Annotated in this window: 95 protein-coding genes, 15 pseudogenes and 1 riboswitch (1 of these 111 running past the window's edge); of the genes and pseudogenes, 54 read left to right on the top strand and 56 right to left on the bottom strand. The window is 58.6% G+C overall.

All coding sequences use genetic code 11. The features are described from left to right. A pseudogene (locus tag NKI96_RS22890) lies at positions 1–188 on the bottom strand (transposase); its annotated part reaches 330 nt to the left of the window's first position; the annotation flags it as partial. Between the two features lie 1097 nt (positions 189–1285). Between NKI96_RS22890 and nifH the strand changes: the two are divergent. From nifH to NKI96_RS22815, 14 genes are all read left to right on the top strand, one after another. Continuing rightward, the gene (gene nifH / locus NKI96_RS22885) at positions 1286–2179 is read left to right on the top strand and encodes a nitrogenase iron protein (RefSeq protein WP_023763052.1); all 894 of its coding nucleotides are present in this window, start codon (positions 1286–1288) and stop codon (positions 2177–2179) included. 98 nt (positions 2180–2277) lie between these two features. Next, on the top strand, positions 2278–3780 hold the full coding sequence (gene nifD / locus NKI96_RS22880; RefSeq protein WP_352562240.1) for a nitrogenase molybdenum-iron protein alpha chain: 1503 nt from the start codon (positions 2278–2280) through the stop codon (positions 3778–3780). 124 nt (positions 3781–3904) lie between these two features. After that, a complete protein-coding gene (gene nifK, locus NKI96_RS22875) occupies positions 3905–5446 on the top strand; it encodes a nitrogenase molybdenum-iron protein subunit beta (RefSeq protein WP_352806328.1) in 1542 nt (513 codons plus the stop codon). 56 nt (positions 5447–5502) lie between these two features. After that, on the top strand, positions 5503–6993 hold the full coding sequence (gene nifE / locus NKI96_RS22870) for a nitrogenase iron-molybdenum cofactor biosynthesis protein NifE (RefSeq protein WP_352806325.1): 1491 nt from the start codon (positions 5503–5505) through the stop codon (positions 6991–6993). 8 nt (positions 6994–7001) lie between these two features. Then, positions 7002–8384: a nitrogenase iron-molybdenum cofactor biosynthesis protein NifN gene (nifN, locus tag NKI96_RS22865; RefSeq protein WP_352806322.1), complete on the top strand. Its 1383-nt coding sequence runs from the start codon at positions 7002–7004 to the stop codon at positions 8382–8384. After that, positions 8350–8847 (top strand): nitrogen fixation protein NifX, encoded by a 498-nt coding sequence (gene nifX / locus NKI96_RS22860; RefSeq protein WP_352806319.1) that lies wholly within the window; start codon positions 8350–8352, stop codon positions 8845–8847. The genes nifN and nifX overlap by 35 nt, the downstream gene beginning before the upstream one ends. A 17-nt stretch (positions 8848–8864) precedes the next feature. Further along, positions 8865–9344, top strand: coding sequence for a NifX-associated nitrogen fixation protein (locus NKI96_RS22855; protein WP_352806317.1), 480 nt, complete (start codon positions 8865–8867; stop codon positions 9342–9344). Positions 9345–9371: 27 nt separating this feature from the next. Then, the gene (locus tag NKI96_RS22850; RefSeq protein WP_352806314.1) at positions 9372–10151 is read left to right on the top strand and encodes a winged helix-turn-helix transcriptional regulator; all 780 of its coding nucleotides are present in this window, start codon (positions 9372–9374) and stop codon (positions 10149–10151) included. Positions 10152–10491: 340 nt separating this feature from the next. Further along, positions 10492–11136 carry a universal stress protein gene (locus tag NKI96_RS22845; RefSeq protein ID WP_352806311.1) on the top strand — a complete coding sequence of 215 codons (645 nt, stop codon included), beginning with the start codon at positions 10492–10494 and terminating at the stop codon, positions 11134–11136. 1286 nt (positions 11137–12422) lie between these two features. After that, positions 12423–13592 (top strand): TlpA disulfide reductase family protein, encoded by a 1170-nt coding sequence (locus NKI96_RS22840; RefSeq protein ID WP_502900289.1) that lies wholly within the window; start codon positions 12423–12425, stop codon positions 13590–13592. A 410-nt stretch (positions 13593–14002) separates the two neighbouring features. Then, positions 14003–14224 carry a DUF269 domain-containing protein gene (locus tag NKI96_RS32585; protein WP_502900292.1) on the top strand — a complete coding sequence of 74 codons (222 nt, stop codon included), beginning with the start codon at positions 14003–14005 and terminating at the stop codon, positions 14222–14224. A gap of 304 nt (positions 14225–14528) precedes the next feature. Further along, complete coding sequence (locus NKI96_RS22825) at positions 14529–14615, top strand: hypothetical protein (RefSeq protein ID WP_352806368.1); 87 nt, start codon at positions 14529–14531, stop codon at positions 14613–14615. Then, the gene (fdxB, locus tag NKI96_RS22820; protein ID WP_352806309.1) at positions 14612–14929 is read left to right on the top strand and encodes a ferredoxin III, nif-specific; all 318 of its coding nucleotides are present in this window, start codon (positions 14612–14614) and stop codon (positions 14927–14929) included. Before NKI96_RS22825 ends, fdxB begins: the two co-directional genes overlap by 4 nt. Positions 14930–14958: 29 nt before the next feature. Further along, positions 14959–15282 carry an exopolysaccharide production repressor protein gene (locus tag NKI96_RS22815; protein ID WP_352806306.1) on the top strand — a complete coding sequence of 108 codons (324 nt, stop codon included), beginning with the start codon at positions 14959–14961 and terminating at the stop codon, positions 15280–15282. Between the two features lie 734 nt (positions 15283–16016). Here NKI96_RS22815 and NKI96_RS32580 read toward each other — a convergent pair. From NKI96_RS32580 to NKI96_RS22800, 3 genes and pseudogenes are all read right to left on the bottom strand, one after another. Continuing rightward, a pseudogene (locus NKI96_RS32580) lies at positions 16017–16141 on the bottom strand (IS5/IS1182 family transposase); the annotation flags it as partial. A gap of 424 nt (positions 16142–16565) precedes the next feature. After that, the gene (locus NKI96_RS22805; RefSeq protein WP_352806303.1) at positions 16566–16997 is read right to left on the bottom strand and encodes an enolase C-terminal domain-like protein; all 432 of its coding nucleotides are present in this window, start codon (positions 16995–16997) and stop codon (positions 16566–16568) included. Next, on the bottom strand, positions 16904–17674 hold the full coding sequence (locus NKI96_RS22800; protein ID WP_352806300.1) for a mandelate racemase/muconate lactonizing enzyme family protein: 771 nt from the start codon (positions 17672–17674) through the stop codon (positions 16904–16906). The genes NKI96_RS22805 and NKI96_RS22800 overlap by 94 nt, the downstream gene beginning before the upstream one ends. Before the next feature lie 409 nt (positions 17675–18083). Here NKI96_RS22800 and NKI96_RS32575 point away from each other — a divergent pair. The 6 genes and pseudogenes from NKI96_RS32575 to NKI96_RS22770 all read left to right on the top strand — a co-directional run. Beyond that, positions 18084–18374: pseudogene (locus NKI96_RS32575) on the top strand (HlyD family type I secretion periplasmic adaptor subunit); the annotation flags it as partial. 81 nt (positions 18375–18455) lie between these two features. Beyond that, positions 18456–18809 (top strand): beta-barrel domain-containing protein, encoded by a 354-nt coding sequence (locus NKI96_RS32570; protein ID WP_502900291.1) that lies wholly within the window; start codon positions 18456–18458, stop codon positions 18807–18809. A 1374-nt stretch (positions 18810–20183) separates the two neighbouring features. Further along, on the top strand, positions 20184–21485 hold the full coding sequence (gene ectB, locus NKI96_RS22785) for a diaminobutyrate--2-oxoglutarate transaminase (RefSeq protein WP_352806294.1): 1302 nt from the start codon (positions 20184–20186) through the stop codon (positions 21483–21485). A 4-nt stretch (positions 21486–21489) separates the two neighbouring features. After that, positions 21490–22872: a phosphoribosylamine--glycine ligase gene (purD, locus tag NKI96_RS22780; RefSeq protein WP_352561328.1), complete on the top strand. Its 1383-nt coding sequence runs from the start codon at positions 21490–21492 to the stop codon at positions 22870–22872. Between the two features lie 73 nt (positions 22873–22945). Beyond that, complete coding sequence (locus NKI96_RS22775; protein ID WP_352561326.1) at positions 22946–23347, top strand: ectoine synthase; 402 nt, start codon at positions 22946–22948, stop codon at positions 23345–23347. A gap of 467 nt (positions 23348–23814) precedes the next feature. Beyond that, a complete protein-coding gene (locus tag NKI96_RS22770; protein WP_352806290.1) occupies positions 23815–24144 on the top strand; it encodes a hypothetical protein in 330 nt (109 codons plus the stop codon). 373 nt (positions 24145–24517) lie between these two features. Here NKI96_RS22770 and NKI96_RS22765 read toward each other — a convergent pair whose 3' ends face one another. The 13 genes and pseudogenes from NKI96_RS22765 to NKI96_RS22705 all read right to left on the bottom strand — a co-directional run. Further along, on the bottom strand, positions 24518–26734 hold the full coding sequence (locus NKI96_RS22765) for a N,N-dimethylformamidase beta subunit family domain-containing protein (protein ID WP_352806287.1): 2217 nt from the start codon (positions 26732–26734) through the stop codon (positions 24518–24520). Further along, on the bottom strand, positions 26731–27126 hold the full coding sequence (locus tag NKI96_RS22760; protein ID WP_352806284.1) for a N,N-dimethylformamidase alpha subunit family protein: 396 nt from the start codon (positions 27124–27126) through the stop codon (positions 26731–26733). Before NKI96_RS22760 ends, NKI96_RS22765 begins: the two co-directional genes overlap by 4 nt. A gap of 62 nt (positions 27127–27188) precedes the next feature. Further along, entirely contained in the window at positions 27189–28370 is a 1182-nt protein-coding gene (gene doeA / locus NKI96_RS22755) for an ectoine hydrolase DoeA (RefSeq protein ID WP_352561320.1), read from the bottom strand. A 169-nt stretch (positions 28371–28539) separates the two neighbouring features. Continuing rightward, positions 28540–29247 carry an aspartate/glutamate racemase family protein gene (locus NKI96_RS22750; RefSeq protein WP_352561318.1) on the bottom strand — a complete coding sequence of 236 codons (708 nt, stop codon included), beginning with the start codon at positions 29245–29247 and terminating at the stop codon, positions 28540–28542. A gap of 330 nt (positions 29248–29577) precedes the next feature. Further along, complete coding sequence (locus NKI96_RS22745) at positions 29578–31248, bottom strand: ABC transporter substrate-binding protein (RefSeq protein ID WP_352561316.1); 1671 nt, start codon at positions 31246–31248, stop codon at positions 29578–29580. 336 nt (positions 31249–31584) lie between these two features. Next, positions 31585–32071 (bottom strand): annotated as a pseudogene (locus tag NKI96_RS22740) (hypothetical protein); the annotation flags it as partial. Positions 32072–32608: 537 nt separating this feature from the next. Next, positions 32609–34927: a prolyl oligopeptidase family serine peptidase gene (locus tag NKI96_RS22735; protein WP_352806280.1), complete on the bottom strand. Its 2319-nt coding sequence runs from the start codon at positions 34925–34927 to the stop codon at positions 32609–32611. Between the two features lie 127 nt (positions 34928–35054). After that, positions 35055–36119 carry an ABC transporter ATP-binding protein gene (locus tag NKI96_RS22730; protein WP_352561312.1) on the bottom strand — a complete coding sequence of 355 codons (1065 nt, stop codon included), beginning with the start codon at positions 36117–36119 and terminating at the stop codon, positions 35055–35057. Next, positions 36112–37119: an ABC transporter ATP-binding protein gene (locus NKI96_RS22725; protein ID WP_352561310.1), complete on the bottom strand. Its 1008-nt coding sequence runs from the start codon at positions 37117–37119 to the stop codon at positions 36112–36114. The genes NKI96_RS22730 and NKI96_RS22725 overlap by 8 nt, the downstream gene beginning before the upstream one ends. Continuing rightward, entirely contained in the window at positions 37116–38048 is a 933-nt protein-coding gene (locus NKI96_RS22720) for an ABC transporter permease (RefSeq protein WP_352561308.1), read from the bottom strand. Before NKI96_RS22720 ends, NKI96_RS22725 begins: the two co-directional genes overlap by 4 nt. Next, on the bottom strand, positions 38048–39046 hold the full coding sequence (locus NKI96_RS22715) for an ABC transporter permease (RefSeq protein WP_352561307.1): 999 nt from the start codon (positions 39044–39046) through the stop codon (positions 38048–38050). The genes NKI96_RS22720 and NKI96_RS22715 overlap by 1 nt, the downstream gene beginning before the upstream one ends. After that, positions 39039–40706 carry an ABC transporter substrate-binding protein gene (locus tag NKI96_RS22710; protein WP_352806274.1) on the bottom strand — a complete coding sequence of 556 codons (1668 nt, stop codon included), beginning with the start codon at positions 40704–40706 and terminating at the stop codon, positions 39039–39041. The genes NKI96_RS22715 and NKI96_RS22710 overlap by 8 nt, the downstream gene beginning before the upstream one ends. A 425-nt stretch (positions 40707–41131) precedes the next feature. After that, positions 41132–41305: pseudogene (locus tag NKI96_RS22705) on the bottom strand (IS630 family transposase); the annotation flags it as partial. A 1180-nt stretch (positions 41306–42485) separates the two neighbouring features. Here NKI96_RS22705 and NKI96_RS22700 point away from each other — a divergent pair. Then, positions 42486–42602: pseudogene (locus NKI96_RS22700) on the top strand (transposase); the annotation flags it as partial. Here the strand turns inward: NKI96_RS22700 and NKI96_RS32565 are convergent. The 5 genes and pseudogenes from NKI96_RS32565 to NKI96_RS22665 form a co-directional block, all read right to left on the bottom strand. Further along, the gene (locus NKI96_RS32565; protein WP_502900288.1) at positions 42552–43214 is read right to left on the bottom strand and encodes a transposase; all 663 of its coding nucleotides are present in this window, start codon (positions 43212–43214) and stop codon (positions 42552–42554) included. The pseudogene NKI96_RS22700 and the gene NKI96_RS32565 overlap by 51 nt on opposite strands. A gap of 61 nt (positions 43215–43275) precedes the next feature. Further along, a pseudogene (locus NKI96_RS32560) lies at positions 43276–43508 on the bottom strand (transposase); the annotation flags it as partial. 342 nt (positions 43509–43850) lie between these two features. Further along, complete coding sequence (ehuR, locus tag NKI96_RS22675) at positions 43851–45377, bottom strand: MocR-like ectoine utilization transcription factor EhuR (RefSeq protein ID WP_352806271.1); 1527 nt, start codon at positions 45375–45377, stop codon at positions 43851–43853. Positions 45378–47169: 1792 nt separating this feature from the next. Continuing rightward, positions 47170–48429 carry an ATP-grasp domain-containing protein gene (locus NKI96_RS22670; protein WP_352806269.1) on the bottom strand — a complete coding sequence of 420 codons (1260 nt, stop codon included), beginning with the start codon at positions 48427–48429 and terminating at the stop codon, positions 47170–47172. A 518-nt stretch (positions 48430–48947) separates the two neighbouring features. After that, positions 48948–50294: pseudogene (locus NKI96_RS22665) on the bottom strand (IS1380 family transposase). Positions 50295–50958: 664 nt separating this feature from the next. On the opposite strand from NKI96_RS22665, the pseudogene NKI96_RS22660 reads away from it, so the two are divergent. Further along, positions 50959–52393, top strand: a pseudogene (locus NKI96_RS22660) (transposase). A gap of 197 nt (positions 52394–52590) precedes the next feature. Here the strand turns inward: NKI96_RS22660 and NKI96_RS22655 are convergent. Next, positions 52591–53216 (bottom strand): annotated as a pseudogene (locus tag NKI96_RS22655) (IS3 family transposase); the annotation flags it as partial. Between the two features lie 64 nt (positions 53217–53280). On the opposite strand from NKI96_RS22655, the pseudogene NKI96_RS22650 reads away from it, so the two are divergent. After that, a pseudogene (locus NKI96_RS22650) lies at positions 53281–54379 on the top strand (IS3 family transposase). A 58-nt stretch (positions 54380–54437) separates the two neighbouring features. Here NKI96_RS22650 and NKI96_RS22645 read toward each other — a convergent pair. Both NKI96_RS22645 and NKI96_RS22640 read right to left on the bottom strand, forming a co-directional pair. Further along, positions 54438–54682, bottom strand: a pseudogene (locus tag NKI96_RS22645) (IS3 family transposase); the annotation flags it as partial. 210 nt (positions 54683–54892) lie between these two features. Continuing rightward, positions 54893–55444 carry a hypothetical protein gene (locus tag NKI96_RS22640; RefSeq protein WP_352806266.1) on the bottom strand — a complete coding sequence of 184 codons (552 nt, stop codon included), beginning with the start codon at positions 55442–55444 and terminating at the stop codon, positions 54893–54895. 471 nt (positions 55445–55915) lie between these two features. Between NKI96_RS22640 and NKI96_RS22635 the strand changes: the two are divergent. Next, a pseudogene (locus NKI96_RS22635) lies at positions 55916–56412 on the top strand (transposase); the annotation flags it as partial. Here the strand turns inward: NKI96_RS22635 and NKI96_RS22630 are convergent. Both NKI96_RS22630 and NKI96_RS22625 read right to left on the bottom strand, forming a co-directional pair. Then, entirely contained in the window at positions 56394–56573 is a 180-nt protein-coding gene (locus NKI96_RS22630) for a hypothetical protein (protein WP_352806376.1), read from the bottom strand. The pseudogene NKI96_RS22635 and the gene NKI96_RS22630 overlap by 19 nt on opposite strands. Positions 56574–56615: 42 nt before the next feature. Further along, positions 56616–57245 (bottom strand): GNAT family N-acetyltransferase, encoded by a 630-nt coding sequence (locus tag NKI96_RS22625; protein ID WP_352806263.1) that lies wholly within the window; start codon positions 57243–57245, stop codon positions 56616–56618. A 380-nt stretch (positions 57246–57625) separates the two neighbouring features. Between NKI96_RS22625 and NKI96_RS22620 the strand changes: the two genes are divergently transcribed. Further along, positions 57626–57829 (top strand): hypothetical protein, encoded by a 204-nt coding sequence (locus tag NKI96_RS22620; RefSeq protein ID WP_352561705.1) that lies wholly within the window; start codon positions 57626–57628, stop codon positions 57827–57829. Between the two features lie 198 nt (positions 57830–58027). Here the strand turns inward: NKI96_RS22620 and NKI96_RS22615 are convergent, their stop codons facing one another. After that, positions 58028–59041 carry a D-alanine--D-alanine ligase family protein gene (locus tag NKI96_RS22615; protein ID WP_352806260.1) on the bottom strand — a complete coding sequence of 338 codons (1014 nt, stop codon included), beginning with the start codon at positions 59039–59041 and terminating at the stop codon, positions 58028–58030. Positions 59042–59410: 369 nt separating this feature from the next. On the opposite strand from NKI96_RS22615, the pseudogene NKI96_RS22610 reads away from it, so the two are divergent. Next, a pseudogene (locus NKI96_RS22610) lies at positions 59411–59877 on the top strand (transposase); the annotation flags it as partial. Here the strand turns inward: NKI96_RS22610 and NKI96_RS22605 are convergent. The 4 genes from NKI96_RS22605 to NKI96_RS22590 all read right to left on the bottom strand — a co-directional run bounded on the left by NKI96_RS22605 (position 59859) and on the right by NKI96_RS22590 (position 62971). Further along, complete coding sequence (locus tag NKI96_RS22605; RefSeq protein WP_352806376.1) at positions 59859–60038, bottom strand: hypothetical protein; 180 nt, start codon at positions 60036–60038, stop codon at positions 59859–59861. The pseudogene NKI96_RS22610 and the gene NKI96_RS22605 overlap by 19 nt on opposite strands. A 34-nt stretch (positions 60039–60072) precedes the next feature. Next, positions 60073–60423 carry a transposase gene (locus NKI96_RS22600; RefSeq protein WP_352806257.1) on the bottom strand — a complete coding sequence of 117 codons (351 nt, stop codon included), beginning with the start codon at positions 60421–60423 and terminating at the stop codon, positions 60073–60075. A 186-nt stretch (positions 60424–60609) separates the two neighbouring features. Continuing rightward, positions 60610–61779 carry an alanine racemase gene (alr, locus tag NKI96_RS22595; protein WP_352806254.1) on the bottom strand — a complete coding sequence of 390 codons (1170 nt, stop codon included), beginning with the start codon at positions 61777–61779 and terminating at the stop codon, positions 60610–60612. A gap of 976 nt (positions 61780–62755) precedes the next feature. After that, a complete protein-coding gene (locus NKI96_RS22590; protein WP_352561611.1) occupies positions 62756–62971 on the bottom strand; it encodes a hypothetical protein in 216 nt (71 codons plus the stop codon). Positions 62972–63166: 195 nt separating this feature from the next. Here NKI96_RS22590 and NKI96_RS22585 point away from each other — a divergent pair, with 195 nt between their 5' ends. The 5 genes from NKI96_RS22585 to NKI96_RS22565 all read left to right on the top strand — a co-directional run bounded on the left by NKI96_RS22585 (position 63167) and on the right by NKI96_RS22565 (position 66247). Beyond that, the gene (locus NKI96_RS22585) at positions 63167–63349 is read left to right on the top strand and encodes a hypothetical protein (protein WP_352806251.1); all 183 of its coding nucleotides are present in this window, start codon (positions 63167–63169) and stop codon (positions 63347–63349) included. A gap of 609 nt (positions 63350–63958) precedes the next feature. After that, positions 63959–64687, top strand: a complete 729-nt coding sequence (locus tag NKI96_RS22580; RefSeq protein ID WP_352806248.1) for a LuxR family transcriptional regulator — start codon at positions 63959–63961, stop codon at positions 64685–64687. A gap of 89 nt (positions 64688–64776) precedes the next feature. Further along, the gene (locus NKI96_RS22575; protein WP_352561605.1) at positions 64777–65403 is read left to right on the top strand and encodes an acyl-homoserine-lactone synthase; all 627 of its coding nucleotides are present in this window, start codon (positions 64777–64779) and stop codon (positions 65401–65403) included. Positions 65404–65436: 33 nt separating this feature from the next. Further along, positions 65437–65694, top strand: coding sequence for a transcriptional regulator domain-containing protein (locus NKI96_RS22570; protein WP_023747687.1), 258 nt, complete (start codon positions 65437–65439; stop codon positions 65692–65694). A gap of 121 nt (positions 65695–65815) precedes the next feature. Next, positions 65816–66247 carry a DUF2285 domain-containing protein gene (locus NKI96_RS22565; RefSeq protein WP_352806365.1) on the top strand — a complete coding sequence of 144 codons (432 nt, stop codon included), beginning with the start codon at positions 65816–65818 and terminating at the stop codon, positions 66245–66247. Positions 66248–66255: 8 nt separating this feature from the next. On the opposite strand, the gene NKI96_RS22560 is transcribed toward NKI96_RS22565, so the two are convergent. Continuing rightward, positions 66256–66534: a DNA -binding domain-containing protein gene (locus NKI96_RS22560; protein WP_352561603.1), complete on the bottom strand. Its 279-nt coding sequence runs from the start codon at positions 66532–66534 to the stop codon at positions 66256–66258. A gap of 299 nt (positions 66535–66833) precedes the next feature. On the opposite strand from NKI96_RS22560, the gene NKI96_RS22555 reads away from it, so the two are divergent. The 4 genes and pseudogenes from NKI96_RS22555 to NKI96_RS22540 all read left to right on the top strand — a co-directional run bounded on the left by NKI96_RS22555 (position 66834) and on the right by NKI96_RS22540 (position 68376). After that, positions 66834–67049 (top strand): helix-turn-helix domain-containing protein, encoded by a 216-nt coding sequence (locus tag NKI96_RS22555; protein ID WP_023682784.1) that lies wholly within the window; start codon positions 66834–66836, stop codon positions 67047–67049. Between the two features lie 446 nt (positions 67050–67495). Next, a pseudogene (locus NKI96_RS22550) lies at positions 67496–67681 on the top strand (ArdC-like ssDNA-binding domain-containing protein); the annotation flags it as partial. Positions 67682–67960: 279 nt separating this feature from the next. Beyond that, positions 67961–68146 (top strand): hypothetical protein, encoded by a 186-nt coding sequence (locus NKI96_RS22545; RefSeq protein WP_352561599.1) that lies wholly within the window; start codon positions 67961–67963, stop codon positions 68144–68146. Beyond that, positions 68095–68376, top strand: a complete 282-nt coding sequence (locus NKI96_RS22540; RefSeq protein WP_352561598.1) for an oligopeptide/dipeptide ABC transporter ATP-binding protein — start codon at positions 68095–68097, stop codon at positions 68374–68376. Before NKI96_RS22545 ends, NKI96_RS22540 begins: the two co-directional genes overlap by 52 nt. A 333-nt stretch (positions 68377–68709) precedes the next feature. On the opposite strand, the gene NKI96_RS22535 is transcribed toward NKI96_RS22540, so the two are convergent. Both NKI96_RS22535 and NKI96_RS22530 read right to left on the bottom strand, forming a co-directional pair. Continuing rightward, positions 68710–69813, bottom strand: a complete 1104-nt coding sequence (locus NKI96_RS22535) for a mandelate racemase/muconate lactonizing enzyme family protein (protein ID WP_352806243.1) — start codon at positions 69811–69813, stop codon at positions 68710–68712. A gap of 112 nt (positions 69814–69925) precedes the next feature. Beyond that, the gene (locus NKI96_RS22530) at positions 69926–71479 is read right to left on the bottom strand and encodes an ABC transporter substrate-binding protein (protein WP_352561594.1); all 1554 of its coding nucleotides are present in this window, start codon (positions 71477–71479) and stop codon (positions 69926–69928) included. Positions 71480–71678: 199 nt separating this feature from the next. Here NKI96_RS22530 and NKI96_RS22525 point away from each other — a divergent pair, with 199 nt between their 5' ends. The 3 genes from NKI96_RS22525 to NKI96_RS22515 are packed head-to-tail and all read left to right on the top strand — an operon-like array spanning position 71679 to position 75182. Next, positions 71679–72635 carry an ABC transporter permease gene (locus tag NKI96_RS22525; RefSeq protein WP_352806240.1) on the top strand — a complete coding sequence of 319 codons (957 nt, stop codon included), beginning with the start codon at positions 71679–71681 and terminating at the stop codon, positions 72633–72635. Continuing rightward, a complete protein-coding gene (locus NKI96_RS22520) occupies positions 72632–73543 on the top strand; it encodes an ABC transporter permease (RefSeq protein ID WP_352561590.1) in 912 nt (303 codons plus the stop codon). The genes NKI96_RS22525 and NKI96_RS22520 overlap by 4 nt, the downstream gene beginning before the upstream one ends. After that, on the top strand, positions 73530–75182 hold the full coding sequence (locus tag NKI96_RS22515) for an ABC transporter ATP-binding protein (RefSeq protein WP_352806237.1): 1653 nt from the start codon (positions 73530–73532) through the stop codon (positions 75180–75182). Before NKI96_RS22520 ends, NKI96_RS22515 begins: the two co-directional genes overlap by 14 nt. 59 nt (positions 75183–75241) lie before the next feature. Here NKI96_RS22515 and NKI96_RS22510 read toward each other — a convergent pair whose 3' ends face one another. The 6 genes from NKI96_RS22510 to NKI96_RS22485 are packed head-to-tail and all read right to left on the bottom strand — an operon-like array spanning position 75242 to position 81296. Beyond that, positions 75242–76348 carry an alcohol dehydrogenase family protein gene (locus tag NKI96_RS22510; RefSeq protein WP_352806234.1) on the bottom strand — a complete coding sequence of 369 codons (1107 nt, stop codon included), beginning with the start codon at positions 76346–76348 and terminating at the stop codon, positions 75242–75244. Between the two features lie 14 nt (positions 76349–76362). Continuing rightward, positions 76363–77469 (bottom strand): mandelate racemase/muconate lactonizing enzyme family protein, encoded by a 1107-nt coding sequence (locus tag NKI96_RS22505; RefSeq protein WP_352544123.1) that lies wholly within the window; start codon positions 77467–77469, stop codon positions 76363–76365. Continuing rightward, positions 77466–77846 (bottom strand): carboxymuconolactone decarboxylase family protein, encoded by a 381-nt coding sequence (locus tag NKI96_RS22500; RefSeq protein ID WP_352806231.1) that lies wholly within the window; start codon positions 77844–77846, stop codon positions 77466–77468. The genes NKI96_RS22505 and NKI96_RS22500 overlap by 4 nt, the downstream gene beginning before the upstream one ends. Before the next feature lie 12 nt (positions 77847–77858). Continuing rightward, a complete protein-coding gene (locus tag NKI96_RS22495; RefSeq protein WP_352544121.1) occupies positions 77859–79310 on the bottom strand; it encodes an aldehyde dehydrogenase family protein in 1452 nt (483 codons plus the stop codon). Beyond that, the gene (locus NKI96_RS22490; protein WP_352544120.1) at positions 79303–80403 is read right to left on the bottom strand and encodes an aromatic ring-hydroxylating oxygenase subunit alpha; all 1101 of its coding nucleotides are present in this window, start codon (positions 80401–80403) and stop codon (positions 79303–79305) included. The genes NKI96_RS22495 and NKI96_RS22490 overlap by 8 nt, the downstream gene beginning before the upstream one ends. Continuing rightward, positions 80400–81296 carry a MurR/RpiR family transcriptional regulator gene (locus NKI96_RS22485; protein ID WP_352797638.1) on the bottom strand — a complete coding sequence of 299 codons (897 nt, stop codon included), beginning with the start codon at positions 81294–81296 and terminating at the stop codon, positions 80400–80402. The genes NKI96_RS22490 and NKI96_RS22485 overlap by 4 nt, the downstream gene beginning before the upstream one ends. A 72-nt stretch (positions 81297–81368) precedes the next feature. Between NKI96_RS22485 and NKI96_RS22480 the strand changes: the two genes are divergently transcribed. The 6 genes from NKI96_RS22480 (at position 81369) to NKI96_RS22455 (ending at position 89238) form a co-directional block, all read left to right on the top strand. Continuing rightward, positions 81369–83846: an FAD-dependent oxidoreductase gene (locus tag NKI96_RS22480; protein WP_352561578.1), complete on the top strand. Its 2478-nt coding sequence runs from the start codon at positions 81369–81371 to the stop codon at positions 83844–83846. Then, entirely contained in the window at positions 83839–85134 is a 1296-nt protein-coding gene (locus tag NKI96_RS22475; protein ID WP_352806228.1) for an aspartate aminotransferase family protein, read from the top strand. Before NKI96_RS22480 ends, NKI96_RS22475 begins: the two co-directional genes overlap by 8 nt. A gap of 25 nt (positions 85135–85159) precedes the next feature. Then, positions 85160–86395, top strand: a complete 1236-nt coding sequence (locus NKI96_RS22470) for an NAD(P)/FAD-dependent oxidoreductase (protein ID WP_352544116.1) — start codon at positions 85160–85162, stop codon at positions 86393–86395. A 15-nt stretch (positions 86396–86410) separates the two neighbouring features. Next, complete coding sequence (locus NKI96_RS22465) at positions 86411–87160, top strand: electron transfer flavoprotein subunit beta/FixA family protein (RefSeq protein ID WP_352806225.1); 750 nt, start codon at positions 86411–86413, stop codon at positions 87158–87160. Positions 87161–87184: 24 nt separating this feature from the next. Continuing rightward, positions 87185–88123 carry an electron transfer flavoprotein subunit alpha/FixB family protein gene (locus NKI96_RS22460; protein ID WP_352806222.1) on the top strand — a complete coding sequence of 313 codons (939 nt, stop codon included), beginning with the start codon at positions 87185–87187 and terminating at the stop codon, positions 88121–88123. A gap of 71 nt (positions 88124–88194) precedes the next feature. Then, positions 88195–89238, top strand: a complete 1044-nt coding sequence (locus NKI96_RS22455; protein WP_352561573.1) for a GlxA family transcriptional regulator — start codon at positions 88195–88197, stop codon at positions 89236–89238. 368 nt (positions 89239–89606) lie between these two features. Here NKI96_RS22455 and NKI96_RS22450 read toward each other — a convergent pair whose 3' ends face one another. From NKI96_RS22450 to NKI96_RS22425, 6 genes are all read right to left on the bottom strand, one after another. After that, positions 89607–89789 carry an FMN-binding negative transcriptional regulator gene (locus tag NKI96_RS22450; protein WP_352561698.1) on the bottom strand — a complete coding sequence of 61 codons (183 nt, stop codon included), beginning with the start codon at positions 89787–89789 and terminating at the stop codon, positions 89607–89609. A gap of 21 nt (positions 89790–89810) precedes the next feature. Further along, complete coding sequence (locus tag NKI96_RS22445) at positions 89811–90740, bottom strand: 2-oxoglutarate and iron-dependent oxygenase domain-containing protein (protein ID WP_352656768.1); 930 nt, start codon at positions 90738–90740, stop codon at positions 89811–89813. Beyond that, complete coding sequence (locus NKI96_RS22440; RefSeq protein WP_352806219.1) at positions 90737–92788, bottom strand: NAD(P)-binding domain-containing protein; 2052 nt, start codon at positions 92786–92788, stop codon at positions 90737–90739. The genes NKI96_RS22445 and NKI96_RS22440 overlap by 4 nt, the downstream gene beginning before the upstream one ends. A gap of 375 nt (positions 92789–93163) precedes the next feature. Beyond that, positions 93164–93571, bottom strand: a complete 408-nt coding sequence (locus NKI96_RS22435) for an amino acid kinase family protein (RefSeq protein ID WP_352806216.1) — start codon at positions 93569–93571, stop codon at positions 93164–93166. Positions 93572–93735: 164 nt separating this feature from the next. Then, entirely contained in the window at positions 93736–94431 is a 696-nt protein-coding gene (locus tag NKI96_RS22430; RefSeq protein ID WP_023816337.1) for an OmpW/AlkL family protein, read from the bottom strand. A 144-nt stretch (positions 94432–94575) separates the two neighbouring features. Beyond that, the gene (locus NKI96_RS22425) at positions 94576–94767 is read right to left on the bottom strand and encodes a hypothetical protein (protein WP_352544108.1); all 192 of its coding nucleotides are present in this window, start codon (positions 94765–94767) and stop codon (positions 94576–94578) included. On the opposite strand from NKI96_RS22425, the gene NKI96_RS22420 reads away from it, so the two are divergent. The 6 genes from NKI96_RS22420 to NKI96_RS22395 all read left to right on the top strand — a co-directional run bounded on the left by NKI96_RS22420 (position 94766) and on the right by NKI96_RS22395 (position 101689). Next, positions 94766–95200: a hypothetical protein gene (locus tag NKI96_RS22420; RefSeq protein WP_352806213.1), complete on the top strand. Its 435-nt coding sequence runs from the start codon at positions 94766–94768 to the stop codon at positions 95198–95200. The genes NKI96_RS22425 and NKI96_RS22420 overlap by 2 nt on opposite strands. Positions 95201–95990: 790 nt before the next feature. Next, positions 95991–96359 carry a hypothetical protein gene (locus NKI96_RS22415; protein ID WP_352544106.1) on the top strand — a complete coding sequence of 123 codons (369 nt, stop codon included), beginning with the start codon at positions 95991–95993 and terminating at the stop codon, positions 96357–96359. A 25-nt stretch (positions 96360–96384) separates the two neighbouring features. Continuing rightward, complete coding sequence (locus NKI96_RS22410) at positions 96385–97689, top strand: lysine N(6)-hydroxylase/L-ornithine N(5)-oxygenase family protein (protein WP_352806210.1); 1305 nt, start codon at positions 96385–96387, stop codon at positions 97687–97689. Between the two features lie 501 nt (positions 97690–98190). After that, entirely contained in the window at positions 98191–98970 is a 780-nt protein-coding gene (locus NKI96_RS22405; protein ID WP_352806208.1) for a phytanoyl-CoA dioxygenase family protein, read from the top strand. Between the two features lie 327 nt (positions 98971–99297). Then, positions 99298–101301 carry a class I tRNA ligase family protein gene (locus NKI96_RS22400; protein ID WP_352806205.1) on the top strand — a complete coding sequence of 668 codons (2004 nt, stop codon included), beginning with the start codon at positions 99298–99300 and terminating at the stop codon, positions 101299–101301. A 16-nt stretch (positions 101302–101317) separates the two neighbouring features. Continuing rightward, the gene (locus NKI96_RS22395) at positions 101318–101689 is read left to right on the top strand and encodes a hypothetical protein (RefSeq protein WP_352806203.1); all 372 of its coding nucleotides are present in this window, start codon (positions 101318–101320) and stop codon (positions 101687–101689) included. Between the two features lie 333 nt (positions 101690–102022). On the opposite strand, the gene NKI96_RS22390 is transcribed toward NKI96_RS22395, so the two are convergent. The 4 genes from NKI96_RS22390 to NKI96_RS22380 form a co-directional block, all read right to left on the bottom strand. Beyond that, positions 102023–103480: an NAD-dependent succinate-semialdehyde dehydrogenase gene (locus tag NKI96_RS22390; RefSeq protein WP_352806201.1), complete on the bottom strand. Its 1458-nt coding sequence runs from the start codon at positions 103478–103480 to the stop codon at positions 102023–102025. 168 nt (positions 103481–103648) lie between these two features. Beyond that, positions 103649–103942, bottom strand: coding sequence for an insulinase family protein (locus tag NKI96_RS32555; protein ID WP_348625624.1), 294 nt, complete (start codon positions 103940–103942; stop codon positions 103649–103651). A 292-nt stretch (positions 103943–104234) separates the two neighbouring features. Beyond that, positions 104235–104597 carry a hypothetical protein gene (locus tag NKI96_RS32550; protein ID WP_155927437.1) on the bottom strand — a complete coding sequence of 121 codons (363 nt, stop codon included), beginning with the start codon at positions 104595–104597 and terminating at the stop codon, positions 104235–104237. Between the two features lie 705 nt (positions 104598–105302). Further along, positions 105303–105557 (bottom strand): hypothetical protein, encoded by a 255-nt coding sequence (locus tag NKI96_RS22380; RefSeq protein ID WP_023671853.1) that lies wholly within the window; start codon positions 105555–105557, stop codon positions 105303–105305. A 342-nt stretch (positions 105558–105899) separates the two neighbouring features. Here NKI96_RS22380 and NKI96_RS22375 point away from each other — a divergent pair, with 342 nt between their 5' ends. After that, a complete protein-coding gene (locus NKI96_RS22375) occupies positions 105900–106112 on the top strand; it encodes a cold-shock protein (RefSeq protein WP_023671852.1) in 213 nt (70 codons plus the stop codon). Between the two features lie 226 nt (positions 106113–106338). Here the strand turns inward: NKI96_RS22375 and NKI96_RS22370 are convergent, their stop codons facing one another. Both NKI96_RS22370 and NKI96_RS22365 read right to left on the bottom strand, forming a co-directional pair. Further along, a complete protein-coding gene (locus tag NKI96_RS22370; protein WP_352806199.1) occupies positions 106339–106812 on the bottom strand; it encodes a Ros/MucR family transcriptional regulator in 474 nt (157 codons plus the stop codon). A gap of 419 nt (positions 106813–107231) precedes the next feature. Next, positions 107232–107420: a hypothetical protein gene (locus NKI96_RS22365; RefSeq protein WP_023707827.1), complete on the bottom strand. Its 189-nt coding sequence runs from the start codon at positions 107418–107420 to the stop codon at positions 107232–107234. Between the two features lie 552 nt (positions 107421–107972). Here NKI96_RS22365 and NKI96_RS22360 point away from each other — a divergent pair. Continuing rightward, on the top strand, positions 107973–108977 hold the full coding sequence (locus tag NKI96_RS22360) for a glycosyltransferase family 10 domain-containing protein (RefSeq protein WP_196815046.1): 1005 nt from the start codon (positions 107973–107975) through the stop codon (positions 108975–108977). Between the two features lie 137 nt (positions 108978–109114). On the opposite strand, the gene NKI96_RS22355 is transcribed toward NKI96_RS22360, so the two are convergent. Next, the gene (locus tag NKI96_RS22355) at positions 109115–109468 is read right to left on the bottom strand and encodes a hypothetical protein (RefSeq protein ID WP_023690586.1); all 354 of its coding nucleotides are present in this window, start codon (positions 109466–109468) and stop codon (positions 109115–109117) included. A 956-nt stretch (positions 109469–110424) separates the two neighbouring features. On the opposite strand from NKI96_RS22355, the gene NKI96_RS22350 reads away from it, so the two are divergent. Then, a complete protein-coding gene (locus NKI96_RS22350) occupies positions 110425–111480 on the top strand; it encodes a cytochrome-c peroxidase (RefSeq protein WP_023724684.1) in 1056 nt (351 codons plus the stop codon). Between the two features lie 438 nt (positions 111481–111918). Here NKI96_RS22350 and metE read toward each other — a convergent pair whose 3' ends face one another. Continuing rightward, positions 111919–114270 (bottom strand): 5-methyltetrahydropteroyltriglutamate--homocysteine S-methyltransferase, encoded by a 2352-nt coding sequence (metE, locus tag NKI96_RS22345; protein ID WP_352499285.1) that lies wholly within the window; start codon positions 114268–114270, stop codon positions 111919–111921. Positions 114271–114364: 94 nt separating this feature from the next. Beyond that, a riboswitch (cobalamin riboswitch) is annotated at positions 114365–114561 on the bottom strand. Positions 114562–114582: 21 nt separating this feature from the next. Here metE and NKI96_RS22340 point away from each other — a divergent pair. Continuing rightward, complete coding sequence (locus NKI96_RS22340) at positions 114583–114951, top strand: hypothetical protein (RefSeq protein WP_352806195.1); 369 nt, start codon at positions 114583–114585, stop codon at positions 114949–114951. A gap of 12 nt (positions 114952–114963) precedes the next feature. Here the strand turns inward: NKI96_RS22340 and NKI96_RS22335 are convergent. After that, positions 114964–115343 (bottom strand): PfkB family carbohydrate kinase (locus NKI96_RS22335; RefSeq protein WP_352806193.1); only part of this gene is annotated, 380 nt, incomplete at its 5' end.

Below are 115343 nucleotides of genomic sequence, written 5' to 3'. Positions count from 1 at the left end.
GGCGTGCGCTCGCTCTTCGAGGCACCCAGCGCCTCGTCCATCTCGGCCTCAAGCACCTCCTGCATCACCGCACGGAGCACTTCGTGCAATCCATCCGGGTTCGAAAGCAAAATGTCTTTGACGGCAGCGCTGGCGGTCTTAACTTCAGTCTTGGTCCGTGGTCGTCCTGTCGCCTTCGCTCCAGGCATGGACGGCCCGATCAACGCCCATTCCCTGCCCGTCAACGCGCGTTGCATCCCGCTGCCCCGCACGGTAATATTGAGGGTGGCCCCCGTCCAACCCTCTCGTGATCCCGCTCAAGTCTAAACAACTCAAGCGGATCACAACGGACGCCACTCAACCGCTTCCAAGCCCAATCCCGAGTTTCGGGTCAGGCTCTGAGAGATGCGATGTACAACCAGGCAAAACCGGTGCGGACGCTGCGTGATGGCGGGGCCACCAGATTCTCGAACGCTGACCCCTGCGGACCTGCTCGACATGATCCTGGAGTTGGGGCCGTGCCGTCTACTCGCGCGCACCGGACCGACCGCAAAAGCTTCCTGAAAATCCTCCAACGCATTCCGTCCACGCCAACGGCTAGCAGAACGATATCCGCAGCGCACCCGGCACGCTTAATGACCGAGGATCCGCGATCTCGTGCGGCCCAACTATGATGCGCTTGCGTCGAACTTCGTCCGATGCCGCAGCCGCCGCATGCGGCATGGCCCTGGTCGCTTGGGTTCCGCCGCTAATCTTGCTGCCTTCGCAGAGCACGTTCGGAAAGCAGAAAAGATGTGAGCCGACTGGTTTTGCTGCCCTGTCATCATTGCAGTGCCTGACTTATGGGCGCCCGAAGCACCGCGGCAGTTTGACAGGAGCAGTCAGGAATCCTGTCCGTGAGGCCGGTTTCGTCATAGGCCGACGAAGCGCTCGCCGAAGACGACGGCGAGCTGTGTCTTGGCCTCGAACCACTCGCGCGGCGGGTCGGCCGCGCGACCGCCAAATACCATACCGAGACCGCCTCGCCGCCCCAACATGTTCCGGTCTCTGGATCAGCCTATAGCGGTCTTGAGGATCGCTATCCGACGCGCTGTGTCGCCATTGTCGGGTCCGCTACACGGCTTCGTCCACAATCACTGTTTGGCCACAAGCTAAATCGCTGAAAAGCAACCACGAAATTTTTCTGCGGCACGACGGTCAAATTGGCACGAGTCTTGAGATCCTTAGGTGCGAGGCGGCTACAGCTGCCCGACCGGCATTCATGTCGCGGCAGCCGCGATGAATGGAACGAAGGAAGGAAAGCCACATGTCAGGTTTGCGTCAGATCGCCTTTTACGGCAAGGGCGGCATCGGCAAGTCCACCACCTCCCAAAATACGCTCGCCGCCCTTGTCGACCTCGGGCAGAGAATCCTCATCGTGGGCTGCGACCCCAAAGCCGACTCCACCCGACTGATCCTGAACGCGAAGGCGCAGGATACGGTGCTGCACCTCGCGGCAGAGGAAGGTTCGGTGGAAGACCTGGAACTCGCGGACGTGCTCAAGGTCGGCTACAAAGGCATCAAATGCGTGGAGTCGGGCGGCCCTGAGCCAGGTGTCGGCTGCGCCGGCCGCGGCGTGATCACCTCAATCAACTTCCTCGAGGAGAACGGCGCCTACGACGACGTCGACTATGTCTCCTACGACGTGCTCGGGGATGTGGTGTGTGGCGGTTTCGCGATGCCGATCCGCGAGAACAAGGCCCAGGAAATCTATATCGTCATGTCCGGCGAGATGATGGCGCTCTATGCCGCCAACAACATCGCCAAGGGTATCCTGAAATACGCCCATTCGGGCGGCGTGCGGCTCGGCGGCCTGATCTGCAACGAGCGCCAAACCGACCGCGAGCTCGACCTCGCCGAGGCGCTTGCTTCCAGGCTCAATTCCAAACTTATCCACTTCGTGCCGCGCGACAACATCGTCCAGCACGCCGAGCTCAGGAAGATGTCTGTGATCCAGTATGCGCCGGACTCCAAGCAGGCCGGGGAATACAGGGCGCTGGCCGAGAAGATCCATGGGAATTCGGGCCAGGGCACCATCCCGACCCCGATCACCATGGAGGAGCTCGAGGACATGCTGCTCGACTTCGGCATCATGAAGACGGACGAGCAGATGCTTGCCGAGCTTCAGGTCAAGGAAGCGGCTAAGACGGCCGCACAGTAGCGACCGCTGCCTTCATGAGGCGCCGCCTGACCTGGTGCGTCTTTCAAAGAACCGCGCCTCGTCGGTGAGGCGTCACCCTGAACCTTGAAAGGGGTCCCATGAGCCTGGAATACGAGAATGACGGTGGCCTCCATGCGAGGCTTATCGAGGAAGTGCTGTCGCAATATCCTGACAAGTCGGCGAAGCGCCGCAAAAAGCACCTCAGCGTCGCAAAAAGCCGCGACGAGGCTGGCGAGGAAAGCGAGGTCCTTTCCGAATGCGAGGTAAAATCGAACATCAAGTCCATCCCCGGCGTGATGACAATTCGCGGCTGCGCCTATGCCGGCTCGAAAGGCGTGGTGTGGGGTCCAGTCAAGGATATGGTCCATATCTCGCACGGCCCGGTCGGTTGCGGGCAATATTCCTGGTCTCAGCGCCGCAACTACTACGTCGGCACGACCGGCATCGACACGTTCGTCACCATGCAGTTCACCTCCGATTTCCAGGAGAAGGATATTGTTTTCGGCGGCGACAAGAAGCTCGAACGGATCATCGACGAGATCGAGGAACTGTTTCCGCTGAATAAGGGCATGACTGTGCAATCCGAATGCCCGATTGGCCTGATTGGCGACGACACGGAAGCCGTGTCCCGCAACAAGGCCAAGCAGCACGAAAAGACAATCGTGCCGGTGCGCTGCGAGGGCTTCCGCGGCGTGTCGCAATCCCTCGGCCACCACATCGCCAATGACGCGATCCGCGACTGGGTGTTCGAGAAGAAGGACCTCGAGTTCGAGGCCGGCCCGTACGATGTCAATGTGGTCGGCGACTATAATATCGGCGGCGACGCCTGGGCTTCGCGCATCCTGCTCGAAGAGATGGGTCTGCGCGTGGTCGGCAACTGGTCGGGCGACGCTACGCTGGCCGAAATAGAGCGAGCGCCAAAGGCGAAACTCAATCTCATCCATTGCTACAGATCGATGAACTACATCTGCCGGCACATGGAGGAAAAGTATGGCATCGCCTGGATGGAGTACAATTTCTTCGGCCCCTCCCAGACCGAAGCCTCTCTGCGCAAGATAGCCAAGCACTTCGGGCCGGAAATCGAGGCCAAGGCCGAGGCGGTCATCGCCAAATACCGGCCGCTGGTCGAAGCGGTCATAGCCAAGTACCGGCCGCGCCTCGAAGGCAGGACGGTGATGCTCTATGTCGGCGGGCTGCGCCCCCGTCACGTCGTCACGGCATATGAGGACCTGGGCATGGTGATCGTCGGCACTGGCTACGAATTTGGCCATAACGACGACTATCAGCGCACCGGCCACTACGTGAAGAAGGGCACACTGATCTATGACGACGTGACTGGTTACGAGCTCGAGAAGTTCATCGAGGGGATCCGTCCTGATCTCGTGGGCTCCGGCATCAAGGAAAAGTACCCGGTCCAGAAGATGGGCATACCGTTCCGTCAAATGCATTCCTGGGATTATTCCGGCCCGTATCACGGCTACGACGGCTTCGCCATCTTCGCCCGCGACATGGATCTGGCCATCAACAACCCGGTCTGGAACCTCTACGACGCCCCCTGGAAGAAAAAAGCCGAGCCCTCGGCGGCGATCGCAGCCGAATGAAAATCTGGCCTCCCGGGAGCCGGGAGGCCGTGAACGCCTGTGGCCTTTGTCCCCGGGAGACCTGAACCGTTTCGACGTCCCTGTGCCGCCGTGTGGCGGGCCAGATGGAAAGAGGTAACCACCCATGCCGCAGTCGGCTGAAAAAGTTCTCGACCACGCGCCCCTGTTCCGCGAGCCGGAATACAGGCAGATGCTCGCGGAGAAGAGGCTGAATTTCGAATGTCCTCATCCAGACCAGATCGTTACCGACCAAGGCGAATTCACCAAGACGTGGGAATACCGCGAAAAGAACCTTGCTCGCCAAGCCCTTGTCGTGAACCCCGCCAAGGCCTGCCAGCCGCTCGGCGCGGTGTTCGCGGCCGCAGGCTTCGAGCGAACCATGTCCTTCGTCCACGGCAGCCAGGGCTGCGTGGCCTATTACCGCTCGCACCTGTCGCGCCATTTCAAGGAGCCTGCTTCGGCGGTTTCCTCCTCGATGACTGAGGACGCGGCAGTGTTCGGCGGCCTGAAGAACCTGGTCGACGGGCTCGCCAACACGTACCAACTCTACGACCCGAAGATGATCGCCGTCTCGACTACTTGTATGGCGGAGGTCATTGGAGATGACCTGCACAGCTTCATCGAGAACGCCAAGGACGAAGGCTCGGTCCCGCGCGACTTCGACGTCCCATTCGCCCATACGCCGGCCTTCGTCGGCAGTCATGTCGATGGCTACGACGTCACGCTCAAGGGGATTTTGGAGCATTTCTGGAAAGGCGAGGAGCGAACGGAAGCCGAGGGGACCATCAACGTCATTCCGGGTTTCGATGGCTTCTGTGTTGGCAACAACCGGGAACTCAAGCGCCTGCTCGATCTGATGGGCGTTTCTTATTCCTTCATCCAAGACGCCTCTGACCAGTTCGACACGCCGTCCGACGGCGAATACCGCATGTATGACGGCGGCACGAAGATCGAAGACGTGAGGAAGGCACTCAACGCCGAGGCGACGCTGTCGTTGCAGCATTACAACACCCGAAAAACACTGGAGTATTGCGAGGGGGTGGGGCAGGCGACGGCCTCGTTCCATTACCCGCTCGGAGTCCAGGCAACCGACGACTTCCTCGTGGAGGTCTCCGCGATTTCCGGCAAGCAAATCCCCGAGGCAATCCGCCTGGAGCGCGGCCGACTTGTCGACGCCATGGCGGACAGCCAATCCTGGCTGCACGGTAAGAAATACGCCATCTACGGCGATCCGGACTTTGTCTACGCCATGGCCCGCTTCATCATGGAGACGGGCGGCGAGCCGACCCATTGCCTCTCCACCAACGGCACGTCGGCATGGGAAGCGGAGTTGAAGGAACTGCTTGCATCATCGCCCTTCGGCAAGGATGCTCAAGTCTGGGCGGGCAAGGACCTCTGGGCGATGCGCTCGCTGCTCTTCACCGAGCCGGTGGACCTGCTGATCGGCAACTCCTATGGCAAGTATCTGGAGCGCGACACGGGCACGCCGCTGATCCGGCTGACGTTTCCGATCTTCGATCGCCACCATCACCATCGGTTCGCGCTGATGGGCTACCAAGGCGGGTTGCGCGTGCTGACGACGATCCTCGACAAGATCTTCGACAAACTCGATCGCGAGACAAGCGAGACGGGCGTGACGGACTATTCGTATGACCTCACCCGCTAAGCTTGACGGTCGGCTTTGGCCGGTCGTCTTCCCGAGGGACTTTGGAGACCGACGCAATGTCCTTGCTCAGAGCCAAAATCCAGGATGTCTTCAACGAGCCTGGCTGCGAAAAGAACCGCGGCAAGGATGCCAAGGCGCGCAAGGTGGGCTGTTCGAAGCCACTGACCCCCGGGGCGGCGGCCGGTGGCTGTGCCTTCGATGGCGCCAAGATCGTGCTGCAGCCGATCACCGACGTCGCACACCTGGTCCATGGGCCGCTCGCCTGCGAGGGCAATTCCTGGGACAACCGCGGTGCGGCTTCGTCCGGGCCAACGCTGTGGCGCACGAGCTTCACGACCGACCTCACCGAACTCGATGTTGTCATGGGGCAGGGCGAGCGGAAGCTCTTCAAAGCGATCCGCGAGATCAAGGAAGCGTATGGGCCGCCGGCGATCTTCGTCTATCCAACCTGCGTGACGGCGCTGATCGGCGACGACATAGAGGCCGTCTGCCAGCGCGCGGCGGAAAAGTTCGGCGTGGCCGTTGTACCGGTCAATGCGCCGGGCTTCGTCGGCTCCAAGAATCTTGGCAACAAGCTTGCCGGCGAGGCATTGCTCGAGCATGTCATCGGCACGGCCGAGCCCGACGATCCCGGCCCTTACGACATCAACATCCTTGGCGAATTCAACCTCTCAGGCGAATTCTGGCTGGTGAAGCCGCTGCTGGATCGGCTCGGGATCCGGGTGCGCGCCTGCATTCCGGGTGACGCGCGTTACTTCGACATTGCCTGCGCGCACCGCGCCCGGGCGGCTATGGTGGTGTGCTCGACCGCGCTCATCAATCTCGCCCGCAAGATGGACGAGCGCTGGGACATCCCGTTTTTCGAGGGCTCCTTCTACGGCATCACCGATACCTCGGATGCACTCCGGAACATCGCTGAGCTGCTCGTAAAGCAGGGTGCTGATCCGGAGATCCTCGGCCGCACCGAGGTATTGATTGCAGAGGAAGAGGCGATCGCCTGGAAGAAGCTAGCGGCCTACCGGCCGAGGCTCGCAGGCAAGCGCGTGCTGCTCAACACCGGCGGCGTGAAGTCCTGGTCGGTCGTCCATGCGCTGATGGAGATCGGGATCGAGATCGTCGGCACCTCTGTCAAGAAGTCGACCGTCGAGGACAAGGAGCGGATCAAGCAGATCCTCAAGGACGACAACCATATATTCGAGCAGATGGCAGCGCGCGAGCTTTACGCCATGCTCTCGGAACGCAAGGCCGATATTATGCTGTCGGGCGGGCGCACGCAGTTCATCGCCCTGAAGGCCAAGACGCCGTGGCTCGATATCAACCAGGAGCGCCAACACCCTTACGCCGGCTATGACGGCATGGTGGAACTCGTACGCCAGATCGACTTGGCCATTCAAAACCCCATCTGGTGCCAGGTACGCGAGCCGGCACCATGGGATTGCCAGCCTGCGGTGAGGGAGGAACTGCCGCGTACGAAAAGCGAGACCGTGACCTTGCATGCTGTCCAGGAATTCTCCGGCACGACGGCCGCTGATTTCGGCGAGTGTTGAGGAAGCCAATGGGCCGGATCCTTCCCCAGACCAAAGCGGCGGCGGTCAACCCGCTGAAGTCATCGCAGCCATTGGGTGCCGCCTTGGCCTTTCTTGGCGTCGACGGCGCGATGCCGCTGTTCCACGGCAGCCAGGGGTGCACCAGCTTCGCGCTCGTGCTCTTGGTGCGACATTTCAAGGAAGCCATTCCCTTGCAGACAACCGCGATGGACGAGGTGGCAACGATCCTCGGCGGGCCAGACCATCTGGAAGAGGCGATCCTCAACCTCAAGGCCCGCACAAAGCCAACGCTGATCGGGGTTTGCACGACCGCGCTGGTGGAAACCCGGGGCGAAGACTGCGCAGGAGATATCGCCAATATCAGGCTGAGGCGCACCAAAGAACTCGCGGGTACGGAGGTGGTGCTGGCCAACACACCAGATTTCGATGGTGCGATCGAAGAGGGCTGGGCCAAAGCTGTCACCGCAATGATCGAAGGGATTACGCGGCCCGGCGAGCAGGCGCGGAAATCGAAGAAGATCGTGATCCTGCCTGGCTGGAACCTCACTGTGGCTGACATCGAGCATGTGCGCGAGATGGTTGAGAGCTTTGGACTGAAGCCGGTGATTTTGCCGGACGTCTCCGGCTCGCTCGACGGTACGGTGCCCGACCGTTGGGTCACGACCACCTATGGCGGCACCAGCGTCGAGGATATCCGCGAGCTTGGCACGGCCGAGCAATGTATCGTCATCGGTGAGCATATGCGCCGCCCTGCCGAGGTGCTGCATAGGTTGACCGGCGTGCCATACGTACTGTTCCGGTCACTGACTGGATTGAGAGACGCCGACCGGTTCGTCTCGCTGCTGTCTACGGTTTCGGGCGCGGCGGCGCCGTCTGGGGTGCGCCGTCAGCGGTCGCAGTTGCAGGACGCGTTGCTCGATGGACATTTCCACTTTGGAGGCAAGAAAATTGCGATCGCTGCTGAACCAGACCAACTCTACCAACTCGCGAGCTTCTTCATCGGCATGGGCTCCGAAATCGCGGCGGCGGTCACAACGGCCGCTATGTCGAAAATTCTGGAGGAAGTGCCGGCGCAGTCGATTCAAATCGGCGATCTCGGCGATTTGGAAGCGCTTGGCGCCGGCGCTGATCTCCTCGTTACTCATTCCCACGGCCGCCAGGCGGCGCAGCGCCTCGGCATTCCGCTCATGCGGGTCGGCTTCCCGATCTTCGACCGGCTCGGGGCCCAGCACAAGCTCACAATCCTCTATCAGGGGACCCGCGACCTGATCTTCGAGGTTGCCAACATTTTTCAAGCCAACCGGCGCGCGCACACGCCTGGGGCGCTTGATCCACTCCGTAAGCGAGAAATGCCAGATGAGCTCCGTCCGTCGCCTCTCGCTCGTCACTGACGAGGTTCACGTACCGACACCGGAACGCCAAGCGGGCGCATTGCGCGTGGCGATCGGCACGCAGGACATGAAGAACCTCAACGCCCATTTCGGATCGGCCAGGCGCTTTGCTGTCTACGACGTGATGCGCGAGGAGTGGAATCTCGTGGAAGCCGTGGCCTTCGATGACGTTTCCGACGAGAGCGGGAAGCATCGAACTGAGGGCGATGACCGCATCACCCCGAAGGTGGAGGCGCTAAAGGGCTGTCATCTCCTGTTTTGTCTGGCGATCGGCGGACCTTCGGCAGCCAAACTTGTTTCCGCAAAGATCCATCCGATCAAAGTGCCGCAGCCCCAGACCATCCAAGAGGTGCTGTTGCGCACGCAGATGATGCTCAGGACGTGTCCTCCCCCTTGGCTGCGCAAGGTGCTGGCGCAGGCAGGTGTCGCTGAACAGAAACCCTCCTTCGAGGACGAAAGCTGAAATGAGGAGTGGGCGAAATGTTTGAAGCCGCTGTTGGCCTTGCCGCCACCGAGGACGAGGCGGCCCTTGCCACCCCGTTCGTCAAATGCCTCGTGCGGCTGATCCGTGCCAATGATTCCCACGGGTCATGGGAAGGCAAATCGGACGCCGAGCTGCTGGGCGACTTCATCATCACCAGGGAACAGCGCCGTGCAATTCCAATCATCGGCGATCCCGATCCGGACGTGCTGTGGAGGCTCGATAAGTTCTACACCGCCGTCGGGCTTGCGATTGAGGAACGCTCCGGCCTGATGGCATCGCCGATGATGGAGATAAGCCACGAGGGCTTCGGGCGCGTACTCTTCACGGCCGGGCGACTGGTTGTTCTGTCCAAGACCCTGCGCGACGTCCATCGGTTCGGCTTCGAGACGTTGTGGAAACTCGCCGCGGCCGGTACCCAACTGGCCGGCTATGCCACCGCAGCCATTGAGGCTTATCCCGAGGTGGCGCGGGCGTGATGGAGCCGATTTTCGATCGAGGGGATCATGTCAGGCCTTGAGGACATGCGAGCCCTCTCAATCGAGGCGGTCGAGGCCGATGTGGTTCTTGGGGTAGCGCTGATGAAGCCAGTGGTACTGATCTGTTCGCAAGATGCGGAGTTGTATCTGTTCCTCAGCCACATTCTGGGGGTGGACGGCTTCACGAGTGAGCCGGCAGGCGGCGTGAAGGAAGCACTTGCATTGGCCGATCAACGGGACCTCCAGGCGGTAGTCCTGGACTGCGGGCCAGCAAGCGCGGCAGGCTCCACAATCTGCGCCCGGTTCAAGGGGGAGCCCCGGACCGGCCGCCTGCCCGTCATTGCGTTGATCGCGCCCGGCGCCGAGAACCAGCACCTCGATCTCTTGAAGGCAGGTGTTGACGAGAGCTTTGTGCGGCCCTTCGCGCCGGCCAAGCTGCTCGACTGTCTACGCACGAAGCTGGCGCTGCCACAGCCGGGTTCAAACGGGATAAAAAACGGCAGCTGGCTCTGTTGCGGCAACCTTGAGATGAAGCTCGATGCTCACCGGGTTCGAGGTAATGGCCACGACATCCATCTCGGACCTCTCGAATTCAACCTGCTGCGGCAATTTCTTGAGGCTCCCGGCAAGGTCTTCAGCCGAGACGAGCTGATCGACGCGGCCTGGCCGGACAATATCCACGTCGGTGAACGCACTGTCGACGTCCATATCAGCCGGATCAGAAAGGCGCTGAAGGCGGCCTCGCCAGGTAGCGTTATTCATACTGTCAGGTCTGCGGGCTACTCGCTCGAGAAGCTGGACGACTGAATCGCGAACGGACGGTGTGCCACTCTCCATCTTTGTTGGAAGGCAAGTCTTGCGGTTCGAAACGCGCTACGGGCGCGACATCTCAGGGGGAAGCAATCAGATGGCCTTCAAGAAAATACTCAGTGTGACGGGAGCTGACCATTCCGATCAGGACGTCGCAATAGCTGCTCGCTTGTGCGCCGAGGTCGGCGCGTATCTTTCCGTACTAATTATATCGCCTCCGCCGCTCCTGATATCGCCTCCGGTTATTGGGTCCCCTCCGCCGTTGGGCGGTGGCATCCCCGAGTGGTCTAGACATCGCGCACACCACATTACCGCACGGGAACAATTTTCACAGGACATGGCCAACCTGGAAAAAACATCGAGGGAAATTCACAAAGTGCTGAGAGCCACGTGGCGCTGCTATGATGTAGACACCGAACACTGCGACAAGGCTGGTGTCGGTGACGCGGTGCGACAGCGGGCGCTCTGCACCGACCTGACAATCGTCGGCCCCGCACTTCTCAATGAGACTAGTTTGGGACCGCTTGTTATCCACGGCAGCTTGTTCGATACGGGAAAGCCGGTGCTTGTCGTACCGGAGGGCGCTGAGGCGACTCTGTCCCCACGGCGCGTCTTGGTCGGCTGGGATTCGCGAGTCGAGGCGTCCCGTTCGGTTCGGGAAGCGCTGGATCTGCTATCCGGTGCTGAGGAAGTTCGTGTCGCAGTCGTCGATCCGGAGGCGACCTGCACCGGAAACGGCGCCGAGCCGGGAGCCGATATCGCTGCCTATCTCACTCGGCACGGTGCTAGGGTTTGGGTCGACCGGCTGGCGAGCCGCGGCAAACCAGTGGCCACGGTGCTAGCGCAGCACGCAATCGACACGTCTGCCGACGTGATCGTCATGGGCGCTTATGGCAGCCGCCGGCTGCGCGAGCGGCTCTTCGGTAGCGTGACGAGATGGATAGTTGGCAAGCCGCCATTGCCGCTGTTTTTGGCCCGCTGACGGGTTCTGAAGTGGCACCGATGCTGTTCCAAGCTCTACTCCGCTGGTCACCTACCCTGATACCAAGTCGCAGGAAGGTCGCCGCAAACGAGCAGGTTTCGCGAGCAACTTGCGAGCGCCGTCGCGAAGAACATTCCCGGCCGCCTCTAACGCGCTCGGTGTCTGCTCGCCGAGACAACCCGTAACGCCGCATACAATGGCCGGGCAGAGGCCCAGGCCTCCTCAATGCGCTCAAACCAGCGATACTCGAGCCGGCGTCAAGTCGAGAAAGAGAGTCGTTTCAGCGCGGCAGGCTGCGTTCGGACCGTAGTCTCATCGTATGGGCGTTATCACGATTTCCTTCACCATGGCGGGGAACGGAACACGGCAACGACCGTGCAGCGGCCAAGGCACCGACCTTCGAGTCCGACAGTGGGCTCTTGCCGGCCCTCGGCGGGAACGGTGGCATCAATCACGTGTCACCGCCCTGGGATGGTAGCCGGGTCAGCGGCGGGGGCGGCCGCATCTTCGGCGTTTTCATACTGCCCGGCCCACCGCGTGGCGACCGAGCGGCCTTGAGGCCGGTCAATTCCGACAGCGCTCACATCGCACCATGTGGTCCCCGTAGGTCCTGCGAAGGGACACAGAACAACAAAAGTAGGACCCGTGAGAGTTCACCGGCCCGGCACAGGCCGGCATTCATCCTGGCCCTCTTCGCCACAATCACATCTGACGATGACGGTACTCGCGACCCGCAGCCGGACATAACCGGCTTCTTGGTGAAACTCTGGCGTTGCGAGCCAGGAATTCAAGCGCAAAGCGGAAGAGGTAGGGCAGAGGCGATGCTCGGAGGGAGCGGCCCCTGCTCGCAATGGCGTTCCGCTGAGCGACCGGAACGGCCTTGAGGCGGACGGTGATGACGTGGCTGGCGCAAGCCAACGCAGTCATGATGTCCATCTGTTCGTCCCTATATGTCGATACGTCCGTGGCCACGCTTCTGTGCCGACGCGAAGCGGGTGATGCGTGTCCAAGACCTGACAATGGCAGAAAACATGTCGCGACTAGTACAACCGGCTCTAGTCGCCGCGGGAGCTTTTTTAAGTATAATCAAGCGCTTACTGCACGCCGAGCGCGTTGGCACGGCCTTTGCGAATTGAGATTCAGCAACACTGACTGAGGCTGACTGCACGCAGATGCGCAAGACGAGCGATGCTCTCCCTTCCTGGAACCCTCGTGCTCCGTCTCAAAAGGGGAACAAGCTCGCGCATAAGGTCACACGACCTTTGGCAACAGCTTTGGACAGCGACTTGGTGTTGCAGATGGGGTCACCGGCTCCTTCGATCAAAGTGGAGGACTGGCTGCGTGGCGAGCCCCTTGCGACCTTCCAGCGCGGCAAAGTCTATATCGTCGAATTTCGGGCAACTTGGTGCGAACTATGTGCGGCGGAGATGCTCGAGTTGATGCAGCTACAGGAGAAATACAAGGACAGCGGACTTGAGGTCCTCGGGATCGCGGCTGATGAAGAAGCTGCAACGGCCGTCGAGGCCCGGACCAAGTTGGATGCGTGGTTGGCCGAAAAGTGCCCGGATCTGAATCATCGGATTGCGTTCGACTTCACAGGCGAAATGAAGAAGCTTTGGAGGGAACCCAGCTTTTGGTTCGGGGTTCCGACCTCGTTCGTAGTCGACCGAGACGGCTGCATCGCCTTTATCGGTCATCTGAGCCAACTCGGTGAGGTTTTGCCGAAAGTGCTCAACGGCAGCTGGCGTACCAGCAACAAAGCGAAAGCGGCCGATCAGGAGCGGATCGCAACAAGCGAACCCCTGGCGCGCGGACAAGCGTTGAAGAAGCCGATCCATGACAGGTTCTGGGCGGCGGTGAAGTTGCAAGATTGGAAGACGGCGCTCTGGGCTATCGAAGAGGGCATTGCCTTCATGCCGGACGACCTCAATTTCCGCCTGACTCATGCGCATCTGTTGCTTCACAAAATCCAAGACATGTGGACCGGCTTGCCCGTGATGCGGCAATTGGTTCGCGACGCGGTCGACAAAAGTACCGAGGATTGGATGGTTTCGGCGCTAGACCAACTTTTCCATCCGGCCAATGACCATTCGCGCCTTCCCCCTGCTGATTGCTTCGCGATGGGCAAGGAGCTGTCCGAACACATCCTGGCGCTGAATCCCCCGCAAGGCGACAGTCCTAAGTTCCGATCCTATCCCGCGGTCGCCCGGTACTATCACGAGAACGGCAACAATGATCGCGCGATCGAGTTGGTCGAAGTGGCATTGACGTCGCTGGACGGGCCGGAGCCTATCCCGGCCGAATTGAAAGAGCAGCATCTGCCGCACTTGCTGCGGGCCCTCGCCAAGTACAGGGGTGCGAGGGCTTGTTGCGGCGCTCTCTTTGCGGCTGCGCAAAACAAATTCCCGAAGGTGCCAAAGCGCGGTCAGCCGAGGAGGAAAGATAAAAATGGGTAATTGGTCGAAATGGCTTACTGGCCAATTCGTCCATTTCCCTAGCGTGACCGCGGCAAGGAGGGTCCTGCACTTGGTCGATTGTTTGCAGCAGGATCGAGGCTCAAATCTTCATGGCGTCGGGCCGCATTGCGGCGGAAGTAATGTTCAACGCGAATTCGCGTGGAAGACGTCGCAGTCGAGGACGTGTTCAAGGTCGGCCCGAAGGACATCAATTGCGTGGAATCGGCCGCCCCGAGCCGGGCGTCGGCTGCGCAAGTGTGCCCGAAGTAGGCGTCCCAGAAAACAGAGATCGTGCTTCGAGGAAGAGGACTGAAATGAGCAAAAGGCGAAATGTCTGATGCCGCGGTCAGCCTGGCTGTCAACGAGACGAGGCGGCCCTTGCCACCCCGTTCGTCAAATGCCTGGTGCGGATGATCCGTGCTCAGGAGTCCTACTGCTTATGGCAAGGCAAATCTACCGCCACGCTGCTGGCCGACTTCATCATCACCAGAAAAGCGCCAAGCGATCCGTGGCATGGCTACCCCGATCCGGACGTGCTGTGGAGGCTCGATTTGTTCTACACCGCCGTCGGGCTTGCCATTGCGGAGCGTCTCCGCCCGGTGACATCGCCGATCGTGGAGATGAAACCGTAAGGACTTCGGGCCGTCCTTTTCATGGTCGGGCAACTCGTCTTTCTGTCCAGACGTCCATGGGTTCGGCCTCGAGACGTTCAGGAAGATCGAGGAGGCCGGTACGAAACTGGTCGACGATTCGACTTCAGCCATCGAAGCCTAGCCCCGACGTGGCACGGGCGTGAAGAAACCGATTTCGAGGAAGGATTTATGTCAAAGCTAGACGAGATGGGGAAGAAAGTCCGAAGGCTTCAGCTGTGCGCGGCAGTTGCCAAGATGCAATTGCGACCTTGCAGAGGATCTCCCGGGAAAATGGACTGAGGTAGTGCAAGTTGCTCAGGAAAAGTCGGCGGTTTTTTCCGAGTTGGATGGTGCCAAGAGAGCGCTCGCTGCAATGAAGAAGTTACGATGACGAACACATTTATCACCCGCGACGGCTCCGGATGGGTGCCGGAATATCTCACCGCTATAGACGGCACGACCTGCATCGGCTGCGGCCGCTGTTTCAAAGTCTGCTCTCGCGAGGTCATGCATCTTTACGGCGTCGATGACGCGGGTGAAATCCTCGGCGCCTGCGACGGCGAAGACGACGATTTCGACGGCGAGCTCAATCGCATGATCATGGTCGTCGACCATGCCGGCCGCTGCATTGGCTGCGGCGCGTGCGGCCGCGTCTGCCCGAAGAACTGCCAGACCCATGTTGCGGCCGACCAGGTCGCAGCATGATCTGAGGAGACAAAACGAGGAGAACGCCGTTGGCCTTTAGAATGTTTTGTCGCGTCCTGGGGCTGGTGATGTGCAGCACCGCACTGACTATCTACTTCGCTTCTCATTCCATCGGCACAGTAGTCGTCACGACGCTGGCTTGTTCGCTGCTCCTTCAGCTGGCGTATTTCGCAAGCGTGCTCTTTCTGATCTGGCGGTCTGCCTGCGTTAGCCGAGCTGGCCAAAGGGCTGAGCATTTCGGCAGTTGCAAGGAAGTTCGATCCGAGCCGCCAGACTTTGATGAGGTGACGAATGAGTCCGCAGATTTGCTCCAGCGCGATCAAATGCGGGCCATATCGCTGCTGCTGCCTTGAGGCGCCATGACAAGGTCAGTGCTGACGTCCTCCCCTTTATCCGCGTTATAAGTTAGCCCTGTTTACAGGTGCTCCCCGTCTTTGGGTCGCCCCTGGCCGGAACTTCCGGCGGGTAACGGCTCAGGGCGGGACGGCCGCCGATGAGCTTTTCATGAGCGATATCGGCGGCTTATTGCCGATCGCGCCTGTGTTGCAGTCCACAAACCATCCAACCGCGAGAACATCGATGACGGTGAATTGCGATGTTTCGGGGGGCCGGGCTGTACTAGCGAAAATCGAAGGCCACTCTTGCGGCTGAGCAAAAAGCAAGAGTCCCGTTGGAGATCAGTGATGACGACTAGCCAAAGTTCAAGAGCGAAGCCTTCGAGGCGATCCAAAGCGCCGTGGGCTTGTGAAGCCGACAGGGTGTTTCTCAGGCGAAAGTTTCGTCAGATTGCGCGAAGCAAAACCGCCGGGAGCGATTCACAGTCGAGTAAATGCCAAGGCGATCACAGCCGAATTTTCGAGCGAGACCTGCTACGGCGAGGAGTGTTCGGAGATCGAGCCGCTGATCCCTCCGGGCAGGCGGGGCGGCGGCAAGCGGCGCGTAAACATGCACGAGGGTCAACGACTGGTGTATGTTCTGTCGACTGGCTGCCAGCGGCGGGCGATCCCGAAGGACCTGCCGCCACCCTCGTCGGATGCGGCATTTCGCCCTATAGACCTGAAAGCACACGCTCGACCGGATTCATCATGTAGCTCTGCGGGTCGATGCAACTCCCCTTTTCCGCGCTTCTGACGCTCTGGCGTGAATGATGGCAGCGGCAGGGGAAACTTCCCGCTCCGCCTGCTCCCGCCAGGTGACGTAGAGCGTATGATGCGGGCAAGAAGATCAAGGCAAGAGTTGCTATAGTCGTGGACACCCAGGCCTCTTGATGCCCGCACTCGTCCATGCCGCCGACGTTGGGCCGAGACGCGGCGTGATGGTGATGCCGACCGTGTTCGGGCCGTATGGCCGAAAAAGGTCATCGTCCAGGTGAATGTTGAGATTGTCAAGCGGTCAGAACAGGCCCAACGGCTTCGTCGCGCTGTGCCTCATGATCGGAAAAATATCCTTCATGAAGTTGCCGGAGAGAATTTGAGTACCATGCCGTGTGCCTATTGATGTCCCTGTGATCCAGGACGCAAGCCCCAATCTGCCCAAGAGCAGGTTCGGCTCGGCCAATCTGAACTCGAGTGTACAGAATCCGCTATGCTCAGTTCCCACCATGACGCGCGTGCTCGTTGGCAACGTCGTAGAAGTGTTACTTGAAAACTGATGCCGGCACCCCGAGTGCGGCGACGTCCGGCTCCACGCCAAGTCCCGGCGCTGTCGGCGGTGCAGCAAAACCATTGACATTCCTTGCTCCCTGGCCCGAAACGGGGTCGGCCGCAAGGTGAGTATGGCAGAGCCAGCAGGCCAACCTGTTGGCGACAGGCGTCGATGTGGCGAGATGGACTGCCGCAGTGTCTGCCAGCGCCGAACCTCCAACATCCTCAATGTGCATCTGCCAACCCACGGAAACACCGAAGTCCCGGACCTGCCTAGCCTTGGTTAGACCGCCCACTCGGTTGGGCTTCACCTTGACGCCCTCAAAGGCATCTAAGCGCCAAGCCTGCAGGTGGTCCTCAAAAGTATGAAGGCACTCATATCGAGCATGATCGGCTGTTTTACTCGTCGAGCAACCTGAGCGCATTGCTGCAGCGTCTCGCAAGGCTGTTCGATCCAGCCACGCACGGACACCTTGTTCAGAACCTGGATTGCAACTGCCGGCAACCAGGCTCGGTTCACGTCGTAGGTAACCTTCTCGTCCGGTGCCAGCGCGGCTTCAATTGCCTGAATACGCGCAATATCCGCGGTGGGATCGGTACCTCCTATCTTGGCAGAGTGCTTACGATACCCGTCTGAATACGCATCTCTTATGAGTGCGATCATCTCGTCCCTAGTGCCGGTGGAGATCGAAGAGTTAACTGCGACCGGATCAGCGTTAGTTCCACCGAGCAGCCGCCATAGCGGCAGCCCGGTGACTTTTCCCAAGATGTCCCAGCAGGCCATATCGATGGCCGACTTCACATCCAGATGGCCGGGGAGCGCCATATGCATTATCCGGTTGATCGCTTCAAGCGACCTCGGGTCCTGCCCCAGTAATGAGGACGCTAGAGTTGCTATACCCGCCCTGATCCCGGGACCATAGGCGGGTAGATAGGTGCTGCCCCAAGGGCAGCCTTCCCCCCAACCAGACACATCCGCATCAGTCTCAACTCTCACAAAGGTGCTGTCGAGTTTTTCGAACTTCAGGCGGCCACCGGAGAGCCAATAGGGCTTTGTCAGTGAAAGGTCGAGTTGCCACATCGCAATGCCAATGATCTTCATAGAATACTGCGCTCCTCTAGAACTTTCCTGGCAACCCGAAAGCTGGCGGCAGTCGTTAGGTACGCATGTGTTTGTTTTGGGCTGATCGTCGCCGCGTCCCGAACAACCCAGATCAGCGCTCTTGCCATTGCCTTTACGCACCACGGTTTTGATCTACTGACCTCAGATGAGGTGAGCGTACCATTCGCGGCGGTTTGGATTTACTAAGAGTCAATGAATTTCGTTGAAGGAGTGTTGCAACGGCTCACGCGAATTGGCAAGGAGCTGATCACGCGGCGAGACTTGCGAACCGGCCAGGCAGGGTTCGGATTAAACCGGCGGGGAGCAGACCGTCCCTGGAAAACATCTCTTCGGATCACGGCCGGCAAGCAGCCGGTATCGCCGCGGCGATCCAGCGCTCTTCGACGTCATGGCCGGCGAGCAACAGGTTTTCGAGACAAGCCGTGCGGGTCTTTCCCGCCAGAAGAGCCCAGCTGCAGCAGCGGATTCTGCAGCTGCAGAAGGAGATGGCGGGGACACGGCGCAGGCGGATGCCAAGTCGCAGGAAATCACGCTCATCGAGGAGGAACTGGCCAGCACACGCGCGCTGTGGAAGAAGCGGCTGATCTCTATCGACCGCCTGACCCCCATGGAAGGCGAATCGGCGCGGCTCGATGGCGAGCGCGGCCAGTTGACGGCGGCCCTGGCGCAGGCCCAAGGCAAGATCGAGATCAATGTCCAGATGCTCCAGAACGACCTCGAGCTCAGCACCGACGTCAACGAGATCGACGGCAAGATGATCATGCAGATCGTGCCCGACAGCGATAGCCTGACCGTCGAGGCCAAGATCGTGCCGAGCGATATCGACCAGCTCAGGGTCGGGCAGCCGGCGGCGCTGCGCTTCTCTGCCTTCAACCAGCACCACGCTCGCAAATCAATGGCACGGTCGAACGGACCTCGCCGGACACGACGACCGACAGCGCACCGGCATCAGCTACTACACCGTTCGCATCGCGACCACACATGCCGAGGTGGCACGTCTTGGCGAGGTCAAGCTGGTTCCCGGCATGCCGGTCATCAAGACCGCCGACCGGGCCGTGATCTCCTATCTCGTCAAACCGCTGCAAGATCAGATCAGCGGCGCTTGAGGAACTAAGGGGAGATTCAATCCTGAAGCGACCGGCGGCGGGGCGTCTGCGCACAATGATCAATCTTTCACGCAGGGCAGGCTGGTGGTGACCGGGCCACGGCTGGCGAGGCAGCCCACGGTGCGGTGAACAAAATGTGTAGGCAATGCCACCAGCTTTGAAGCTCATGACCGCATCGGGCCTGCGGTTGACGTCACACCACTTCCGCGATCAGCAGATGCGCGAAGTAGGAACGGGACGACGGCGGGATCGCTGGGATGAGATCAAGGCGTCCGCCATGTGAAATCCAGCGGCTTCGGCGGTCTGCGGACCTGACCGAGCCTGTGGTGACGCCTTACCATGGCGTGGTGCGTTGATGTCGTACCGTTCAGTGACAAGCTCGCCGCAGTGCCTCTGTCCTCGCTCTGGAACTGAGACGTTGCGAGGCCATCAAGGCAATCCCGAGCAAGACGAGCACCGGCAATCGAGCCTGCCCTTGGCTGTGCCTTTTCGCGCGCGAGGCGTTTGCCGCGCGAAGGCGCAGATGGACGAAAAGTCCATGGGCGTGCTCGACGCGATTGGTTTCCTGACGATTGCCGATCGCTCCTTTCCCGGCACATCGCTCCTGCAATAAATACACGCAGGAGAATCTGCAGGTTGTTGCATGACGTAGGGGGGAAGATGTAGCGCGCGTGGCCAAGCTGCGACGGAGCGCTTCAGGGTGGTATAGCGCCTTCATAATCGCGTTCGCGAATTTCGCGCCTCAGGCGAACGGCGGTGAGATCGGGGTAGGCGGCGACGCTTTCACGCGAGAGTCGACGAAGGGTGCAATCTGTTGTCGGAGCGGCGGGCCTCCTCCGTCGTTAGCGTCGATCGCAAGATGTCCGCTACCAGTTCCGTTGTTAACCCAGTCGCCATTCATGAGAGAACGCCGGGCAACCGACACCTACTGTCGTGTTTGTCGAATTCGCGACACATTGTTTTCGGCCTTGCAGTCTGCTGCACTCCGGGTCAAGCCACTGAACAAACCTCAGAAAGATATTTGTTAGGCTCCCTCGGCGCAATTGGCGTGACTTTTGAGATGCCCTCTTCGTGAAACGCGATGCGAAGGCGGCACCGGTGTTCGCCTGAGGGATTCGAATGGAAAGTGATAGCCAGAGCTTCTCGTTGCCACGCAACGTCAAGTTGGCGCGAGTGCTATTCCGAAGGCCAACGGAGATTCATGCCGCCAATGTATGGGAACTTACCGCAAGTGTCCGCAACTAGACCAGACTCGCTGTGTTGCGAGCTCCTGCTCTGCACTGATTTTGGCCGAGACCTGCGAGCGTGCCGGGGCGGTGGTTGGCCGGTTGTCGGCCGGCGTCGAGGGAGTCCGCCTACCCAACTTAAATAAGGAGGCAACGATGACTGACCAAAGTGCACCGGACCGCGAGGAGGAATTTGCGATCTTCAACCATCTTGAGTCCCAAGTGCGCAGCTACGCTCGCAGCTTTCCCGTCGTTTTCGCGCGGGCACGAGGGGCTCAGCTGTTTGCGCGCGATGGGACAGCTTATCTCGACTTTCTCATGGGCTGCTCGAGTTTAAACTATGGGCACAACCCCCCAGAGCTGAAGTCCGCGCTCGCAGACTATATTGCGAGTGACGGCATCACCCATGGCCTGGATCTGTATAACGAAGCCAAAGAGTCCTTTCTGCGAGAATTCCACGAGACGATCCTTAGCCCGCGACAACTAGACTACGTCGTACAGTTTCCTGGTCCGACCGGCGCCAATGCGGTCGAGGCTGCCCTCAAGCTAGCGCGCAAGATCACTGGTCGGCCCAACATCATAGCCTTCACCAACGGCTTTCATGGTGTGAGCCTTGGCGCTCTCTCCTGCACCGGCAGCCGATATCACCGCGCAGCCGCCGGCCAGCTGCTCGGCGGCGTAACGCGGTTACCCTATGACGGCTATCTTGGATCCGCTGTAGACACTGCCGATTACCTGGATCGTCTGCTTCACGATCCCTCCAGCGGCGTGGACGCCCCGGCGGCGGTGATTGTCGAGACTGTTCAGGGCGAAGGCGGCTTGAATGTCGCCGGCACGGAGTGGCTGCGCAACGTGGCAGCCATTGCGCGCAAACAAGGAGCTCTGCTGATCGTAGACGACATCCAGGCGGGTGTTGGCCGGACCGATGCATTCTTCAGTTTCGAAGCAGCGGGGCTCCGTCCGGACATCGTCACGATGGCCAAATCGATATCGGGCTATGGCCTGCCTATGGCCCTCGTTCTTATTGATCGAAAACTCGACAAGTGGGAACCGGGAGAGCACAACGGCACGTTCCGCGGTAATTGCCATGCGTTCGTAACCGCCAGAGCAGCCCTAGAGCACTTCTGGCGGACAGACAGCTTTGCTGCGTCCGTCGAGGAGAAAGGCATTCTGCTGAAAAGCCGCCTTAAGCAAATCGCGCAGAGATACGACCCAAGCCGCGTGTCAGCAAAGGGTCGTGGCATGATGCGGGGCATAGATCTGAAGTCCGGCGAAATTGCCGGTCAAGTCGTCAGGACCGCCTTCCAGAGGGGCCTCATAGTCGAGACCTCTGGTCCCAGAGACGAGGTCGTGAAGTGTCTGCCACCCCTCGTCATTGGAGAGCATCAGCTTAGCCAAGGCCTCGACATCCTCGAGGACGCTGTCGATAGCGTGTTCGGCAGCCCAACCAAGGAGTAAACGGATGGCAAGTCCCAGCCGCAACGTGCTGCTCATCGATTCGACAGGGAGAGGGCACGCAATTGCTGACCTCTTCCAGCGCAGCGACCCTTCTGTACGAGTTTTCTATGGGCCGGGAAACTCTTCGATTGCTGACGAGCGCATCTGCACTGTTCCAGAGGTTTCGTTAAGCAGTCCGGCATCCGCGGTTCAATTTTGCCAAGCCCGTGCGATAGATTTCGTCTTTGTCTCTCATATAGACGCGCTTTCCACCGGCTATGTCGATTTCTTGAAAGCAAGCGGGATCCCGACAATTGGCCCCGACCGTGCCGCAGCTCGACTGGAAGCCAGCAAGGCCTTCACGAAGTCGTTTCTTCAGCGGCACAAGGTGAAGACGGCGCGTTTCAAGGTCTTCGACCAGCCCGAACCCGCGAAGCGATACATTCGTATGCTCGGCTATGATGTTGTCGTCAAAGCGGACGGACTGTGCGAGGGCAATGGGGCCTATGTATGCAGCGACCAAGCCTCGGCTCTTCAAGCCGTCGATAACATTATGCTCGCACGGGCCCACAAGGATGCTGGAAACCGCATCGTCGTTGAGGAGCGCCTCTTCGGACTGGAGATATCCATATCCGCCCTCTTCGACGGAAAGGACTTCCTAATGTTTCCTGCGGCGCTTGACTACAAGCGCTCCGATGATGGCAACAAGGGCGTTAATTGCGACGGTATGGGATCGCTCTGCCCACATCCGCTTGCGGACAAGGCCCTTTACCGTCAGATACAGACCGAGGTTCTAGAGCCGCTGCGAGTCGCAATCCTGGGTGAAGGATTGAATTATACGGGCTTCATCTATATCGGGGCCATGCTTTGCCATGACGGCATCAAAGTTATCGAAATCAATGTGCGTTTCGGCGACTCAGAGGCCGAGGCCGTCATGCCCAAGGTGCAGACTAATTTCGTTCGGCTTTGCGAAAGCGTCCTTCAGCAGGACCTTGGTTCTATGTCCCTTGAGACGGATGATAAATACTACTGCAATGTAGTGGCCGGACAGGGGGCAACGATGCGATTGGACGAGGACGGCCGAGAGATCCGCTGTCCGGGCTGGCCCCATGGAGAGTTCGAGGTCGGCTTCCGTATTTCTGGAGTTGATGCCGTGGACCACCGTAACTGTCGTCTGTTCTTCGCCAACGCCCGCCGCGATGCCGAGAACAGACTTGTGACGGCCGGCGGTCGCGTGCTGCACGTTACGGGCATCGGTCGCAATTATGCGCAAGCCGTTCACCATGCCTATGCCAATATTGAGAAGATACGCTTCAATGGCATGTCCTACCGCTCCGACATTGGAGTGATGTATGGCCCCATTGATGCGATTGGGCAGCGACGCCAAGTTATTCTGTCCCTGCCCTAGATATTGAACTGCGCCGATAGTACTGCACTTGCGCATGTGAGCGCACCGATGATGAACCAATCGAGGATTAATCATGATCATTAGGACGCTAGAGGAGGCGGAGCAGTCGGAGCGACGCGTCGCCGCGGAGAACTGGGAGAGCATTCGACTTCTGCTAAGTCAGGACGGAGTCGGTTTCTCGTTTCATATCACGACGATGTATCCGAATACCGAGACCCGCATCTGGTACAAAAACCACTTCGAGGCCGTGTTCTGCATTGAGGGCGAGGGCGAGGTCGAAACGTTGGCGGACAGCAAGATTCATCCCATCCGACCGGGGACGATCTATATCCTAGACCAACACGATCGGCATATCCTTCGCGCAAAGACACAGATGCGCAACGCCTGCGTGTTTATCCCGGCTCTCCATGGCAAGGAAACTCACGACGCCGACGGTTCATATCCTCTGGAGCCAGGGGCGCGCCGGGCTAAATAAATGGACGCGAAAGAAATATCGGAATCGCTACCTATCGGAAATGCGGCGGGGGAGCGGTTGAACCATTGCTTCAGCATGGCTTCCCAACGCCGTTGCTCGATGCCCATGTTTTTACGCCGAAGTCGATATGGAGATGAGGCCAAGGCGCTGGCTCGGGTGACATCTCTGGACCACCAAACCATGGTCCCGGCGCTCGCTGCCGTCCCTAGTCGCCCGTGAAGAAGCCATTTCGGCACCGGCGTTGAAGGCGAGCCCCGTTTCAGAGGCTATTCCAGTTGAGCTGCGGAGGTCAGGCTGATGGTGCCTGGACCGGTGCTGCTGGAGCGATTGCAAGCAGCGCCAGGGAGAAGGCAAAAAGGCAAACAAAGCCTCAGCCAGTTGAGCAAGAGGCTGAAGATGATATGGGGCGCTCTGGCATCCTTCGGCGCTCCAAGACTCCAAGAACATCTAGCAGAAGGAGTGTCCCCATGTTGCAATCTTTTGACGCGAGCCGGTCCCTCACCGCTCTTGAGCAGGATAACACGATCATCGCCGTCATCGAAATGAGCAAAGCGAAGTGGCTGGTCGCCGCGCTTGTTCCGGGTCCCAAACGCCAGCCGCTCAAGAAGCTCGATGCCGATGCGCCAGCACTGTTGAAGCGGTCATCGCCCCATACAAGTTGTAACCGACGGCGGAGAGGGTTGTTGGCTTTGCCTTCGGTGAAGGCCAAGAAGTTGCGGCCGATGCGCCTGAGATGGCCGACGGCCGCACGGCGTCGCGGTGTCCGCTTGATGATCTTGTTGAGGCCGCGCCTGTAGCCGGCGACATGGCCTTAAACATCTTGTCCTTCGGCGCCTTGTGGCCGCGATATCGGCATTGGCGACGATCTTACCGAGATTGGCAGCCGATCGCGGGTCTTCATGGCGGGACTCATAGGGATTGCCGGCAGCGCCTTGGAAGCTTGGAAGTCCGCCGTCGACTGCTGCTCCGTTGCAAGATACTTCATTCGCTAAGCATCCACTTATCTAGCCTAAGGAGACATTACCTCAAGGGAAGCGTGTAAGCGTCAGCAGGCGAACACCCTACATCGGGCCGGCGCTAGCCGCATAAGGCCCAACCCCACGCCAAAAAAACAGGTCCCCAGCGCCACTAGCTCCTTCCACGCAAGGCTAGCCCTCGGTGGCTCATAATTCAGTCCGGCATCTGGAAAGGCGTACGATCTCGAAAGCGGCGTAGGACGTTCTCGGAGATGTACGCGACGTTGTTAGTATAGCCGGCATGCGGAAGGCTGGAGCCCCAAGCTATTGATCCCACAGAAAAAACAGCTCCGCCCGCAGGTGTCTCAAAGAATGCCATGTCGGCGCGAATCGGTTCCCTTTTCGTATTATTCCACATCGCGGTGAACAGGTCGGCGCTATGGGGCGTTCGCGAATATGACGTGCCGTGCCCTTCTGATGCGGCTACTACTAGGGTATGCCGTGGTGTGCCGAGTTCCTCGTCGACCACATCGATCTCCAGACCAGCGGCGCCGCCCATGATACCGAAATCGCCAATGATACTTTCGGTGACACCCTCGAAGATGAAGCGGGCACGGGGATCCTCACTCGTCGCTAGCCGGCGATAGTAGCTCGCGCAATCGAAAGCCTCCGAAACATAACCGACCCCGACAAGCGACTGCTCGGGTCTGCCTTGCGCTTGCCAGGTGCCGCAAAGTCGGCCAGTGAAGCTACTATGCGCTTCGCCTGCGCCATAGCGACCGTTGCCTGCGTAGCGTCGCCTAAATTCAATGAGGCCGTGTCGTCGCGGATGAAAATCGATCGCGGCGCAGAAGCCGTTGCCTCCAAGGTACATCAGCCGCCCACCCCTGGCGAGGAAGCCTTCAAGTGCCTGCAACATCGGTAGCGACCAGTATTCGGGATGACTGCCGGTTATCAGAACGTCGCAACCATCCAGCGCGGCGACGCCCTCACGGTCCAGATCTTCGTCGGTTAGTACTTGGCTTTCTGGAGCTACCCGCGCCAGCCAACCGAGTAGACAAAGATCTATCTGAAAATTCCAGAGTCGGCCTCCGGGCTGAAGGTTTAGAGCGGGTCGTCGAAGCGATCCGATACGCCTCTCGCTTCCGTCATCATGACGATCATAAAGCGATTTGCCGAGACCAGGAAGTTCGAAGGCCATCATTTCTAAAGGGGTGAAGCAGGAGAGGCAGCCGCTGAAGTATTCAATAGCCTGCCGCTGAATGCCGTAATTGACATAGGCTGCATATGTCGCGGTCGGGGCCAAAAACGCAACAGCGCTGGGGGCGTCAGCGGCACGCCGCACAAAAAAGGGAACATAGAACTCTGCTGAATCTCCGCGCAGTCGGGCTGCATAGCAGCCGCTCGGCCAATGCTTCGGCACTCTGAGGCGCAGGTCTTCTTGCCAGCCCGGATTCTCGATGTCATCATGGTGAAAGTGAATAGCGGCGTATTGGTCCGACACCCGGCGCCAGTCCAAGGTCGAGCCATCCCAAGTCGATCCCTGTACGGCGCGGGTAGGCTGATTGACACAAACCCCATGGTGCCCAAAGGCGGACTGATCTCGAACAACCTCTGACGCTGCCTCGCCAGCCAAATCCCAATCGGCCAGCAAGGGCCATTCCAAAGGTTCCGTCTGCTTGCGTGCTGCCAGATCGCAAAGCTGTTCGTGCGACAGGGCCGCAGCCAAAATCCGAGGTCGCTCAACCTTGCCGTTGAAGTGGTGACAAGGAATTCCGCCGTCATCCCGGTCGGCCGCTATTAGGATGCGACCATCGCCTTCAGCGGGCATATCCACGTCATCCACAGACAACCAACTCGCGCTGTCAGGGTCGTGTGCACCGGAAGCCAAAGGATAGGCGACAACCAGCAATTGGCGGCGGTCGGGATCATAACTGAAGGCGACGAAACTCCAGCGCCAGAGAGACAAGGGTTGATTCAAGCTGTAGCTTCGCGGCCCGTCGGGATCCCCGAGGATTGCCGTCAAGCAGCCGTCTGCTTCAAGTTGCAAGCACACTCCGCCGCGCCCCCCCGCAGTCAGCGTACTGATCACACAGCGCGATTGGCCGGCAATAAGGGTCGGCATCACATTGGCGCAAACCGTTACTGGCCCGAATTCTGCCAGGGGCTGCGACATTTCGATCTCAATGTAAGACCCGGCGTGGATGGGTTGCTCACGTCCGGGATAACGCCCAGTCTCTGGCGCCGCCATGACCGTAGGCTCGAATGGCGGCATCTCCGGCCCGGCGTCGCAGCCGAGCAGCCGGACAAAGTCGCAATCGAAACTACCGATTCCCACGCAACTCACAGAAAAGGCAATGTCCTCGCCCGGCTTTACACTATCGCGGTTGGCGTAGGCCAGAATTACACGGCGATTGTCAAGCATGGTCATCGGCCATCCACCAGTGAGAGAGTATCGACAAGATACCGCCAGCGCTCTTTGAAAACCCAGCGCTCAACATCCTCTCGGGATTGAAAAAGCTCCGCCGCCGTTTCGGCAACCTCCAAGCCATCCAGCGACCAACGCGCGGCGCGCCACTCGCTATAGGGTTTGGTCATGATGGTAAACCATTTGCCGGCCGTTGGCTGAGAACGCATGACATCCAGGATAAAGCGCAGCTCAGCGCTGTGGCGACCAAATGGCATTGCAAGGAATTCGCGCACTAAGTCAGAACGACCGGCAAACTCCTCCAAGGCAGAACGGGCGGTCGCAGTACCGGAACTCTCAGGCGAGCATTGTCCTGGAGACTTCTCGAAACGATTGCCACGATAGCGTTTCCCCATTGCAACTGCCTCCGAAATTCATTGACATTCGTTTCCTGCTATTGAGCTTTGCATCGACTCTATTAGTCCTTAACGAAAAGCTTCCTTGGAACATTGGCCAAACATTCAAACCCGGATGGCGTGATTAAAATTGTTTCTGTAATTTCAATGCCCCAGTCATCGAACCAAAGAGCGGTCATGAAGTGAAAGGTCATATTTTCCTGCAAGACGCTCTTGTCACCTTTCCGCAAACTCATCGTTCGTTCACCCCAGTCTGGGGGATAGGACAATCCCACTGGATACCCACAACGGTTACTCTTCTTCAGGCCGTACTTTTCAAGGACTTTGAAGAACGCCGCTGCCACCTCTTCGCAGGTGGCGCCGGGTTTTACGATCGCAAATGCAGCATCCATCCCCTCAAGGGTTGCTTTTTCGGCGTCAAACCACTTTTGAGGCGGTTTTCCTAAAAAGACAGTACGAGCAACGGGAGCGTGATACCGCTTGTATACTCCAGCGATTTCAAAAAATGTTCCTTCGTTGTCACGAAGGGGTTGGTCATCCCAAGTCAGGTGGCAAGCAGACGCATCGGCCCCCGATGGAAGCATTGGAACTTCCGCCGAATAGTCACCGCCGAAAACTGGCGTACCTCGAATTGAAGCGTCATAAATCTCAGCGACAAGATCACACTTTCGCATGCCAGGTTCCATCTTGTCGAGAATGCGCTGATGCATGAGCTCGACGATTCGAGCACCGCGTCTAATGTACTCGATTTCTTGAGAGCTCTTGACTGCGCGCTCCCAGTTTACCAAACCTGTGATATCAACAAATTTGCAATTCGGATTCCTGGAAACTAATGTCTGGTACGCAGCAGCTGAAAACCAGTAATTATCAAGCTCAACGCCGATCACACCCTTGTTAAGATTTCGATCGGCAATAACTCTGGAGAGCTCTTCCATTGGATGGCGTTCGGTCGATTGGACAAAATGATCCGCATAGGTAATGACATTTTCCGAAGGGAGATATACGGTTCGGTTAGCGCCATTTTCGTCGATGATCCGACCCCACCAGATAGGGTAACCACTGGAAGGCACAATGACCGCTTGATGGACATAGAACGACCATCCGTCGTAACCTGTGAGCCAATTCATGTTGGACGGGTCGCTCACGATCAGCGTGTCGATACCCCTTTTGTTCATCTGAGAACGAACCTTACCCAAGCGCTGTTGGTATTCTTCAAAGCCAAAATTTAGTTTCGTCGCGGCCATAGGGCAAACTCCAGTTACGTGCAGACTGATTTACAAACGCTTGTCCGGTTCACCTCGATGTGGAAGTGGCGGTTTTGGGGCGTAGTACAGGGTGCGGGTCGCATCATCTCGCCCTCCGTCAACACGAAGCCGTTGATATGAATAGGTGGCCTTGGATTAGCGACGAGGTTCAGGCGCTCAACCCCTCAATTAACAATCGGGTCATTGAAACAGCGTCGAATATAGGACGCTTCGCCTGCACTCTGTATCTTGGAACGAATGAGCAAAGGGCACAGCACTCGACCAAAATAATCGCGACGCGTGGATCGTCGCATAGCCGTTGCAAAGCGAGTGATGAGTCCCTGAAAAGCTTTTCAGGATCGTACACACCAAAGCCAGTAATTTCTTCCCAAGAAGGTGTCCCTTCAAGGCCACTCAACGAAATACAGCTATCCGCCATAGATGGCCACGCGAGGGTCAAATGCCGACGCGTCAGCTTTGACGAGTCGAAAGTCAGGATTCCAACCTTTTCTGATTCGCGTAGTAATTGAACTATGAATGGCAGCAATAACAGACTTGATGTAGCCACCGGCACCGACACGCTCTGTCGCACAGCGCTATCGTAAGCAATGACGTACCCACAATTGCTGACAATGAGCTTCGCCCCCTTGGCTTCCAGAGACTTTGCTGTTTCAACGAAAGGCTGTGCAAGCCGGGGGTCCGCGGACAATGTCGCGTCAACTGTCGCCCCGGGTACGTTTTGAGAAAGGATTGCCCGCTCGTAATTATCTGGGTGGTCGAAATCGCGAAGGGCAAGTACCTCTGAAGCAGGCTCATCCAAACATAGGATTCCTAGAGTGGGCGTCTCCGCGTCAATAGCCGTGATACTCTTGGCCATTGTTAACCTCCTCGATAGCGCTATCGGCCCCATAGCGGAAACTCGCTACAGTTAATGGGGTGGCTACGGCTATGCTCGTCGGACATCAATCGCGGGAATCTAGCCTATCGCAGTTGTGCTGGTAGGCACGAAGCCGGCATAGCCAGTACGCTCAAAGGCAAGAGTTGCCGGCAACCGCACCAGCTGAAGGTCGCTGACCGTCCTGCTCCCTGACTTAAAGCGGTAGCCTAAGTCACGGTGCAGGTTGCCGAATATGTTTCAATACGTGTCTGGGAACAGTAGCGGTCGACCCCAACGTTCGGGCCGGTCTCCTGACCATTGGAGCCCATTTTAAGACGACCTCAAGCGGTCGAGCGGAAAGTAGGCACTTGTCGACAACATATCCTCCGTTCCCCAACCCTGGAAGCAATCCTTGCGACGTGCCTCGAGCACGAAAGGATAAGCCAGAATGATGTAAGGTGCTTCAGCATAAAAGAGGCGCGCGGCCTCATCCACTAGCTGCTGTCGCTTTTTCAGGTCGAGAGTAGCGTCGACCTTCGACAGGAGTGCGTCAAACGTCGTGTTTGTCCAGTACGATCTATTTCCGGTGCCGACGAGACTGCCGTTGCCCAGTGCGAATAAATTGTGAGGCGATGAAAACCACCAGCTCCCGGTAACAAGTAGATCCCAGCCCCCGCCGCCATCTGCCGGCGCCGCCGTGCGGGCAGTAAGCGCGCCAGACTCGAGCTGGGTCACCGAAACGGGAACGCCAATTTGTCCTAACCAACCTGCTATAAGTTGCACGACCGCGAGCGGCATCTCCAGGTTACCCGAAAGTGTTCCCGTGATCAAATCGAGCTGTAAACTCTTTCCGTCCCTGTCCTCCCTAATGCCATCGCCGTTCGTGTCCCGATAGCCGGCGGCATCCAGTCGACGACCCGCCTCGGCGAGATCGAAGCGACGCCTGAGGTCGCTTAGGTCTGAATAGTAATCTTTCTCCACTGGCATTGTCATTCCCACCCCAGGGTCGGCATGCCCACGGTAGGCGCGATCAACAAGCATCTTCTGATCGATAGCATAGCCTATTGCATCGCGAAAAGCCTGATCCTGTAGGGCCCTAGTGCTGCCTTCACCCTTGCCGGACGCGGTGTTAAAAGCCAAGAAGTCCCGCTGCTCGACGCGCGATTGCCCAACCATAATATCGTTATCTGTTGAAAGATCGGCCCACTGAGCAGGCGTCAGGCTCAGGCCATAATCGAGGTCCCCGCTCTTAAGTCCCTGGGCAATCGGATCAGCCGTATTGAAGAAATGGAAGATCGCGCCGGCCGTTGACGGCTTACCTGTCCTAAAATAGGGGTTAGGCGTCAGGCGGGCAAACTGACCCTGCTGAAACTCCGAAACGATCATTGGCCCTGTGCCTACCAACGGCGCGTCGTTGCGGAAGGTGCCGCGCGCATCGGCGTAACTGATGTTATTCCAAATATGCTCCGGAACAATGGAAACAGTGTTATCCAGTGGCCAACGGGTGGGCGTCTTGGTCACGATTTGCAGAGTTTCATCGTCGACAGCCGTTATGGATGCGATGTTGTTCAAGCCGTCAGTATTGTTCCAACCGACGTTGAGCTCGTCGGGCTTGCCTATGGAGCCTTGCAGATAGTTGTACGTGAACGCGGCATCTCTGGCGGTGGCGGGTTGGCCATCAGACCACTTCATCCCGGGCCAGATCTTGAAGGTCCACGTGACGCTGTCGTCGGCAACGGCCCATTCCTTGGCAAAGCCTTTTCGGTCAGGGTGGCGCTGGGCGTCCACTCCAACCAGAAAGTCATAGGTAAAAATAGTTGGCCAGCTGGCTCCCCAAGTGGCAAAAGGGTTCATCGTGTCCGGAGCTATGATCGCGCCTAGGCGCACAATGTGATCGTCGCAGGATGAAGCGAAAGCCCTAGAGTTTATCACCAATGGTGCTGTCGACGCCAGCATCAGACACTTCATCAGGGCACGACGATTCACTAACCAATCATTCATTCTAACCTCCCATTCGAGCTGAGCTGAAGCAACCTCAAAGACAATGCGCTCGCTTGGGTGGTCGCCTCATAACCGAACGATCGTTTCCGCCAAGAGCGACTGCCGCACCATCTTGTCTGACTGAGAACGCGTCTTGCGAATTGCCGACGATCGGCAGTTCCGGATCATGCGACGAACGTGCGAAGAAATGAACAACTCTCAATGTTCGCCCCCATTGTTTTCATTTTGGATCTGGGTAAACGCAGTCGAGATCGGCGAAATTCAACCGGAACGTCAGCTTTATTTCAAAGCTGGTTGTGTTCAACTACCTTCGCTTTGTCGACTGATGTCACAGTTTCAAAAGAGGTCATCCGTGTCAATTAGCGAATTGCTATGATCCAATCGGTTCTGCTTGGCGGATTTTTGTAATGCAGCCGATAATCCCCGGCCAACGACGAGCATCTGATGCCCATGGTGTCGCCTACTCAACCCATTCGGTTTATCCGTCATCCGCGAGATGTTTGGTCCCGGCATTTGCTGGAGCGGATTGAGTTTGAAGCGCAAGCGGGGCTGTGGAGCGACGGTTCGTCCCAGATCCTGGTCGATCACCTCTACTTTGCGGAATCCCCAGCGCCGCGCACGCCGTTCCGGTTGTGAGGCCCACGCCTAGCAGATGAACTCGTAGGGTGTGAGACCCTTCAAGGTCTTGAGCCTGCGGGCGCTGTAGGCGGCGACGAAGTCGGACCGCCGAGCCACCGGCGCCCTGGGTGGTGAACTGGATGCCATTGTCGGTAAGCACGGTGTGGATCTTGTAGGGCACGGCCGCGATCAACCGCAGTAGAAAGTCTCCTGATACGGCTGTGGGGGCCTTCTCGTGAACAACGATTCCGGTGCCGGCGCTTCCGCCAACGGCCGACGAGCGGCCCGACGCCAGGCGAACAGCTGCTGCGGGGACAAAGCGTATCGCCGCGCCACGCGCTCACGGTCGCGCCGGCTTCGTAGCTTTCCGCCACGATCCGTGCCTTCTCCTCCGGCAGCCATTCGCGCTGACCGGAGCCCGTGAACACCTCGAACCGGCGCGCGGGCTCGTGATCGCTGGATTTAAGCGTAAGCTCTGAAATCGTCATGTGTCGAAGCCCTCAAAGGCTCCGAACATCGTCCCTCATGTCAACGCGCGAAAGGTGCCACCGGAACAGCGCTTACGCCCCATCAAAGCCCGGGATCAAACATCTAGGGCCTCTATTCTCGGGCAGAAATGCTCCCCGTCGGTCCTCTCTCACATCTGCCCTTCATCAGCATGGACCATACCCCGCCCGACATCCGCTCTTGCATAGGTCTTTCCGTGGGACCCCGGTCTACGAGGATTTGCGGACACAACCTGCTAATCACTCGAGTTGCAGAGCTGGTCTAGCGTCCAGGCTATACGAAATGCTGCTTCCTCAGCTACGCCCGCTCCATGTGAAGCGCCGCTGTGGCCGCCCACCATTCGCACGCGGAAGACAAGCTCGGGGTCGCGATCGGCGGCGTAGAACCGACGCTTTGCAACGTAGCGAGCCGGTTGGTAATAGAGCACTTGGCCATCATCGAGCGCGGCGTCGACATAAGTCGGTGGAAGTGGGCGATCGGCGCTGAGGTTGTAATACGGGTCATAGCTGCGCAAATATCGATACTCGTGGGCGATGCGAGGATCGCCGTACTCCGCCGTTTCCCGTAGGGCGTACGGCATGTTGAAGTCCAACTCGGTATCAAGGATGTCGGCGAGTGGAACCTCGGCGAGCACGGCGCGGAACAAGTCTGGACGCAAAGCTGCCGTAGCAAGCACAGTCCCGCCGCCGCCGCTAGAGCCCTCAATGACGATGCCGTCGCAGGTAGCGAAACCCTGCTCAACGAGCCGCTCGGCGGCGGCAATCAGATCTGTGTGGGTGATATATTTTCGATCACGAATAGCGGCCTGGTGCCAAGGACGTCCGAGCTCGGCGCCCCCTCGTACGTGCACGATCCCAAAAGCAACTCCACGATCAAGGAGGCTCAAACGCTTGGTCAGCGATGATGGCCAAGTGAAAAACGAAGGCCATCTCGATTTTCCGTAACAGCCGTACGCATTCAACAACACCGGCCCAGGGCTCCTTCGATCGCGGCGCGAGATCAGGGAGATCGGGACCTCTACCCCGTCCTCCGCTTCAGCCATGACGACCGTCGCCACATATTGAGCCGCGTCAAACCCCGGAACGCGGGTCTGCGACAGGCCTGCCGAGAGGTCAGCGGCGAGATCGTGCTCGACGAAGGTGTCAGGCGTCACGAATGAGCTCACCGAGTACACCAACTTCGAGCTTCGGAAACTATGTCGTGTGACTGAATGGCTACCCCCTGCCGACAAGCCGACCGTAATAGTGCAACTCGGCTCGTCGGGAACGATCGTGGTCCCAATCTGCCCGTCGCCGTTACGCGAGACCAGGCGAGGACTAAGTCCCTCTCGCTCCAAGATAACTAGGTGCTGCTCAAGCACATGGATCTCCTCGAGCGTTACGCCCGTTCGATGTGGAACAACCTCCTCCCAGGACGAAGGTGACGGGTCATCCAGCGGCGTATGCACAAGCCGCCAGTACGGTCCAGCGTCGTCCACCCGAAACAGGAACCTATCACCCCAATGCTCAGCGTAGATCTCGTGCCCGAGTTCACGCTTCACGATCCGGCGCCACTTGCCCCCCGGCTCGTCCGCAGGAAGGCACCACACCTCCGCTGCGCCTTGCTGAACGCTGTAGGAATAAGTCGTAATTACGTCGAGGAACAACCAGGCGCCGCTATTAGACCGCCGAACAAGCACCGCCAGTCGTTCGTTGACCTCCTGGAATACCACATCCGAGATTTTAGTTTCAACGTCCAACCGGACAATCTGATCGTTATGCCGCCGGTCAGTTCGCTCGCGGGTAAAAAAAAGCGTGTGATTGTCGGCGGCCCACACAACTCTCTCAGCGCAGCCCGGGTCGACCCAGACGTCGCAACCGTCAGCCATATCGCGCACTCTCAACTCGTAGCGCTCATCACCGAGGAGATCGAAGCTGAACGCTACGTAACGCCCATCGTCACTCGGTTCGAAGACACCGAGTGCATAGAATACTTCGGTCCCTTCAATTACGTTAGGGTCTAGAACAAGCTCGGCCGAGCCGCCGGTCACGGGCCGGCGCCACCACGCCGGATGAGGCAGTTCCAGCTCGTGCCTTCGGAAGTACTCGAAGGGCCCAACTTGAAACGCTGGTGTGGCGCCCTCACTAGGCTGACGCCGTTCGATCTCGGCGATGATCTCCGCCTTGAGCGCTGACAGGTGAGCTGTCGCTCGCTCTGCGTAGTTGTTTTCGGCTTCCAGATACGCGCGAACATCCGGGTTTCCCCGCGCGCCAAGCCAACTAAACCCATCTGTTGTGACTTCATCGTGAAGAACCCGAATCCGTGGCTCGCCGCGGGGTAGCGGTGGCAGGAGCTTTCCTCGGGCATCATCGGACAGTGGGGACACAGGATCCGTCGTCGGCACCTTTTTATTCATCATTTCTTCTCTTGATCTATGCAGATCTGGTGAAACCGTAGAAGAGTCTATGCGAATGCATTGGCAACTGATCTCTCCGCCGCACGAGCAATCGCCCGATAACGTTGTATCGACGAAGAACTTGATCCAGTCAGCATTGAAACTTTGACGCTCGTGCAACCAATCTCCGCTGATTGAACCAAGCAGGCTTATCGGAAGGGGTGACAGCGTAGGCGCCGAGAGCGCGACACGTTAAAATTTAGCTGCTATAGCCGGTGCTCGCTCGGACTCCCTAAATGCAAGTACCCTATGACATTGTTCGATCGGGTTCGGCTGAGCGTAGCGTCAAGTCTGGCTTCACTTCGTTGTCAGACTTCGCGAGCCAGCACGCAGCCAAGTGCTGCGGTCCTATTTCGATGGCCGGCGGCTCTTCAACTTTGCAGCGATCGAACGCCAGTGGGCAACGCGGATGGAAGCGACACGCCTTCGGCACGCGCGCGGCGCTTGGAACCTCCCCCTGGAGGGCCGCCAGCTCGGCGCGACCTGCATTGCTGCCAATCTGCGGCGTTGCGTTTCTCAAGGCGACAGTATAGGGATGGCGTGGGTTGAATGTGATCTCGTCCGCGCTGCCGATTTCGACCACTTTTCCGAGATACAACACGGCAATCCTGTCGGCGATCAGCCACGCGAGCGGCAGGTCATGCGTGATGAACAGCAGAGCGACATTGTGCTGGTTGCGCAGGTCGACCAGAACCTTAAGAATCTGTGCGCGTATCGAGACATCTAGCATCGACACAGGTTCGTCAGCAACAATAAGCTCGGGCTTGACGGCAAGCGCTCCGGCAATCACAACCCGCTGGCGCTGCCCGCCGGACAGCTCATGTGGGAAGCGGGAAAAGAAATCGCTGGGAGGATTTAGCCCGGCGGATGCAAGCGCTTCGCTGACCCGCTCTGTTAGTTGAGCATTGTTCTCAACCAACTTGAGTGAGCGCAACGGTTCCGCCACGATATCGAAGACTGTGTGCCGCGGATTGAGCGCTTGGTAGGCGTCCTGAAAGATCATTTGGACGCGATTCCGGTAAGGACGTAGGGCCGAGGTGCCTCGCTCCAACGTCATATCGCGGCCTTCGAACAGCAACCTGCCGCCTGTCGGTTGGGCAAGCTTTGTGATAACGCGGCCCACGGTCGTCTTGCCGCTGCCCGATTCCCCAACTAGGGCGACGATCTCACCCCGTCCGATGTTGAGGTCGATTCCGTCCACCGCGCGCACAGCACCGGCAGGTCTTCCCATGACACGGCCGAACAGCCCGCCCTGAACAGGAAAATGGACCTGCAGGCTCTCGAGACGCAGGATATCGGCGGTGTCAGGCATGAGCTGCAACCTTGTCTTCTTGCAAGAACCGGTGACGGTGACAGGCAACGCGTCCCCGCCCGACCATGTCGAGGCCGGGAACTTCGGTCGCGCAAACCCGCATGGCCGACGGGCAACGTGGATGGAAAGCGCAGCCTGATGGCCGATTCATCAAGTTGGGGGGATCACCGGGGATGGGCCGAATGATCCGTTTCCCACTCGCCGGGTTCGGGATCGATTCGATCAGCAGGCGGGTGTAGGGATGTTTGGGCTGGGCGAAGACCTCAGCGACCGAACCATCCTCGACGATCCGGCCGGCGTACATGATCATCACGCGATCACAACACTCAGCCACCACAGAAAGGTCGTGGGTGATCAAAATGAGGGCAAGGCCAAGCCTCGATCGTAATTCACCCAGCAGCTTCAGGATTTGGGCCTGTGTGATAACGTCCAGCGCCGTGGTCGGCTCATCGCCAATCACGATCGAGGGGCGACATGCAAGCGCCATGGCAATCATCACCCTTTGACGCATACCGCCCGACAACTCGTGCGGATAGGCAGTGCCGCGATCCGCCGGAATACCGACCAGTTCGAGCAGCTCCCTTGCCCGCGCAGTCGCCTCCCCACGCGACATGCCGAGCTTCAGCACGCACGGCTCCGCGATTTGCTTGATGATGCGGTGGACCGGATTGAGCGCATTCATCGCGCCCTGGAAGACAACGGACGTTTCGCTCCAGCGATGCGGCCGCATCGCCGCATCGTCATCGATCGGCAGTCGCTCTCCGCGATAGCGTACCTCGCCCTCGTTGACTCTTGCGTTGGGTGACAACAGACCCGCGATCGCCATGGCGGTCGTAGTCTTCCCGCTGCCAGATTCTCCGACGAGACCGACGGCCTCTCCAGCACGGAGCGCGAAGCTTACGTGGTCGATGGCTCGCGACGAAATGCCCTTTAGCCCATAGTCAACAGAGAGACCTTTGACGTCCAAAAGCGGTGGCTTTTCATGGGAGGAGTCTGTCATGGAATAACCCTTCGCCGTGGATTGAACGTGTCATCGAGGGCATTGCCGATCAAGACGAAGCTCAGGGAAACCGTGAGGACGCACACTCCGGGAGCACCGAGATACCACCAAGCTCCGGCACTGGCCGCGCCGGCGCGCTGAGCCTGTGAAAGCAAAGTGCCCCATGAGGGCTGCAACGGATCGCCAAGCCCGAGGAACGAGAGCGATGTCTCGACATAGATTGCGCCAGCGACGACCAGAGCACCATTGGCTGCGATCTGCGGCACCAGGTTGGGAAGGATGTGCCGCACCATGATGCTAAGATTGCTGCTACCGGCGACACGCGCACGATCGATAAATGTTCGCTCCTTGAGCGATAGTGTCTGGCTGCGTACGACACGGGCGACGAAGGACCAGCTTGTCATGCCGATAACGACAATGATCACAAAAAGCGAAGGACGGAAGCCGAGGATATCTCCGCCACGCCCCATCACCTCGAGAACCACGGGTGTGATGACCAGGGCCAGCACGAAGGACGGCATGACAAAAAAGAAGTCTGTCAAGCGCATCAGCCAGACGTCAACCCAGCCACCAAAGTAGCCCGAGGTTATGCCGACCGTAGTGCCGACGACCAGGCTGATCACGGTCGCCAGCAGCGCGATCGTGAGCGAAATCCGGGCACCATGGACGGCCAGATTGAGCACGTCCCGCCCGACTTCGTCCGTGCCGAGCAGATGCTCGGCTGATGGGGACACGAGGAAATCGCCAGTCGCATTGATCGCAGTCTGAAGCGGCCCCACCAGAATATTTGGGATCGCCGCGACAACAACAAAGAATACCAGGCATACGAGGCCCACCTGAGCGCCGCCATAGCCAAGAAATTGACGCAGAAAGCTTTTTATCGCGCGCGCCCGACCTCGTGGAGAATATTGAACAATACTTTCGCTCATTACCGAACTCTTGGATCTAGGAGGCCGTAGGCAAGATCGGCTACGAGGTTTGCGACAACGATCGACGTACCAAGCAACAGGAATATGCCTTGAAGGACTGGATAGTCCCGTGCGTTCAGCGCTTCCACAGTCAGCGCGCCGATGCCCGGCCAGGCGAAAACGGCTTCGACGGTGATGGCACCGGCGACCACGTAGCCAAGATTGAGCGTAATCAGGGTCACGACCGGCAGCATGGCATTCCGAAATGCATGTCGCATCAGCATCTGACGATTGGTCAGGCCTTTGGCTCGTGCGGTTACCATGTAATCCTCGGTGACAACGTCACTCATCGCGGCACGTGCAACCACGACATATTGGCCGATCAGCCCAAGCGCCACCGCAGTGACCGGAAGCGTGAGATGCCGCAAGGAATCGAGCAACGAACCAAGGGAGCTCGTGACTGCGCCGGGCGAGTATGCACCGTAGCCCGGCAACCAACCCAACGACGTGCTGAAGATCACCACCAGGAGCATGCCGAGCCAGAAAGAGGGCGTAGAATAGAGCGACAGAGAGGCTCCCGTGACGATATGGTCGACGGCTCCTCCCCTGCGCCAACCCGCATATAGGCCAAGCATCACACCGCATAGAATGGCGATGAATTGGGCAATACCGACAAGGGCAATGGTCGCCGGCAAGCGCTCCAAGATCAGGTCGGCGACATGCCTGCCCCTGAACTTGAAGCTGTAGCCGAAATCGCCACGGAGAGTTGCCGCCAAATAATCAACTGCTTGATCTGGGAACAGCGGCCGGTCCAGACCCCAGTTCTGGCGCTGCGCTTCCATCTGCTCGGCTGTCACGCTGATACGCGCCCCGCCAAGAAGAAGAGCGGCAGGATCGCCAGGAATAACCCGGAACAAAATGAAATTCAGCGTCGCCACCGTCACAAGCGTGACGATGGCCCTGAGGAGGATGCGACCGATGCGTTGGGTCGTCCGGTCTCCTATTCCGGCGTTAGGCATTGTGTGGCCTCAACCGGTCGAGCGGAAAGTAGCCCCATTGCGAGATAGCGTCCTCCGACCCCCAGCCCTCGAAACAATCGTTTCGATGAGCCTCGAGAACATAGGGGTAACACAGCATGATGTATGGCGCGTCGGTATAAACCAGGCGCGCCGCCCGGTCGACCAGCTCCTGGCTCTTCTTGAGCTCTATGGTGACGGCAATCTGAGACAGCAGCTCCTCGAACTGATCGTCCTGCCAGTATGATCTGTTGACGTAATCGCCACTCTTGCCCAAGCTAAGCAGACCGTCTGGTGATGGAGACGGCCAGTTGCCCGCGAGAAGTAGATCCCAATCCCCACCGCCGTCTACCGGCGCCTTCGTGCGGGCCGCAAGTGCACCGGAGTCTAACTGGGTCACGGATACGGGAATGCCAACTTGCCCCAGCCAGCCTGCGATCAACTGCATCACCGCCGTCGGAATCTCGTCCGTACCCGACAACGTTCCTGTGATCATCTCGAGCTGGAAGGGGTTTCCCTCCCTATCCTCCCGAATGCCGTCGCCGTTGCGATCCTGGTAGCCAGCGGCGTCAAGCCGACGACCCGCCTCCGCGAGATCGAAATGGCGCCTTATGTCGGACAAGTCGGAGTAGTAGTCTGCAGCCGCGGGCATCACAAGGCCCACGCCTAGGTCGGCGTGCCCGCGATAGGCGCGATCGACAATGGCCTTCTGATCGATGGCGTAGCCAATCGCGTCGCGAAATGCACGGTCCTGAAGGGCCTTTGTGTTGCCCTTTCCCTGTCCCGACGTAGTATTAAAGGCTAGGTAGGCCCGCGACTCGGTGCCGTGTTGACCGACCACAATGTTGGAATCCTTCGAAAAGGCGTCCCACTGGGCGGCCGTCACATTGCCATAGTCAATATCACCACTCTTTAACGCCTGGGCCATTGGGTCATAGGAACTAAAGAAAACGAGGACCATACCGGCGGTCGAGGGCTGGCCGGTGCGGAAATACGGGTTAGCCGTGAATCGGGCGAATTGACCTTGCTGGAACTCCGAAAGGATCATAGGCCCCGTTCCCACGAGCGGCGGGTCGTTGCGGAAAGTGCTGCGGGCTTCCGCATAGCTTACATTTTTCCAGATGTGCTCGGGAACGATCATAGTGGTGTTGTCAAGTGCCCAACGGGTGGGCGCTTTGGTCACGATCCGCAAAGTCTCGTCATCGAGTGCCGTGATGGACTCGATGTTTGCCAAGCCCTCGGTGTTGTTCCAGCCGGCGTTCAGCTCGTCGGGTTTCCCAATGGAGCCTTGCAGATAGTTGTAGGTGAACGCGGCATCTCTGGCAGTGGCGGGCTCGCCGTCTGACCACTGCATCCCGGGCCAAATCTTGAAGGTCCAGGTGAGGTTGTCGTCGGCAGCGGACCACGACTTGGCGAACCCCTTCCGGTCGGGGTAGCGTTGGGCGTCAACGCCGACCAGGAAATCATAAGTGCTAACAAGGGCCGAGAACGAGCCCCAGCTGGCAAAAGGGTTCATCGTGTCCGGGGCGAAGATTCCGCCGAAGCGCACGATATGATCTTCGCAGGACGAAGCGAAAGCCCTAGTGTTTATCACCAACGGTGCTGTCGATGCCAGCATCAGCCCCTTCATCAGGGCACGACGATTCACTAACCAATCATGCATTCTAACCTCCCATTCGAGCTGAGCTAAAGCAATTTCAACGATGCTGCGTTCGCTTGCGTGGTGACCTCAACGTCTTTATGTGAAGGCGCAGTTGAGAATTGCCGAAATGCGATCGGCAGTTCCGAGTCATGCGTACGAACGTGCGCCCGTAGAAATAGAATTGCAGAAGACTCTCATGTTCGTTCCCCATTGTTTCATTTTAGAGGTCGCTATACGCCGCATCGAAATCGGCGAACCTAAACCTCTAGCGGCACGTCACCATGTTGTGCGCACACCATCTTCTCTTTGCCGACTGACTTCATCTTTCCAGCAAGGGTCATGCACGTCAATTATCAAATTGGCATGATCCAATTGATTGGGAGCGGAAAACGGCGGAGATCTGTTCGCGAGAACTCGCCATGCTTGCTTAGAGCACGTCCTATGTAATCCGGTTCATATCCTGGGGCTTTGAAGTAGTTGGCACATTCTGCGGGGTGAAGAGGTCGACGACCGCGCCGACCGCGTCCCAGTGGTTCTCTCGGCCTTTGCTCGTAGCAGCGCCTTGAGTTTGGCGAAGGCTTCTCAATCGCATTGAAGTCGGTACTGTAGGGCGGCAGGTACCCGCGAGCGTGGAGCAAAACCGCTACCTGACGAACAGAAACCGGATATTGGGCATCCCTGGCCGGACGAGCGGGCACGTGTCGCCAAGTTCATATCCATCAAGGGGCAGGGCTGTAGATCCGGCAGGTGCCCGGGGAAGGCGATTGAACTTACCTGGGAGGGGCCGCGTCATGTTTCGACTTCGGAACTGACGGAACCGCAAGGTGACCTGACCGTGATGCAGGAGTAGCAGAGGGCGTAGAAGGTGATGCTGTCGGCAAGGCTAGTGAGGCACTCCAAGGCCGAAAGGCGGAGCAAACGGATAGCCCGAGCCGGAAACGATGACCGAAGGCCCAAACGATTGGAAGTGGCAAGTAGGACTGGCAACTCATGAGTGAAAAGCGGCAGAAGACCCGGTATTCACTGGCCCTGGAACCGAGGGACCGGGGTAAAGTCGGTACCCGAAGGCCCGGCTTGGACAATGGAGACGGTATGTAGCCGAGAGAATCTGGAAACAGCGTGGAAACGCGTTCGAAGCAACCAGGGCGGTCCAGGCGTGGATGGGATGACCATCAACGAGGCCAAGGGCTACCTGCGTGATCACGGGCCAAGCATTTGGTCTCGATTGCTCGAGGGAACCTATCAGCCGCAGCGGTCAAGCGGGGCGTACCTTGCGTCGTCGACAGACTGATGCAGCAAGCCTTGCTGCAGGTCCTCCAAGAGCAGTGGGACCCGACCTTCTCGAAGCACAGCTACCAGGACGCTCTGCCCATCGGGTGGTAGCCCGAGCGCAATGCTACATTGCCGAGGGTACAGCTACGTGGTTGACCTTGACCGCGAACGATTCTTCGACCGGGTTAATCATGATAGCCTGATGGCGCGCGTTGCCGCGAGGGTGTCCGATACTCACACCTGGAAGCGTGGATCCGCCGGAGACTACCATGTATCTCTGGCGGCAATGGGGAACGGGCGCAACCGCTTCAAGGAACTACGTCGTTATGGCGTACCAAAGTTCGGAGCTGCGGTTGCAGCCGGATCACCGACGGGAATTCTGGCGCATATCAGGACATCCGGCGGTCCTAGGGACTGTCAGGAAATGCGCGTGAGGCCGGTTGTCGTCATCGGCTGACGAACCTTTCGCCGAAGACGACGGCGAATTATGTTATGGCCTCGAACCACTCGCGCCATCGGGGCGCAGAATCAAAGCTGCGGCGGGCCGTGCGAACGCACGGTCACTTTCCCAATGACGACGCGGCGATGAAACGGCTATATCTGGTTCTCAACCACGCCGCCGAAGAATGGAAACGCGCCCCGCGCGTTTGTCGTATAGATGATGCGGCGCACGCTCTCGGGGAATGCGAAGAACGTCACGACATGGAGCCAGTTGCGCCGCCAGCTCTGAGCGATCGCCGAATAACGTTGGCCCAGTAGCCTGCGTCGAAGGCATGGAGCGCGGCCAGGCCGGCTTCGGCGTGCTCGGCCCGGTATATCGGCCGCAGCGCCGGCACGACAGGCTTGCGGTCCTTCCAAGACACGAACTCCAATGAATGGCGGATCAGGTGCACAATGCAGGTCTGCACGACCTTTTTGCGGGAATACGCCGTTGATCGCTTCAAAGCCCTTCAGGCCGTCGATGACGGCGATCGGGATGTCGGCGACACCTCGGTTCTTCAGCTCATTCATGTCGAAGCCAGAATTTCGCGCCTTCGGTCTGCTCGATCCAGATCCCCTATATCTCCTGCCGCCGTCGGGCAGCGTGCTGAGCGCGATATAGATCGCTTTGTTGCGGATGAAGCCCTCGTCGAATTTTGGCCCGGATGGCGTCGAAGAAGACCAATGGAAAGCAGGCGTCCACCGCCTGTTCTGCCATCCGGCGACCTCCTCGAGCGCGGCGTCGGTGACGGCCGAGATCAGGTCCGTCGATGCCATAGAGTTCCTCCAGGTGGCCACGGATCTCGCGCACACTCATGCCGCGCGCATACACGGATACGATCTTGGCGTCGAAATCGGGAAAGCGGCTACGTTGCGATTAACTTCGGGAGAAGGAGCCGGCACGGTCACGCGGGATCGAGAGTTCGAGCTTCGATGTGCCCGTTAGAACCGTCTGTTCGAATGTCCGTTGCGCCGGTTCGCCGGTGCTGTGGCTTGCTCCTCGTCAAGATGATCGTCCAACTCGGCGTTCAGTATCCGCTCCAAAAGCGTCTTCTTCAGATCGTCGAGCAAACCGTCCTTGGCAAACAGCTCCTGTGGATCGCGCCCGGCAAGCAATCAATCCAGTACTTCCTTCTCAATGGCCATGCGATGATTCGCCTTTCCATCATCATGGCCTCACGCACAAGATTCCTGACAGTCTCCGGTCCAACAGGCCGTGCGCAACCATTATTTCGAGTCTCTCGGTTTCCCTCGACTTCATGTCTCTGCCCAAACTTAGTCCCATCGGACCGCCGTGGTACGGACCCGTATGCCCGGTGGGGTGGGAGGGGCGGCGTCGCCAGGCGTCCCTCTATCCCGATCAATCCTCAAAATACCCCCATCGCTCAAAGTAGTGCTAGATGGGGCTGTCGTTCAAATATGCGGCAAACAGGACCCAGCGTCGCTGGATAAGAGCTGCGCCAAGGTTTCGATCCCTCGCTTGAAATCATCATCCTCGCGGACAGAGTCTCCGATCGTTAGCCTTACCGCGTGTGGATCGGCCTCTCGACCGACGATGAAAGGATCTGGTCCTGTGATCAAGACCCCCCTCCGTCTAGCTTCTTCGATAAAAGGACCCGTGCGCCAGAGCCCGGGCAGCGACAACCAGACGTGTAGAGATGTAGAATTCGTGTTTTTTTGAAAGTCTTTCAAAGCCCGTTCAAGTATCTTGTGCCGCTGCCCCAGCTTTTGCCGCTGCCAGGCGATCAGCTCTGCCGTCGTTCCGTCAGAAAGCCATCTGCAACTGATCTCGGCGCCAAAGGAATTCGACATCCAACCAGTCGTCCTTAACCGTGACACTGCCCTGGAGACTAAGTCCTCGGGGACGAGCAGATAACCCGTCCTAAGGGAATGCATCACGCTCTTGGAAAAGCTCGTCGCGTAACATGTCCGCTCGGGAGCGAACGCAGCTATGGGAGGCGGCCCCTTTTCCACAAGTGGCCCGAAGACATCATCCTCTATGATCCAGACGTTGAACTTTCTCGCAATTTCAGCAATAGCGCGACGTCGCACCTCGTCCATAAAACTCGCTGTTGGATTGTTGAGGGTTGGGGTAAGGCAGAGAACTTTTACCCGCTCACGGCTGCATAAGGCAGCAAATGCGTCCGGAAGCACTCCGCTTGAGTCGCTTGCCAACCCGCGCAATTGCAGTTTAAGGATAGTGGATGATGTGATGACGCTGCTATCTACGAGATGATCGCTGGCGACGACATCTCCTGGCTCTGTCAGAGATGCAAGCGCAACCCAAAGGCCATGCTGGCAGCCGTTGGTAATCAGTATCGTTTCTGAAGAAGCCTTCAAACCCAAGGCCTTCAGCCAATCCGCGCCCAAGCTTCGATGATGGTGCAATCCCACGATCGGCCTGTTCGAGAGCAGGGGTTCTAATCCTCGTGATTTCGATAGCACCGCCAGCATATCTCGGAGAGCTTGGACATGCGCCTCTCCGACGATTGGCGCTATTGTCGAGAAGTCCAAAAATTCTTCTTCCCTTTTGTCGACGATTGAGCCGGGCACCTTGTCGAGATTTGCGTACCGCACGTAGGTGCCGCGCCCGACCTCCCCGGACACGAGACCGCGGCGCTCGAGTTCGGCATAGGCTTGAAAGACCGTCTGAACACTGACCTCCATCCGAAATGACAGGTCACGCTGAGGCGGCAGTCTTTCCCCCGGCCGAAGTTCGCCGGAATTGATGGCGGCGGCAATGGCATCCGCGATCGCTCGGTATTTCGCACCTTCTGGTGAAGATAGCACCGGCTTCCAAGTCCAACGCATGCTCGCTCCTTTTCGTCGAATATTGCAATGATCCAATACAACAATTGACATGACCACCGCGCCTCGTATCACCTGTGACGCGAAAGACAAAGTGAGCCACGGTGCTCCGGTTCGGATTAAACGGATCATGTGCGACGCCTCCGAATGACTCGTTCCCAATGTGCTGCTGATCACCTCGCCGGAAAATAGGACCATATCTAAGTCGCCGCTGCCGGGCCCGTCTGCCAAGAACTGTTTATGGTGAGCATGCCCTCTGCCAGGACCAACGGCCAACGAAATGTCTTGAATTGTCTCAACGGGCGCGGTCTTCTCGGAATTGGCGCATTGGCCTTTCCATGATGGGGTCAGATGAAATAAGTAGGACAATCTCGCGGGCGTCCCTACTGCCGCGGGTAGCGCAGAACTGACAAGCAAACGAACGCATTGTTATTCGCCCAGTGTCGGACATCATTCCGCTTTTGGCGAAATTCACTTGTTGTAACGGCGGTATTGTCAACTCCTTACCAAGAGTTCCTCTCGTGCACCAAAACTCATTCGCCATATCCGGTGCATGGTCACAGCCATTCTGCCTGCAAGTGCAACAATGGCCTTTGGCGACATTCGATACGGCCTTCGATGCGTGAGGCGTGTCTCCCTAGCCTGCCAAGCCAAGCCCGCGGCGAAGCGCTTAAGATCAACGGTGACAGGTTCCTCAGGCTTTGCATTCAGAAAGCGACCATCGACCCGCCTTCCAAGATCATCTTGTGCCGCACGAATGGCATTCCTTGTCCGTTCGGCCACGCCGGGATGGCCAGCACGCACTCGGTCCAGCCCGTAGCGATTAAGAACCATCGTCTGCACAAGCTAGCGGACGAGGAGGTGCTGAAATGGGCCACGAAGTCTACCTGGACATGACCAGGCGGCGGGCCGTTCCAGTCCGCGAAGGTGCGGATCGGAACCGATCGGCGCACCGCCGAACTCTTTGCGGTGCCACGGCGTTGCCGCCGCGAGTCACGACACGCACTTGCGAAAGGAGGCGGTCCATCGCCACTGCGCTGATCCTCAACAGCTGTCGCGAAGCTCGCCATGCACATCAAGCTGGCCATGCCGCTCAAGCGCCGGGCAGCAAGACGAGGATCAGCGCCTTCGTCGTTCGAGCAGAGGCGGTCGGACGCCTCCCACAACACCACCAGAGCCTCTCGAACCTGAGCGCCGTAACGGGTTGCAGCCTATCGGGAGGCGGCTTCGTCTCATGACGCCGAGCACACGGATCGCGTGCTTGGGGTGATAGCCGCTGACCGCGACAAACTCCCCTGCTTGTCGGACCGCTCGATAATCGCTTCAGCCAATTCCGCCCGTGTTGCCATGCTGATCCGACTTGCCATCCATCGTCCTCAAGCCAGGATGGCAGACGCTGCATCCCGTTTGGACCGCGAACCTATCGGTAACATTCTCCGTGAGGTGATGCGCGCAGGCAAGCCGCCATTGCGTTGCGCCCATCCGAGGAAACCCAGATGGGCCAAGACGCGGCGCCCTCTTGGCTGGCGTCGGCTTCAGCGGCGTTCGAGACGGAGCGGCCGGCGGCGCCGCGGGGGCGGTAACCTTCGGATAGCGCAGGTGCCTCGAGGAGCGGCGCTGAGTGTGGGGCTGAGATGTATGTGGCGAGCGGCGAGGGTGCGCCATTGCACCATCGCGCCGATGCCGACGCTCGATGAGGAGCACACGCGACGGCAGAACCGCTAGCGCGAGACCCTGATGGCGAGCAGACGCGGCTTCGTCAACCGCATCAGGGGCGATCCTCACCTAATTCAGCATTTGCGGCTGCCAATCATAAAGCGTCGGCTCAGACGGCTCGCGCTTGCAGGGCCCAATTACCGCCTTCGTACCTGTCTCCTGATTGCGGTGATGAAGATTTGCTTTTCCGTTAGCCGCTTTCTTTTCATCAGTCCGGGACGTCAATGGCCGCACATTGTTTTCGTTCGTGAATGGCCAGAAATGGTGTGGTCGACCAACAGATCAAGTCGACGGCACGCTGAAGTATCGCCTCGGTGCGAAGAAGATCGGATGAAGCGGCGATGACATGTCCAATACAGTCTCGATAATCCCCTTTTCTGACAATCGGCGTCTTGGGGTCAACATAGAATTTGACCTCGGCAACACCTGATACTTCGGCCGCTTGACTGTCCCCGTCGATCAAATCAAGGGTGCCATCGCGATCAGCAACCAGGAACCGCGCGGCCGCGGTGTGAGAATGGCTTTTACGCAAATCGCATTCGTCGCCGATGAGAACTTTGATGTGTTCGGTGATTAGATCTACTCCGTAAGCCAGCCGAACCAGTTGGGGAGTGGGCGAGCCATGAAGCCTTGGATTGACTTCAATGACGACTGGGCCATCTTTCGTCCACCGGAATTCAATGCCCGTTGGGCCCCAGCCAAGTCTGAGAGCTCGCAAACAACTCAGGGAAACATCGATGAGACGCTCATGCTCGTCATTCGTCAACGGGGCCGGAATGGTGAACTGGTGATAGACAAAATGCGGTGGAGGGCCGAAGTCACCGATGCCAATTGCAATTATTTGATCGTTCATAATGTCGGCCCAATAGAGGGGGCCTTGTGCGAACTCTTCGATCAGGATCTTCGGCGAAGACTGAGATATTTGCTTTCCGCCTAACAGATGGATCGTGTGTTCGACTACCTCATCGGCGGTGCGGCACAATCGGACACCGACGCTGCCGCTGCCCACCGCAGGCTTAACTATCACCGGCAGTCCAATCTCTGCGGCAAAATCCTCTACGTCCGCTGCATTGGATGCGAAGCGATAAGCAGGTATCGGAACGCCTGAGGCCGCGAGAAGTTGACGCTGAGTGTACTTATCGACACATTGTTCAACAGCTTCCGGGTTCGGTCCAGGTAGATCGAAGTGCCGACAGAGCTTGCTTGCTGTCGGATAGAAGGAATCCGCAGCACTTGTGATGCCAGCGATGTCATAGGTCGCTCGGAGCCGGGAACATTCGCGGATCAGCGCATCCAGATCGTCTGTATCAACACGGATTGTCTCAGCCCCTTTCGCGGCGAAATGATCATACTGAATTGGATCGTCTGAAAGGGTAATTGGCTGAAGGCCAAGACGCAGAGCGGCCTGGACGTATAGCAGACCCGAGCCCATTATCGTGCCTCCAAGAATGATCAGTGCTCTCGCCATTGGCTGTAGACCCCTTCTGTGCGTGCCGTGCGGCGGTCTGAACGGTTGTCGGCATCTTTGTAGTCGCGCCTGGCCTCAGACCTTGCCCCGAGGCTACCATCGTCGACGATTTTGCGGCGTTAAGAATCTGCAAATCTTTTTTCGAGTTTTGTAACCTCAACCTCACTTCCGGCTCGCCACGTGAACGTTCACGCACTGCGCAACGTTTCGCTGGACGTGCCGACCTGGGAGACAGTCTAGCCACCCCCCCGATGGGATCGTCATTGAGGGAGCGAGCGCTGGCGGGGTACTGTGCTTGCCGCGGCTCTTTCGGCCAGAATTGTTCCGCGATGTGCTCGCCGAGATTCCGCTCGCCGACATCCTAGCCCGTATTATTCGTGAGCGGCTTGGTTCCTTTGGGGGAGCGCACGGACGTGAAGGCGTGAGGCGTCTTTTTCACCGCGGCTGAGGCTGGACTTGCGGAACGCGCTGGAGGGTGGAAGGTGTTGGGTTAAGCGAGGGCTTTGATGCCCCGGCGCTCATGGTCCTGCGGGCTGCAGGTTGAGGGTGACCGCTCGGAACAGGCTGGCCTCGGGACAGGTGGCGGCGAAGGCCAGGCGGATACGCGAGACGGTTTCGATGACGCGGGCGCCGAGCTTGAGGAGCCTGAGCCGCAGCGTGGCGAACTCGGCGTTGCTGAGATGATGGTTGCCTGGCACCGCCTCGCGCAGGGTGAGCATCAGCCAGTAGGCAGCGGTGTGCAGGACGAGGCGCACCTGGTTGGCAATCGGTGAGCGGCAGCTGGTGCGGTCCGAAGCAAGCTGGCTCTTGTGCATCTTTGATTAGGTTTTCGGCCTGGCCGCGGGCGCAGTAGATCACGTCGTAGACGTGCGCGGCGGAACCTTTGTCGAGATTGGTGACGACGAAGCGGATGTCGAGGCCCATCGAGGTTGCCTCGATGCGGGCGCAGACGCGACGTTCCGTCTTCCATGATTTCGCCTTGTATCGGGTTTCGGCGTAACCGCGCAGCACCGGCTTCTGCTCGAGCGCGCGGCGGGTGCGGATGTCGTCGGCGGCTTCTCCAACGAGACGCTGGAGAACCTTGTTGCCGGGCAGGCCGAAGACGTAGTCGATCGCATTGTTCTCGCACCAGGCCATGACTTCCGCCCGGCCATAGTGGCCATCGCCGTGGATCAGAATGCGGGTGGTCGGCCAGCGGGCACGGATCATACGGACGAGGCGACGCAGATGGCCGCGGATCTCCTTGCCCGTCGGGGTCTTGCCAGGACGCAGGATCATGGCGACCGGGCGTCCTGTCGCGGCGTCGGAGATGTGGATCGGCAGGAAGCAGCGGCGCTCGTCGCAATGGGCATTGAAGAGCGAGAGCTGCTGATGGCCGTGAACGACATCAACCGTGTCGTCGATGTCGAGAGTGATGCTTGCGGGCGGCGCGGCATAGCTCGACAGCCAGAGATCGACCAGCACCCAGCCGAGCCGGATGACGGTGCGCAGGTCCGGCAGGTTCTCCACCCGCGAGCATGTCGGCTGCGAGCACAGATCCAGCCCGCTGTCGGGCAGCCGACTGCAGGCGAGCTTGAAGGCCGGGTCGGTGCGTAGTCGGTCGAGATCGTTGGCATCCTCGTAGTCGCACGTGATCGCAAAGATGCGGGCGCGCAGAATGTCGGCCATGGCGTGCGTCACCCGCTCTGGATCGCGCGGATCGTGGATCGCGGCGGCAAGTCTGTCGGCCAGTTGCAGGCGTCGCTCGACAGCGCCAGCAGCATGACGCCACCATCGGAGATGATGCGTCCGCCGTCAAACGCAGCTGTGATCTTCGTGCGTCCAACGGCTGGAAATGAGAGCGGCAGCAACGTATCGTCGGTCATGGCGGGTGTGGCTCGCGAGACGCGGTGACAGGGTTGGATTACAACCGAATCGTACTACAACTCAATCGCTTAGGCCACATCCGCCATCCCCTTGAACGCGCCGTCATGAACTTCACATTGCCATACGCCCTACGGGAAACGCGGGAGTATGGAGACCCCACATCGCCAACGAGTATCAGTACCTGCGCAGCTACGACTCCTACTACAACCTCGGCGCCGATCGTCCGCTTCTGGCGACATACGTCGACGCCGCGCGGGATGACGCCAAGTGCTCTATTGTCAGCCTGCTCGCTATGTGGCGCAGCGTCGGTCCTGCGCAGTTGACCGCGATCCCGAGCCTTGTCTTTCGCATGCGGATGGTGGGCGGCTACAGTGGCGCTTCACATGGAGCTGGCGTAGCCGAGGAAGCAGCATTTGGCATGGCCTGGACGCTCGACCAACTCCGACGATCGAGCAGCTGAGGGCAGAGTGCTGCAATCCTGACGAGCTGTCGTCAAAAAGGGGAGTTCGTCCTCGCGATTGTCGGGACCGATCGGATGACGACGGCACGCGGTATAGCGCGACGATCAGGATGAGACGACGCATTGCCTCGCCTGAACTGCTCCCTAAAATTGGTTTGTTGCTCATCTAGTTTGCTCCCGGATCAACAACTTCGGGAGCTGTGATGGGGAAGGTGAGCATGGCGACACGAGCGGAATTGGTGGCGGCGATCAGTGGACGCTATGTTTTAGGCGGGCGGGCCGAAAAGGCGAGGATGTTGGACGACTTCGTGGCCCTCACTGGCTTTCATCGCAAGCATCCGATGCGACTGCTGCGAAGAGACTGCGCGCCGGCGAAGAGCGGTCCTCGGCCGGGGGCGGCGGGTTTACGGTGATGAGGTGTGCGCCGCTCTCGTCGTCGTTTGGGAGGCATCGGATCGAATCTGCGGGAAGCGACTACACCCGCTCTTGCCAAGCCTGATCGAAGCGATGGAACGCCACGGACACGGCGCTATGGATAGCGAGACGCGCCGGCAATTGTTGACGATGAGCCCAGCGACGATTGATCGCGTTCTCAAGGACATTAAGGCGAGTGCCAGCGGGCCGCCGCGGCGGAAAGGATCAACGACGATCCGGCGTAGTGTTCCAGTTCGGACTTTCTCGGATTGGGATGACCCCGCACCCGGCTTTGTCGAGGCGGATCTTGTTTCTCATTCCGGCCCATACGCGAAGGGCGCCTTCTCGCAAACCCTGGTGTTGACTGATATCGCCACGGGCTGGACGAAATGCGCGCCGCTGCTGGTTCGCGAGCAAACGGCTGATCACGGCGTTGGCCGAACTGCGCAAGTTGCTACCGTTCCCGCTGCTGGGCTTCGACACCGACAACGACAGCGTCTTCATGAACGAGAGCGTTCAGGAGTATTGCTTGCGTGATAATATCGAACTCACCCGTTGCCGCCCCTACCGGAAGAATGACCAGGCATTTGTCGAGCAGAAGAATGGCGCGGTCGTGCGTAAGATCGTTGGATATCGACGCTTCGAGGGACTGCAAGCCACACGGGAGCTAGCCAAGCTTTATTCCTCGATGCGGTTGTTCTTCAATTTCTTTCAGCCATCATTTAAGTTGAAAGAAAATCGTGACGGAGCCAGGGTGATCAAGCGGTATCATCGTCCCGCCACGCCCTATCAGCGGCTGCTTGACGATGCACCCACGCCGGAGGATACGCGCCTTCGCCTCAAGGCGATGTACCTGACGCTCGATCCGGTTCGGCTGCCGCCGACGGCGAGGCACTGCCGCTCGAAGACTTTCTGTCCGGGTTGCGGATTGCGTGGCGTGGTGGGGAAGTGAATCCGACCGCCCGCCCCAAGCCGGCGGTCAAGCGAGAGCGGCGCAGACCCGATCCTCTCCTTGCCGTCACTGCCGAGCTTGAGGAATGGTTCGAGGCAGAGCCTTGGCGAACGTCACGAGAGTTGCTTGAACGCTTGCAGGTCAAATATCCCGGCGAGTATCCCGACGGCCTCATTCGGACTGTGCAGCGTCGAATGAAAATCTGGCGCAGTACGCAAGCCGATGCGTTGGGTTCGGGCCATTCGCCGATGCCGCGCGGACGGAAATTGTAGAGGTCGTGCGGTGAGATCATCCCGGAGCAAGACGGGATCGGCAGAGGCTAAATCTCGGGAACAACCAGTGAGGCAATCGAGAACATCCGAGTGAGGCAACGGCATTGTTCTTTGGGAACACTCTTGGGCGAGGCAATACGAGTCTCACCTTGATTGTCGCCCGCCACTGTTGAACTGACCCCATAAAGTTGGACGGTTCATTGAGTTGGTAGGTTTAAGGGGTGGTTCCTGTATTGCACAGGGGCCAGCCCTTTCAGTTTCAGTTTGATGCGGCGGTGGTTGTAATAGTCGATGTAGTCCGTGATGGCGTCGTCCAGGCTTTGAACGGTGTCGAAGGTTCCGGGATGGAAGAGTTCGGATTTGAGGATGGCAAAGAAGCTCTCCATTGGGGCGTTGTCGAGGCAATTGCCTTTGCGTGACATGCTCTGTTGGAGGCCTCTGGCTTCCAGCCTGCGTTGGAATGCCGACATCTGATACTGCCATCCCTGATCGGAATGCAGGATCGGCCGCTCGTCCTCATTGAGTCGGGCGAGGGCTTTGGTCAGCATATTGTCCACCATTTTGAAGCGTGGCCGCCGCGCCGTCTCGAACGCGACGATCTCGTCATTGTAGAGATCCATGACCGGGGACAGATAGAGCTTGTCGCCGGCCAGGCTGAACTCCGTCACGTCGGTCACCCATTTGCGCGGTTGGCGCGGTCGGCGCCGAACTTGCGCTGCAACAGATCGGGAGGGGTCCGCCCAGCCTCGCCCCTGTAGGAGCGATACTTCTTCGGCCTGACCAGCGACTTCAATCCCATCCCGGCCATCAGGCTCTGGACGGTGACCTGAGACCCTGAAGCTCCTCCAGTTTTTGGTAGAGTCTGTCCCACTCAAGGAGACGGACGAATGAAGCGTTCACGGTTCACGGAAGAACAAGTCATCGCGATTTTGAAGGAGCAGGAGGCGGGCATGAAGACCGCCGATGTCTGCCGCAAGCATGGGATCTCGGAAGCGACCTTCTACAAATACAAGGCCAAGTTCGGTGGCATGGACGTTTCCGATGCGCGCAAGCTGAAGGCTTTGGAAGAGGAGAACGCCAAGCTGAAGAAGCTGCTGGCCGAGCAGATGCTGGACAATGCCATCCTGAAGGATGTCGCCGCAAAAAAATGGTGACGCCCGATGCCAAGCGATGCGCTGTGGCCCACGCCTGCGATCGGCATGGGGTGAGCCAGCGTCGGGCGTGCAAGGTCTTTTCGTCGACCGCTCAAGCGTTCGCTACACAAGCATCCGGTCGGACGATGCCGCCGTTCGAGCCGCGATGAAGACGGTGGCTGCCGAGCGCCGCCGCTTTGGCTACCGGCGCATCCACATCATGCTTGAACGGCAAGGGATCGTGATGAACCAGAAGAAACTGCGGCGGCTTTACCGGGAGGAGAAGCTCCAGGTCCGCAAACGTGGCGGCCGCAAACGGGCCTTGGGAACAAGACGGCCGATGATCGCGCCGGGTCGGACGAATGAGCGCTGGAGCCTGGACTTCGTAAGCGATGCCTTCACGGACGGACGCCGGTTCCGGGTTCTGGCCGTCGTCGACGACTTCACGCGCGAGTGCCTGGCGCTGGTCGCGGATACATCGCTGTCGGGCGCCCGCGTCGCTCGGGAGCTGGATGCCATCCTCGCCCGCCGCGGCAGGCCTCGCACGATCATCTCGGACAATGGCACCGAGCTAACGTCGATGGCGATCCTCAAATGGTGCCAGGAAGGCGGCGTCGAATGGCACTACATCGCGCCCGGCAAGCCGATGCAAAACGGATTCGTGGAGAGTTTCAACGGCCGATTTCGCGACGAATGCTTGAACGAAACGTTGTTCTCCACTCTCACGCAAGCACGGGCAGCAATCGATCTATGGAAGGAGGACTACAACCAGAACAGACCACACTCAGCCCTGGGCAACATCACGCCCATCGAATTCGCCATCAAAATGGCTCTGGAAAAACAGACCGCATGAGGCCAGAAATGAGACTCCGGACTCTCCATTGAACTGGAGGGAACAAGGGTCCCAGGTCAACGGTCTTGTGGTTGACGCGCCGGCCCAACCGGTGCAGTTGCGCAGTCACCCGGCGATAGCCGTAGCGACCCTTGTGGCTGTCGAAGATGGCCTTGATCGCCGCCTTCAGCGCGCATGGCGGTCCGAGCGCTTCGCTGCTTTCTGTCTGTAATAGAACGTGCTGCGCGCAAGCTTCGCCAGTTCGAGCAGCCCCTCAAGCGGATGCAACGGCCTTAACGCCTGGACGGCTTGCGCTTTTTGAGCGCGTGTCCCTGCGTTAAGGCTTCAAGCGCGGGGCGTTATCTTTCCAATAGTTCCCGACCGAGCGGCCGGATACGGCGTGCGGTACCCATCCGGTGAAGCTTTCAATTACCAACATCGTCAGCTTGATCCCGTGGAAATGCCGAAGGCGAGAAGGCGATGTCGTGCAAGCGGGTCATGGCGCGCCAGACGACCATGTTGCCAGGAGGCGGGTCATGTTTGCGGGCCGGATATCCGCCAAGCTGGCGATTTGCAGCAGGTAGGTGGTGAGCTTAGGCCGTTGGAGGCGTGGTCGCGTGTCGATCTCGTCGAGCGCAGTGATGTCGGCGAAGGTAGAACGCTGTCGGGCGCGGCGTCTGGCTTCGCACGCGCCGACATAGTGACGAAGAATATGCGCCAACTGGCGACCGCGATGAGGGCGAGGAACTTGGCCCCCCTCTCGGCGGTTTCGAGCCTTGCCTCCTCCGCACGGCAGCCGGACTTCATAACCTTGTGGAACACCTCTGCCTTCCAGCGCAGCGCGTACCAGCTGAGCTTTTCGGCCGCCGCGGAGAGATCTTCGACCGGCAAGTTGGTCACCAGCTTCCAGCCGATCGGCTCGCGACCGGGCAGCGGATCTTCTTCGAGGGCGTGGATGTAAGTCAGAACCTGCGGACCGTAGCGCTTTTGCTTGCCTAAGGGCGGCGAAGGTTGATCGCGGCGAACTTCACCTGCCGCCGGGTCGTCTCGTTCTGATCGACCGCAATGCGGTGACGCCCCGCCCAAGGCGTCGCCGCAAGTTGGGCAAAGACGCGATGGGCAGGATCGTGTGGGGGCAGCATCGGTAGGTCGCTTAACTCGGGCCTGTTCGTCTGCACCCGCACAATCAAGCTCGTACCAAGATCTTGCGCCGTGCAAGAGAGCTCGTAGATATCGCTCTCCCGGTCACCCACATGCACGCAGCGCTCGGGCGCGCCAACGAGCGCGATGGATTGGCGCAGGTTCTCCAGCCAGCGTTAGCTCTCTTTAGTCTCGAGCGGCGCGCGCGTGGCATTGATGTGCCGCTTGAGCGCGAGCATCCCCTTGAATTTCGTTCGTGTCCAGAATTTCACCGCCGTCAGACCGAGGGTGCGACGGGCCCCTCGCGAACTAACATTGGCGCGCACGGCGAGGGGTAAGCGGTGTCCGAACAACGCGCTTGGTCGCAGTGCTACTTAGTTCGATCTGAAAAACTCTTTGACGCTTTGCGCTGCAGGGATCGGGTTTGAAGTATTGGAGAATGCCGGAAACTTCCGCGAGCGCCTCGATGCCATCATTAATCCGTGTCATCCGCTGGTCCGGTTGTCAGCAGTGATGCCGTGGTCGCGCTTTGACGAGGCGTTTGGCGGGTTTTTATCGCCCCGGTCGGCAGGCCGCCAAGCAGACGCGGCTGATGGTCGGTCTGCTTACCTCAAAGAAGTGTGCAGAACCCATATTGGCAGTTTTTCTGCGGCTTCGAGTTCTTACAGCACGAGCCGCCGATTGATCCCAGCACGATGACGCGCTGGCGCAAGCGGATCGGGCCCGAGGGGCTGGAGGAAATGCTGAAGGCATGCGTCGACGTCGCACTCGAGACGGGGACTGCGAAGCACGGTTCGCGCGAGCGGATCACCGTTGACATTGGCGGTGCAGCCGAAGGCGATCGCCCACCCCACCGACAGCCGGCTCTACCTCAAGCTATCCAGATCCTGGTGAGTCAGGCCAAGCAGTACGGCACCGCAAATTCTTCCTCGGCCATAATGGCGATGCGATCAATGCGCTGCTCGTCGCCGCAGGCCAAAATCTGCACCTTATCCTTATCATCCTCACGGTTATCGCTCTTTGGCTTGCCTGGTGCCTGCAAGCACTCCAGCCGAAACGGCGAAATCGGATGCACCCGTCCGTCTTCACGGGTTCGGAATATCAACGCCTTAGCCTTTCAGGGCCGACTGCCTAGTCCGAATGATCTCATCTCGGGATCTTTGCAACTAAAAACGCGTACATTGTCGGCCATTAGGGCAGTTAAGGCAGACACCTCGAACCGACTCCATGTACGGTTTTTGTGGATTATGTCACCGATGTAGACAAAGCCAATTTTCTTATTTTTAATTAACGATCGCTTGTTAGTTGGTAGGATGAATGCAGTCACTTTGTCTTGCTTTAAGACTTCGAAAGAAAATTTGAGTACTGCCATGCCAGCCTCTACACCGATAGCTCTTCCAGAGGCTAGAAGGTGGAGGCCGGTTATCATCTCCACATAGTTTGGATCACCGGGCAGATCATCAGGATTGTCAGGCCGATACGTGCCGCTGCACATCAATCCGGAATAGCCAGCGAACTTTCTGGCGGTACCCTCATCTTTCACGAACACCATCCATAAGCCGAAACGATGGTGCTGCCAGTGATTGGTAAAGTTGAGCAATGCAGCTTTCGATTGCTCCATCGTTGAATTGAGTCCGTCCCTGATGGTATTTACCACAAAGGGATCATTATGAAGGTTATGGATAAGGAGATCATCTATTTGAGATGGCGGCCTTAGAATTAGGCGCGGCGATTCTATGATGTACATGAGATTATTCCTCTTATCAGCTGGCAACGATCTATTGCGGGGGTATGCAAGCATAATTTTGAACTATGGTAGCGCAATACCACGCTCATTAGTATCCATGTTGCGCGCGCTCGAGGCTGAAACCACGAGCTATAACTACAATCAGGCGCCCGGAACCGAACCTGCGCTGCTCAAGTGGCCCCTTGCGTAGCTGGAGCGCGTCGGGATGCGATCGACGCCCTTGCGTGACATTTGACAACCTTGCGGCCGAACGCCTCTAAGAAGCGGAAAATACGATCTCAACATCACGGATGATCAGTGCTGCTGGTTCGACTCGATACCGTTGCCAAGTACCTTCGTGCAGGGCCAATCCTCGCCGATATCGGGCGTCGGACTCTCCATTGAAATGGAGGGAACAAGGGTCTCAAGTCAGCATCAAGAGCCGCCACGCCTATGTCGTGCTGGCACTGCTGTTGGCACTCCACCTCCCGAACGGCATCCGCGGCAAGATCGCCAACGAGATCCGTGGGCAGCTCAAGGCCTTCGGCATGCTGTTCGGGCAGAAGCTCGGCGGCTTGCCCCGCCAAGGAAATCGTATCCGCTGAGTCGGCGGCAGCGCCTGAGATCAGAGCAATCGTCGAGTGATAGAGGCCCGCCGATCCATCATCAAGCGGATCAGGATGCTTGAGTCGCGCGTTGCGCAGCCGGCTGTTCATAACCGCTCCCGGCGTAGCACTGTGAGTGCTGTAGCCTCGTATTTACAGTCTCCTCCGTCCGGTCCGAACGGACGACCTCCTGAAAGCTCAAACCAGGCGGATGTCATTTCCGAAATATCGTGCGTGGGCGATACCAAGGATGCGATTGATAAGGCTCGAGTAGCTGTGTCCAGCAGCGTTCGCGGCTAGGACACATACGGAGTGCATACTGAGCCCCGGCATCGAGTTGATCTCCAGGACAAAGGGGTGGCCGGAGCGGTCGATCCGGAGGTCGAGGCGGGCATAGTCCCGGCACTGGCAAGCACAGAAGGTCGCAACCGAAATTTCCCCCAGCAAGGTCGCAAGACTCCTCCCGATTTGCGCCGGGCAAATCGTAGGCACCTCCTCAACTGGCAGGTACTTGCCCTCCCATGTCAAAAGACCAGTGTCGCGTTCGCCGAAGTCGATCTCGGCCAAAGGCAAGATCTCGGGTTTTTCGTTTCCCAGCAGCGCGACATGGATTTCTCGCCCATCGATGTATTCCTCCACGAGCGCATCCTGTCCATATTGCGTGACAATCATTTCCACTGCCTGCCTCAGCTGAGCGGGCTCATGTACAAGCTGCAAACCGAAGCTATTATCTTCGTGACGCGGCTTCACTACCACTGGGAATCGCAGGCCGCCGGTGCTCTCGGTGCCGAGGCGCATGACACAAAAGTTCGCCGTCGGTATGCCGCAACTGCGCATCAGCGCCTTGCTGATCACCTTATCGTCCGTCACCCCATGGCCGAGCGGTCCCGATCCGGTATATGGAACGCCAGCCATCTCGAGCATGGCCGGAACGTGGGTGAAACGGTACTCGCCCTGAATACCCTCTGCCAAATTGAAAACGATTCCTGAAGGGCGGGCTTTCGGATCGGGTGGCATGAATCGCTCGAGCGTGTTGAGGAGTCCTTTGTCGCCTTCACACAACAGTGTCTCGTGACCACCCTCTTTCAGTGCCGCTACCACTCTTTCGTAGTATCCATCAGAGGACCAAGCATGTGGAGACTCTGGATAAGGCTGTCCGAAGCGGTTGATAACGCCCGTAAAGTCACTGTTCCTGACGAGGGCTACCCGCATGAGTTACTCCTTTGATCTCTGTTTGATTCACGCATGGGGTTGGTTCCTTGTGGTAACAGCTCGTGACCGCACGCTACACGGAGTCTCTCGCAATCGGCGTGCCCGGGAGAAGCTTGCGAACGAGCGCGGAAAAGCACGTGTTCTGAGCCGGACTGGCGGAATGCTTGCGCCTCTGGGGTGTCGGGTTTCGCACATAACGTCGCACAGCTCCTTTCTCCTCATTGGCGCAGCGCTGCCGGGCTCGGGGTTCTCTCCGCGGTCGATCGCAAGGATCCCCTCATCTTGGCGTTGGAGCGGGGCGAATTGGTGCGATTCCGGAGGACCGCATGCGCGGTAGCGGCCTCATCCACCAGCGTCCAGCAAGGACGCATCTTCCGCGAGCGCCTCGATGCCATCATTAATCCGTGTCATCCGCTGGTCCGGTTGTCAGCAGTGATGCCGTGGTCGCGCTTTGACGAGGCGTTTGGCGGGTTTTTATCGCCCCGGTCGGCAGGCCGCCAAGCAGACGCGGCTGATGGTCGGTCTGCTTACCTCAAAGAAGTGTGCAGAACCCATATTGGCAGTTTTTCTGCGGCTTCGAGTTCTTACAGCACGAGCCGCCGATTGATCCCAGCACGATGACGCGCTGGCGCAAGCGGATCGGGCCCGAGGGGCTGGAGGAAATGCTGAAGGCATGCGTCGACGTCGCACTCGAGACGGGGACTGCGAAGCACGGTTCGCGCGAGCGGATCACCGTTGACATTGGCGGTGCAGCCGAAGGCGATCGCCCACCCCACCGACAGCCGGCTCTACCTCAAGCTATCCAGATCCTGGTGAGTCAGGCCAAGCAGTACGGCACCGCAAATTCTTCCTCGGCCATAATGGCGATGCGATCAATGCGCTGCTCGTCGCCGCAGGCCAAAATCTGCACCTTATCCTTATCATCCTCACGGTTATCGCTCTTTGGCTTGCCTGGTGCCTGCAAGCACTCCAGCCGAAACGGCGAAATCGGATGCACCCGTCCGTCTTCACGGTCTCGGAATATCAACGCCTTAGCCTTTCAGGGCCGACTCATTCGTCTTGCACATGCCGTGGGAGGATGACGGCAAGGTTGCGCGCCACCGCACCTTCGCCTTCTTGAAGTCCATGCCCTTGCCAATCCGCAGGCACCTCACCTTCAGGGAAGAGAAGCCAATTTGTCGCGTGAGGATGACGTTGACCCCTTCATAGACATTGGTCCGCGTCAGCTTGTCCCCACGCTTAGAAATCTGGCGGGTCCGGCTGATCTCGCCGAATTCGTAGTTCGTGGGCGTAAGGTCGAGATAGGGACCGGCGCTCGAGGATCGGCGAAAACGGGAAGCAATGTCATAGGTCCAGGCGACCGAAGCGCGACACCGCGCCAACGCCCGGTGCGGTCATTAACAGCCTGGCATGGATAGCACGCGCCGCAAGGAGCGGGTATCAGCCCGCTCCTCGATGGTATCATCCTGCACAACATCCTCGATCTCCGGCGCCCACTAACGGAGTTGGCAGGGTCCGCATCGTACTACGCCTACGGCAGGCTACACACTATCCAGTGCTCAACGGGTCTACCGGGAGTGCGTCGGACAGTCTATAGGCTGGTCTGAATTCGAGACCCCGACAGCATACTTCCCCCTGCCAGTCTCCGAAGAATCTAGATACCGTCTTGTGCAGCCGGTACCCAGGCGGGTTAGCAGCTCCGCTGGGTTGACGCCAGCGGCCGCAGCAAAATCATCTATAGTGAAATCTTCATTCAGCAGTTCCACGAAGGTACCTGGATTACAAAGCTCCTCGGGAACATCTGTTACATCTATAGTTGTGTACTCCATGCATATTGTTCCGATTAGCGGGGCAAAATATCCGCCGATCCGAACGGATATTTTGTTCGCGCAGGCCCATGGAAGGCCATGCTTAAAACCGATCCCGGCAATCGCTACGCGGGTATTTCGGACCGTACGAAATGTCGCACCGTAACCAACAGCCTCCCCCCTACCAACATTGCGCACCTCCAGTATTCTAGCTCGGAGCCTTGCGACGGGGTGTAGCGGATTTGGTTTGATGCCAGCGTCATTGAGACCGTACAATGCTGAGCCCACCCTTACCATGTCGAAATGATAGGATTTCCCCAGCCAGACACCGGCGGAGGCAGCGAGACAGCCACAGGCTGGCTTAAGCAGATCATAGATCGCCCGAAAGCGATTCCTTTGCAGCACATTAGTCCGGTCGGCAACGCGTTCGCTACACGCAAGGTGGCTGAGTACGACCGAAGGTGGATAGCTCTCGAACGTACCAGAGAGATACGCGCGACGCACGTCAGCGAAAGCGAGCCCAAAACGGGAGAATCCCGTTTCGACGTTGAGAAAGTATGTTTGCGTCCCTGTAGCAATAATGGCCTCCAAGTCGGCGCAATTGTTCACAACGGGTATGATGCCGTTGGATCGATAGCACCGGCCAAATTTCGCAAAATCGTCCGAAAAAACCGCAATAGCCCCATCCACATGGGCTGACCTCAGTAGCAACGCTTCGTCCAGATTGGCGACGAAGAGCAGATCGCAGCCGGCATCAATGAGCGACCTTGAAATTTCTACAAGTCCAAGGCCGTAGGCATCGCTTTTGACCACAGCGGCCACCCTTACGTGGGGGCCAACGAGGGCCGAGACGGCCTGGAAGTTCGCCTGAACCGCCCCCAGATTCAAGTCAAACACAACGTTAGATGCCCGTAATATTATCGGCAACATCCTTGCTCTCCAACAGTTCCCGTTTTCTCATCTCTCAACTTCTCGACGTAAGCGCGTCTAACTGGCTCAGGTGGACGCGCTCGGACGGCTTCAGAAATGGAGGTATACTCCCTACTCAATTTAGTGACCGGTTGAAAGTAATAAGTAATATTATGAGAATGTTTCAGGATGTGTAAGTGCCATTATACTTAACGATGATGCACTTGAATGTTGATCAGCAGCCTGAAAGGTGCATGTTCTGGGCTGTTATCGCGTGAGGAGAGGGCTGATCATTCGGGTAAATGTCTTGGTCGTCCTCGATGCGGAATTCGAGAGCGATTCAGCTTCGGAGCATGGCTGCAGAACGCAGCCCCGCGGCTTCACCGCAACAAGCTCGGCACCGCGCTGGCCAGTAAGCTGGCCCGGATCGCTTGGAGCGTGCTGCGCAATGGCAAACCCTTCGACACCCCACCGTCATGAGGTCACGGCCATCTGAGCCGGCGCCTCGACAAAGTTCGCGACTGAGAAAGCATGGAACGGATCGATGAACGCATCCAAAGTCTGGCGACCCTAATGGTTGCTCGCCAACCTATCCGCCCCCTCACTTGCGAAAAGGCAGCCGGTCCATACATAGGGTCAGATTGGATGTTTCTCAGTCGCGAACTTAGTCGACGCGTGACCCAACGACCGTAGCCGGCGAAAAGCCGCCGTGCGCAGCACGTTCCAAGCTTGCCCAAACTATCGCCGGCGAGAGCGCCTGGTATTCTCGCACGGTTCCCCAGCTGACGTCGTATGAGCATGAGGTGCATTATTGTCCACGCGCAGGCGGCTCCTCGGTCGTGCAAGTAGCCCAGTCGCATGACGAAAAAAGAGAACATCCCAACAGAGGCCATGGCTCGTGGGCCGATCGAAACCGGATATGAGCGACTTCCGCCATGCTGAACCGGCCATACCTAGGGACGGCCGATGATGCCGCCCAGTCCGAGGCCGCCGCGCATCAGATGCTCATCGATTGGCCGGAAAGGATCGACTGCCTCGACAATCTGCGGATCGAGCCGATTTGGATCATACCAATTTCACAATTGACATGCATGACTCCTGCTGAAAATGTGACATCAGTCAGTAAGGCGAAGGTCGTGAACACAGCCTGCGTTGAATTACGGAATGACGTGCCGCTCAGAGCTTCAGGTCCGCCGAGTTCGATGCGGCGCATAGCCACCGATTATCGGTGATCGGGTCTGGTCGGTTTTGGAATAAGGGACGGAAAAGCACGGCCCACTCGGCCTTGGTTGGACATATTCCGGTCACACGCTTTGCGCGGCGGCCGCGCTTGCTAAACATTAAATTGCTTAAGGAAAGAAACATCCTGGAACATGTTCGGGACGTCGGACCCTATTGGCATGCCCGCATGAAAGCCGAACTGGAGCGACATCCTATTTTCGGCGAGGTTCGCGGTGTCGGCATTCTATCCGCCGTGCAGCTGATGTGGGATCCGAAGGGTCGGGCGCCATTTGAGGCTGCTCTGTTTGAGAATGGTGTCATCGGGCGAGCTATGCCGCATGGCGATATCCTGGGTTTTGCCCACCTCTGATCATTGCCCGAAAAGAGATCGATCGATGCGAGCGAAATCAGTCGATACGACCTATCGTGCGCTGCAGGCGGAAGGCGCGATATGATCTGGCGTGAGAGATGACGCCTTCAACTCGGATCGCCGGGATATTCACGTGCGGCAGCCGTGTAGCATCATGAGCAGGGGCGCAACAATCCGCTCCGTTTTTTAAGGCAACTTGCATGGAGGGTGTGCCAGCCGATGCCGAAATACGAGCCAGTCTCGAACGACACAGTACCGCCTTCGCGTGCGAAGACGCTCACGTGAGCTGCTGCAAGAATGTAGAGTTGACGCTCTCACCCCCCAATGTACCGTGAGGCTGAGCTCCTCCATGGAGCAGTCTCAAGCCGGACGCAAAAAGACAGCCCGACCGCAATGAAGTGCAAACCCAAGAGGACAACTGTCACCGTGCTAACAGATGGCGCTGGAATGAGGTCTCGACGTCGATAACAGCGCCGTCGAAGCACGGATCGCCCTCCCAAGGCGCACGGCCCGGCACGGAGCTCAGTCTCCGGCCGGGCCTTCAACCCAGAATGGCTGGCCCGCCCGTGTTGGCTCCTGGAGGGGGCCAGAACTCACTGCAGTTTAGCTATGCAAGACGCTTTTCATAGATTTGTAGGGCAGATCGCAGACAGCGCTGACGCGACTGACCTGCGCAACGCTCTGGGCGAGATTGCCTCTGCGCTCGATTTGCCGTCTTTCGCCTATCTTTTCCCTTCTTCTGGCAAGGGCCGCAACGTGCGCCTGATTTCCACCTACCCTCAATCCTGGACATCTCACTACCTTCACAGTCGGTATGAAAAGATTGACCCTGTAATTCATCAAGCGCGTGGTGGTCAGGAACCATTCAGCTGGGATGCGCACGGTGCTGATCTCGAACTATCGACGCAGCAGCGACAACTGATGGATGAGGCGACGCAATTTGGCATTCACTGCGGCTTCACGATCCCGATCCATGACAGCACCGGTAATTTTGCAGCACTGACCTTCGCCTCCGATGAAAGGCGACCACCGTTCTTTCGCCTGATTAATCGATATGACCGCGCGCTCGAACTCATTGCGATCTTCTTCCACCTTCATGCCTGTCGCAAGCTGGCCGACGGCAGGACCGTGGATGGCGTTACCCTATCTCGAAGGGAAATGGAGTGTCTGAAGTGGGCGGCTCGGGGCAAAACGGCGTGGGAAATCGGCCGCATCTTGGGAATCAGTCGGAGCACCGCAGCCTATCATCGGGATAACGCCAGGAAGAAGCTTGGCGTGAAGACGGCTATTCAGGCAGCTGTTCGGCTGGCACTGTCTCGGCCATCTCTCTTCACCTGATCTCCCGAAACCTGGGCACATACACAGGTTGTTTCAACTCGGCCTTTGCCTTCAATCGCAGGTGCTATCCATGCGAGGAGAAGGCCATCATGTTGCAGTTGATCACGCCGGATTGTTACGCTGAGTTCAGCGACGAGCTCGAGCAGATGCATCGCTTGCGGTATCGCGTTTTCAGGGATCGACTTGATTGGGACGTTTCGTTCAGCGGCGGCTTTGAAGTCGATCCGTTCGATGCGCTTCGTCCCCATTACCTATTGCTGCGTGCGCCCGCCGGACGCATCGACGGCTGCGTGCGCCTGTTGCCGACTACAGGACCGACGATGCTGCGTGATAGCTTCTTCGCTCTTCTTGCCGACCGTCCAGTGCCGGAAGATCCACGTGTTTGGGAAAGCAGCCGTTTTGCGCTTGATCTGCCGCCTTCCGCGCCCAAACAGGCGGGCATCGCAAATGGCACCTACGAGCTGTTTGCCGGAATGGTCGAGTTTGGTTTGTCACGCGGTCTGCGCAGCATCGTCACCGTGACCGATCTGCGCATCGAGCGGATTTTGCGTCGCGCCGGCTGGCCACTCGAACGGCTGTCCGATCCGCAAACAATTGGCAACACACGCGCCGTTGCGGGATATCTCGACGTCTCGAGAGAGAGCTTGGAAGCCCTCCGCCGCAATGGCAGGCTCAAGGGCCCGGTCCTGTGGACCCCTGTCATTAAGATCGCCTGAGCCTGCAATCCAACCCTTTTTGGACATGATGCAATGGACGAAACAAGACCTGGCCCTGCTTGGCCGGACAGGCAAGATGATCGTGCCTATGGCTATGTCGACCAGCTCACAAGCCGAGGCTGGGCCTGGGAATTCCTCAGGCGCAATCCGGACTTCCAAAAAGATCTGGCGAACGCGCTGCGCGGTGCCGAACGCACGAACGCCCGGTCCATGGACATTATCAGCCTGGCTTCGAATACTGTTGATCTCTCGCGGTGGGGCCTTCTGTTTTGCAAGCTCAAAAGGAACTGATGCGAGCGTCTTTTGGTGCCCCTGCCAATGTCCGCATGTTTTGCCCATTGTGGCCGAAACGGCGGCGCGGCCGCGCGGGGTCGACTTGCTTGATCTAGCCCGGCACTCCTGCCGCATCTCCATGCTCGTCACGCGGGACGGGCATCAGCACCTCCTGGTCGAGGACAGTGGCAGGAGCTTGCAGATGGCTGCTTCCGGCGTCAGCATCCTCGAACCTGTGCGATTGACATCCTCCGTCCTCTGGTCGCCAGAGGAACTGAAGCAGCGCCTGAACGCGTTGGAATGTCTGAACAGCCTCTGTTGGACCGGCAGGCTGCAATCAGGATTCTTTCCGACCGAGCCCCGTAGCTCGCGGTTGCGCCGAGTCTTGCATGCCCTCGACGGCTTCATCGCTGGCGTATCACACCGCGAAATCGGCCTTGCTCTCTTCGGCAGAGCCCGTGTCGAGCAGGACTGGGCCGACCCCGGTGACCATCTTCGAGACAGCGTCCGCCGTGCAGTCAGACGCGGGCGCTCGCTAATGAACGGTGGTTATAAGCGTCTTCTTCTATAACGCCACCATCAGGCCTTTTGGCGGCCAGAGAACAGCTCCTTGTACCCCGCCACCACCAGCCAGTGGGCGCGCGCGAGATGGCTGCGAACCGCCCTTTGGGCGCGCGCTGGCTCTTGCACCGGATCGATTCCCAATATCGCCTGGGCCATTTCTTCTTCGCTGGCATTGCCGGCACATGCATCTAAGAGCTTCAAATATGTCGTGAAGTGCTCATCGTCGTAAGCGGTCAGGCTCTCCGCCCATGGGACCTCGTTGGCAACAGCAGGTTTGAGCAATCTATCTACCATTTCATCTCTCGCCGTAAGACCTATCCCGCGCCGCGCAGATCTTTGGGCGCGCGCGCCCGCAAAAAAATATCCTAAAATGGGATAATCCGAAACTGGGATCTTAGTGAGCCGGTTCCTTCTTGGCCCGGTTCGTCTGATGCCGAAATCACTTCGATCAGCTCCCCAGCGCCGGCTGCTACAACGGCTGATCGCGGCGCGCAAAACCAAAGGGGCCACCCAGACCCAGGTTGCAGCTTCTGGCACAAATGCGTCGCGCTCGTCCGTGGTGAAATCCTCGACAAGAGGGTGGCTTCTTGTGCATGGAAATCCGAGAGGTCTTTGCCCGCAATCTGCGTAGGCATCGCCAAAAAAAGAAATTGTCCCAGGAAGCGCTCGCGCACGAAGCTGGCGTCGACCGAACATATGTCAGCGCACTTGAGCGCTCGGTCTATGCCGCCAGCATTGATACGGTGGCGAAACTCGCCAGAGTGCTCGGAATCGATCCGGCCGATCTACTCAACCCTCATTCTGAATAAATCTGGAAGCGGGGACGAAACCCCGGTTGATGAGACTCGGCCAGAAGGTTGTCCGGGCATTCATGCTGCTGACAGGAACGCTCGCGCGCTCTTGGCGCGCACCCGATGCTCGTGAACCGAGCCCGCTTTTCTTCGGCAAGCTCAGGCGGGGTCTCGGCCATTCGGCTTCGCCCCTTGGCGTGGGCAGCCCTTCGGGCTGTGACGGCCGCCGCCTTTGCGGGCGGCGCGGTTTGTCTGTTGGCCTTTCCCGGTGGCGCGGGGCGGGCGGCACTCCCTTCTAGACCCGCCGCGGCAGCCCGCAACCCTTCGCGTGCCGCTCAGGGTCCTCCTCTTCGTTCCGGTCCTTCGGATGCGGTCCGCCTACCACGGCGGGCCTTTCCGGTCGCGGCTAGCCGCCCACCTCGCTTCCGGGGAAGCCGCGGCGATTGGTGAGCGGAGGATAACACATGCGTGCAAACAGCAAGCGTATCACCAGCGGAGAGGCTGGCGCAGGCAAGGGCAGGCGCCCGGGCGCCAGCCTCTATCAGGAGATCACCGACCGCATCATTGCCGAGCTGGAGCGCGGTACCGTGCCATGGGTCAAGCCATGGGGCAGCGCAAAAGCAGGCCTTGGCCTGCCGAGGAATGCAGCCAAGGCGCCAGTCGCCGCTCCTGCAGCAAAAGAACAGCAGCTGCCGCGGCGTGGCTGTCAAGGCATCTTGTCGGCGTCGAGGAGTTCCGTGTTGCCTAACACAGGCGCATAGCTCAAACAACCCATCAGCTTTCCGGCGTCAGGCCAGGCGTGTGGGAATCGCGCGAGCCTTGCGTTCGAACTAGATTTGGTCATCGCCGATGAGCCGACTGCAGGCCTCGACGTCTCGGTGCAGGGCGAGGTGCTAAACCTACTCGCACGGCTTTAGGACGAACTCGGCATGGCGATCCTGATCATCTCACACAATCTCAATGTCGTGCGCCATATGACCGATCGCATGGCGATCATGTATCTAGGCCGCTTCATCGAGGTCGGCTCGACTGAGCAATCTTTGATCACGCCCGTCAGCCCTACATGCGGGCGCTGCTTGCGGCCAATCCTGAGCCTGACCCGGATGCTGTGCTGAACAGGATCGAGCTTAAGGGCGAGGTCCCGAGCATGATGAGGCGGCCATTGGGCTGCGAGTTTCACACCCGCTGTCGCTACGCGCAGGATATCTGCAGCCGCATCTTCCCCGAACCCTCAACAAACCCGGACGATACGGAGCGCCATTTTCCACTGGAGCGCGAAAGCGCGCTGCTGCTGCAGCAAAGACCGCTTTCTCCAGTTGGAACCCAAACCGATGACGAGTCATGATGCGCGCTCGCCGCAGACCATAGGGACAAGAAGAGGATCGCTGAAATGAGACTGGGCGAAGGTGAACTTCGGCGCGGTGGAGGTCACATTGCCGTTCTTCGACCGGGCGAGGCACCGGTTCGGCTATCGGCGCATCCACATCATGCTTCAACGGCAGGAACCCTGAACCCGCCGACCAGTTGTGAAGGGGGCGCTGACCAAACCAGGCTCCAGCGCCCGTTTTTCGGTTTGTCGATCATCAGCTTGCTCTGGACCCGTCCATGGGGTCGAAGGCACTTGGATGCAAGCGACTGCCGCGAAATCCCGACGTTTATGGCCGAAATCTTTTGCTGCTTAGTCAATAACTACCCTCGATTGACCAAGGACGTCAGGGTCAGGATTGACGCCGATCCCTGGTCCGTCTGGCGGCGAAATCTCGCCGCCAATGCGCGCGGGTGCGCCGGCGTCCAGGCGTGGCGCAACATACCCTGACAGGTCGCACGTGTTCAAAAGCCGGCTTACGGGTGTGGCGGCGGCCAAGTGAAGCAAAGCGCCAGTGGTGACGTCGGATCCCCACGTATCCTCAATGCACATCTTGGCACCGAGGTGCAAGCATAGATCGCGAAGACGCCGAAGTGCGCTAAGTCCGCCAGATTTGGAGAGCTTCAACGCGACAGCATCCATACAGCCGAGATTGTAGGCCTTCAGCAAGGAGCCACTGTCATAGCCGTTTTCATCGATTTTCATGGGGAGGCCTGTGGCAGCCCGGACTGCAGTGCACTCTTCCAAGGTCGCGCAAGGCTGTTCCAGCATGACATCGAGTGACGCAACGGCTTTGCCGACGCGGGTCGCGTCTAACCGGGTCGCAACGCAGTTCCAGTCTCCGTAGACGAGAGGACCAGGGCCAACCGCCTCGCGCACTTGCCGAAGCCGCGCTACGTCGGATTCCCAATTGTTGTCCGTACCCAGCTTGACTTGGAACTGCCGCATCCCTTCAGCGAATGCTTCCCGTGCGATACGCGCCATTTCGTCCGGTGCAGTACAGGTAATTGAATGATACAGCGGCATTCGCAGCGCCTGCCGTCCGCCGAGAAGGGCGTAGAGAGGCAATTTTGCAACTTTGCCTGTAATGTCCCAAAGCGCTAAGTCTAGTGCGGATTTCGCGTAAACGTGCCCCTGCAGCCATGCGTCGAGATTCGTCATCAAGGCTTCGGGTCCGACAGGGTCGGCCCCGATGATAACAGGCGCCATGTATTCGAGCGCTGGGCGGACGCCTTCTGCATATGCGGGTAGGTAGTGGGGAATGGGGCACACCTCACCCCACCCAGAGATGTGTTCATCGGTGTCAACGCGAACCAATACCGATGTCACGGTATCGCAGGTTTTTCCGCCCGCCATGTGATAAGCAACATGGCTGGTCAGGGCAACCTCCCAGACCACGAGCCTTGTTATTTTCATACTGGTCCTCGCCCATGTCTAAGGTTCAATGCCGTGGTAAATAAACAGTGCACCCGGGGGAGGGTGCGGTGGAAAGACGTGTCACCCGCGGGGTGATCTCATGCTGGCTTTTCTACTCCGTGAACCAAGCGCGCTCGGCCAAACGCGCGCCCGCCATTGAGCGAACGAGATCAGGCCCGACGCCATCGACCTTCGTGCTGTAGCCGTCTAAAGTAGCAGGGAACGCGAAGATGCAATTGCCGCCGTCCTGGCTGCAGATCGCCTGCATTTCCTGATACATCGATCGACGTTTGTCCACGTCGAGCTCCGTGCGGGCGCTTTGCAGCATTTGGCTGAACCGGTCGTTACACCACCGCGTTTCATTCCAGGGAGCGTCGCACTTGAAAGCAAGCGAGAACATCATTCCGGGCGTGGGCCGTGTACCCCAATAGGTCGTGAAGTACGGCCGCTTCATCCAGATGTTGGACCAATATCCATCGTCTGGTTCTCGCTTGACGGCGAGATTGATTCCGGCGGCTCGCGCTTGCTCGGCCATCAGAATGGCAGAATCGACGGCGCCCCCAAAGGCGGCGTCCGCAGCACTAAGTTCCACATTGAGCGACGAGAGCCCGGCCTGCTTCAAATGCCACTTCGCCTTGTCCGGATCGTATTTGCGATGCGGCAAGGACTTATTGAAAAACGGGTCGTTGCTCGCGATCGGCTGGTCATTGCCGACTTCCGCAAACCCCGAGAAGACGCTGGCAACCAGCCTTTCGCGGTCAATTGCGTATTTAATTGCCTCCCGAACATTGTTGTCCGAATAGGGCTTGTTGCTGATGTCCATGGCGCTACCGACGTAGGTGCCGCCCACCGTCTCCACGATTTTTAGTTGCTGGTTTCGCTTTACCAACTGAACGATCTTCGGCTCGACCCGATCAACCGCGTCGACAGCGCCTGTCGTTAGGGCATTAGCCCGAGCTGTAGCGTCATTGATATAAGTGAATTCCACGCCATCGAACCAGGCGCGATCGGCTTTCCAGTAGTTCGGATTGCGATGGGCACTAAGCGTTACACCCGGCTGGAATTTATCGAGGATATAGGGTCCCGTCCCAATAAAGGTGATCCAGTCTTTGAAGCTCTCGGGTACGATCTGAAGGTGGAAATCGCCAAGGATAACAGGGACGTCAACGTCACCGGTTTTGTGTTCAATGACAACGACGTTGTCCCCGTCGGCGCGAATGTCCGCAAAATCCTCAAGCAGGCCCTTTGCCGCCGACTTGGAGTCAGCTGCTGTATGCCTTTTCAGGGAGTAAACCACATCGGCTGAAGTCAGCTTCTTGCCGTTCGTGAATTCCACGCCCTTGCGCAGCTTGAACCTCCAGGTCTTGGCGTCTTTGCTGGCCTCCCAGCTCTCAGCTAACTCCGGAACTGGGCTCTTGTCCGGCGCGAGCTCTACTAGATTGTTTCCAAAAAGCCACCCACAGGCATAGTGGGGATCGGAAAAGTAGGACATGGGATCAAGGCTGTCGACCGTTGCGCCTTGGGAGTAGCCTATGCGTAAAGTTCCCCCTCGCCTGGGTGTCGAGGCCAAAGCCGGGCCGCCGCGCAAGCTGGCGCCTGCAATCGCCGCGGCGCCGGCGACGAGCAAGGTTCGCCGGGTTGGACGCCATGACAGGTGACCATTCATGGAAATTCTCCCATTTTACCCCACTCAGTTTCACCGCTGTTATGGGGCGAAGAACAGCAGCGCTTTGACGAGCATGCCACGGAGGTCCTTCCCGACTTATTTGTTTTGTCCGACCGTCCGTCGGTTGACGAAGGTACGATTGTTTTATTAGGCTGTCCATACAAAAACATTTGTGCCATTACTGTTCGCGGAGGGACCGTTGGGAAACATTTCAAAGCTGATCATCAAGCGCCTCGCCCTGGGGATTTTTGTCCTATGGGTGGTGTCGTTTTTTATCTTCCTCGGGGTGTCCCTGCTTCCCGGAGATGTGGCGACCGAAATACTGGGCCAGTCCGCCCTCCCTGAAACGGTCGCCGCCTTTCGACACGAGCTGGGGCTCGATCTGCCCCTTCACATCAGATATGTGCACTGGCTCGGCGGATTGCTCACCGGGGATCTCGGACACTCCCTGGCAAACGGGCGTGCCGTCTCACAGTTGATAGGTGAGCGACTGGGCAATACCTTGTTCCTAGCCGGCGTTGCGGCCTGCTTCTCTGTGCCGGTGTCGTTGCTCTTGGGGTTGCTCACTGCGCTTTATCGCGGGTCGGTCTTCGACCGCTTGACGAACGCAATTACACTCACCTGGATCTCATTTCCCGAGTTCTTCGTCGCCTACATCCTGATCATGTTCTTCTCCGTCCAGGCAGGCTGGTTTCCCAGCCTGTCGACGATGAGAGACAGCGACAGTTTTACGCATTCCCTCTACTTGGTGACGTTACCGGCATTGACGCTCACTCTGGTCGTCACCGCCCATATGATGCGCATGACACGGGCGGCAATTATTAGCGTTCTGGGCAGCCCGTTTATAGAGATGGCAAAGCTGAAGGGCATTGGCCAGCGGCGGGTCGTCGTGTGGCATGCGCTGCCCAATGCCCTGGCGCCGATTATCAACGTCGTCGTGATCGATCTGGCCTACCTCATTGTAGGCGTTGTCGTGGTCGAAGTTGTCTTCGTCTATCCGGGGCTCGGGCAGCTGATGATCGACTCCGTTCAGCGCCGCGATGTTACGGTCGTTCAAGCCTGCAGCCTAATATTTGCAGCCACTTACGTTTTGCTGAACATGTTCGCCGACGTGTTGGCGATTGCAACCAATCCGAGGCTTATGTACCCCAAATGAGTACTCCCGCTGATCTTTCCCCGCTGCCGAACATAGCCGCGGCCGGCCGGCCTCATCACCAGGATCCCGGCCGCTTTAGGGCTTTGCTCGAAGGCCTTCGTGTGGCGCCTCTAAGCGCATGGTTCGGTCTTGTCATCGTGGTCATCTACGTCGTGGTTGCGCTATTTGCGTCCGTGATTGCCCCATACGGGGAAGGCCAGGTGGTTGGATCACAGTTTGATCCGTGGACTGCCCAGCATCTATTGGGTACCGACAATCTTGGTCGGGACACGCTGTCGCGATTAGTATACGGTGCACGAAACACCGTCGGCATCGCGTTTTTGACGACATCGCTTGCCTTTCTTATTGGTGGCAGCGCCGGGCTTGTCGCGGCTGTCGTCGGCGGTTGGGTCGACCAAGCCCTGGCGCGACTGGTAGACATCCTGATGGCAGTCCCGCAGCTGATTTTCGCCTTGCTGCTGCTTACGATTTTCGGTGCGTCGGTCACTTCGTTGATTTCGATTATTGCCGTGCTCGACGCGACGCGCGTCTTTCGCCTGGCGCGCGCGGCTGGAATGAACATCGCGGTGATGGATTATGTGGAGGTAGCGCGCCTGCGGGGGGAGGGGCTGATCTGGATACTCTCTCGTGAGGTGTTGCCGAACATTTTGCCTCCGCTCGTGGCGGAGTTCGGTTTGCGTTTTTGCTTCGTTTTTCTCCTGATCAGCTCCCTTTCGTTTTTGGGCATCGGCCTGCAGCCACCCACAGCAGACTGGGGCTCCATGGTGAGGGACAACGCAATTCTTATCACCTACGGTGATATCACCCCACTGTTGCCCGCCGCCGCCATTGCCCTTCTGACGGTCGGAGTAAATTTTCTAGTGGATTGGTTTCTGCACGAATCGAGCGGTTTAGATGACGAAACTTGATAGCGTCCGCAGCACCAAAGGCGACGTCATACTGGATGTGAAAGGCCTTCGAGTCCGAGGCAAAAGCAAAGCCGGTTGGGCCGAGATCGTCAAAGGGATTGATCTCACGCTGCGACGCGGTGAGATCCTTGGTCTTATCGGCGAATCCGGCGCCGGCAAGTCGACGATAGGGCTTGCAGCGCTCGGGTATGTTAAACCTGGTTGCCGGATCACGGATGGGACCATTCTGTTCGCCGGCGAAGATTTAAGCGAGCTTTCCGAGGCAGAATTGCGCCGGCTGCGAGGCGTGAGGATCGCCTACGTCGCTCAGTCGGCGGCAGCTGCCTTCAATCCAGCGCACAGACTTGTCGATCAATATACCGAAGTTGCCGTCGTTCACGGTGTTCGCGATGCTTCGTCCGCGCGCGCTGAGGCGGTCGAACTTTATCGAAAGCTGCATCTGCCCAATCCGGAGTCCTTCGGCGAGCGCTTCCCGCACCAGGTCTCCGGCGGCCAGTTGCAACGGGCGATGGTGGCGATGGCGTTGGCTTGCAAGCCGGATATCATCGTCTTCGACGAGCCCACGACCGCCCTTGATGTGACCACTCAAATCGAGGTGCTGGCAGCGATCAAGGATGTTGTCCGCGATTTCCACACCGCGGCTATCTATATCACCCATGATCTGGCGGTTGTCGCCCAGCTCGCCGATCGCATCATGGTGCTCCGGCACGGCGAACTGGTCGAAGAAGGCAACACCCGGCAGATCTTAGAGCGGCCTTCGGCCGGCTATACGCGCCAGCTCCTGAGGCGTGATGCTCCAAAAAGCGAAACAACGACCGCAAGTCGAAAGATCCTAACCGTCTCCTCCGTGGATGCCGCCTACGGCTCGATCAAGGTACTCCATGACGTCAGCCTCTCCGTAGGGGAGGGCGCTACGGTAGCAGTGGTGGGTGAGTCAGGCTCGGGGAAATCAACACTCGCGCGCGTCGTTACCGGCCTGCTGCCGTGCAGCAAAGGTACCCTTTTATTCGAAGGCAGAGCGATTGATTCCTCGCTCAAACGCCGCAGCCTGGACTTGCGCCGACGCATTCAGCTTGTTCATCAAATGCCCGACACATCGTTGAATCCGCGCCACCGCGTGCGGGAGGTACTTGGACGGCCCCTGACCTTCTACCACGGGCTCACGGGGCGCGTTCGGACAGGAGGCATCATTGAGCTGCTTGAGCAGATCGAGCTGGATCCCAATTTTCTGGATCGCTTTCCCGAAGAGCTCTCAGGTGGCCAGAAACAGCGCTTGTGCATCGCGCGGGCCTTAGCCGCGAAGCCCGATCTGATCATTTGTGACGAGGTAACATCGGCCCTCGATCAATCGGTGGCGCAGGGCATCCTTAGGCTGCTGATGGACCTGCAAAAGAATCTCGGAGTTTCATATCTGTTCATCACGCATGACTTGCAGACCGTTAGAGCTATCGCAGACGAAGTCGTTGTGATGAATCAAGGGCGCATCGTTGAGCAAGGCCCGAAGGATGAGTTCTTCGCCCCTCCACATCATCCTTACACGCAGCTCCTGCTAACCTCGGTTCCACAGATGGACCCGGAATGGTTGGACTCGATCCGAGAGACCCGTGCAGCGCTCGCCAGAGCGGTCAGCCTAGCCTAACAGGCTTCAGGCGGCGGCTTAAGTTACAGGGGCCGATAGCCCCCGTTGGAGACTCGCGCCTAGTGCGTGGTGACCACGATGTTCCCGACGTGCTGTTTATTCATAAACGCCTGCTGTGCTTGGGGGAGCTCTCGCAGAGGGTACTGCGCTGCCAGAAGTGGCTTCAGCAGTCCCTGCTCGATGAGGACTACAAGTCGCCTAGCAGTGCCAGGTGGCACAATGGTTGCGCCAGTGAGCTGCAGATCCTTGTAGATGAGCTGTCGCAAATCGAACTCGACGGTAGGCCCTGAAATGGCGCCGGAGCTGGAATACCGTCCCCCCTGGCGTAAAGCCTCAATGAGATGACTGAAAATCTTGCCTCCGACGACGTCAATCGCGACATCGACCTGGCCGCCTACCGCTGACCGGATTGCGTCTGACAGGGCAGGTGTGTTTCGATCGAGGACCGCATATGCGCCCAGTTCTCTAAGGCTGGACACCTTCGACGGGCTCGCTATAGCAACGATACGCGCTCCGCGCAGCCGACACAGTTGCACCGCGGCCGACCCGACACCCCCCGAAGCTCCCGCGATCACCACTGTCTCACCGGGACGAAGGTCCGTTCGCGCCACAAGGTTCTCGGCCGTCGTGTACGCGCAGGGGAAGGTTGCAAGCTCGGCATCGGAAAGGTCGGTGTCGATAGGCAGCGCATTGCCGGAGCGTATGACCGTATATTCGGCAAAGCCGCCGTCGCACTCCGATCCGAAATAGATCGCATTGGCAAGGTCCATCCAATCACCGGTGCCAAGCAACCAGGGATCCACTATAACCCGCTCACCAATTCGTGCGGCATCCACCCCCTCACCGACACCGACGATGGTACCAGCGACATCAGCGCCCTGGATCAAAGGGAACCGAACCGGCGCACCCCCCCAGCTTCCTTCCGCCGATCGAGCGTTGGCAAAGCCATCGCTGCCGGTCGATGGGGTAATTCCATCTGTCACCGATTTGGAATACCAGGCCGTGCGAGTGTTGATGTCCGTATTGTTCAAACCACAGGCACCGACTCTGATCAGAACCTGCCCATCGGCCGGCACCGGAACGGGCCAATCTTCACGATAGTCGAGTTTATCCAGGCCGCCGTGGCCAGTAAGTACAACGGCACGCATTACGGATTGTGAGCTCATGCGGATTTCCCGAATTAATGGAACGTCGACACTGGTGTCCCAAGCCGGTCGGCGTCGGGGCTCACTCCCAAGCCAGGCGCCGAGGGGGGCGTGGCATAGCCTTTGACGTTCCGCGCCCCTTGACCTGGAACAGGATCGACGGCCAGGTGGTGATGACAAAGCCAGCTCGCGAGCCTGTTTTCGCGCGGGGTGGAGGACGCAAGGTGTATGGCTGCCGTGTCGGCTAGAGCAGATCCCCCAAGATCCTCCAAATGCATCTGCCAGCCGACAGACACGCCGAAGTCGCGAATTTGCCTTGCCTTGGTCAGCCCGCCAACCCGATTGGGCTTCACCTTGACGCCCTCGCACCCACCGACCTTCCACGCATCAAGATGATCCTGGAAGGTATGCAGACACTCATCGAGCATAATAGGCTGTTTCACCCGGCTTGCCACTTGGGCGCATTGCGCAAGGGTTTCGCAAGGCTGCTCGACCCATCCACGCAAGGCGACATTATTCAACACTTGAACCGCGACGGCAGGAACCCAGGCGCGGTTCACGTCATAGGTGACAGTTTCGTCGGGGCGCAAAGCCGCTTCGATTGCCTCGATTCTCGAGATGTCAACGACAGGATCACTGCCACCAACCTTCGCCGAATGCGTCCGATATCCATGCTCGTAGGCCTGACGGATAAGCGCGATCATCTCGTCGTTCGATCCGGTGGAAATAGACGAGTTGACGGCAACCGGGTCGGCTTTGTCGCCTCCAAGCAACCGCCAAAGAGGCATTCCAGAAACGCGCCCCAGTATGTCCCAGCACGCCATGTCGAGTGCCGATTTGACGTAGAGGTGGCCAGGCAAGGCAACGTCCATCGTTCGATTAATGGCGTCGAGAGCGCAAGGATCCTGCCCCAATAGAGAGGGCGCCAGCGTTCCAATTCCAGCGCGAATACCAGGCCCATGGGCGGGTAGGTAGGTATTGCCCCAGGGGCATCCTTCACCCCACCCTGAGATGCCCTCATCGGTGTCGATCCGGACGAACGTGCTGTCGAGCTTGTCAAAGCGAAGTCGTCCTCCCGATAGCCAATATGGTTTCGAGAGAGGCAGGTCTACCTGCCAAACAGTTATACCGGTGATCTTCATAGCAACCCTTGCTCCTGCAGCACTTTGCGGGCAACGCGAAAGCACTCGAGCGCTTGGGGAACGCCGCAATAGATGCCGACAACGTGGACAACAGCGCGGATTTCGTCCGTTGAGACGCCATTGATAATGGCGCCGCGGCAATGGGTTTCCCATTCATGCATTTTGCCCAAAGCGCCGATCATGGCGAGGTTCATCAGCGAACGCGTTTTCGCGTCGATCGTCTCATCTCCCCAACCAAAACCCCAACACCATGCTGTCATCGCCTCTTGAAAGGGCCGGGTGAAATCATCGGCCGCAGCGAGATTGGCTTCGACGTACTTCGCTCCTAACGTCGCCTTGCGCTTGGCAAGGCCGACGTCAAACAAATCCTGTTGCAACGGAGTTCTCCTTCAGCGAATGGCAATCGCGATGTTTTTGGTTTGCAGGTAGTTCCAAAGCGCCTCTCGGCCCTTTTCGCGGCCGTAGCCCGATTTGCCGTAGCCGCCAAAGGGTGTCTCGACGCCGCCGGCGTACCACTCATTGACGAACACCTGTCCGGCTCTCAAGCGCCGGGCGGTCTTCATCGCGCGATCGACATCTGCCGTGAAGATACCGGAGACCAAGCCATAATCGGTGCCGTTCGCCAGGCGCACCGCCTCATCGTCACTGCCGAACTTCAAAACCGAGAGAACTGGCCCAAAGACTTCCTCTCGTGCGATCGTCATATCCGGTGTTACGTTGTCGAAGACAGTCGGCTCCAAGAAAAATCCTGGACGGTTGAGGCGCCTGCCACCGACAACCGCACGCCCTCCCTGCCGCTCGGCTTGCTGGCACATGGATTCAGCTCGATTTCGCTGCGAGTCCGAAATCATGGCACCCATGTTGGGACCGAATTCTGGCCTATCCACGCCAGGACCTGCTGAAATGGAGCGCGCCATGTCCGCAACCCGCTCAACAACTTCGTCGTGCACGTCCTCATGCACGATCAGCCGAGACATAGCCGAACACACCTGGCCCGCGTTGAAGAAAATCCCCCAACGAACATTCGACACGAGGTGGTCCAGGTTCGCGTCCGGCCAAGCGATCGCGGCGGACTTACCGCCCAATTCAAGCACACATGGAACGACATTTTTTGCAGCGGCCGATGCGATACTGACCCCTGTCGGAACCGAGCCGGTGAAGACGATCTGATTTACGTCGGGGTGGCTGACGAGGGTCCCGCCCGCCTCGCGGCCCAAGCCGCAGAGAATGTTCACCGCCCCCCGCGGCAGCCCCGCGTACTCGGCGGCGCTTGCGATGAACGAATTGGTCAGAGGGTCGAGTTCAGGCGTCTTTACGACGCACGCGTTGCCTGCTGTCAGAGCCGCCGACAACGAGCGTGCGGTCATCTCAAGTGGATAGTTCCAGGGGACGACATGCGCGGATACGCCGAACGGTTCATAGACCGTGAAATCGTAGTAGCCGTCTCCGAGAGGTATGGAACGACCTTCGATCGTTTCGCACTGATTGCCGTAGTACTCGAAATATCGAGCCGCCCCTTCGACCTCGATGCGGGCCTCCCAAAGCGGTTTGCCCGCTTCGCGGCATAGGACATAGGCAATCTCATCGATATGATCGAGCAGATAGGTACCCATCGCTCGCACCATTCGCCCCCGCTTGACGGGGCGCATTTCTGTCAACGCGCCGGACTCATGACAGGCCTTGGCGGCCTTCACGGCGCGATCAACGTCCTGCGCGCTCGCCAGGGCCTGCTGCGCAAGCGCATCTCCAGTTGCAGGATCATCCACGGTGAGATTGCCCGCACCGCCGTCGACCCACTCGCCATCTATATAGTTCTGCCAATAGGCCTTGATCTCAGACATCGACACCTTCACGCATCCACTGCTGCAACATTCGTACCGAGTGCTCGGAGTTCACACCGCAGTTCGGATCGATAACGAGCGGACCCGGCCTGTATCCGCGACTGTGCAAGCCACGCTGGACGGCCTCGACGATATGGATATCCTCTTCGACGGTTGTTGCCCTGTCTTGGATCGCCAATTTTCGGATGATGTCGGAATCGGCTCCGTCGATCGTATACCAACCACGCCAGACGACGACTTCGTCGACATTCTTGATACGCCAGTTGTAGGTGTTGAGAATATTGCCGGGATAAACCTGAAAGGAAAATGTCGGCCAAAGAAACCAGGACGAATATTCTCCAGCGCGCGCATTGGCGTTGAGGTCAATGGGATAACTCATTCGGTCGAGATTCTGGCATTCGGTAGTATGACGCAGACAATAGCCCTGAGGCTGGATGTCATATGTTTCGGGCTTTATAACCCCGGTAGCAAAGGTCTTGTGGTTCAGAGCACAGTGGTAGCATTCGGAGTAGTTCTCGATCGATACCTTCCAGTTGCAGCTTTCAGGAATCTCAACCCATTCCAGAGGCTTCAGCTGGTCGATGTGAGGGACAAATTCCGTCAGCTCCTGCCGAACCTTTGGGAACCATTCGTCCATCGGTTTGGCGTCCGGGTCGAGATTGACAAAAACAAATCCGCAAAACAGTTCGACTTTCACGCTCGTCAGACAGATGTCGTTGCGATCGAACCCCGGGACGGCGTTGACGTTGGGACCGCCTCGCAGCTTGCCCGTGAGTTCATAGGTCCAAGCGTGGTAGGGGCATACCAGCAGCCGAGCGTTCCCGCTTCCCCTTACCAATTCGTGCGCGCGATGCTGGCATACATTGTAAAAAGCGCGGACCTGGCTATCTCTGTCGCGAATGCAAAACAGGCTCTGCCCTGCGAGCTCAAAGGTGAAGTAGTCGCCAGGTTTCTCCACCAAAGAGGAGTGGCCTGCGAATTGCCACGTCCGGCTCAGGAGTCCGTCTTCTTCCTTGGCGAAGATGGTAGGATCGGTATAGTAGCGCGCTTCCAGCGATCGCAGGGGTTTCGGCGGCTCGGACGAAACGTTCATCGTGGTTCCTCTTTCCAATAGACACCAAGCTCGTAGCGGCGCTTATGAAACCGCTCGATATTATTGACTGCATCGGCCGCCGCTTCAGCCACCACGAAAGCAACGATCGTTTCAAAAAGCGCCGTCAAGGCAACGGTCGACGGGAAAAACTGTGGTGTGTCGGTCGGGAGGACGAAACGTTGGTCGGCGCGGGCCAGGATAGGGGACGCGGGACTGTCGGAGATGCCAACGACCTTGATGCCATAGGCGCGAGACAACTCTACGGCCTCGACAACCTCGCGCCGGTACGGCTTGAACGTCATCGCTATCAAGAGATCGCCCTTCTCGGCGCGGACCAACCCGTCCACAGGAAGGGATCCCTCGCGTGGAATCGCAACGACGCTGTCCACTGCCATGCTTGCCAGATAGGCGAAATTTCGCGCAACCGAACTCGCAAAACCCAAGCCCAAGACGTAGGTGGTGCGCGCTTTTACAATGGAATCCGCCAGTTTCTTGATCTCGGATGCGCTTGTTCCCGAAAACAGACCTTCGATATTTTCGATCGACGTCGATGCCATCTGGCTATAGAGGCTGGCTAGTTTCCCGCCTTTGGATAGCGACTGCAGCCAGCGGGCCCGGTCGGGAAAATCCTCACGTCCGCGCATCACTTGCTCGCGAAAGGGTTTTCGAAAATCCTCGTAGCCCTCAAAACCAAGCGCGCGCGCCATTCGCACCAGCGTGTTGGGCTTTACGTCTGCGCCTTGCGCCATGCTTCTGATCGACGTGATGCTGATCATGTTCGAATTCTCGAGCACGTGGGCAGCTGCCTTTTGCAACTCGGGAGTGAATGTAGATAGGCGGCTCGTCAGATCGTCGAGAACCGTTGTGGCTGTTTTTCCGTTTGGTACAGTCATGTGTTTCATCCTTGACAATCGTACACTTGTTCGGTAGCCCTGTCTACAGGCAGTTTTCTTGGAGAGACGACAATGACCATATCTCACGCGCGGGTAGTAATCATAGGCGGGGGCATCATGGGATGCGGCCTCGTCTATCACCTCGCGCATGAAGGCTGGACCGACATCGTTTTGTTGGAGAAGGCCGAGTTAACGTCGGGATCGACGTGGCATGCCGCTGGGCAGATCACGCATTCGACGTCGAGTTTTTCGCTCGGAAAATGCGTCGGCTACAATATCGATCTCTATTCCAAGGTGCTCGAAAAGGAGACCGGACAATCCGTAACCTGGCACGGCTGTGGCTCTTTGCGGCTGGCTTACACGGATGATGAACTCGACTGGCTCCGTCAGACCCTGAGCGTCGGAAAGGCGCTGGGCTTCACCATGGAATTGGTAGATTTGGAGCGCATCAGAGAGCTTCATCCCTTTTATAATCTCGAAGGGGTACAGGCGGCACTGTACACGCCGGATGACGGCCATGTTGACCCTTCCGGCGCCACCTTCGCACTTGCGCAGGGTGCACGTCAGCTCGGGGCCAAGATCGTACGGCAATGTCGGGTCATGCACGTAAAGCCAGAGCCCAATGGCGAATGGCGCGTCTTTACGGAACAGGGCGAGATCGTTTGCGAGCATGTCGTTAACGCGGGCGGCACTTACGCGCGCCAGGTTGGAAAATGGGTTGGGCTCGATGTCCCCACCACCTCCATGACCCACCATTACCTGATAACGGACACTGTTCCGGAATTCATGATGCTAGAAAAGGAGCTTCCCGTCGTTCGGGATGATCGTTTGGTATCCGGCTACGTCCGGATGGAGCAGAAGTCCGGTTTGATCGGCATCTACGAGAAGGCGAATCCCAATGCCGTTTGGATCGAAGGTTGTCCGTGGGAAGCCGAGCATGAGTTGTTCGAGCCCAATTACGATCGCATTATGCCCTGGCTCGAAAATGCGATGGGTCGGATGCCCGTGCTTTCTCAGCTCGGCATCAAGCGGGCTGTGCATGGCGCCATTTCACACCCCCCGGACGGGAACCCACTCATCGGCCCAGCGCCCGGGCTTAAGAACTTTTGGCTCAATTGCGGCTGTCAGATTGGTATCGGTTGGGGGCCTGGGCTGACGCGCGAACTGGCCCGTTGGATGGTTCACGGCGCCGCCGACATCAACATGCGCGACTACGACCCCCGGCGTTTTGGCAAGTTTGCCGATCAAGACTATCAGGTCATCAAGGCAAAAGAAGATTACCTTCTGCGCCATGAAATACCCTTCCCGCACCTCAACCGTCATGATGGGCGGCCGGTCAAGCCAAGCGCACTTTACGACCGCCTGCAGAAGCGCGGCGCTGTGTTCGAAGAGGTCTATGGTTGGGAACGCCCCCGCTGGTTCGCGAAGGACGGTCTTGAGCAGAAGGACTATTACTCGTTTCGGCGACCCGCCTGGTTTCCGCTCGTTCAGAAGGAAATCAGCGCGGTGCGCGAGTGTGCCGGCCTGATGGATATCTCGGCCTTCTCGAAGGTTCAGGTGTCGGGCCCGGATGCTGCCGGGTTCGTTGATCGACTGATACCGAACCGCCTCCCATCGAAAACCGGCCGAATTGCTCTTACGCATTTGCTCAACGATAGAGGGCGCATCGAGCTGGAAACGACCATCGTTCGCTTGGCGGATGACAGCTTCTACTTCACCTGCGCTGCCTTCTTCGAACAGCGACTCCTGGACCACCTGACGTTTGCGCGTACGGCGAACGAGTCCGTGACCATCACTAATCTCTCGGACAGGTGGGGCGCGCTTGCGCTTAACGGGCCACGGTCACGCGACATTCTGGGACCGAATACCGAGGCTGCTCTTACAAACGCGGCTTTTCCCTGGCTGACGGCTCAAGAAATCGAAGTCGCCGGGCAGAAGGTTTGGGCGTTTCGCATGTCCTATGCGGGCGAGCTGGGCTGGGAATTCCATACCTCTAGAGAAAGCCTGCCGGCTATCTACGACGCCCTGCATGCCACCGGCAGCGCCTTCGGCTTAGTCGACTACGGCTCATTCGCAATGAACGTCATGCGCTTGGAAAAGATGTTCAAGGGAGCAGGGGAATTGACCAATGAAGTGACGCTTCCAGAGGCCGACGTCATGCGTTTCGTTAAGTTGGACAAGCCTCAATTTGCTGGAAGGCAGGCTACGTTGGAAGCAATGGAGAGAGGACCGAGTTGGATTTGCGCTTATCTTGCGATCGAAGCCGACGGCGTGTCCGACGGAAATGGCGGCGAAGCTGTCTTGCTGGGTGATCGGCAGGTCGGGTCCGTCAGCTCCATTGCCTATTCCCCGACTGCCGGGAAAATCCTGGCGTTCGCCTATGTCGCTCCCGAAGCTGCGCAGGTCGGAACGAATTTGCAGGTCATGGTGCTCGGCGAGCCTCGAGCGGCGACAGTTCTCGGCGACGCCGTCTTCGATCCCAACAATGAACATCCACGGGTTGATGCTGAAAGCTCAAGCCCGACCAAGAAGGTTGCGGCACATGCTTGACACCGTCGTGAATGCTGGCGCCAAACAAAGCGATTGGGTGAGCCGGGCGAAGGCGGTCTTACCCGGCGGTGGATTTGGAAATTTTGATCCTTCCATCGTCATACGAGAAGGCCATAGCGCTCATGTCTGGGACGAGAATGGCAAGGAGTATATCGACTTTTTGATAGGCTCGGGACCTATGATCCTAGGTCATGACAATGCCGAGGTCATTGAGGCCATTCGCGAGCAAACGACACGGGGTCTCACCTTTTTCGCCAGTAACAGGCATGCGATCGAACTTGCGGAAGTCATCTGCGAGGCGGTGCCGTGTGCAGAACAGCTTCGATATGTTTCGACAGGCGGCGAGGCGGATATGTACGCTATGCGTCTCGCACGAGCGCATACTGGTCGCGATAAAATACTGAAGTTTGAGGGCGGCTATCACGGGATGTCGTCTGAAGCGCTGATCAGTGTTTTTCCGGACCGAATTGAGAATTATCCCAACGGCGTTCCAGACTCGGCCGGGATTCCCGAGCAAGTCCGTGACGGCGTCTTCGTCGCGCCATTCAATGACGTAGAATTCGTGCGTCAATTCCTGGCTGAGCATGGCTCGAAGATCGCCGGAATCATCGTAGAGCCGCTCCAGCGCTTGATCCCACCGGCGCCAGGTTTTCTGGAGACATTGCGCGAGGAATCGTCGAAGCGAGGCATTGTTCTAATCTTCGACGAAGTTGTCACCGGATTCCGCCTGGCCTACGGCGGCGCTCAGGAGCGATACGGCGTGGTGCCCGATTTATGCACCTTGGGCAAGATCATCGGAGGCGGCCTTCCGCTTGCATCGGTTGCGGGGAAGACGGAGATCATGGCCCACTTCGACAAAGCAGCTGTTGGGAAGGACGGGTTCACCCTTCAGATCGGGACGCTAAGCGGTAATCCTCTTGCCGCTGTGGCCGGACTCAAAACCTTGGAGATCCTGCGTCGACCCAGTAACTACGACCGACTTCGCGGATATGGCGTAACGGTCATGGGAATGCTTAGCAACGCGCTCGACCAAACCGGTATCGCGTACCAGATCGTCGGCGATCCAGTGCTGTTTGACGTGGTCTTCACCGAGCAAACCGTGAAATCTTATCAAGACGTCGCAAAAGGCAATTCCGCGGCGGCCGGTACATTTAATACCGCCCTGCGTGAGAAGGGGATCCTCAAGTCTCCGGGTAAGATCTACCCATCCCTTGCCCTGACCGACAGTGATCTGGCCTGGACGAAAGAAGCAATCGATCACGCTGCGACTAGACTAGTGGCAGCATAGAGCAAAAGCACCCCCTGAGGAACATATGCAGGACAATGTTGTCATTGTCGGCACGGGGCAGGCTGCGCTCTCGTGTGCCGTAAAGTTACGCGACTCCGGCTACGACGGCGCCGTTACCATGCTTGGTGATGAGCCATGGCTGCCTTACCAAAGGCCTCCGCTGTCCAAGGCCTACCTGAAGGGCGAGACAACAGCGGAGCGATTGGAATTTCGTCCTCAGGAGTTCTACGCTAAGGCCGGAATTATGGTCGAGCGAGGAAGTTCCGTTAGCACCGTCGATCGCAACACCCGAACTGTTAGGACATTTGACGGCAGAAGTTATTCTTATAGCAAGCTCGTTTTAGCCACAGGATCACGGGCGCGGGCCCTTCCAGAAGAGACGACGCACGGCCTGGACGGGATCCTGACCCTGAGGAGCATCGCGGATGCCGATCGCCTTCGGAGCGCGTTAGCAAGCGCAAAGCGCATCGTCGTCGTTGGCGGCGGTTACGTGGGGCTGGAAGTTGCTTCGGTTGCTGTTCGAATGGGCAATGCGGTCACCATTGTCGAAATGGCTGACCGGGTCCTCAAGCGCGTCGCAGGCGCTCCAACAGCTCAAGCGATCGAAGAACTTCATGTGCGCCACGGTGCGACCATCCTAACCAATGAGCAGCTGAAAGGATTTTCCGGCGACAGCGGCAAAGTCTCGAGCGTATCTTTGCAAAGCGGGAGGATGCTCCCTGCCGATTTGGTGCTGGTTGCGATTGGTGGCATGGCGAATGTTGAGCTCGCCGCGCAAGCCGGCCTGATAGTCGAAAATGGCATCGTTGTTGGCAAATTCGGTCAGACCTCCGACCCCAACATCTATGCGGCTGGTGATTGTGCCGCTTTTCCTTTTGGCAGCCGGTCAATCCGCCTGGAATCGGTACAAAACGCCATCGAGCAGGGCAGTGTCGTCGCTAATGCCATTTTGGGAAGACCGGTGGCATACGAGCCCGTCCCATGGTTTTGGAGCGACCAATACGACACCAAGTTGCAAACAGCTGGTCTGGCGCTTGATTACGATGACATCCTCGCAGTGTCGGCGGAACCGGGCTGTTCAGCGTTTTGGTACTTTCGCGATGGCTTGGCCGTGGCCGTTGACACGATGAATGATGCAAGAACGCACATGGTAGCGCGCCGGCTCTTCGGAGCTCGTGTCGAGCTTCCGCGGGAACTGCTCCTAAAACCCGACTTCAACCTCATGCAGTACGCACGCACAGCCGCCGCGCCGTCTGGGTGAATAAAGGAAAATCCGATGAAAGTGCTTGTGCCCGTGAAGCGGGTTGCGGATGCGAACGTCAAGGTTCGTGTGAAGGCTGATGGTTCGGCGGTGGAACTCGCCAACGTCAAGATGGCGATGAACCCGTTCGACGAAATCGCGGTGGAAGAGGCGATCCGGCTGAAGGAAGCCGGCAAGGCCGAAGAGATCATCGTCGTATCGATCGGCCCGCAGCAGGCGCAGGAAACCCTGCGCACCGCGCTCGCCATGGGCGCCGACCGCGCCATCCTGGTCAAGACCGACGAGCGGACCGAGCCGCTCGGCGTCGCCAAGGTGCTGAAGGGCGTCGTCGACGCCGAACAGCCCGGCCTCGTCATCCTCGGCAAACAGGCGATCGACGACGACAGCAACCAGACCGGCCAGATGCTGGCCGCCCTGCTCGGCTGGGCACAGGGCACTTTCGCCTCCAAGGTCGTGATCGACGGCGACAAGGCCAAGGTGACGCGCGAAGTCGACGGCGGCCTGCAGACGGTGGAGCTGAAGATGCCGGCGATCATCACCGCCGACCTCCGCCTCAACCAGCCGCGCTATGCTTCGCTGCCCAACATCATGAAGGCCAAGAAGAAGCAGCTCGACGAGAAAACCCCGGCCGACTACGGCGCCGACGTCAAGCCGCGGCTGAAGGTCATCAAGACCGAGGAGCCGAGCGGCCGCAAGGAGGGCGTCAAGGTCAAGAGCGTCGCCGAACTGGTCGACAAGCTCAAGAACGAAGCCGGCGTCTTGTAAGCGATCGGGAAAGGAACAGATAAAATGGCAATTCTCCTCATCGCCGAACACGACAACGCAACGCTTTCCGACCAGACCGCCAAGGCGCTGTCGGCAGCCCTGCAGATCGGCTCGGACGTTCATGTGCTGGTGGCCGGCAAAGGCGCCAAGGCTGCCGCTGACGCAGCCGCGAAACTGAAGGGTGTGAGCAAGGTGCTGCTCGCCGAAGCCGACGAACTCGCCGAGCGCCTGGCTGAGCCGACGGCGGCGCTGGTCGTCTCGCTGGCTGGCGCCTACGACACGGTCATCGCGCCCGCGACGTCGGCCGGCAAGAACATCGCGCCGCGGGTGGCGGCCCTGCTCGATGTCGCGCAGGTCTCCGAGATCATCGAAGTGGTCTCGCCCGACACCTTCAGGCGCCCCATCTATGCCGGCAACGCCATCCAGACCGTGCAGTCGACCGACGCCAAGAAGGTCATCACCGTGCGCACTGCTTCATTTCCCGTCGCCTCCCAAGGCAATGCGGCTGCTGTCGAGATTATCTCGGCGGCAGCCGACCCCGGTGTATCGTCCTTTATCGAGAACAAGCTTTCCGGAACTGATCGTCCGGAACTGACCTCGGCCAGGATCATCATTTCGGGTGGCCGTGCGCTGGGCTCCTCGGAGAAGTTCCAGGAGGTCATCCTGCCGGTTGCCGATAAGTTGGGCGCGGCGGTTGGTGCTTCGCGCGCCGCGGTCGATGCCGGCTATGCGCCCAACGACTGGCAGGTCGGCCAGACCGGCAAGGTCGTCGCTCCCGATCTCTACATCGCGGTCGGCATCTCCGGCGCCATCCAGCACCTTGCCGGCATGAAGGATTCGAAGGTCATCGTTGCCATCAACAAGGACGAGGAGGCGCCGATCTTCCAGGTTGCCGACTACGGGCTGGTCGGCGATCTCTTCCTCATCCTGCCGGAGTTGGAAAAGGCGCTCGCAGGCGGCTGAAGCGGGAAAGGATAGCGGTCGTTCCTCTCGCTAGAGGATAAGACGGCGTCCTCTGGTCAAGCGGTGACAGAATGAACGTAATAAACAACCGACTTGTTGGCGAGCGGAGATTGGGTCGCGGAAACTTAGATTCCACGGCCTTCATGCCTTTGGCTGATGGAGTCACGGAGTTCTCGATAGTCCTTGTTCCGGGATTTTCACAACTGTGTATGTCGTCGTTCATCGATCCATTGCGGTATGCGAACAGATTGTCCGGACGCGAGCGGTTTCGATGGAGGTTGATAAGCGACGACGGCAGCCCTGTTATATGTGCCAGTGGGATCCGAGTGTGCGTGGATGCAAGTCTTAAGGAAGCCAAGCTTCTGAAATCGGAGCGTTTGCCCGATGGCATCGTGGTTTGCGCGGGCGCGGGAATCGAACATTATCCCTCAGCACCACTGTTGTCCCTTTTACGCTTCTGTGCGCGTCGCAATGTGAGGCTTTACGGACTCGGCACCGGCGCATGGGTCTTTGCTGCGGCCGGTCTGTTGTCAGACACGCGCTGTACCATCCACTGGGACACGATGGCAGCCTTCTCGGAGTCATTCGAAGGTCTCAAGCTGACCGACGCCCTATTCGTCGAGCAGAACGGAATCGTCACCTGCGCCGGTGAATTTGCGGCATTTGATCTCGCGATCAGCTCAGTAGAACACCGATGTGGTTCCGATGTGGCGCGATCAGTCTGCCGATTCCTCACAGCCGATCGATGGCGCGAGGGGGAAAGCTGTCAATCTGCTCCCCTTGGGCTTCGCTTTAGCGGCGCGAGCGAAAAGCTGATCCGCATCATCCGCATGATGGAAAATTCTGTAGATGAGCCGTTGACGATTCGCGCTATTTCTCAAGAGCTGGGCCTTTCTTGCCGGCAAATCCAGCGCCTCTTTCTTCACCATCTCAAGGCGACGCCGATGCGATACTATCTTTTGCTCAGAATGGCGCGGGCGCGCCAACTACTCGAATTGACCGATATGTCCGTGCTGCAGGTGGCAATCGCTTGCGGGTTTGTCTCATCATCGCACTTTTCAAAATGTTTTCGTGATCACTTCGGTGAAGCACCAAGCAGTCTGCGACACGGTTAAGTCGATCTGCGGCCATTCTCAACCGAACGGACCTCGCTGTTGCCGAGAAGATGGCCAGCGCCGTGGCTGCAGACCGCTCAAGCAGTTGAGTTCATGAACCCTCAGGTCACAGCTTACGGCGCCCTGCGCGAGGATCATCCAAGATGTTATAAATCGGTTGTTCCGCAGCAACTCATAAAACTTAGGCTAGCATTGGGCAGTCCAGAACCCGCGGCTTCTGCGCAAGGCTTATCGGATTTGCCGGCCGCGGCTTCGCTCATCGCTTGTGCCACACTACTGGCTCTTTGGGCGTTCACCATTCCCTTAGCGTTCTGAATGTCGCGCACCTCTTTGGGTGATTTCGATCCCCAAAGCCGCGATCGCTTTGATCATAGTTTCGATGAATCCTTCGGCGCGTCGCCCATCTTCCACTGGCCGGCTGCGCATACGTGTGAGCTTCGCGACGTTTGCGACATACGTAGCGCTCCATGATCCCGAACGGTGATGCGCCCATGGGCGTGGACAACGAGATAGTTCCACGCCGGGGTACCTGCCGAACTTGAGCGGTGCAAAGTTCGGCAAAACCGAACGACCTATTGCAACTCTCGTGCCCGTCCGGCTCCATCCCGGGTTTCCCAGATTGACTCAAAGTTGCGCAGCATCACTTCCGCCACACTGAAGGTCTGCTTTCCTTGCCGGGAAGTCAGGCAAGCGTCGATGTCGGGATAGATAAAGAAGGGCAGGGAAATTCGGTCAGTCGGACCGGTATGCACGACCTGATGGGGTGTGCTCTTGAATCGGTTATCGCTCAAAGCCTGAAGCATGTCGCCCAGATTGACCACGAGAGTGTCGGGCAAGCTCGGCGCCGGCACCCAGCGCTCCCCGAACCACACCTGCAAGGAGCGCGTGGGAAGTTCCTCCTGCAGCAGCAGCGTGAAGAACCCATTGTCGGTATGCTTTCCGGCCGTGCCGCCACTAGATGGATACCGGATCACGCGTTGCAGGACCGTCGGCGGGCTGAAATGACGTCGGAACCAGCTCTCTTCCAATTCGAGCAGGTCGGCCAGTGCCATTCCAAGCTGTGGCACAACCTCGTTGACCACAGTAGCCTGCAAAGCAAGCAGGTTTCGAGCGAAACCAGGAGCCACCGCGTCATCCGGAAGGCGTGTGCAACCAGCAAATGGACGCCGGTCGCCTTCCTTCTCGATTCCTAGGTCGAACATTTCCTTCGGATCGGGGCCAGCCTCGGGATGTAGCACCTCGCCGTACAACGGACTGTACCCACGGGCGGTAGCAGGGTATACGTCTTGGGTGGCGTGACCGTAACGTTCCTTTGTCGACTGTGGCAACGTGAAGAAACGCCGGGAAGCCTGGATCGCTTCTGCGATCTGTTTCTTTGGGATTCCGTGCTCAAGGTAGAAGAACCCGTACTCCTCGCAGGCCAGGCGTAGGCGCTCGCGCTCTTCGTGTCGGGTTGCATCGGCTGCCAGTTTTGCCAGTGAGATTTGCGGTAGTGTGGTCATAGCTGCTCCTCCGTTGGTGCGTTAGCTTTGTCGGTCACTTTGAAAACCCAATAGTGTGCGTCCTCCTCCGCGATGTATCTGCCGTCGTTTAGACAGTGTGCTGTCACAAGCACGCCCGCATCCTGCAGACGCCGCACCTCATCTTCAAAGGATGTGGCCTCCGCATAGCTCTTGCGGGTGCTTACGATGACGAATCCGTTGGGGCGCGTGACGCGAGCAAGTTCGCGCAGTGCGTCCGGTCGGATGTGACCGAGCGTGAAGACACCGCAGCAGACCGTAATATCGTAGGTCGCACTGGAGTATTCGGGCAGCGGCACGTTAAGGTCGACATCGCCTTGGACATCGCGGTAGACGCCCGTTTGCCGGGCTTGTTCGGCCATCGCCTCGGAGAGGTCGATCCCATCGATCAACCGGAAGCCAAGGCGTTCCAGTTCCACGCCGACGAGGCCCGTTCCGCAGCCAGCGTCCAGGATTGCGATGGCTGCTCGCTCATTGGCCAAATAGGCCGTCTGAACCGTGCCCGCCAATTCCGCCACGATCATCGGCCCGCAGTACCGGTCCTGGCCAACATCCAACTCGTAGGAACTGGCCCATCCGCGATAGAAGTGGGTCAAGCGATCGACGTCGCCGTCGAGGTCATGGGAATCCTTGATGCGTTTTCGCGCAGCTTGCTCCAGTGTCGTCTGCTGATCGCGGGTGTTCATGACAGGTTCCTCCGTACAGGGACAGATGAGATTCGGTATAGTCGTCGGCTTCGCAAGCGCCGCGGCTGGATATACAAGATGTTTGTTGTCGTACTGCCCATTTTGGCTGTCCGACCAAGCGGAAGCGCCTACGCTCCAGGTGATAACCTCGTGTATCAGGGCATCGCTCAGGCCCATTCCGCGCCCAAGATCAAACGCCTCGTCAAGAATCAGCCGATTGATGTGGGTGAGCTCACCGACCAGAGACTTGAGCAACCGTATCTGGATGCCACTGAGCGGGATGTCGTCGAGCGGAAACACATGCTCAAGCTTGGGTTTGATCCGTCCGACGGGATCGGTCAGGAATTCTTGGTCTGGCGGATGCGCGGGGTTGGCACCGTACTTGGATGGCGCGCGATAACCCGGCACTTGCAGTCGAACGCCGAAGACCACCTCCGCCAGTTCGATGACCCTCAGGTGGCTGTCGTATCGGTCGAACTTCCGTCCCGCCAAGCTAAAACGCTTTTCGACCGCCCGTCCGAGCGGCAGTCCCACGCGCAGTTGGTTGGCCAGCTGGACGGTCAAGCCCATATCCTTCACCGTGATCTCCAGGGTGCAGGAGCGGTCGTAGCTGCCATCCAGGAGAAACGGGGCGAATTGCTCGATTGCAACGGAGTTCGCCGAAGAACCGGCAAAATTCCGCCACGCCTGCTGCGCTGGAACCCCGGCCCGCACGCTTCGGCAGAGCGCGTCGCCGCTCGCAACGGCTGCAGTGTAGAAAAGTAGATTCGTCAGTAATTTAACTGATTGGCCTTGACCGATGTCTCCGACATGGAAGGAGACGGCTCCCATGGTTTGCAACACCGCCTCGCAACGCACATAGGCCTCCGATGACCCGCCGACGAAAAAGCTGACATTGGCAAAATCGACCCCCATGTGGGACAGGTTGCTTACGGGCGCTTCTAGCGAATCCACGCCAATTGCTGCCGCCAGACGGGCGATCTCGAGCGTGTTGTGGTAGTCGGTGGTGGACGTGTCGATCCAAATGCTCTCCGGGGGCATTCCGGCCAAAGCGCCCCGCTCGCCCACCATATTGTCGAAGACGTCGCGTGGCAGCGGCAGGCAGGTAATGACAATGCCGCAGTCGCGGGCCGCGTCGCGCGGTGCATTATGCCACCGGGCGCCCTTTTTCAGCACGTCTGTCGCAGCCGCGGGATCGATGTCGTAGACATTCACCGAGTAGCCGGCTTGCAGGAGCTTGGCGGTCATCGGCCGGCCCATCATGCCGGTACCGATGAATCCAATGCGATCGACGTTGCGAGAACGATCGGCGCGGACGCTGCTTACACCGCCTACAGCAGACATTTAACTTCCTTCGAGGCAAACGAACGGTTGCACGACAATTCCGAATAAAATAATTAGCGACGTTCGATAGAGTAGTAAATGATCTTGAGCGTTAAAGCAATCGAGCGCATAATAAGAAATGATATAACACCTTAACGCGACCATCATACTTGGTCATCAGATAGAATTTATGTCACATTTGCGAAGCGGCAAGCAGACATATAGACAATTTCTCTCATTGTTTGAGCGCAATTGCTTGACAAAAATGAGCTTAAACTCGTCGGAATTTCATGCTGATGGTAATCGGCTGGACATTTCCGACACGATCGCAGCCCTATCCGGCGCAGTCACCACACTTTGACAACCGGACGCCTCAAATCCACGATCATAGCGTCTTCACCTGAGCGGATGGGCTTCAGAGCGAAGCCGCGAGAGATCGGCACGCAACCAAGTGCAGCCAACGTGCCTAAAATGGGCGGAACGGGCGCGCGCGGGGTCAAAACTCTGTTCATAGGCACGCATGAGCTGAACCTGACTGATAGCGGCCGCCGTTTGTTTCTCCTCAACTGGCAGAGATCTGTCCAGATGGTTGAAGTGACTTGAGCCGACCGCGGCGGCACCAGAGGTGACGATGATCATCTGCTGCCCGAGTGCGGAAAATCGGACGACATCCTCTATCAGCGTCTCAAGCCAAGGACCGTGCATCTCTCCGTTTTCTGCATCGCCATCAGTGCAGAGCCGATCTTCACCATCAGCCGGCGAGCCGAAGCCAATCGGATCGAGCTTGTTGGTGCTGCCGTTCAATGTTGCTGCACTACTCTAGATGTGAAGACACGCCCTCCAATCCCACCTTTCCTAAGCGTCGCGGCCTAAGCTCGCACGATGCGCCCTTCATTTCAGGTCGGCTGCCCAAGGGGGCGCTTACTTCGTGGTCCAGGTCTTCAACAAGCCTTCTTCGCCTTTCGCTATCAGAACCGGTAAGTGACACCCGCGCCTATTAACCAGGGATCGAGCTCGGCCTTGCCCGTCAGCTTCGCGCCGTCCACCGTGACGTCGAAGTCTGGCTTCAGGAAAAGCTTCTTCACGTCGAAGTTGACGCCCCAGTGCTGATCCACCATGTAGTCGAACCCGACCTGCAGCGCTGTGCCGAACGTGTTCTTAACCTTGAGAGTGTTGGCGCTGCCGGCATCCTGGTTATAGAAAATCGTGTAGTTCACGCCGGCGCCAACATAGGGCTTGAAAGCGCCGAGATCGGCAAAATGATACTGCAATGTGAGCGTAGGCGGCAGCAGCCAAACCTTGCCGATATCGCCAAGCCCTCCGATCGTTCCTTGACCGTTGATGTTTGCATAGGTGGTGCCGAGAATGAGCTCGGCAGCGATGTTGTCCGTGAAGAAATAGGAGATATCGAGTTCCGGCGTCACTGTGTCCGAATATGAAAGACCAGAGCCGGGCACCGCATTGACGTAACCCCAATCCTCAGTGATGACCCCCAACGCACGCAGCCGGATCTGCCAAGGGCTTGGCGCTTCCGTGACCGAGGCTCCTGCCTTCGGGACGCTAGCCGCTTGCGCAAGGTCCGCCGCGACGGCCTGCTGTCCCATCACGATGAGGACAACGGCCGCTGTTACTCCCCGCGCGATGCGGATTTTGTTTCTCGCCATGATATCGTCTCCTTGCTCTTCAGAAATGATGCACTGAACTACGACAAGTCTTGCTCGAGTTGTGGCGGAGCGCTCATGCGCAGTGTGCGTGGGACCGCGCACACTCTATTTGCGCCGTGCTCGCAATCATCGAGCTGTACTCACTTAGAAGTAAGCGGGATAACCAAAGGCCTGCAGCTTCGCGGCCGTCTTTCGCGCCTGGCCCGGGTGGGCGCGTTCGGCCCGCTTCGTGGTGGCGAGCAGGATCGGCGTAGCGGCAATGGTGGTGCCGGCCCACGGTGCGCGCGGATTTCCGGCCGTCTTGCCAGAACTGTAGAGGTACTGACAGCGACGCATGAACACGGGAACCTTGTCGGGACAGTCGGAGATCGCTATCAGGGCGTCGCCTCGCGATCGACTGTGTTCCACCGAAGTGCCCCATCGTTCTAACCGGCTGGCTGGCGGCCCAGGCAAGTGTCCGTTCTCGTTCCAGATCTTCGAGCCAAAGATAGGAATCCTCGTCTGGGGCATTCGACTGGAAAACAATTTCAAGGTTCTCCTTCGGCTCGGGAGAGCTTTGTTTTTTTGCCGCTGCGACCGCATGTTCGGTGAGCTTGATCATGGCATGATTTCTCCTCAGTCCTTGCCGCAACGCGTTTTGCTGACAGCATCGCAGGAGTCGTGCCAAATGAGTAAATCGTTTCATAACAATGTGATCCCCCTGATGGCGCCATGTCTTATGTCCGACATCGTCGAAGATCCGACAAGGAGTGCAGCCATGACCGCCTGATAAGAACTCCTGTGCGAACTCGGTGGGCACTGCGGAATAAGCAGTGAAGCTCACCGCGAGACTGGCCGAGCTTCGGACGCACAGCCTGAGAAATCCGCGGCGGCGATGATCAATAACTGAGTTACAATGGCTCCATCTTGGCCCACCGGCCGGCGCGCAAAAGACTGCTTTGCGGCCCTATCCCTCCGCCTGGGACCGAATGGCGCACGTGCTTTTGGAACCGGCAGAGTGGTCATACGCAATTCTTCCGGGTGTCGGTCCCATATCGCGCACTCATTGATGCGCTTAGGTCTGGGCATGCGCCCATCCGCAAGCGTCCCGTCAAGAGCATCGATCCGACACCAACATAGAGAATTGCTTCCGCATGAGAGAGGCCTCGCGGCGGACATGAGATTGCGTCGCTCTTCATGATCGCGGCCTCCAAGGATGTCGGGATCCAGCCAGTGCAACGGGACGATAGGGCTAACGATCTGGCAGCTGTTGCAACTGCTGAGCTCGATGGACACGGCATATCGTGATCTGTCCGACAGAGACGCAGGGTTCTGCACTGTCCGTTCATAAAGACTGCGCTGGTCCCCATAGGAGAAGTATTCTGATGCAGAGGGTGCCCGATTAGCTATTCGGAGAAAGGCGACACCGAAGTGCAAATCGGGCGCCGCCCTGAAGCGTCCCCCTCAATGTCGGATGTCGGACAGGATCGCAAATCCGCCAACCTGTTGTTTAATAAAGTTTCCTTCTCTGGCACGGCCCATGCATGGGACCCTGCGAACGCATCAGCGAGACGTCGTCCATGATCATGCGCACCGAAAATGCCGTCGCCGTAGTGAACACTGCGCTCTCGCCTGCCATCAAGCCGCCGAAAGGCCTGCGCGTCATGGTCGGGCCGGCGATTGGGCCGGCTTCAAACACCTTAATGGGCCTGCAAAGCGTCTCGCGTGACGGCGACGCGGGCATCGAGACGAACGGAAAGACATACGTCGTTGCCCCACGTCGCCGGCATGACCCCTCGATTTCACCGCGCTGGAATGCTCCGGTCTACATTGGACGACGCGAACGCGCTGGACAAATGCTCGCAAACCCGGTCGGGACCGGTGCTCCGAACGTCCGCGAGGGGGGCCCAGTGGCTGCGGCCGGTATTCGCCGCGAACAAGCCGCCTAGTGGGAAGACTCTATAGGAGGAAGCAGTGGAGTTATCTTGCGTTGGGATCGGTGCTGGCCCGTCCAATTTGAGCCTTGCGTGTCAGCTACACGAGCAAGCTGGGAAAGGGGCGGTGTTCCTGGATCGGCAGGTCGACTTCCGCTGGCATCCAGGCAGTGCATTCGATTCCTCGGAGCTCCAGGTCAGCCACTTCAAGGACCTGGTCACTCTAGTGAATCCGCGATCAGCCTACACTTTCGTAAACTTCCTGCACGAGAACGGGCGTCTGTATCACTTCCTGAACGCACAGTTCGAAGCCGTGCTCAGAGTGGAGTTCGAACAATACCTGAACTGGGTCTTCCACAGGAACCCACTTGTGCGTGGCGGTGAGACAGTGCGCGAAATCCGCTTTGACGGCGAGTTTCGGGTGCGGACGGATAAGGCGGTTCTCGGCGCCAGAGACGTCGTGGTCGGCATTGGCAAGCAGGCGCAAATTCCGCCTCAGTTCCAGGGCTGGACTGGACGCAACCTGTTCCACTCATCTGTTTTACTGCACATCCACCCTGAGGTGCGGAGAAAGCATGTCTGCGTGGTCGGCGGAGGACAATCGGGAGCCGAGGTGATGTTGCACCTTGTCGGCCTGCCGAAAGAACGGCGGCCTGCCTCGATCACTTGGGTCTCGCAGCGCGAAAACTACCTGCCTCTGGACAACAGCCCGTTCACAAACGAGTTGTTCATGCCCTGCTTTTCGGATCGTTTCGCGGCGATGAGCGAGTCACAGCGTAAGCTGCTCCTGCGGCGTTTCGTGCTTGCCTCGGACGGCATTTCAGAAAGCACGTTGCGCGCGATCTATCAGGCGCTCTACCGCCACTCATTTTTCGAGCCAAACCGATCCGACATCACACTGCGGCCGGGCTGCACCGTCTCGCATTGCATGAACGCCGGCGCGGGTCACAGGCTGACCCTGCAGCACGGCATGGTCGAGGTCGAAGAAATCACGGCTGACATCGTCATCCTGGCCACCGGTTACGAGAACGCGATGCCAGACTTCTTGGAACCTATCGCGCACCGGCTGGAGCATATCGACAATGAATTAGCTATTCGCGACGATTTTTCGGTGAGCTGGGACGGACCGCGTGACAGACGCATCTTCGTACAAAACGCGAGCCTCGGGCAGCGCGGCCTGGCCGATCCGAACCTAAGTCTGCTGGCCTGGCGCGCGCGCCGCATCCTCGATAGCCTTCTTGGGCGCGCGCCATGCGCGAACCCCGAGCATCCTGGCTTCATTAGCCATACCTCGATCGAGAGCTGGCCCGCCCCCGTAGCCGAAGAAATGGGCAGCGGGATATGACTCGTAAACTTCTGATCATCGGCGGTGGTATCCTGGGAACGTTGTCCGCCTCCGCTGCGGCGAAGGCCGGAGGCTTCTCCGAAATCATCGTGACGGAGCAAGTTCTTGGACCAAGCGGCGCATCGCATTATTCTGCGGGCGTGCATTTCCCCTACGGTTGTCAAGACCGTACCAGGTCGCTCACACGAAAGAGCGCCGTGGTCTTGGCGGCCATGGCTGGGTCGGCGGTCAGCGGATGGTGCAGGCCTTTAGCGATGCTTGTAGCGGCTAGACCGGGTGAACCGATTGATCCGGCCCAGTTTACCGAAGCCCTGGACCCGGTTGAGCATGACATAGGCAGTCTCGCGCCGAGCTTCTGCGGAAAAAATCCGTCGGAGCGGAAGGCACTTAGCATCGCCGTCCCACATGCATGGGACCGTTTCCGTGGACCGCAACTTGCCAGCGCCCGACTGCCCTAATTGGGGTCCGACCAACCAGTCTTTCCAACAGGAGGCTTTTCGCATGCTGACTGATACACAAAGAGACAAGTGGCAGAAAGACGGATACGTCAGGCTCGAAAGCTTCTTTGCGCCAGCGGCTCAGGAAGATATCTCTAATTTTGTCGAAGATGTGTCACGCTGGGATGTCAGCGATGATAAATGGCTCATGTGGTTCGAGAAGACGACGGACAATCGAAAGATCATATCCAAGATCGAGAATTTTCTCGACTTCCATGATCCATTGCGTCGTTTGCTATTAGAAGATCAGCGCATAAAGTCATCGGTCGAAGATTTGCTTGGCGAAGATTCGCGCAGGCTCAAGGAGTTGCTTATTTTCCACTACCCCGACAGCGGCGGCTATCTCCCGCATCAGGACATTTATCACATTCCACACAAGCTCCCCGACCGGATGGTCCATGCGGTGGTTGCCATAGGCATCGACGATTCCGACCCGGAAAACGGCGGGCTTTTCTTCAGCCCCGGCAACCACAAAAAGGGGGTCTTTCCCATGGATGCCGGTGGGGTGATCTATCCTCAAGTCGCCGAAATGTTCTCCTGGGAACCCGTAGTATGGAAGGCTGGCGACATCTTCATCTTCGACGATTACGCACCGCACTACTCACGACCGAACAAAAGCAATCGTTCGCGGCGGACACTCTACTTGGTGTTCCAGCGTGCTTCAACCGGTGGACCGACCCGCGCTGAATATAACGTGCTTAAGCGCGCCCTTAACCCGCCCGAGGGCAAAGTGGCCGATCTCGACAAACTCAAGCCCCCAAATGGCATTTTCTATCGCGATTGAGATCACGCAGCCAGGCGGAGGCATGCACACGAAACTGATCGACCGCTCAAAGATGCGCGGACGGTATGGCGGTCTGATTTGCGGGCTCGCGGAGCATCGGACGCTTTGGCACGTGGATTGTGGACGTGGTTGCAGGCGGTCTTCTGTGTGCCTTCAGCCCGACTAGCGCCCCCCCTTGGTCGCCCCCCGCCTGCCGGCCCAGAGCTGCACTATCCTGGCCGGGCCGCCAACGGGTCGGGCTGCCGTTTCTCTCCATGAAGTGCATTTGAGGCTGTTCGTTGGCAGCCAAAGGTCCGTCCCACTCTTCAAAAGCTTAGGTTCGTTGTCATGCGCAAATACACCTTTTCTCGAACGGAGCTGTCGCGAGCGTTCGGTGTCGACACGGCTACGCTTGGAACGGGCAGCGCTCGCACGGGGTTTTCGTTCGGAAAGGTTGGACCCGGGGTCACATCCGAGCCCCATCGGCACGACGAAATCGAGGCCTTCGTGGTCCTGTCTGGTGCGGGCAAGGTCACCACTGACCTTGGGGAAATCTCGGTCGAGGCCGGCGACGTCATTCTGTTCCATCCTTTTGAAGCGCATGTGCTGCGCAATGACGGGATCAAAGACCTGGATTTCGTCGATGTCTACTGGCGAGACGGCGAGGCCGCCCTTCATGCCGCTGCAAAGACCACGGCTCCACGCGGGCCGACCTTCGTCTTCTCCGCGCCGCCAACGCCAAATGGCGATCTGCATCTGGGGCATCTTTCTGGCCCCTATTTCGGCGCCGACGTCTATACCCGTTTCCTGCGCATGAAAGGAGTCGAGGCGTATCACCTGACCGGAAGCGACGATTACCAGAGCTACGTCGCGACACGCGCCGCTACCGATCAATGGACGCCTGCAAACGTGGCGCGCTACTATTCCGACGAGATTCGCGCCACGCTCGCACTTCTCGATTGTGACGTCCACAGCTTCCAAGCCACAATGGGCGATGACGGTTACAGCGAATTTCAAGCTGCGTGTTTCCGAACTCTTCTGAGCAGCACGGCGGTAGATCTGCGCCAGAGCCCTGCGCTTTTCGATGCTGTGACAGGCGACTATCTTTATGAGCCGGATGTTAGAGGCCTCTGCCCCGATTGCGGCGGCTCCGCCGCTGGCAACATCTGCGAGGAATGCGGCGCCCCAAACCTTTGCCACGACCTGGGTGCAGCGCGGTCACGGCAGTCTGCCGAAGCGCCGCTGGTCGGCTCCCTCCGCCGTCCGGAACTTGCCCTGGAGCGCTGCTACGACAATATCGACCGGCATCTAAGGTCATCAGGCGTCCCGCTACGCATCTTGGATCTCTTCGCGCGCCTACGCCAACGCGGCGAATTTTCAGTCCCCATTACCCACCCCTCGGACTGGGGCCTGCCGGCCGAAGGGTTCCCGGGGCAAGTGATCTGGGTCTGGCCGGAGATGGCCTTCGGTTTTCTTTACAACATCCAGGCGCTCGGCCGCTCGCTGGGTCGCGACTGGAAGGCGGAGGTGCCCGGCAGCGATTGGCAGATTGTCCATTTCTTCGGCTTCGATAATTCCTTCTACCACGCGCTACTCTACCCCGCTCTTTACTCCGAGGTCTTCTCCCACTGGACGCCGCGAATCCGCTATCACGTCAACGAGTTCTACCTGCTCGACGGCAAGAAGTTCTCAACCAGCTGCCGCCACGCGGTCTGGGGCAAGGACGTTCTGAGCCCAAAGACAGTCGACGTCGTGCGCCTCCATTTGGGCCTGACACGCCCGGAAGGGGAGCGGACGGATTTCACGCTGGACGGGCTGCGCCGCACCGAGAAGGAGGTCTTCCAAGGGATTTGGCTGAACTGGCTTGATGCGTTGGACCAGGAAATCAAGCAGGATTTTGCCGGCCGTGTACCCGATGCAGGCGACTGGAGCCCAGTCGACCGCGCCTTTTTTGCTCGGATAGAGATCTATCGCGCGGCGATGGAGCGGGCATATTCGGACGAAGGCTTCTCGGTCCGGCGCGCGGCCGCTCAGGTCTGCGAATTCGTGCGCGATTGCGTGATGTACCGTCGGGCGCGAAACTATGCGGCGGCGCGACGTTTCTATCCCGCCCGCAATCGGACTTCGCTAGCTCTTCAGACGACGGCCGCTGCGATCCTGGCACTGACACTCGCTCCGCTGATGCCCCGATTCGCCAGAACGCTGGCGCGAGGCATCGATGGCGTCTCAATCGAAACATGGCCCCGGTCCGTCCAGCGCCTTGCGCCCGGGACGCGCTTTGATCTCGGACCCGTGTTGGTGTTCTACGCCAAATCCGGCAATCCTCATCTTGATGAGGAGGAAGCACTATGAGCCCAAAGATGCATCAGTGAGCTATCCCAATCTCGACCAGATGCGCGGCAATCAAAGCCGCTATCAAACGATAGAGACCAGATTAGCGGACCTGAACCAACGCGTCGTCGACAACCCTGACCTGCGCCTTGGAGGACCGGCCGGCCGATCGCTTCCCAGCCCTTGCTGTTCGTGCCGCAAATGCTGTGTGGGCTCGACTGCGCTGACCATCCTCTTCGGCATCGGGATTTCCGTCCTCCAGCCGGTAAAGGCTGTCATGCGGTTCGACCCGCTTGGTCAAACTGGCGCCCTGGATCGTGCGCCGATCACCAATGCGAATGCCTGCCTGATGGTATCTTCGGTTCTGTCCGAGCCTGTACCGCGCGGCCGTCGGCCGAACAACAACTGAGCTACTGACAATCGGAATATGGCAGGTCAAATTCTGCCCACGAAAACCAGCGTTCACGAAGCTATGGTGCACAAGCTTCCAACCATACCCGCGCAACGACAGCCCGTCGCCTGTAGATAGTCGGCGAGGGCCACTAAATCGCAAGCGTATCCTCCGTACATTGCGCGCCGTCTTCGCCGACATGCAGACGCTTGTCTCGTCGAGAGGCGCTCCTCAGGAATGCGTGTTGCTCGGGTACGGAGCCGCCCCTCAGTTCCCGATCGATCCTACAATTCACATATTTGGAGATCGCTCGCTAGGCTACCCCGTCTGTGAATCCTCCAAGCCGATGCTTCAGATGCCGCCCATGCAGAGATATTTCATTTCGAGGTAGTCCTCGAGGCCATGGCGGGATCCCTCCCGCCCGATCCCGGACTGTTTTATCCCACCGAACGGCGCCGCTTCCGAAGACATCCGGCCGGTATTTACCCCGACCATTCCATATTCCAAGGCCTCGGCGACACGCCAGACACGCTTCAGGTTAGAGGCATAAAAATAGGCCGCGAGGCCGTAGATCGTTTCATTGGCATCACGCACGACCTGATCGGCATCTTTGAAGCGAATAATCGGTGCGAGCGGCCCGAATGTCTCTTCGCGCGCGACGGTCATCTCGCTGGTGACACCGGTCAGGACCGTTGGTTGGAAAAACGTGCCATTCGTGCCGATGCGTTTGCCCCCGCATCGAATTGCGCCGCCTTTAGCTACGGCATCGGCAATATGGGACTCAATCTTGGCCAAAGCCTTCTTGTCGATGAGGGGTCCTATGTCCACTCCGAGCGCGAAACCGTCACCAACTTGAAGCTGGCGAGCCCGTTCAACGAATTTCTCGACGAACTCGTCGTGAACGCCCGACTGGAGGTAAAGGCGGTTCGCTGAAACGCAGGTCTGGCCGGCATTGCGGTACTTCGCCTGGATGGCACCGTCCACCGCGGCATCGATATCGGCGTCATCGAAAACGATGAAAGGTGCATTGCCGCCGAGCTCTAGGCTGACTTTTTTGATCTGGTCTGAGCACTGGCGCATGAGCAAGCGCCCGATCTCAGTAGACCCGGTGAAGCTGATCTTGCGGACCTTGGGATTTGTGCAAAGTTCGCGGCCGACCGCGTCACCTTCGGATGCGTAGATCAGGTTGACGACGCCTTCGGGAAAGCCTGCCTGATGGGCGAGGGCGAACATTGCTCCAGCCACGAGCGGCGTCTGTTCAGCGGGCTTGAGGACGATCGTGCAGCCCGCCGCCAAGGCTGGGGAGATTTTGCGCGCCACCATCGAGGCCGGGAAATTCCATGGCGTTATCGTGCCGACGACCCCGATGGGCTGCTTGATCACCAGCATTCGGCGGTCGGCCGATGGTGCGGAGATCGTCTCGCCATAGACCCGATTTGCCTCCTCGGCATACCATTGCAGATACGCCGCAGCATGCGATATCTCCGATTTGGCTTCCGCAAGCGGCTTGCCCATCTCCGCAGTAAGAATTGCAGCGAGATCGTCGGCGTGGTCGATGATCAACTGATGCCATCGCCATAGAACGTCGCTGCGCTCACGTGCGGTAAACCCTGCCCATCGAGGCTGCGCGACATAGGCCTTGTCGATCGCAGCGCATGTCTCCTCGACACCCATATCGGGTAGTTCTGCCAGCACTTCGCCGGTCGACGGGTTGAGAACCTCAAATGTCCGCTCGCCCATCCGCGTGCCAAGTGCCGGCAGGCGATCGATGGGTCCAAACAGGTCAGGGGATCGCAGGTGACGGATCATCGGCGGGCACAGGGGCAATACCGGATTCCTCCTCAACGCAGCAGGTGTATATAGCAGGTGGGGTGTGTATTCCGGACGTAAAGGTTCCTTATAGGGCCTCGGCCATACAGCTAGCAGACCACGGTACCCAAGTGGGAGGGAGACGCTACAAGACGCCTAGCGGTTCTACTAGTCGGGCTCGACCGGTCGGTTGCGCGGTGGCAGATCCGGCCCGCGCGCAACCTTGCCATAGGTCTTCGCGGCCAGCGCCTTCACCGTCTCAGGCTCTGCGTCGCCGGCCACCACCAGCACGGCGTTGTTCGGTCGGCGGTATTCGTTGCACATCGTGAACCGATCGGTGCCGTTCAGCTTCTTCATCTCCTGCGTCCAGCCGTTCACCGGAATGCGGTAGGGCTGATTCGGCCGCAACGTCGCGTTGACCTCCTCGTCCACCAGACCTGAGGGTCCGTCTCTCTGCGCCAACGGCGCTCCTCCAGGATCACGTTTCGCTCGGTCTCGATATCATCGTCGTTGAGAATGAGGTTGAACATGCAATCGGCCTCGAAGCCCATGATCTCGCCCAAAGCGATTTATAGGCAATGAGGGCGGTATTGTAGCCGCTGTCTGAGACGGCTCCGTCGAACTCGCTGTCGGCGCGGTTGGGCGTCGCCCTAAAGATCAGACGCTCGAGGGAAGGGGCAAGGTCGGGTTTGCCCGTGGCTCGTCGGCGCTGCGGACCTTGTGCCAGATCATATGAGTGACGATTTGCGCGGAGTCATGTCGACTGTTCCATGCCATCATCGAGCAGGAAATCCGTAATCTTGCCGCCGTCGGTGGCGGCCAGAGCCGGAGCGGTCGTCGCCAGGGCCAGGGCGGTGGCAGTGAATGCCTTGCGCAGCCAGGGGGCGATCGATGGCTCCGGTTGGAAAGGCAAGTTTCGAGGCAGTGATTTGTTCCTCATTTTCCTGAACGGGCTGCGTCTTCGATCTCGGCGGGCAGGCCGAGCCAGATGAATCATGCGGCCAAGGCTCACTCGAGCCTCATCTTGGGATGAGCCCAGGAGACCGGCGGCGGTGTTCTTGGGGGGATGGTCATTGGAGGGATTTTCCTTGATCCGCGACGCCTTGCGGACGACCACGCATGCACCGTGCCAGATCAGAAAACATTCGAGGCATGTGGACAAGTCAGTCTGACATGTTGTGCATCCGACATTGTGGGCCATCGAACAGGGCTGAAGGCGACGCGAGCACGGCTGAGAATATCTTCTTCATTGGAAGACGATTGGGCGCGCTGCTGGGGAAGGGGGACGGGATGCGCTTCGAAGGCCGCTGCACCGACGGTCAGAATTGAAATGTTGTCGCTCCAGCGGACCGATGTCCTCGACAGTCAGACCGGGCGGCTGAAGGGTAGAAGGCGTGAGCAGCGTAGCTAAGTGGGCGCGGACCCAGCTCGCGCGCGAAGACGGACCTGAAAAAAACGGCGGGTGGCGACATTCGCGAGGCGCTGGAAAACGAGGTCGTAGGACTGGGCGGGAAAACGACGCCGTTGCTGTCTTCTGGCGTGATGGCCTGCCGCGAGGCGGTTGAACAGTGATGAGTTGCTGCGGAAAGGGGAGTGTTTTCGCGGGACCTTGGTCAACGTAAGAAACAAACGTCGAGCTCGCCTTGGATGGGGGCATGCAGCACATTTGCCGCTGCAGGACAGCAGCACGGAAGCTGTCCGCGCTTGCCGTCGTCCATGGGAACCAAACAGCAGAATTTAGCGGTCGCGATTGGTTTCATGTGCATAAAATACCGCCTGGTGCGCTCGGCTGCAAATGCACCCTGGCGAGTGGTCGCTTAGGTCAAGAGCATCGCGTGAGTAACAGCCTGACCTTGCTCAATCTGATGCGCGCTAACCGCCTCGCCGGATTGTGGAACTGCTCGCGGGTGGCTTCTACCACAAACAGCAAGGTCATGAAATCAAGCAGGAAGTCGTCAATCGCTTGGGCGATTGTTTCTGACTTGCCCTTGAACTGGTCCAGCAAAACGCGCGCGCTATCGATCGCTTCCACGCTGGTCGCATCGATCAACCCCTCGACCCTCTTGAAACAATCCAACTCGAACTCCTTAAGGCGATCCCCTGGTGTTATGCACGAAGGCAGCTCCGTGAACTACCCGGCCTTTTGACCTGGCGGCACGAGCGGTCGGCCTTACGTCCCGCGCCTCCAAACACGAGCCATCGACGTGGCGCTGAAGAGCGTTGGAAGAAATTGGGCGCTTCCGGCCACGCTCGAGCGGTAGTGTGGGACAGTGCTTGCTGGCGGCTACGCCCGCAATGGGGTGCGCCAGCTGATCGGGGCTTAACAATTTTTCGCTTTTTGCTGCGCCCAACTCTCGGCTATGACTCGGACAGGCCTAATGGCCTGTCCACGTTGCATTGTAGAAGAAGGAACAAGTATATGACGACTGGAACGGTAAAGTGGTTCAACAGCACCAAGGGGTTTGGATTTATCCAGCCCGACAATGGCGGTCCGGATGTTTTCGTCCACATTTCCGCTGTCGAACGCGCGGGCCTCTCGACCCTCGCTGACGGCCAGAAGATCAACTATGAGATCGAGCAGGACCGCCGCACTGGCAAGTCCTCAGCTGGCAGCCTGAGCAAAGCTGGTTGAAATTTTCTCCTGCGAAGTCGCAAGAGTGGGCGTGTAGGCCCGGAAGTGCTCACTGCCGCTCGATAGGGACGAGCAAAAGTGAGGGCAGCAGATTGCTGCATGGGTCGCGAATTCCTCATGAAACAAGTTGTTGGAAAGGAAGGCGGGGTTGGCCCCGCCTTTTTTATGCGACGCCCAGATTAAGCCGACGGCTGCAACGCTGCAGAAGGAATTTCAATTGCCGCAATCAAGCCGCGACCTTCTTGCGAGTTCGCTTCGTCGGCACCGGCGCTTCCGGCTCTTTCGGCGCTTTCGGTTTGCGGCCGAGCCCCATCGTTTTCGCCAGTGACGAACGCTTCGCGGCGTAGTTCGGCGCCACCATGGGATAATCCACCGGCAGGCCCCATTTGGCCCGATATTCACCCGGCGTCAGCCCATAGTGGGTCGACAGATGGCGCTTTAAAGATTTGAATTTCTTCCCGTCTTCAAGGGAGATGATGTAGTCCGGTGTCACCGACCTCCTGATCGGGACTGCAGGCGTAAGGGCAACCGGCTCTTGTGCAGAGATACCTCCGGCCGTCGCTCTCAGAGCCGCATGCACTTGGCCGATGAGGGCAGGGAGATCCCCCACCGGGATCGGATTGTTGGACACGTAGGCCGACACGACGTCGGCGGCAAGCTCAATGAGGGTGTCGACGTTTTTTCCGGCTTCTTCTGTCATGAAACTCTCCAGGGGTGAAACATAGTCAGCGAAGCGTCGCTTCATAGGGCCGGTTGCCGCTGAAAGCAACAATGTCTCTGACTGCGTTATTGCCAATGCTCGTCCAGAAGCGACATCGATGCGCCATATTTCGCGGCGTGACCGCTGAGCCACTCGTTGTTGGCGACCCTGCCGAGGTGCGTGGCGCGTGCCGCTCTAACTTAGCGCCGAAGTCGCTAGTAGCCTCGAGGCTAAGCGCGCTGTTTTTGTCTCGCTTTGCTTCTTTGGACTGTGAAATCGAGCGATAGTGGTCGCTTGATGGTGGGCGTCAGGGACGATGGAACAAACGTTCATTGGCAATGGCCAAAGTGATGTAAGTTCATCGCCGGTGAGCCGCTCTTGCAAAGGGGCTGGGAACCGCCGCTGATAAACCTAGGACATCAATGTATTTCGAGGCGTTTCTTAGCCGGTCCTGGAGAGGCGGCAATGGCTGCGGATGACACCTGTTCCAGGATATCAAACAGCGCGGCGACCGGCAGCTTCTCGAATCTGGAGCGGCTTCTCGCAAGTTGGCGCCGCGCCGAGAGGCCGGGCAAGGACAGTGAGCCGCCTGCATCAATGATATGCATCAACCAGCCAGCGACGCGTCCTCATACAGAATGCCGCGACCGGCCGTGTGATCTCGCCGGTAGTCGCCGAGGCCCTCTGCATGAAGCCTCGTGATGTGCTGACGATCAACCAGGCCAGAAAGGTCGACGTCCTGAAGCAGGGATGACATGAGTTTGCCACTATGCGCAGGCTTGCCATGCCCTTCCGCGGCATTTTGCGGGGCCTGTGAGTTGGGCAAGCTCGGCACTTCGATCGACTTGGCGTCACCCGGCTCATCGCCAACACGCGTTTCGGTCTGGTCCTACGCCGTGACGTTGACTCCGTTCGCGATGCCATTGAACTGCCGTGGAGAGCGGCCGAGGCGGAAGGGCTGATCAACCGCCTGAAGACGATCAAACGTACCATTAGGCAGCGCCGGCTGCGAACTCCTTAGGCACGCATGCTGCCACTCAGCCGGCCTGATCACCACACGAAGCGAGGAAGAACCTGGTCAAGTGCAAAGCGACAATTGCCTCGACAGCAGGTCCCGGAAGGTTTATGCTGGCCGATGTTACCGCAATCCTGAATGGCGATTGAGTACCTTCACGACTGAAGGGAGTGGAACTGCTTTGTCGGCCAAATTGTTGACGGAACGCCCGGCGCCCATTGTTGCTACATGTCTAGATTCTTGGGGCGTTTTGGATGATGCAATCCACCATCTCACTCCAAAGGGCAGTGGAATCTGGAACAACGTCGCTTTTGTACGCACTACATCCTTCGTGCCCGATTGGCATATTGTCTTTAACTCTGCTTCTCTTTTTGGGCTCCCTGTTGATATCGAGGCGAGCCCAAACAGGACAATCTTTGCAATCGGCGAACCGCCGACGAAAGCTCATCGTGCATTTCATGAAGGGCAGGGGAAGAATACTATCGTCCTGACGTCTGACGAAGAGCTGGCTGCTCGGCAGAATGCAGCGCGCCGATTCGTTTTGTCTCCACCTATCACTCGGTCTTGGTCTGTAAACAAGACATATGACCAACTTCTGGTCAGCGAAGTCGTGGATAAGCCGCTTCGGCTCTCATGGATTACCAGTAACATCGCCCTGCTAAAAGGACATCGATATCGGCTGGCGTTTCTGGAACGGCTGAGAAAGGAGCTCGATTTTGACCTGTTCGGCCGAGGTTTTCGGCTGATTGGAGATAAATGGAACGCACTCGCACCTTACCGTTACAGTATAGCGTTCGAGAATACTCGTGCTGACTACTATTTTACAGAGAAGCTTATGGACTGCTTCGTTGCTGAAACAATGCCGATCTATTACGGCAGCCCAGCAATCACGAGGTTCTTCCCTTCGGACTCTATGGTTCTGATTGACCCAGAGGACAAGAACGTAACCCAAAAAATTCAAGAAATCATCAACTCAGACCTCTGGAAGGAACGTCGCGGCGCAATAAGAGAGGCGAAGCGGCTAGTCCTCGAGAAATACAATACGTTTGCTTATCTCGCGGGCTTCATCGAAAGCGTTCAGGATAAACCCTTACCGCCAGAAATTATACACATCGAATCGCCTGAAGTTGATTTTGCAACAGACGAATGAATTAATCCAACGCTCGCTTCGCGTGCCCGGCGGTTGGTGGTCTGGCGAGATCGGTGCGGAGCGCTCGGCGGAGAATGCCTGCTGCGCAGACGGGCCGGCACGGGCGCACAAGGTCATGCGCCCCCGGCTGCCGCTGATCAGACGAACTGGGGAAGGCCAGGAACGGAATTGAGGACCTCGTCCACGAGTTCGTCGCCGGCATGTTCCTTGGCGCAGGCGATCGTCTCGTTGGCGAGGGCGGCGATCTTTGCCATGCTGAGACCCTCACCCATCAATTGCTGCCCGAGCCCCATAAGGCCGCCACCCTCTGGGTCGTCGCCATGATACTTCGCTACTAATTCCGAAGCTCCCGGAATGGCCTCGATCATGCGCGCGCCGGGACCGTCGGCCGCGTGGCTCCGCAGGAAACCCAGCATTAACCCAACGGCCTTCTCTGCGAGAGCCGGGCCGATGCCGGCACCAGTGGCGATGCGCGGTAAGATTTCTTCCATGCAGGGTCTCTCTCTCTTTGATTAGGTTTACAAGTGGCCGGTCCGGCGCCCCGCGCCCTTGGCCGAACCACAATGGAACTCCACTAAATAGGTCAGCGGAAGTGCTATTGCGCCTAAAACCGCCTCTGTCAACGCAAGCTGCGTCGGAAGTGCGTGTTTCGCAAACCGAAGATCATTGCAATTCACTTCAGTACGCATTGGCAACCGCACAGTTTGCGTTGGCTCGCTTATGGGCCAATGCCCCCCGCCCGTCAAATGATGACGACAACGTGGTCGGCGCCTAGGATCTGTGGATCAAGGTGAGGCAGTTACAGCGGGTGGACCTGCTCAAGCGCGGCGCCGTCGACACAAAGGGCTAGATTGGCGATACTGCGCGTGTTGGCCATGTCTTTCCTGGCGTGATGGGATGTTCGTAGAAGCGGAGCTATATGCCGGTGTGACGGTCCACCAAGGCGGAACGCCTATTCCGATACGAGATCCATACTGTCGTATAGACCGTCGCTGCTTAGGTGTTGAAACCGCCATCGCTGGTGACATCACAATGTGCAGTCGGCGGGTGTCGACAAGGCCGATTGCGTAATCAGCAGGTCAGGAGGAACGAATGAACCCTGACGTTTCAGAAGCTCACTTTTCGCAAGGCGTGCAGCGCACATCGTGCAAGAGATTGCCAGTCTTGCGGATGCTGTCGACTTTCTCAACCTTGGCTGGAAGATCGCAGTGACCGAATCTACGAAGCCGCCCTCAGGGCGTGCTTTGATGCATACAACCGGTTGCCGACCAGGGATACCCCTCCTCCCTGAAGTCCAATCGAGAAGAGCGATCCTTCCAAGAGGGTCCCAGCTCAGCTGCGAAAACAGGTGTGAGACCCCGTCCTCTCCCTCAAGCTGATCTAGCTCAGGGCGTTCATGAGCCGCAGATCGCATAATGGCTGCGTGGACGACGCAGGAAGACCAATTATGAAAATCCTATTCAGTACGATGGCTGTCACCTTGCTGGCACCCACCGCCTTTGCTGCGGATTCGATCCCCACCGACCTCAGAGATACGGCATTGGCCACCTTCACGGCTTTGCCATCCACCACGCCGACAGTCGCCAACAACCCGATCACCCCGGAAAAGATCGCTCTCGGCAAGGCACTGTTCTTCGATCCACGCGTCTCGGCGTCAGGCGTCTTGTCGTGCAATTCATGCCACAACCTGGCCACCGGCGGCGACGACAATCACGAAACCTCGATTGGCCATGGTTGGCAGAAGGGACAGCGCAACGCGCCGACTGTACTGAACGCTGTCTTCAACATCGCCCAGTTCTGGGATGGTCGTGCCGAAGACCTGAAGGCTCAGGCGAAGGGACCGGTCCAAGCCGGGATCGAAATGGCCAATACACCGGGCCAACTCATCGCCACTCTCAAGTCCATGCCGCAATATGTCGAGTGGTTCGATGCAGCTTTTCCGGCTGAAGCCGATCGGGTCACCTTCGACAACTTCGCCAAGGCGATCGAAGCCTTCGAGGCGACACTGGTCACACCTGCCCCGTTCGACAGCTTCCTGAATGGTGATGAGGTTGCCATGACTTCCGAACAGAAACAGGGCCTGGTGCTTTTCATGGACAAAGGCTGCTCGTCCTGCCATGCCGGCATCAACGTTGGTGGGCAAGCCTATTACCCATTCGGCCTCGTGGAACGGCCCAGCGCCGAAGTCCTGCCGGACAAAGACAAGGGCCGATTTGAGGTCACCAATGCAGCCGACGATTCCTATGTCTTCCGCGTGGCGCCGCTGCGCAACGTTGCACTCACCGCGCCATACTTTCATACGGGCAAGGTTTGGGATCTGAAACAGGCCGTCGCCATTATGGGGACCACCCAGCTCGGCGTAGTACTGGCGGACGAAGAAGTTGACCTGCTTGTTGCCTTCCTCAACTCGCTGACCGGAGAGGCACCTGACGTCGCCTATCCCATCTTACCCTCAGAAACGGCGACAACGCCCCGGCCTGTAACGCAGATCTCAGGAAAATAAGGGCCAACTGGCTGCGGACTCGCAATCGAAAATGATTGGCGATTTTTACTTGGCGACACGAATTGCGACGTCCATCTCCGAATTGGCGGGACGCTAGCGATACCCGGACCCTGCCACCTCGCCCGTAGTCTGCGCGATCAACTGGGGGCGGACAGACGCAGCACCATATATTGTCGCTGCCTGAGCGAACGCGCCAAGCAGTCTACTTTGAGAAACGACGCGTGTCCGATTTGTTCGAGGCGCGGGGCCTGTATGTCCCCAAGGAACCGATATTATAGCGTAGTGCCACATTTATATTTCTGCGGGATTAAGACACGTGCCGTAGGGAAATTGCACATTTCCGCCGAGTGGCTCATTTCCAAGAGTGTGATCGGTTTGGCATATTCCCGGCCGACATCCGCCAGCCGGCAACTCCCCACACGGTGAGGAAGAGAAGCCTCACGCCTGCACTTTCTGCCGGAGCGCGCGTGCTGCAGCGACCATGTTAATGAGGGCAGGGCGGACCTCCTCCCATTTGCGTGTTTTGAGGCCACAGTCCGGGTTTATCCACAGTTGGCCGTCGGACAGTCGCTCGCGGGCAAGCATGACTAAGTCCGAAATCTCGCCGACTTCCGGGACGCGTGGTGAGTGAATATCATAGACGCCAGGACCGATTTCGTTCGGATATTTGGAGCTCGTGAAGGCGTCCAACAGTTCCATCTTCGAGCGCGACGTCTCAATCGAAATGACATCCGCATCCATTCCAGCGATCGCGTGAATGATCTCGTTGAACTCCGAATAGCACATGTGGGTATGAATTTGAGTCGCGTCCTTTACACCCGTTGAAGCGATCCGGAAACATTCGACAGCCCAGTCGAGATAGACTTTCCAGTCAGATTGGCGCAGTGGCAATCCTTCGCGAAACGCGGCCTCATCGATCTGGACCATCCTTGCGCCGGATCTTTCGAGATCCGTCACTTCGTCGCGGATGGCGAGCGCGATCTGGCGGCAGGCTTCGGAGCGGGGTACGTCGTCGCGAACAAAAGACCAGTTGAGAATGGTGACTGGGCCTGTGAGCATTCCCTTCACGGGCTTTTCCGTAAGCGACTGGGCGAATTGCCACCAGCGCACTGTCATCGGATTGCGCCTCGATACGTCGCCGAAAATGATGGGGGGACGCACGTAGCGCGACCCATAGCTTTGTACCCAGGCATGCTGGGTGAGCGCGAAGCCGGACAACTGCTCGCCGAAATGCTGTACCATGTCGTTTCGCTCGAACTCACCATGCACCAGCACGTCCAGCCCGATCTCTTCCTGCCAGCGAATTGCAGCCTCGATCTCCTTCTTCAGGAACGTCTCATAGTCGACATAGCTCAGCTGGCCCTTCGCATGAGCGGCCCGCGCCTTGCGTACCTGCGGCGTCTGCGGGAAGGACCCGATGGTCGTCGTCGGGAACGGCGGCAGCCCGAGTGAGCCGGCCTGGACTCTGGAGCGCTCGCCAAAAGCGCTCTCTCGTCGCTTCGCGCTGTCCTCAATGCTAGCGATCCGCCCCTGAACAAGCGGGTCATGGATCCTCGTGGATGTCACGCGCGTGGCGGCAGCCTCGGCAGACGCTTTCAACGCGCCTGCCACCGCATCCCTGCCTTGGGACAGGGCCCGGGCCAGCAAGACCAGCTCGTCGGTCTTCTGGGCCGCGAAGGCGAGCCACGACCTGATGTCCGCGTCGAGTTCCGTCTCCATGCGCAGATCAATCGGCACATGCAGCATCGAGCAAGAAGGCGCGATCTCGACGCGGTCCAAGGGCCAGCCGGCGACGATCGGTTTGATGCGGTCGAGAATGGCGGGCAGGTTCGCACGCCAGACGTTGCGGCCATCGATCAAGCCAAGCGAGAGCACCAGATCCTTCGGAGCGAGCCGAGCCACCGTTTCCAGCTGCTCGGGAGCGCGCACGAGATCAATATGCAGGCCGGCCAGGGGCAGAGAAATCGCGGTTTCGAGATTGTCTCCCAGCGACCCGAAATACGTAGCCAGCATGATCTTCAGCTCGGGCGCTGCTTTCGACAGCTGGCCATAGGCGAATTCGAACGCAGCTCGTTCGTTCGGGTTCAGATCGAGGACAAGCGCTGGCTCATCGATCTGCACCCAGTCGGCTCCCGACAGCTTCAGCCTCTCCAGAAGCTGCTCGTAAACCGGCAGCAGCCGCGGTAGGAGCGCGATGGGACCGAACCCCTCGGCAGGCGATTTCGCCAGCTTGAGGAAGGTGATGGGTCCAAGGATGACTGGGCGTGTGTGAATGCCGAGAGCTTTAGCCTCGAGGAAGTAATCGACCGGCTTCGATGACGAGAGGGCGAACGTCTGATCATCATCGAGTTCCGGCACAATGTAGTGGTAGTTGGTGTCAAACCACTTGGTCATTTCCATCGCGGTTACACCAGGTCCATGAGCCTCCTCCTGGTAACCAGCGTGTCCACAATCCTCCGTCTGACCCTGGTTGCCGCGCGCCATTGCGAAGTAGATGTCAAGTGGGACCTCGCCGCTATTCCAGCCGTAACGGGATGGAACGGCCCCGACCATGGCTGCGGTGTCGAGCACATGGTCGTAAAGCGAGAAGTCGTTCGACGGGATTTTCGACACGCCGCGATCGCGCTGCTCTTCCCAGCTAGCGGCACGGAGCGCCTTCGACGTCGTGAGAAGGTCGCCAGCGGACGATGTTCCGGACCAGTAGCTTTCAAGCGCGAATTTCAGTTCTCGCCGACGACCGAAGCGCGGCACGCCGAGCGTTGCTACAGGAATTTGCTGAGAGACAGTCATGTCATACCCCGATGATTGGGGCGTCGGTGACAAGGAAGGCGCTAGCAGGCCGGCATCAACGCCGGGTTGCAGCGGCCACCGAGACACCCCGCCCGTGGACGTAATTCGCGTGGCAGGTCTCCTGGCTCGCGGGGTCATAGCCTCTACCCGTCTTCCTGAGGGTATTCGCCTCAGTGACGTGTGTTGGCTCGCCGCTAACAGTTGCGGGGGCAGCGCCGGCATCGCACCGGCTTCCCTCTTAGCTCCGCTGCGGCAGCGCCGCACGCGAGAACCACGACACGCAGACAATCACAGCAGTTCGCTCTTTTGTCAATGACGCATAACGAAATGTTTATGTCGTTATGTGATCGCGCTTTTACGCCTTTGTCTAGCATTGTGAAATATTCAGTCTGCTGCCCGCATTCGGCATCGTGGGACGTGATCGCAAGTCAGTCCGACGGACGCCGCGAGTTCTCCGTTACCTCAGGAACCTTACTGGCCTTCCCCAAGCTGAGCTTCTGGAAAATGCTGGTGACGATCTGGATGACGGTGAATGCCGTCATGGCAGCCTTGCACCGCTCCTCCAGCGAGCTTCACGGCAGCAGCATGGGTCAGTTCTCCGAAGCGAATGGCTGTCGCTATCAGCGAGCTTTGACACAGTTCCGCCACTGCGGTCATCGCGTCAGTAGGGCGGCTGGTTAGTTGCCGGCGCATCTACAGCAACCCAGCCCCTTCCGCCTCGCGGCGCAAATTCTGCCTTGGCCTTGGGCCGATCTGCTGGATCACCAGGCCGGCCGCCAGCGAGCCAAGGTCGCCGCAGGTCTTGAGGTTGCGGCCCTGCGTGTAGCCATGCAGGAAACCGGCGGCGTAGAGGTCGCCGGCGCCGGTGGTGTCGACCAACTCCTTGATGGCGGTCGCCTCGATGACCACGGTCTCGTCGCCGCGCACGATCACCGAGCCTTTTTCGGAACGGGTGACGGCGGCAATCTTGCAGTCCTTGCGGATCTGAGCCAGCGCCTCGTCGAAGGATTTTGTCTGGTAGAGCGACTTGATCTCGTGGCTGTTGGCAAAGACGATGTCGACAGTGCCCGAGC

Source organism: Mesorhizobium sp. M0292 (assembly GCF_040321695.1).
Taxonomy (GTDB): Bacteria; Pseudomonadota; Alphaproteobacteria; order Rhizobiales; family Rhizobiaceae; genus Mesorhizobium.
The sequence above is the reverse complement of the archived record's forward strand: the minus strand, read 5'-3'. Positions and strand labels throughout refer to the sequence as shown.

Excerpts from the sequence above, each read along its gene's own strand:
- nifH (WP_023763052.1), top strand. The coding sequence starts at position 1,286 with ATGTCAGGTTTGCGTCAGATCGCCTTTTACGGCAAGGGCGGCATCGGC.
- nifD (WP_352562240.1), top strand. The coding sequence starts at position 2,278 with ATGAGCCTGGAATACGAGAATGACGGTGGCCTCCATGCGAGGCTTATC.
- nifK (WP_352806328.1), top strand. The coding sequence starts at position 3,905 with ATGCCGCAGTCGGCTGAAAAAGTTCTCGACCACGCGCCCCTGTTCCGC.
- nifE (WP_352806325.1), top strand. The coding sequence starts at position 5,503 with ATGTCCTTGCTCAGAGCCAAAATCCAGGATGTCTTCAACGAGCCTGGC.
- nifN (WP_352806322.1), top strand. The coding sequence starts at position 7,002 with ATGGGCCGGATCCTTCCCCAGACCAAAGCGGCGGCGGTCAACCCGCTG.
- nifX (WP_352806319.1), top strand. The coding sequence starts at position 8,350 with ATGAGCTCCGTCCGTCGCCTCTCGCTCGTCACTGACGAGGTTCACGTA.
- NKI96_RS22855 (WP_352806317.1), top strand. The coding sequence starts at position 8,865 with ATGTTTGAAGCCGCTGTTGGCCTTGCCGCCACCGAGGACGAGGCGGCC.
- NKI96_RS22850 (WP_352806314.1), top strand. The coding sequence starts at position 9,372 with ATGTCAGGCCTTGAGGACATGCGAGCCCTCTCAATCGAGGCGGTCGAG.
- NKI96_RS22845 (WP_352806311.1), top strand. The coding sequence starts at position 10,492 with ATGGCCAACCTGGAAAAAACATCGAGGGAAATTCACAAAGTGCTGAGA.
- NKI96_RS32585 (WP_502900292.1), top strand. The coding sequence starts at position 14,003 with ATGATCCGTGCTCAGGAGTCCTACTGCTTATGGCAAGGCAAATCTACC.
- fdxB (WP_352806309.1), top strand. The coding sequence starts at position 14,612 with ATGACGAACACATTTATCACCCGCGACGGCTCCGGATGGGTGCCGGAA.
- NKI96_RS22805 (WP_352806303.1), bottom strand. The coding sequence starts at position 16,997 with ATGCGCTCAGGTTGCTCGACGAGTAAAACAGCCGATCATGCTCGATAT.
- NKI96_RS22800 (WP_352806300.1), bottom strand. The coding sequence starts at position 17,674 with ATGAAGATCATTGGCATTGCGATGTGGCAACTCGACCTTTCACTGACA.
- NKI96_RS32570 (WP_502900291.1), top strand. The coding sequence starts at position 18,456 with ATGCAGATCGTGCCCGACAGCGATAGCCTGACCGTCGAGGCCAAGATC.
- ectB (WP_352806294.1), top strand. The coding sequence starts at position 20,184 with ATGACTGACCAAAGTGCACCGGACCGCGAGGAGGAATTTGCGATCTTC.
- purD (WP_352561328.1), top strand. The coding sequence starts at position 21,490 with ATGGCAAGTCCCAGCCGCAACGTGCTGCTCATCGATTCGACAGGGAGA.
- NKI96_RS22775 (WP_352561326.1), top strand. The coding sequence starts at position 22,946 with ATGATCATTAGGACGCTAGAGGAGGCGGAGCAGTCGGAGCGACGCGTC.
- NKI96_RS22770 (WP_352806290.1), top strand. The coding sequence starts at position 23,815 with ATGTTGCAATCTTTTGACGCGAGCCGGTCCCTCACCGCTCTTGAGCAG.
- NKI96_RS22765 (WP_352806287.1), bottom strand. The coding sequence starts at position 26,734 with ATGACCATGCTTGACAATCGCCGTGTAATTCTGGCCTACGCCAACCGC.
- NKI96_RS22760 (WP_352806284.1), bottom strand. The coding sequence starts at position 27,126 with ATGGGGAAACGCTATCGTGGCAATCGTTTCGAGAAGTCTCCAGGACAA.
- doeA (WP_352561320.1), bottom strand. The coding sequence starts at position 28,370 with ATGGCCGCGACGAAACTAAATTTTGGCTTTGAAGAATACCAACAGCGC.
- NKI96_RS22750 (WP_352561318.1), bottom strand. The coding sequence starts at position 29,247 with ATGGCCAAGAGTATCACGGCTATTGACGCGGAGACGCCCACTCTAGGA.
- NKI96_RS22745 (WP_352561316.1), bottom strand. The coding sequence starts at position 31,248 with ATGAATGATTGGTTAGTGAATCGTCGTGCCCTGATGAAGTGTCTGATG.
- NKI96_RS22730 (WP_352561312.1), bottom strand. The coding sequence starts at position 36,119 with ATGCCTGACACCGCCGATATCCTGCGTCTCGAGAGCCTGCAGGTCCAT.
- NKI96_RS22725 (WP_352561310.1), bottom strand. The coding sequence starts at position 37,119 with ATGACAGACTCCTCCCATGAAAAGCCACCGCTTTTGGACGTCAAAGGT.
- NKI96_RS22720 (WP_352561308.1), bottom strand. The coding sequence starts at position 38,048 with ATGAGCGAAAGTATTGTTCAATATTCTCCACGAGGTCGGGCGCGCGCG.
- NKI96_RS22715 (WP_352561307.1), bottom strand. The coding sequence starts at position 39,046 with ATGCCTAACGCCGGAATAGGAGACCGGACGACCCAACGCATCGGTCGC.
- NKI96_RS22710 (WP_352806274.1), bottom strand. The coding sequence starts at position 40,706 with ATGCATGATTGGTTAGTGAATCGTCGTGCCCTGATGAAGGGGCTGATG.
- NKI96_RS32565 (WP_502900288.1), bottom strand. The coding sequence starts at position 43,214 with ATGGCATCGACGGACCTGATCTCGGCCGTCACCGACGCCGCGCTCGAG.
- ehuR (WP_352806271.1), bottom strand. The coding sequence starts at position 45,377 with ATGATCCGTTTAATCCGAACCGGAGCACCGTGGCTCACTTTGTCTTTC.
- NKI96_RS22670 (WP_352806269.1), bottom strand. The coding sequence starts at position 48,429 with ATGGCGAGAGCACTGATCATTCTTGGAGGCACGATAATGGGCTCGGGT.
- NKI96_RS22625 (WP_352806263.1), bottom strand. The coding sequence starts at position 57,245 with ATGTACATCATAGAATCGCCGCGCCTAATTCTAAGGCCGCCATCTCAA.
- NKI96_RS22615 (WP_352806260.1), bottom strand. The coding sequence starts at position 59,041 with ATGCGGGTAGCCCTCGTCAGGAACAGTGACTTTACGGGCGTTATCAAC.
- alr (WP_352806254.1), bottom strand. The coding sequence starts at position 61,779 with ATGTTGCCGATAATATTACGGGCATCTAACGTTGTGTTTGACTTGAAT.
- NKI96_RS22590 (WP_352561611.1), bottom strand. The coding sequence starts at position 62,971 with ATGCGCCGCATCGAACTCGGCGGACCTGAAGCTCTGAGCGGCACGTCA.
- NKI96_RS22585 (WP_352806251.1), top strand. The coding sequence starts at position 63,167 with ATGAAAGCCGAACTGGAGCGACATCCTATTTTCGGCGAGGTTCGCGGT.
- NKI96_RS22580 (WP_352806248.1), top strand. The coding sequence starts at position 63,959 with ATGCAAGACGCTTTTCATAGATTTGTAGGGCAGATCGCAGACAGCGCT.
- NKI96_RS22575 (WP_352561605.1), top strand. The coding sequence starts at position 64,777 with ATGTTGCAGTTGATCACGCCGGATTGTTACGCTGAGTTCAGCGACGAG.
- NKI96_RS22570 (WP_023747687.1), top strand. The coding sequence starts at position 65,437 with ATGGACGAAACAAGACCTGGCCCTGCTTGGCCGGACAGGCAAGATGAT.
- NKI96_RS22565 (WP_352806365.1), top strand. The coding sequence starts at position 65,816 with ATGCTCGTCACGCGGGACGGGCATCAGCACCTCCTGGTCGAGGACAGT.
- NKI96_RS22560 (WP_352561603.1), bottom strand. The coding sequence starts at position 66,534 with ATGGTAGATAGATTGCTCAAACCTGCTGTTGCCAACGAGGTCCCATGG.
- NKI96_RS22555 (WP_023682784.1), top strand. The coding sequence starts at position 66,834 with ATGGAAATCCGAGAGGTCTTTGCCCGCAATCTGCGTAGGCATCGCCAA.
- NKI96_RS22545 (WP_352561599.1), top strand. The coding sequence starts at position 67,961 with ATGGCGATCCTGATCATCTCACACAATCTCAATGTCGTGCGCCATATG.
- NKI96_RS22540 (WP_352561598.1), top strand. The coding sequence starts at position 68,095 with ATGCGGGCGCTGCTTGCGGCCAATCCTGAGCCTGACCCGGATGCTGTG.
- NKI96_RS22535 (WP_352806243.1), bottom strand. The coding sequence starts at position 69,813 with ATGAAAATAACAAGGCTCGTGGTCTGGGAGGTTGCCCTGACCAGCCAT.
- NKI96_RS22530 (WP_352561594.1), bottom strand. The coding sequence starts at position 71,479 with ATGAATGGTCACCTGTCATGGCGTCCAACCCGGCGAACCTTGCTCGTC.
- NKI96_RS22520 (WP_352561590.1), top strand. The coding sequence starts at position 72,632 with ATGAGTACTCCCGCTGATCTTTCCCCGCTGCCGAACATAGCCGCGGCC.
- NKI96_RS22515 (WP_352806237.1), top strand. The coding sequence starts at position 73,530 with ATGACGAAACTTGATAGCGTCCGCAGCACCAAAGGCGACGTCATACTG.
- NKI96_RS22510 (WP_352806234.1), bottom strand. The coding sequence starts at position 76,348 with ATGAGCTCACAATCCGTAATGCGTGCCGTTGTACTTACTGGCCACGGC.
- NKI96_RS22505 (WP_352544123.1), bottom strand. The coding sequence starts at position 77,469 with ATGAAGATCACCGGTATAACTGTTTGGCAGGTAGACCTGCCTCTCTCG.
- NKI96_RS22495 (WP_352544121.1), bottom strand. The coding sequence starts at position 79,310 with ATGTCTGAGATCAAGGCCTATTGGCAGAACTATATAGATGGCGAGTGG.
- NKI96_RS22490 (WP_352544120.1), bottom strand. The coding sequence starts at position 80,403 with ATGAACGTTTCGTCCGAGCCGCCGAAACCCCTGCGATCGCTGGAAGCG.
- NKI96_RS22485 (WP_352797638.1), bottom strand. The coding sequence starts at position 81,296 with ATGACTGTACCAAACGGAAAAACAGCCACAACGGTTCTCGACGATCTG.
- NKI96_RS22480 (WP_352561578.1), top strand. The coding sequence starts at position 81,369 with ATGACCATATCTCACGCGCGGGTAGTAATCATAGGCGGGGGCATCATG.
- NKI96_RS22475 (WP_352806228.1), top strand. The coding sequence starts at position 83,839 with ATGCTTGACACCGTCGTGAATGCTGGCGCCAAACAAAGCGATTGGGTG.
- NKI96_RS22470 (WP_352544116.1), top strand. The coding sequence starts at position 85,160 with ATGCAGGACAATGTTGTCATTGTCGGCACGGGGCAGGCTGCGCTCTCG.
- NKI96_RS22465 (WP_352806225.1), top strand. The coding sequence starts at position 86,411 with ATGAAAGTGCTTGTGCCCGTGAAGCGGGTTGCGGATGCGAACGTCAAG.
- NKI96_RS22460 (WP_352806222.1), top strand. The coding sequence starts at position 87,185 with ATGGCAATTCTCCTCATCGCCGAACACGACAACGCAACGCTTTCCGAC.
- NKI96_RS22455 (WP_352561573.1), top strand. The coding sequence starts at position 88,195 with ATGAACGTAATAAACAACCGACTTGTTGGCGAGCGGAGATTGGGTCGC.
- NKI96_RS22445 (WP_352656768.1), bottom strand. The coding sequence starts at position 90,740 with ATGACCACACTACCGCAAATCTCACTGGCAAAACTGGCAGCCGATGCA.
- NKI96_RS22440 (WP_352806219.1), bottom strand. The coding sequence starts at position 92,788 with ATGTCTGCTGTAGGCGGTGTAAGCAGCGTCCGCGCCGATCGTTCTCGC.
- NKI96_RS22430 (WP_023816337.1), bottom strand. The coding sequence starts at position 94,431 with ATGGCGAGAAACAAAATCCGCATCGCGCGGGGAGTAACAGCGGCCGTT.
- NKI96_RS22420 (WP_352806213.1), top strand. The coding sequence starts at position 94,766 with ATGAACACGGGAACCTTGTCGGGACAGTCGGAGATCGCTATCAGGGCG.
- NKI96_RS22425 (WP_352544108.1), bottom strand. The coding sequence starts at position 94,767 with ATGCGTCGCTGTCAGTACCTCTACAGTTCTGGCAAGACGGCCGGAAAT.
- NKI96_RS22415 (WP_352544106.1), top strand. The coding sequence starts at position 95,991 with ATGATCATGCGCACCGAAAATGCCGTCGCCGTAGTGAACACTGCGCTC.
- NKI96_RS22405 (WP_352806208.1), top strand. The coding sequence starts at position 98,191 with ATGCTGACTGATACACAAAGAGACAAGTGGCAGAAAGACGGATACGTC.
- NKI96_RS22400 (WP_352806205.1), top strand. The coding sequence starts at position 99,298 with ATGCGCAAATACACCTTTTCTCGAACGGAGCTGTCGCGAGCGTTCGGT.
- NKI96_RS22390 (WP_352806201.1), bottom strand. The coding sequence starts at position 103,480 with ATGATCCGTCACCTGCGATCCCCTGACCTGTTTGGACCCATCGATCGC.
- NKI96_RS22375 (WP_023671852.1), top strand. The coding sequence starts at position 105,900 with ATGACGACTGGAACGGTAAAGTGGTTCAACAGCACCAAGGGGTTTGGA.
- NKI96_RS22370 (WP_352806199.1), bottom strand. The coding sequence starts at position 106,812 with ATGACAGAAGAAGCCGGAAAAAACGTCGACACCCTCATTGAGCTTGCC.
- NKI96_RS22365 (WP_023707827.1), bottom strand. The coding sequence starts at position 107,420 with ATGCATATCATTGATGCAGGCGGCTCACTGTCCTTGCCCGGCCTCTCG.
- NKI96_RS22355 (WP_023690586.1), bottom strand. The coding sequence starts at position 109,468 with ATGGAAGAAATCTTACCGCGCATCGCCACTGGTGCCGGCATCGGCCCG.
- NKI96_RS22350 (WP_023724684.1), top strand. The coding sequence starts at position 110,425 with ATGAAAATCCTATTCAGTACGATGGCTGTCACCTTGCTGGCACCCACC.
- metE (WP_352499285.1), bottom strand. The coding sequence starts at position 114,270 with ATGACTGTCTCTCAGCAAATTCCTGTAGCAACGCTCGGCGTGCCGCGC.
- NKI96_RS22340 (WP_352806195.1), top strand. The coding sequence starts at position 114,583 with ATGACGCATAACGAAATGTTTATGTCGTTATGTGATCGCGCTTTTACG.